Raw genomic sequence first — 115,343 nt, 5'->3', positions numbered from 1 at the left:
AATTCCATGAGCAAAAGGAAATGTCGCACGAATCATATGACTCAAACGTTGCTCATGATAAGCATCTTGTAATTGAAAATGTTGCGGTCTTAAAAATAGACCTTCGCCCCAAAGTACTTTTTCTGCTCTGAACATTTTAATATTTACCATTCATTCTTTGATTCATTATTGGTATGTACACCCAGTAATTCATGGACATGCTCTACAGGATTCTCATTTTTAATGACTTGAGCCAGCCATTCATGTAAGGGCAGCTGACTCCATTTAATTGTTTTTTGTAGCATATAGCTCACTGGGCTATGTGGTTCATTGATCTGAAAATACTGAGCAATCTCTTGTAATAACTGCATTGCCTGTTGACGATTGGCCAAATGGTTTTGGGCGTGGGGCTGAAATTTTTGCAGATTTGAATTTACATGTGAGATATTCATCACAACTGCTTCCGAAGTATGAGGTTGTGGTGAGTTCACCTGATCTAATATTATTTCGGAAGGTTGCGCAAATGTTTCGATTTTATAGATTCGCTTGATACTGGTGAATATTGTTTCGAGCTGAGAGTCTGTGGCTGCAAAACTTGGTGCATCCAGACCCAACAGTTGATCCAAAGTGGTTTTAAGTTTCTGCCACTCTGTCTGAATCTCCAAAAGATATTGATTATTTCGGCTCAGTATAGATTTGTCAGTATTTAGCAATAGTTGCTCAAAATATTCCAAGTCCTGAACAGGATCATTTTCAGAAGAATAATCCTGTTGTTTTAGCTGCATATTGCGCTGATGTAAAAGTGCTTCATATGTACTTAAACTATAAAAAGGTGCGGAGCTGACCAAAGAAATCTGTTTCATTAGTATGGGGAATTGTGCAATCAAACCTTGTAACAAACCCAAACGCTGATCAAGATTATCCTCTTCAATAACAGGATGTATCTCTAACCAGTAGCGCCCCAGACTTTTTTGGCTTAGTTCTAATCCTCGAGCAATACCTTCAAAACCATATAGATGACTCCATGCCTGAATGAGCCAAGTATATAATCGAATATCCTTGGTTTTTTCGCACAATAATTCAATTATTTTGTCATTCACAAATTGCCAATCCGCTTGTTTGGGTTCAGCGATCCAGTCACCTTGATCCAATAGGGGATCATCCCAAGTTTTGGCTTTTTTAATCGCATGAAAATCATTTGAAAATGAACAATCCACGCCACAGGACTGTTCAATAGAAATTTCTTGCAATAAATATTCAAATTTCAGTGTCATTTCTATACCCATTCTTATATTTATTTGTTTTTATTATTTATTTAATCCGATTATGCAACATCAGCTTTATTGCTTTTAGAACGAGATTTTTTAACTGTTTTAATTTTTGGATCTACACTGTAAAGGATTTCATCTTGCTGGACATCAATATGAATTAATTTAGGCAGCTTTTCTTCACTCATGGCCATGAGTATTTCTGTAGCCAAAGCAGGCAATATGGAAGCATTTAAAATATGATCAATATTACGTGCACCGCTATCAACTTCAGTACAGCGGCTGAGTAGTAGTTCAAGCACGTCTTCATTATAAGTAACTTGCATGGCATATTGCTGCTGGATGCGTTGGATAATCTTTGCCAGTTTATGCTGAATAATCTGGATTAACAGTTCATCGTGCAAAGGGTAATAAGGCACGATCTGCATACGTCCTAGAAAGGCCGGTTTAAATTGCTGATATAAGCTTGGTTTTAATTGATCTATCAAAGTATTGGCATCCGGCCAGTTTTCCCTAGGTTGATTTAAACAAGCCTGCATCATGGCACTGGAACCCACATTCGACGTCAGCAGAATCGTAGTGTTTTTAAAATCGATTAGTCGGCCTTCGCCATCTTCCAGCATTCCTTTGTCAAAGACCTGATAAAATAACTCCTGCACATCAGTATGCGCTTTTTCGATTTCATCCAGTAAAACTACGCTATATGGATTACGGCGCACAGCTTCCGTCAATACGCCTCCTTGACCGTAGCCGACATAACCTGGAGGCGCACCCTTTAAGGAAGATACAGTATGAGCTTCCTGATATTCCGACATATTCACCGTAATCAGATGTGACTCACCACCATATAATTCCTGCGCCAAGGCGAGGGCAGTTTCAGTTTTCCCTACACCACTTGGGCCAACTAACAAAAACACAGCTTGCGGTTTGTTCGGATCATCCAGTTGAGCTTTAGACGTTTTAATGCCTTGTACCAGCTGTTGTAATGCATCATCCTGGCCCATGACACGTTGTGATAATTTATCTTGGAGCGTTAATACTTGCTGGATCTCATTATTCATCATTTTTCCTACCGGAATTCCAGTCCAGTCTGAAATGATTTGGTTAATGATAAGCGTGTTCACACCTTCAAAGACCAATGGATCTTGATCCTGAATCTGGGCTAAATGCCGGCGTAATGTTTTTATTTGATTCTGCTTCTCACTCTGTTCAGATTGAGCCTGTAAGGATTTGATTTGCTGAATTAGCTCCAGTTCTTGCTGCCATTGGCATCTCAGCTGTGAAATTTCCTGTTCTAAGTTGGAAATTTTTTCTGATAATTTAATTAAACGCTCTTGATGCATCAGGGGATCTTGATGCTCTTTGTGTAAAAGGCCATATTCCAGTTGAGAATTATGTAATTGTGCCTGTAACTGGTCTAACTTGACCGGTTGCGAATTTTGGCTCAAAGCCACCCGTGCTGCTGCCGTATCCAAAACACTAATGGCTTTATCTGGTAATTGCCGTCCACTGATATAACGATGCGAATTACGTACCGCAGCAATAATGGCTTCATCATCAATGTGCAGCTGAAAATGCTGAGTCATGACCGGAATCATGGCCCGTAACATGTCGATAGCCACTTCTTCAGTCGGTTCTTCTACTTTCACGACCTGGAAACGCCGACTAAGCGCAGCATCTTTTTCAAAATATTGTTTGTACTCAGCCCAAGTCGTCGCTGCAATGGTGCGTAGTTCACCACGTGCCAAAGCCGGTTTTAACAGATTGGCTGCATCATTCTGACCCGCTTGACCTCCAGCACCAATCAGGGTATGGGCTTCATCAATAAATAAGATAATAGGATAACGACAAGACTGAACTTCCTGAATGATTTGTTTGAGTCGATTTTCAAATTCACCTTTGACACTGGCACCCGCTTGTAATAATCCAAGATCCAACATATGCAGCTCTACATTTTTAAGTGGATCAGGCACTTGATGGGTGGTAATTTTAAGTGCCAGTCCTTCTACAACGGCAGTCTTTCCTACTCCTGGCTCGCCAGTAAGAATAGGATTGTTTTGGCGACGGCGCATCAGGATATCTAGCATCAAGCGGATTTCGAATTCACGACCAATCACTGGATCAATCTGGCCTAGGCGCGCTTTTTCAGTTAAATTTATTGTGTATTGATCGAGTGCTGGAGTTTTATTAAATTCTGGCTGTTGAACGGGTGAATTTTCTTGTATGTTGCTGCAATGAATATGATCTGGGCTTTCAATACTTTGCTTACAGTGCTCTAAAAATTGGTGCTTCATGCTATCAATTGGAAATAGCTCAAATAATGCAGAGGCACGAATCGCAACTTGATATAGATCCGGTGCAGTAAGCAAAGCAACCAGTAAATGTCCACTCCGGATCATCGGATTTTTTTCTGCTGAAGCCAAAAGCCAGGCTTGTTCTAATACACGAATAATTGATTTAGCAAAGATAGGAGTGCGAGAATTCCCTTTATTCAGTTGTTGAATACTCAGACGAAGCTCATTAATCAGATTATCTTCATCAATTTTATATTTTTTCAGCAAGAACTTTATATCATTTAATTCATTTTGTTGTAGCAATTCTAAGAAAAAATGCTCAATTTCGATTTCATAATTTTGATTTTTAATGCAGGAGTTCGCCGATTTTTCAAGGTAGAGGCGCGCATGTTCGGATAATTTTGTAATCAAAATTTTTAAATTACTCATATTTTTCTCTTTTCAATATATAGCCTGATATTTTGGGAATTTATAGCTATATGATTCTTATTATTAAGTTTAATTTTTATTTATTTAAGTTTATCTATAAGCTATCAAAATATTTTGACGCACTATTTTTGGCATATTCTACTCAAATCTAATAAAAAGTCTGCATTCATTGATCGGAATTTAGCAATTTTAGCAAATTACATAAATTTTTTAACTAAAACTCATTTTCGTATTGACTTTTTGTGATCATTTTTTGTTAAATCCACATCACGATTTTTAAATTATAAGAATAGAAAAATCATTTTTTAATATTCAAAAATAAAAAACAACAAAAAATGAGGCTCACTTTGAAAAACAATTTAAGTTTTATCGTATTGCTCATCTCAGGAATGGCACAGCTATGTTTTGCTCAAACCCACGCTGCAGAATTAAATCGATCATGTATCAAGGCCTATCCACAGGCAAAGGATGTTACTGATTTAGCACTGATCGGTTTATATCAGCAGCTGTGCGACAAATCGGTGAAGAAAAATATTCCGCTACAGCATCAACTCAATACCCAAATCGCCAAGCGCTATGTCGAACTAGGATATAACCTGAAGGCATTGAATTTAATCGAGCAATTACATCAGCAGAATTACCATCATCAGGATTTGACTGATCTTGGTTTTTTGGCTGGTATTGGAATCTCTGCGGGAAGTTTAGAGCAGATGCGTAGTACAGAAGTTCGTGCTTTAAACGAATTTACCTATCCGCAAGCCAAATCACTGACTGAACATATTTATCTGGCACAACCCGCACCGAAATTTTCTGAATCTTCATCCCATACAGCGTTGAATTCGAAATCAAAACAGATAAAAACCAAGGCAAATACTACGCTAAAACAAAATGTTAATCTAAAGAAAAATAAAACATCGAGTAATAATACGAAAGTGAATACAGCAGCCATGAACAATAAGAAACCAGAAAATATAAGCACTCAAACCCATGGCCTCACTACCAATCCATTTGGATCATTAAAAAATAATTAACAAGGAAAATCATGATGGCTAAGCGTGAAAGTGTACAAAAAAAATTACAACGCATTCGGCCACCGCGTGTGCAATTGACCTATGATGTTGAAGTCGGGGATGGCCGTGAAGTCAAAGAATTGCCATTTGTGGTCGGAGTATTGGGAGACTTTTCAGCAGCCTCTGAACTGAAAAGCAGCAAGCTTAAAGATAAAAAATTTATCAATGTAGACCTCGAAAATATTGATGAGGTAATGCAGTCCTTAGCACCCCGTGCCAGTTTTCAGGTGGACAATAGTTTAACCGAAGAGGGCGGCAAAATTTCGGTAGATCTGATGTTCCATGCTATGGATGATTTCCTGCCGGAACAGGTAGTACAACAGGTTGAACCTTTGCGAAAACTGGTTGAAGCAAGAGAACGTTTAACTGATTTGCGCAATAAGATTTCCAATAATGAACGCCTGGAAGATTTGCTGGATGAAGTTTTAAAAAATACCAACCAAATTCAGAAAATGAGTGTGGAGGTAGACAGTGAATCATTCTAATGCTGCAATTGTCCCAGATGTATCTATTCAGGAATACTCGGTTCTGGATTCTATCGTTGAACGTAGTCGAATTGCCCGTACCGAAGAGGAACATGAACGTGCTAAAAGCCTGATTGGTGAATTGGCCAAGGAGGTTATGGCCGGTACGATTATAGTCTCTGAAAATATGACACTGGCTTTAGATAAACGTATTGCAGAAATTGATGCCTTAATTTCGACTCAGCTCAGTAAGGTTATGCATCACGAACAGTTTCAAAAAATCGAATCTACTTGGCGTGGACTATACTATTTTTGTCAGGAAACGCCATCACATTCTTTAATCAAGATTCGCATGCTGAATACCACTAAAAAAGAACTGGTTAAAGATTTTCAGAGTGCAACTGACTTTGATCAAAGTACATTATTTAAAAAAATATATGAAGAAGAATATGGTTCTTTTGGTGGAGCGCCTTATGCCACTTTAATTGGCGATTTTGAATTTGATCGCACACCGTCAGACCTGTATCTGCTAGAGCAGATTTCACATGTGGCAGCCGCCGCACATGCACCATTTATCTCTGCGGCAAGTCCTTCAATGTTTGGACTGGAAGCTTTTACCGACATCGATCGTCCACGCGATGTGTCCAAAATCTTTGAAACAGCTGAATATGTACAATGGCGTTCATTCAGAGAAAGTGACGATGCCCGTTATATGGCATTGACCATTCCGCGAGTATTAGGCCGTTTACCTTATCATCCGAAAGAAGGTACTGCGACAGCAGGCTTTAACTACGTGGAAGATGTTTCCGGTAAAAATCACAATGAATACCTCTGGATGAATGCTGCTTATGCCCTGGGTACACGGTTAACCAATGCCTTTGACATGCATGGCTGGTGTGCGGCAATTCGTGGTGTTGAAGGTGGCGGTCTGGTCGAAGGTCTACCAGTACATACATTTAAAACCAATGATGGGGAAGTCATTTTTAAATGTCCGACGGAAATTGCCATTACAGATCGTCGTGAAAAAGAACTCAGTGATCTTGGATTTATTCCGTTGGTACATTGTAAAAATACGGATTATGCTGCCTTTTTCGGCGCTCAATCTACACAAAAACCAAAGAAATATGCAAATGACCTGGCCAATGCCAATTCTGCATTATCAAGTCAAATTCAATATATTATGGCAGTTTCACGTATCGCCCATTATTTAAAAGCCATGATGCGTGACAAGGTGGGAAGCTTTGCATCAGCAGGAAATGTCGAAGCATTTCTAAATGATTGGCTGTCTCAATATGTACTCTTGGATGACGGCGCTTCACAGGAAGCCAAAGCACAGTATCCACTACGTGAGGCTTCTATCAAAGTTGTAGAAAATCCGGCAAAACCTGGACACTACAAGTCTGTGGTCTTTTTGAGACCACACTTTCAGCTAGACGAGTTGTCTGTCTCTTTGCGACTGGTCACTGAGCTGCCGCAGTCAAGCAATTAAAGCTGTTGGCAAAATTATAATAACGTTTATAACAATAGGAAAATTATTAAAAATGAAAGATATTTACGTCCAATTTCGAGGCAAATATAAAGTCGATGGTGAATCTCGTGATTCAGAACATAAAAGCTGGTTAGAAGTGAACTCTTGGTCTCACAATATTCGCCAGCCAAAATCGGCAACCTCTTCCAGTGTAGGTGGTCATACTGCAGAACGGGTTGAACATTCTGACATGATTTTTATGAAAGATCTGGATGCAACCAGCCCAAAACTTTGGGAAGCATGTTCAGCAGGTTATACCTTTGATGAAGTACAAATCGATTTTTATCGAGCGAATGGCGATAAACGCATTAAATATCTACAAATTAAATTAAAACATGTGTTGGTTTCACAAGTGACTCCAGTAGTGAATCAAGAAGGTGTTCCAACAGAAGCTTTTGGTCTGAAATATGCAGCAGTTGAATGGACTTATAATCAACAGGATATTAATGGCACGCAAAAAGGTGCAGTGACCAAGAAATGGTCATTGGCAAATAACACTGCATCTTATGCAGCATAATTTGCTCCTTTAGAGGCTGATCCTGATCAGCCTCTCTCAGAATATTTAAAATAATAAATAAAATTAGAAAATAACAATATGAATTTGGATCAGCTCCATCCTTACGGATTTAGAACAACATTATTTGACCGTCTCTTGCCTCAGAACCTAATGAGTGTACAAGGGCTTTCTTTGCAGGCCTTAAGAGAATCAGTCGCTACTGATCTGGAAGATCTATTAAATAGCCGCATGGCTAATCTGGAGGGCAGGGTTGATCGCTATGATCAGGTCAAAGGTTCCATTCTTCAATTTGGCATTATAGATTTTGTCGGTCTTTCAACGGCGAATCCACTGGATCGGGACAAAATCTGCCGTTCTATTGAGCAGTCTATTCATGTTCATGAACTACGTTTAAAACAAGTTAATGTAGAGATGCTGGTCGATGAGCAGAATATGGGGAGCTTGTGTTTGAGTATCCAAGCTTATTTAAATATTTATCCACTCTATGAGCCGGTGATTTTTGATGCTTTTCTCAACCCCACAACACAACAATACGTGATTTTGCCTAGAACATCAGCAGGTGTGCTGTGATTGAAGAATTATTACCGTATTATGAAAAACAATTACAGGAATTTGGACAACAATCACGAGAATTTGCCAAAAAATATCCGAAAATTGCTCAACGTCTTGCTCTCAATCAGGAGCAAATTGATGACCCGCATATTGAACGATTGATTCAGGCATTTTCACTCATTTCCGCCCGCATTGATAAAAAGTTACATGACAGCTACGAGGTATTCACTCGCTCTATTTTTGAGGTGATGTTTCCGCAGTATCTGAAACCTTTTCCAGCATGTTCAGTGGTCAGTTTTGAGGATTGCAATAAAATCCGACAGCTTAAAAGTAGCCAGCAGATTCCTAAAAAAACTGTACTAAAATCAAAAAGTACCCGTGGAGTACAATGCGAATATCGTACGGTAAAACAGGTTGAACTATTACCCATCGGATTAAAATCGCTCAGTTTTAAAACACATGCTTCGGCACATATTCATTTAAATCAGAACGCAACTCTAATCTTTGGTTTCGAGATTTTTAACCAGCAGCAACGACTGCTAGACCAACAAAAACTGCCGATTTATCTTGATGCAATTTCCAATCTCCCCTTGCAAGTACTGGATTGTATTTTTAAACCCGAGACCCGTTTTTCTATAAACACACAGACCCAAAAGATTGATATTGAAAATCCATTTGAGTTGCAGGGTTTTACTGAGACAGAAAGTGTATTACCAATCGATCAGCATACTCACCATGCTTATCGTTTATTAATTGAGTATTTTTGCTTTCCAGAGAAATTTAATTTTCTTGATTTGAATCTGAATTTTCTAAAAAACCTGAATATAGAAACTACAGAATTTGAATTAAAGATTCACTTTAAAATGAATCTGAATGATCAGGCAATGATCCGAAACTATTCAGAATTAAATAGCGCCAATTTCAAATTATTTGCAACTCCCATAGTGAATTTGTTCCCTAAACAGGCTGAACCACAGAAAATTGATCATCAACGCCTTGAATATTCACTCATAAGTGATATCCATCATCCTGAATATTTTCAGGTCTATGCAATCACTGAGATGAATATATTACGAGAAAAAAATGAAAAAAATCAGATGATTTTTTCAATCTTACCTTTTTTTGCTATGAGTCATTATCATCAGGCAGATGGGCAGTTTTATTATCATCTACTCCCTGAGGACAATAATAACCGTACAGGACTAAAATATTCCATTATTTCAAAATCTTTAGAACCGCATCAAATTTCATCAGACTTTGTCAGTATCCAGTTACTATGCTGTAATCGGGATCTGCCTTATGAAAGTTACCATAAAGATCAAAACACCTTATCTTTAAATGACAGTAGCTTGATGCGGAAGGCGACCTTAGTCAAAAGACCTAATTTACCCTATTATTTTGATCAAAAACTGCAGGAACAGTGGCGGATTATTTCGCACTTATCATTAAATAATCTATCTTTAATGCAAGGGGATGCGGTCAGCTATATTAAAGAATTACTTGAACTTTATAACTTGCCACAATCCAAAGAAAATCGCCTCATTATTAACTCAATTCAGACTGTACAATTTTCCCTGACGCAGAAACTGCGTGAGCATAAACCGTTTCCACTATTTGTACGTGGTGTCAAAGTTGAAATTCAAATTGATACCAAAATATTTCGGGGAGCTAGTCTCTATATATTTGTGCAGGTTTTAAATCATCTCTTTAATTTAAAGGTTCAGATGAATAGTTATGTAGACATGCACGTTATTGATTCAAAATCAAAACAGGAGTTATACCAATGCGTACAGCAGATTGGTGGCAAAAGGCTTCTGTAGTTGACCGGCTTTATCAGCAACCGACCAGCTTTGAATTTATTCAAGCCACGCGATTATTAAGGCATGCGCCTGAACAGAAAAACGAGCAGGAATGGAGTAAAGCCTTTCAATTTATCAGTTCACTGAATCTTAATTTTCCAGTCTCTGAAATTGAATCACTACAAACTCAAGATAAGAAAGTGCAGATGACCAATTTAATTGTTGGGCTAACTGGTATTCTGGGAGAATTGCCTTATATCTATACGGATAAAATTAAACAGGGCACACGGGCACAACGAGAAGAAAGCTTGCATTTTCTGGGATTATTCAATCATAAGCTTACTGCACAATATGTCGATGCCTGTCTGAATTATCACTTAGCCTTACGCTATGAAATTGAGCAGGAAAATCATTATCTGAACCTGCTACATGCTTTGAGTGGCTATATGAGTCAGCAGCATGAACAGCAGAATATAGATGATTATTTTGCTGAATTTTCAGGTTTGATGCAGGGTCAAAATAATACACATTATGCCTTAAACAGCATCCTGTCCTGTATTTTTAAGTTTAACTTTCAGATCAATGAGTTCATTCCAGAAACCTTTCAGCTTAATGAACAGCAAAGAAGCTGTTTGGGAGAATCACGACCGGTTCGACTGGGAATCAATAGTTTTTGTGGCGAAAGCCTTCAGCAAATTGATGAAAAAATTGAAATTGAAATCGGCCCATTAAAACGTGAAGACTATCTGAGTTTTTTATCTGAAGGGTTCCATAGTGTCAAATTAAAAAAGATTCTTCAAATCTGGTGTAGCCCAACCTTATTGGTAGATCTCCGGCTGATTCTAGAAAAAGATGAATTATGTTCAGTCCAGCTCGGACAAGCGAATCCTATGGGTTTGGCAAAAGGGGCGGTATTGCTGGCCAATCAGGCGACACATAATACGCAAACTTGTTATAGCCTGATAGGAAGCCTGTCATGATCAAGCCTGTCATTCAGACTTTTGTAGGCTTATTTGTGCTTACGAGTGGTCTTGTCATTTATTACTGGAGAGACATTCAGTACGATCCATCCAATATAGAGTTGACATTGTATTTCGGTATTTTACCTTTACTACTTTGCCTGCTGTTATTTACACCTTATTTGATCTATAAAGCGCTAAAAAAGTATCAGCAAAGAAAACAAAAGCAGCAGGATCAAGCAAATTCATTGGCTCAAATACGCCAGCAAGATTCTGAAAATACAAAAGAACCCTTAAAGCCGATTGAAGATTACCCCCTTAATATTTTTTCAGCTGCAGCCTGGCACAGTTTTGGTAAAAATGCAGAAATTTTAGAGAAAATGATGCAGTTTAGTAGTCCAGAATTAGACTCCAAATTGCTGAATTATTTTGGTCTGCCGCTATTGGCATATCGTATTCATGCCATAGATTCATTGCTCGAAAAAGACCAGACTGAGCAAGGAATAATGACAAGCTTAAGTGGACGGCGGATTCAACACCTCATTCAAGATCAACTGGAGCAGCATCAGGAAAGCCTGAGCTTAATATCAAGACAGTTAAAACATTCTGCATTATTTTATAATCAGGAGCTGGCTTATCAATATCGAATACATCCGGGATGGACACAGGAAAATTACCAAGAAGATGAGAGTCATATTACACCTCTTACTACCGCACCAGTCGTTCGCTTAAATCGATTGAATCTTCATATTTTGTTAGCCGATCATTTGATTGATGATTGGAATGAAATATATCAGAAACAACTCTTAAGCCAGATTGAGCAGCAATATTCAATAATTCCTGTTCAGATTCATCTCCAGTTGCATTTCTTGCCAGCTGATCGTGCTTATTCCAACTGGTTGAATTTAATACAAGAAAGCGCAGGGCAATCCCATGAGGCCAGTCTTATTATCGTGGCAGATTCTGAAATTGATCAGGACTATCTCAATGATCAACTTTGGCAAAATGAACACTATATTGCGTCAGAATATGCTGCCAGCTGGTGTCTAGCTGCGCCTGAGTTAGAAATTGAAGGAATGATCCCGTTGCAAAGCCTGCAAGTAGCTAAGCATGTCACGCATTTGCAGGAATATCTGGCTCAGCATCAAGTTGATCTCTCTACTCAGCTAGAATGGCCTCAACCTTTTTTAGTCGTATTGGATGAAGTCACGCATTCCAAAAAAATGAAGAAAATACAAAAAAGTTTCGAAAATATTGACTTCGAACCAGATCATGTTGTTTATCCTAAAATTTATTTGGGGCATACGCAGCATTTAGCCACCGTTTTTGCTGCGATGTTGTCAGCACATCTAGTAGACAATGTCATTACAATAACCTATGGCCTACAACAAGAATCTACCTATTTATATTTTACCAATACAAAAAATGATCAACTCAATCAAAGCACATTAGTCGCTTAATTATTTATAAAAATTAAAATAAGAGATAACCGTGAATACACTATTTTATACCGTCTTGGGCTATGTCTGGCAGTACATTGGTAATCCTAAAGCGATGATGGCCTTATCTTTTTTAGTGGTCATTATTTCCATGAAGAATACGGTCGCTGATCGAGTCTTCTGGATTTTACTGTTGGTCTATGCTGCTATTTTAATAGGTTGGGGGATTTATGCATTTATCCAGCGTTATCGGTCTGCTAAACAGGACGAAAAAATTGCAACGGCCTTAGCTCAAAATACCGAGGCTGAAAGCAAGAATAATAAAGCAGAACTTCAGTTAATCAGTCAACAGGTCAAAGAGTCCATCCAGCTGATTCGTAAATCTAAACTGGGCGATTGCAAGGCTAATGCTGCACTCTATGAACTGCCTTGGTATATGGTGATTGGTCATCCTGAAGCAGGGAAAAGTTCTGCCATTTATCATTCAGGTCTACGCTTTCCATTTGAAGCAACCCATCAGAAAATGCGATCTGCCAGGCTCAATGGAACTCGAAACTGTAACTGGTTTTTTTCAACACAGGGTGTGTTGCTGGATACCGCTGGGCGGTATTCGGTCTATCCTGAAGACCATCCGGAATGGCTGGGATTTTTGAATATTCTCAAGAAAAATCGTGCTAAAGCCCCAGTGAATGGATTGATTGTGATGGTCAGTGTGGCCGAACTGGTCAACCAAAGTCCGGAGAAGTCTATGCAACTGGCCAAAAGTCTGCGGGCGCGTATACAGGATCTGACTGAACGTCTAGAGGTATTTGCTCCGGTTTATCTGGTATTTTCCAAGATGGATCTGATTGCCGGATTCACGGAGTTTTTTGATTGTTATCATGAGCAGGAATTTGATCAGGTTTGGGGTGCCACCTTGGCCTATGAACCAGCTTCCAGTGAAAATGCTGTTCAGTTGTTTGAAAAGCATTTCAGTATTTTATATGACGGACTCAAAAATGTAAGTACGACCCACTTAACCCGTCGTCATTCGCAGCAGATATCACCCAGCGTGATGACCTTTCCTTTGGAATTTAAGAGTCTTAAACCAGTATTCAAGACCTTTATTGCAACCTTGTTTCAGGAAAATCCTTACCAATTTAAACCGGTTTTTCGTGGCTTTTATTTTACCAGTGCCTTACAGGAAGGCCAGATTGAAAGTCCAATGACAAAACAGATTGCTAAGGATTTTCATCTGATTCGCAGTGATGATGAAATTGCGCTATCCACTCCATCAACACCCCAGAATCAAGGTTATTTCCTGAAAAGCCTATTTTCTGAGGTCATCCTTAAAGATAAGCATCTGGTAAAGCAGCATATTAATCCGGTACGAAAACGTCAGCGCTTTATGGCTTTTACCGGAGCTTTACTCACAGTATCAATTGTATTGAGTATGTGGATATGGTCTTATCGGAATAACCAGCAGTTAATGGCTGAGGTTCAGGCTGACCTGAATAAGGTGGTGCTGATGCAGCAACAGTCAGGAACTGAACTGGCCACACAAATGGATGCATTATTAATCCTGCAAGCACATTTACAACAGTTGGATCAATTTGATCAAAGGCTTCCATTCAAGTATCGTTTTGGTCTGTATCAAGGGCATCAGATCCGGGAAAAACTGCAAGCTGAATATTTGAAAGGAATTGAGCAATTAATCTTGCAGCCTACCCAGCAGAGTATTGCGGAATATCTACAACGGGTAAAACAGCATTCGGCGACTTTAAAAGAAAATCATATCAATGTACAAGTTCAGCCGGTTGCACAAGTTCAACAACTGGCCTTAGCGCCATCAGACCAAAATCCACAAGATGCCTATAATGCGCTTAAGACTTATTTGATGTTGAGCAACCGCCAATATATAGATTCAAGTCATTTGAGTGACCAGCTGACACGGTTCTGGCGAAACTGGCTTGATCAGCATCAGGGGCAGCAGCCACGTACCGAAATGTTGCAAAAGGCCGAACAATTACTCAGCTATGCCATGACTTTGACAGGTTCAAGTTCATTTCCTCTGCTTAATCCTGATACTGTTCTGGTGGAACAGACCCGTCAGGTTTTGTCAGCACTGACGACAGGCGTATCCGCACGTGACCGTGTGTATAACGAAATTAAAATGCGGGCTTCGGTACGTTTTCCAGCCTTAACCATCAAGCAGATGGTAGGGGAAAGTGCTCAAACAATAATGTTGGGAAGTTATGCCTTACCCGGTTTTTATAGCTATCAAGCCTGGAATGATTATGTACAACATGCCATAGATACGGCAGCTCAAAGCTCAACCGAAAGCAAAGACTGGGTATTGAATACCATCCAATCAGATGACCTGAGTTTCAGTGGGAGTCCGGAACAAATTCGACGCCAGCTGACTGAAATGTATAAAAAAGAATATATCAGTGAATGGCGTAAATTTTTAAATGCAATTCATTATGCCAAGACAACCGATTTTAATCAGCATACCCGTCAGATTGATATTCTGGGTGAGCCAGAAAACTCACCCATCCGCAAGGTCATTCAACGTGTAGCACAAGAAACCAGCTGGGATAATCCTGTGGTGCAAGCTGAATTGGCAGTTCCACAAAAAGGTTTTATTGCCTGGTTTAAACGTAAAGTATTGCAACGTGATGATGTGAAACTGGCACAGAATTCTGCATCACATTTATCTCATGGCGTGATTTCTAAAGATTTTCAGTTGTTTTATCAGATTGTACGCTCGCGAGACGATCTGCAGAACCGGTCGCTGCTAGATGAGTATATGCAGTCCATGGCCAAGGTTCGAAGCCGTTTCAATGATTTAAAAAGTTCTGGCGATATTGGTCCTGCCAGCATGATCTTAGTCAAACAAACCATTGATGAGCAGAACTCTATCTTTAATATCACACAGAAATTTGTCGATGAAAAAATGTCGGTGGGAAGCAATGAGCTGGATCAACAGCTGATTAAAAAATTATTGAGTGTGCCGCTGACACGTTCCTTTGAAAGCCTGATGATTCCGGCCCAGGCTGAAATGAATAAATTATGGCAGATACAGGCCTATCAACCATTTAGTGGAAATTTGGCACAAAAATATCCGTTTAGCAGTCAGGCCAGTTTGCAGGCAAGCTCTCAGGAAATTAATCAGATTTTTGGTGAAAATGGCAGTATTGCACGTTTTGTCAAAGAGCATCTGGATCCTCTGGTGATCCGTCGCGGCTATAGTCTGACTTCAAAAACCTGGCAAGATTTAGGCATTAGTCTAAATCCTGCCTTTATTGCAAGTTTTCAGAATTATGTCGCACCGGTACATGGTCTGGCGACTGGAGAGTTAAACCATACCAATTCAAAAACCGTGAACCTCAATCAATCTAATTTTCAGTTTTATCCCTTAGAACAGTCTCACTTACTAGCGTATACCATTGATATTGATGGACAAAGAATGCTATTTGAAAATGGTGTTCAACAATGGGTGAATTTTATCTGGCCAAATCCTGGCACCATTCCGGGCGCGCGAATCACAGTAATCGATCTGGAAGGGAAGACCCATACCATATTTGATGAACCAGGTGAATATGGCATCAACCGCATGATTGATAATGCACAACGTACTCAAAAAGGCAATATTTTTGAAATGGTGTGGCGCAGCAAAGATTATCCTGAACTATTTGTGAAGACCCATTTCCGGCTGGTGAGTGGTAATAATTCAAGTTCTATCGGAGGTCAGCCAAATTATAGCAATTTGCAACTGGTAGATCAGATCGTCTCGAATAAATCGGTACGTGTGGTCGCTGCACAGCGTACTGCGGTGTCTGGACAAATAAATCAAACATCTATGCTTCCGGTAGGAAAAACAGGAGCGACGACGCCATGATCTTTTTAATCCAAAATAAATAAATAAATGTCAGATGAGCTTAACTCACGATATTAAACTATAAAAAACACATGGGGTAGAAACCTGAAATGAAAATAAAAAAAACCTGCTTAAAATTGAATTATATAAATAAAATCATAATTTTATTATCTATATGTTTAGGCGGCGGCGTACAGGCCCAATCCATTATTGTTGAAGGTGTTGTACCGAATGACAGCACACAACAGGAAATTTTGAATAAACTCTATGCAACTTATGGCCAGAAAAATGTGATAAATCGCATTCAGATCCGTCAAGTGACAGCACCAATTGGATGGTCGAATGCGGTAAATAAGGTGATTAATGATGATCTTAAAAAGGTAAAACAAGGTAAATTAACGGTCAAAGGGTCTAATATTCAGTTGATTGGTAAGGTTTTGAATCTTCATGAAATGGATATCACTACTAAAAAGTTTCAAGGTTTAATACCAGCAAATTATCATTTAAATGCACAGCTCACTGTAAATCAGGCAGAACAGCAGATTATTGATGCGGTATTAAAGAATCGCATTGTTGAGTTTGAATCTGGTAGTGCAGTACTGGCAGCGTCCGGTGCAAAGATTCTGGATGAAATGGTCATAGCTTTAAATAAGGTGAGCGGAAAGAAGGTACGGATTATTGGACATACTGATAGTTCCGGTGATGCCAACAAAAATATAGTACTGAGTCAACAGCGCGCAGAAGCCGTAAAGAATTATTTAATCAGTAAAAATATAGCAGCTGAAAATTTCAGTGTTGATGGTTTAGGATCAACTCAACCTATAGCTGATAATTTAACAGCTGAAGGTCGTAAGAAAAATCGCAGGATTGAATTTGAAGTGCTTTAAAGCTTAGGTTGCTTGAGCAACATATCTATTTGTGGCTTACAGATTGTGTTATTCACCAATTAAAATGTCTATGCGATAAACCATTTAAAATGTCCTGTTTTTAACCACAAGAGTCAAGCACAGGATTTAAATTTCTTTGTCCAATAATAGCTTTCTGAGCTTTCTGAGCTTTACGGCTCGGCATACTTTTCTTGGCACGGGAACGTTTATTCTGTTTCTCCAATTCTTCATGTTGTTGCTGGATATGCGCCAGGACTGAACCTAACCGTTTATTCTCAACAATCTCATTTTGCTGCAGCCCAGCCAATTTATTGAAGATGCTGTAGTTGAGCTTTCGTCCTTCATGCATGAGGGCCACAGTGCCATCCGGGTACTCCAGAAATGAAATGTATTGCCCAACAAGCTTATGATTCAGCTCTGTCGGTTCAAGCAGATAAATACACTTGTCATAGGTGATGGTGAGGTTCTTCGTGACCTTACGCGGTTCCTGCCAGGTGAATATATCCTCCAGCTCAGCATCAGACTCTGTTAGCGGACGATGTAAGTTCTTTGAATTTCGCGCACACTTGGCGAACTTCTGGTTGAAATGCTCAATAAAGCAGGGTAACCAGGCATTGGCTTCGGCAATTGAACTGATGCCTTCCAGACGCATCTCCTTGATCAAACGGTCTTGAAGGGTTCTATTCGCGCGTTCTACGCGACCTTTAGCCTGTGGTGAGTTGGCAAAGATAATATCAATGTTTAACTCATTCAGAATCCGGCCAAATTGCGTGATCTTGCTGTCCTGGCTCGATTTCTGGTTCACTCGGAAGACCGAATGTTTATCGCTATAAAAGGCCAGAGGCTTACCGTATTGTTCAATGTAGGCTCGGGTTGAAAGCATATAGTCGAAGGTCGTTTCTGCCTCACAGAAGCGCAGATGCAACAGCTTTCCAGTGGCATCATCGATATACACCAATAAACAGCACTTAGCAGCGCGTCCTTCGAACCAGTCATGATATGAGCCATCAATCTGGATCAGCTCACCGAAGCAATCACGGTTATAACGTGGCTGATATGGACGTTTAAGGCGCTTGGATCGCGGAATCCAGAGGTCATTTGCAGTCATCCAGCGCCGAAGCGTTTCTACCGGGATATTCAGGTCAAATATGCTGCTGAGCTTCTCATGGGCCAAGGTAGGTCCAAATCCCAGCAGATGTTCGGAAATAATGGAAAGACATTTTGATTTTAATAAATCATCATGGCGACGATGGCCAGGTTGACCACGGCTGGCATGCGCCATACCTGAAACACCATCTTGATTGAGCTTCTGTAATAACCGGGTAATTTGACGGGTTGAAAGATTAAGGATTTCAGCAGCACGGACTTGTGTAATACGATGATCTCGAACGTCTTGCAGAACAGCAAGACGTTGAATTTCTTTGTCAGACATAGTGATCAGCATCTATATTTCATATCCAGTCCATGATGTTTAAACCATCATAAACTAGACATTTTTATTGGTGAGAATATAGACATTTTGAATGGTGAGTAACATTTTTATTTCGTATAATGTATATTATGTTAAATTGAGTGCATGATACTTTAAGTTCATCTATCTTCTTGTCCATAAAAGTTAATTTTGAAATTTTCAGTGGAAATTAAAGCTAAAAATGAAATCAGCAAAAAATAAAGCTAATTATGAAATAAAACCCACTTTGGAAAAATTTCATTTTTAGCTTTATTGCCTTTTAGTATCAAAAGATCATTTTTTTTATAGAGGTATAACTCAACACCTCTATGAAGTTAATCTCATATTTTCTTTTCTTCAGATTAAATTTCTCATGCACTATTACGTCAGCTATTACATTTAGTGTGACCATGTTAGTTTGGCTGCTTCAACACCTTCATGTAATTTTACTGGTGTATCTTCTTGCTAATATATTTATTGACCCTGCCAAACCTGGTAAAGGCCTATCCTTATCTGAAGCATGATCTGCTAGAGATTCTAGCCCATATACATCTGGTAAATCATGAATAGTGTCTCTTTCAATGGGGTTTTCTGCTTTATCTTTATTATTTTCATAAGTTTGCAATATTGCTTCTTTTTCAAACTTTGCAATATCTAAAGCATTTTTCTGCTATTTATTAATCAGATAAATTTTTATGAATATAATAATTATTAATTTATTCAATATATTCAGGCATTTAAATCAATACCAACTCATATCCTAAAAAGACATAAAAGCTATAATATAAATGATTGCTCAAAATTTGAGAGATAGAATGCTGTAAACCATAGGCGGTATTCTGTTCTATTAAGATTTAGACAATGGCGGCATCTAGTTTTACTTAAAATCATGTCAATCACAGCTCTATGAATAATTGATAAATCTCGAATACATTCTGTTATTAAATGTTGAGACCGAATGCATAAAGCTAGAAAGCCTCTAAGATATTTCTAAACTTTGTACAGAGAAAGGGAAAATATGAATAACTATCCTGAAACCCCTGCTTCAACTAAAACTCAAGATCATCAACCTGGTGTGCAAACCAAAATGGATCCTGCACCGGAAGTCATCAAACCGAATTATAAAAGTAGCGATAAACTTAAAGGTAAAATTGCCCTGATCACAGGTGGCGATAGCGGTATAGGCCGATCAGTCTCGGTCTTGTTTGCCCGTGAAGGTGCTGATATTGTGATTTGTTATCTGGATGAAGATCAGGATGCTCAAGATACCAAAAAGAGGAAGCCGAACGTATTGCCTGGTCTACTGTCAACAAGCAAGATGGCGGTGGCAAGAAAAGGAAAAAATCCCATTAATAATAGGAAGTTAGGGTAAAATCCTATGTTGAAAGCTCGGCGAAAAACCCTCTCATTACTGCGTATGAGAGGGTTTTTAATCTGAATCTTTAATATGTATTTTCTACGCGCTGTTGAGTCCAAACCGGCCAGAGTTTTTCCAGCGTTTTTTCAAATTTCGAATTATCGGTTTGCCATTGTGGATTTTTATCTTTATCAATAATCAGTGCACGTACACCTTCAATAAAGTCGCCTTGCTCCAACCAGACATCCTGCAGATCTCGCTCCAGTTGCATACATTTTTCCAGCGATAAATTTTGTCCTGCCTGCTGTAACTTCAGACTCGTTTGCTTGGCCATGACTGGACGTTGCTGCAAGATGACCAGCATTTTATTGGCCCACTCCTGATTGGTAGCACTACTTGCATGTGCCAAACTCTGTTCGATCTCATCGAGGTTTGGATGGCCAAAATGCTGACTAATCAGATCTGCACGTTTTTGCAACTCGCTTTCTACCGGATGGGTAATGTACGCACTGATGATTTTTTGGATTTCAATCTGATTTAATACCGGTGCAGCAATCAATGCGGTTTCCAGTTCAGCAAAATTTTCACTCGGTACATGATAATCGACCAGATCCAGATATAGCGCATCACTGCTGCTGATCTGCTCCCCTGTCAACGCCATATAAATGCCTACATCATCCAGTCGGGAGAGAAAGTGGGTGGCTCCCACATCCGGGAAAAATCCAATCGCGGTTTCTGGCATGGCAAAGCGTGATTTTTCACTGCTCACTTTAATATGACAGGCTTGAGCCAGACCAAAGCCACCGCCCAGAACATAACCATCCATCATCACGATGACAGCCTTTGGAAAATTGCGCAGTGTGCTCAGCATGCTATATTCAGTGGCAAAAAAATCCTGATATTGGGTATTGCCTGCCTGATAGCTGTCATACAGATAACGGATGTCTCCTCCGGCACAGAATGCCTTGGGACTGTTAGAATTGATCAGAATCGCTTGCACCGCTGGATCATGGCGCCACTGATCTAGTTGTGACTGAATCCCTTGAATCATCCGCAGGGTTAAGGCATTTAAATGACTGGTGCGGTCCAGGCTGATAATGCCTAAACGTCCTTGTACCCGAATCGCTAAATTATTTTCATCACTCATTTTATTTTCCTATTTTTGTTTTATTGATGGGTGAATTTGGCTGGGCGTTTTTCGACAAAAGCCTGCATGCCTTCCTTTTGATCAGCACCGGCAAAAATGGAATGGAATATCCGTCGTTCAAAGCGTAGACCTTCGGCCAGACTGACTTCAAAAGCCCGATTAATTGATTCTTTAATCATCATCACGGCCGTAAGCGACTTTTCAGCAATTTTTTCGGCAGCTTGCAGAGTTTGTTCTAGTAACTCTTCTTTGGCAAAGACACGTGCCACTAACCCACTTTGCTCGGCTTCTTGCGCGCCCATGTGACGTGCAGTCAGACACATTTCCATGGCTTTGGCTTTACCAATCGCCAAGGTTAAACGTTGCGTTCCGCCAATGCCGGGCAATACCCCTAAAGTGACTTCAGGCAAACCAAATTTTGCATTATCAGCGCAGTAAATAAAATCGCACATTAAGGCCAATTCACAACCACCGCCCAAGGCATAGCCACTCACCGCAGCAATTAAGGGCTTACGGCGCTGGGCGATCCGGTCGGCCAGACTGAAAAAATCATCCAGATAAATTTGCGGAAAGTTTAAATCTGCCATTTCTTTGATATCTGCACCTGCAGCAAAGGCTTTTTCCGAACCAGTGATGACAATACAGCCAATCTGCGGGTCTTTTTCCAGCTGATCCAGCGCCTGATTCACTTCAACGATCAATTGATTATTCAAGGCATTTAAGGCTTGTGGACGATTTAAAGTAATCAGCCCGACCCCGTTACGCTGTTCGAGTAAAATAGTTTGCCATTGCATGATAAAAATCCCTTTAAAATTATAAACTACGTGCAATTACCAGACGCTGAATATCGCTGGTGCCTTCATAAATCTGACAAATACGCGCATCGCGATAAATGCGTTCAATCGGAAAGTCTTTCAGATAACCGTAACCGCCAAAAATCTGCAGCGCTTTGGAACAGACACGTTCTGCCATTTCCGAAGCAAAGAGTTTGGCCATAGAGGCTTCGGTTAAACAGCTTTCACCTGCTTCCTTTTTACGTGCAGCAAAATGGACCAGTTGTCGCGCCGCTTCAATTTCGGTGGCCATGCTGGCCAGCCTGAACGAAATCGCCTGCTGTTCAAAAATCGGTTTGCCAAAGGCCACGCGATCATGTGCATAAACAGTCGCTTCTTCCAATGCAGCGCGGGCCAGACCCACTGCTTGTGCGGCAATGCCGATCCGTCCACCTTCCAGATTGGCCAAGGCAATTTTTAAGCCTTCACCTTCTGCACCGAGTCTTAAACTTTCATGAACGCGGACATCGGTTAAAGCAATCTGACAGGTATCCGAAGCATGCAGACCGAGTTTTTCTTCGACCCGAATCACTTCATAACCGGGCGTGTCGCGCGGCACTAAAAATGCACTCATGCCTTTTTTTCCCGCAGTTGGATCGGTCACGGCAAAGACAATAATCATCCCGGCATTATGACCCGAGGTAATAAACTGTTTGGCGCCATTGATAATGTAGTGATCGCCATCTTTCACGGCCCGGGTTTTAATCGCTGCAGCATCCGATCCGGTATGCGGTTCGGTCAGGGCGAAGGCACCAATCATTTGCCCTTGAGCCAAAGGTTTTAGAAACTGCTGCTTTTGCTGTTCCGTTCCAAACTTCAGAATCGGCACACACCCCACCGAGTTGTGTACGCTCATGATGGCGGACGTTGCACCATCTGCCGCTGCCACTTCTTCGAGGGCCAGTACATAAGCCAGCGTGCCTGTACCTGAACCGCCCCACTCTTCTGGAATCAGCATGCCTAAAAAACCTAGCTCACCCATTTGAGACAAGGTCTGTTTAGGAAATATGCCTTTTTGATCCCACTCGCCGGCAAAAGGTTTAATCTGTTCCTGAGCGAAGCTTTTGGCCATATCCTGAATCAGTTGTTGCTCTTCCGTAAATTGCATGGATGCTTCCTTCAATCTCTTTATTTAATATTTTTATTCAATCTGCTGGCTTTGGCTAGTTATGCGGTCTTTACCTGCTGCTTGTTGATTTCCTGATTACGCAGTAAGAAACGCTGAATCTTGCCACTCGGGGTTTTTGGCAATTCTGTGACGAATTCAATCAGGCGCGGATAGGCATGCGCAGACAAACGCTTTTTCACAAACTGGCCTAGTTCTTCTTCCAGATGAGATGAAGCTGCAAAGTTATTCGCCAGAATCACAAAGGCTTTAATCACTTCGGTACGTTCAGGATCAGGCACGCCAATGACGGCGGCTTCGATCACCGCATCATGTTCTAGCAAGGCACTTTCCACATCAAATGGGCCAACCCGATAGCCTGAGGTGGTAATGACATCATCACTACGTCCAACAAAGCTCATACTGCCATCAGCATGAATTTCCGCGGTATCACCGGTTAAATAGTAATGTCCAACAAAGGGCGATTTACGGCTTTCTTCATAACCCGAGAACCACATCATTGGGGATTGACTGATATCCACTGCCAGGACGCCCGGAACGTCAGCCGTTAATTCATGACCTTGTTCATCGACGACTGCAATCCGGTAACCCGGGCTGGCAAAGCCTGCCGAACCTGAACGGACCGGATGTTGTAGCGCATGATGATTACACACCACCATCCCGACTTCAGTCTGGCCATAATGGTCATAAATTGGCACATCCAGCACCTCTTTAAACCAGCGGATCACTTCCGGGTTTAAAGGTTCTCCAGCACTGCTGACCACGCGCAACTTGCCCCGTAGCTGTGCCATCTGTTCAGCATCTGCTGCCATCATCATGCGGTAAGCGGTCGGCGCACCGGCCAGATTGGTAATGCCATATTGCTTGACAATGTCGCAGACACTTTCGGCATTGAAACCACCCTCATAAAACAGGGTCGAGTGTCCGAGCAATAACGGGCCGGTAATCCCATAGTACAAACCATAAGCCCAGCCCGGATCAGCAATATTCCAGAAAGCATCATCTTCGGTTAGACCGATGGCATTGTGCATATAGCCAGCAAAAGCAATCAGGGCTTTAAGTGGAACTTTTAAGGGCTTGGCCGGTCCAGTGGTTCCAGAGGTAAACATCAATAAAAATGGCTCATCGATACTGAGCATTTCCAGTTCACAACCTTCAGCCTGGCGATTTAACACAGTCCAAAAACTGAGGTCCTGTGGATAACGCTCTGCCTCGGTTTCAACATGTACGGTGACGATCGTGGGACAAGCACTAAGATTGGATAGTTTCTCCCGATTCGCCAGATCAGTCACTACCAGCTTGCTTTGCGCCAGCTGAATGCGATGTTCAATAGCTTTGGGACCAAAGGCCGTAAATAAAGGTTGATACACTGCACCAATCCGCCAGGTCGCTAAAATGGTAATGATCAGCTCCGGAGTCCGCGGTAATAATCCGGAAACGCGGTCGCCTTTGCCAATGCCTTGAGATTTTAAGAAATTTGCAAACTGGCTGGAATATTTCTTGAGTTCGCGAAAGCTATACTGTTCTTTACGGCCATCTTTACCGTACCAGTGTAAAGCAATTGCATCGGAATCTGCATGGCGGTCGCAGCATTCATAACAGGCGTTCAGCGCCTGCATCGAACCGGACAGATACTGCTTTGCCACTGCATCTAAATCAAAATTTTCAATTGTTTTTTGATAATCTAACATGTTAAACCTCAGCCTGAATTTATCGTTATTACTGACAAGGTATTGTTGATGAAGCGAATCCTTGCTCCATCTGGATATTTTAAGTTTTAAGCAGGTGGCGTGGTGTATTGATGCATGATGCTGGAAAAATCCAGATGCGCATCCCCTTCCTGACAAAGCTGTTGATAGAGTTTCTGCACCATGCTACCCAGAACCACCGGTTGGTCCACCTGTTGCGCTGCATCGACAGCCAGGCCCAAATCTTTAAGCATCAGCTGTGCTGAAAAACCATCGGTATAACCCCGTGATGACGGTGCATTGGCACAGATATCCGGCCAGGGATTATAGATTTCAGAACTCCAGCAACGTCCGGTGGAACTATTGATTACCCCGGCTAGTGCTTGCGGATCAATTCCCAGTTTGGCCCCAAGTGCCATGCCTTCTGCAACAGCAGTCATGGAAATCCCCAGAATCAGGTTATTACAGATTTTTGCAACCTGTCCTGTTCCCACCGCACCACAATGCACCAGATTTTTGCCCATACAGCCAAGGACCGGTTTTACGGCCTCAAAGGTGGCATCGTCTGCACCCACCATAAAGGTCAAGGTACCGTCTTTGGCGCCCAAAGTCCCGCCAGAGACTGGCGCATCGCAGACGCGAATCTGTCTGGCCTGCGCTGCTGCAGCAACTTCCTGAATGGTTTGCGGGTCAATGGTACTGCTGTCGACACACAAACTGCCCGCCTGAAGCACGTTCAGAATACCGTGCTCACCGAGATAAACTTCACGTACATGCTTGGCTGCAGGTAACATGCTGACCACAAAATCTGCCTGTTTTGCGGCCGCTTGTGGACTGTCACAGACCACACCGCCCGCTTCGGCAAAATGCTGTAAAGCGACTTCACTCAAGTCATAACCAAAAACCTGATGCCCTGCCTTGAGCAGGTTCTGTGCCATCGAGCCGCCCATGTTGCCCAAACCAATAAATGCAATCTTCATGCTGATGCTCCTTAGCGCAGGCTGATGGTGGTATTGACACCTGTGGTTTCCTGATCATCTTCAAACCAGCGGCTGGTAATGGTTTTGGTCTGGGTATAGAACTGCACTGCCTGCTTGCCATAAGGACCTAAATCCCCCAGTTTTGAACCACGCGAACCGGTAAAGCTGAAGAACGGCACAGGTACAGGAATTGGAATGTTAATACCGACCTGACCGATATCAATCTGGTGCTGGAATGTGCGTGCAGTATTGCCATTTTGGGTAAAGAGTCCAACGCCGTTACCGAATGGATTGGCATTAATCAGTGCAATGGCTTGTTCTAAAGTATCAACATGTATGATCGCCAGTACCGGACCGAATACTTCTTCTTGATAAATGCGCATATCGGTCGTGACCTGATTAAAAATCGTTGGTCCGACAAAATTGCCTTTTTCATAGCCTGGAACATTCACATCACGACCATCCAGCAGCAATTCAGCGCCTTGTTCAACGCCACTGTTAATTAAGTCTATGACACGGGCTTTGGCACGGGTCGAAATCACTGGCCCAACATCAGTATTCGGTTCATGCCCGGCATTCACCTTTAAGGTTTTGGTTTTATTAACCAGTTCATCGACCCAGTGCTTGGTGTCCCCGACCATCACGGCCACTGAAAGTGCCATACAACGCTGGCCTGCTGCACCAAATGCTGCACCCACCAAGGCATTCAGGGTTTGTTCTTTATTGGCATCCGGCATCACCACGACATGGTTTTTCGCGCCCATCATCGACTGTACACGTTTACCGTGCTGGCCGGCCAGATTGTAGACATGCGTACCCACAGCGGTTGAACCGACAAAGGAAATGGCTTTGATGTCACGATGGGTACACAGCAGATCCACCACTTCTTTACCGCCATGCACTACATTCAGCACACCAGCAGGTACGCCTGCCTCAATTGCCAGTTCCACCAGCATCATGGTCGATAGCGGATCTTGTTCCGAGGGCTTTAAGACAAAAGTATTGCCGCAGACAATCGCCATCGGGAACATCCACAGTGGAATCATCGCCGGAAAGTTAAACGGCGTAATTCCCGCACAAACACCGAGTGGTTGCTGCAAGGTATAGGTATCGACACCGCGTGCCACACCTTCAACATATTCACCCATTTGTAGTGAACCAATAGAACAGGCATGCTCCACCACTTCTAAGCCACGCTGAATGTCACCTTCGGCATCGGCCAGGGTTTTACCCTGTTCCGCCGTTAAGACTTGGGCAATACTTTTTAAATTGGTACGAATCAGATCCTGCAGTTTTAGCATAATCCGCATACGGGCCTGAATCGGGGTTTGGCGCCAGCTGGCAAAGGCATTTTGTGCGGCAGCAATCGCGGCATTGACTTCTTCTGCAGTTGAAAATGGTACCTGACCCAAAACTTCTTGAGTGGCAGGGTTGATAATATCTTGCCAATGACTGGTTTTTGATTCGACAAATTCACCATTAATCAGGAGTTTTGCAGTGGTGAATCCGGTACTTTGCTGTGGATGATGAATGGCGTTCATGGTCGCTCCGTGCTGGTTTGTTATTGTCGTTGTGTCTGCCTTTACTGGCTGTTTTAAACGTATTATTTTTACGCTGTTTCAGCAGACTAACAAAGAACACTTTGACCACCAATAGAAATTGATGCACGATAGATGTGCAAATATGCACAGGAATTTAACAGGATGTTAAATAGAAGATGAAAGTAGATTGGGATCATTTACGTTTCTTTTTGGTTTTGGCACGTGCTAAAACACTCACCAATGCAGCACGCTTGATTGGGGTGGAACACAGTACCGTGGCACGGCGGATTCAGGCGCTGGAAAATACCCTTGGCACGCAACTGTTTAAACGCGAAGCGACAGGGTATGAGCTGACCTCGGAAGGTCTGGCATTGGTGCCGCGTGTGGAACTGATGGAACAATCCTTTATCCAGATTGACAAACGCAACGATCCCTTGCAAGGCCGGGTGCGGATTGGTGCACCAGAAGGTTTTGGTACGGCATTTTTAGCGCGCTTACTGGCCGAGTTCTCCCAGCACTACCCTTTACTGACCATTGACCTGATTCCGGTGCCGAAAGCGATCAAACTTTCACATCGTGAAGCTGATATTGTAATTGCGATTGACCGGCCCAAATCGGGCCCCTATATCATTACCCGTCTGTCGAATTACTGTCTAAAACTGTATGGCAGTCAGCATTATTTACAGAAAAATCCGCAAATTAAAAAACTGGAAGACCTCAAGCAGCACCGTTTTGTCGATTATATTGATGATCTGGTCTATAGCTCGGCCCTGTATTCGCTGGAACGTTTACCGCTGCAATTGACTGCCTGTTTTCGCAGTAACAGTATTCTGGCCCAGCAAATTGCGGTCAGTGCCGGTGCCGGGCTAGCTATTTTACCGAAATTTTTGGCCCATGATAAAAGCGAACTGCAACAGGTTCTGGGCGATCAGGTCAGTTTTACCCACACTTTCTGGATGCTGACGCTGGTCGATCTGCAACACGAACCGAAAATTAAACTGGTCTGGGATTTTCTGCGTAAACAGGCGGACCTTCAGCAAGACCTATTAATGGGCAGATAATTGCGCTTAAAAAACTGTTCGCTTCATAGATGCAGCCTTAAGTTAATTCAACTCAAACACAAACGTATCGATACAGCAAATGAACGTATCACAACATTCCTGATGCCCGCGACTTGTTAAATTAACAAGTCGCCATTCGCAATATTTAATGAGATACAGGAAAATAATATGAAAATTCTGATCGTTCTGACTTCACATGACACGCTTGGCGATACCGGTAAGAAAACCGGATTCTGGCTGGAAGAACTGGCTGCACCTTACTATAGCTTTGTTGATGCAGGTGCAGAGCTAATTCTGGCTTCTCCTGCGGGTGGCCAGCCGCCTTTAGACCCAAAAAGTAATGAACCGGATGCACAGACTAAAACCACCAAACGTTTTGAAGCAGATGAAGTGGCCATGCAGCAGCTTGCCAATACACATAAATTAAGTGAAGTCTTAAATCAGGATTTTGATGCCGTGTTCTATCCCGGTGGTCATGGTCCCTTATGGGATCTAGCCGAAGACCAGAACTCTTTTCCTTGATTGAGCAGACTTTGCAGGCCAATAAACCTGTGGCATTGGTTTGTCATGCGCCGGGCGTACTTCGTGATGTTAAAGATACTGAAGGTCGCTCGATTGTCGAAGGTAAATCGGTCACCGGTTTCAGTAATAGCGAAGAAGACGGCGTGGCCCTGACCGATATTGTGCCATTTTTAGTTGAAGACATGCTCAAAGAAAAAGCTGGCCAATATTCCAAAGCTGAGGATTGGCAGGTTTATGTCCAAGAAGATGGTCTGCTCATTACCGGACAAAATCCTGCCTCTTCGGCTGCGACAGCTGAAGCTTTATTGAAGTTATTAAAATAACGCGATAAATCAATTTAAGGTTTGGCTTCCCATTTCAATCTATAGCAAAAACTCCTGAATATATTTCAGGAGTTTATCTTTAAAGATCAATTGGCTGAGGCAAGATGACTGGCCAGCAGTTCACGAAGTTTAAACTTCTGGATTTTTCCAGACGGCGTCATTGGAATATCTTCCCAAATCTCCAGGCGTTCTGGAATATATTGCATCGCGAGATTATGGGTTTTTAAAAAGTTGACGATATCATTCAGTTCTAATGGCTGACTTAGATCTTTAAGCTTGATAATCGCACAGGCTCTTTCACCGAGTCGTTCATCGGCATAGGCGACCAGCGCCACGACGGCGATATTCGGATGCTTATACAGCAGAGATTCAATTTCTGCGACCGGAATATTTTCTCCACCGCGAATGATTACATCTTTTTTACGTCCCCATATCCGGATATAGCCTTGCTCATCCTGATAGGCAATATCTCCGGTATCAAACCAGTCATCTGCATCGGTATCATTTAAATGGGCACGTTTTAAATAACCGCCAAAACTTGAACAGGCACGAATCATTAAGCGTCCAGGCTCATTCAGCGGTTTAATTTCTCCCGCCTTATTGACAATTTTAATCTCTACACCGGGAAAAGCAATCCCGTCCGTATTAAAGGAACGCTCATCATCATCTTCAGGTCGTGTGGTGGTAATTGCGCCGCACTCGGTCATGCCCCAAGCAGAAATCACTTTGACCCCCAAAGTTTCCCGTGCTTTTTGCACCAATGAACCTGGAATTGGTGCACCCGCGCATAAGAAAGTTTTCAGGCTGCCAACCTGATCATGCTGTTCTGCAACCGTGGTAGACAGATCATTCAGGAATGGTGTAGAGGCCATGGTAAAACTGACCTGATGCTGGTGAATTAAATCTACTGCCTGTGACACATCCCAGACATCTTGCAACACCACTTTGGCATTCAGTTCAATCGGCATCATCAGACCATACATAAAGCCGGTTTGATGCGCCATGGGTGAAGCCATGAGTACTACATCATTTTCATTTAAATGCAGTCGTTCGGCATAAGGTACAATATTGGAAAATAAGGTATTGGCAGTATGCATTACCCCTTTCGGCTCACCTGTGGTGCCAGAAGTAAAAATCAGCTGGGTAATATCATCGGGTTGAGCTTCAAGCTGATCCAGGCCTGCAATTGCTGCGGAATCCTGCTCAAGCCCATGATTGACCAGGACCCGGTCAAAATTATTCTCTTCAAGACCATTGACCACCACCACATGTTGCAAAGTCTCAATTTTAGTCTTTAAGTGATTTGCCAGCTGTTCATGATCAAAATTACGGAAGTTTTTCGGTACGATAAATACTTTGGCTTCGCCATGTTTCAGCATGAATTCCAGTTCACGCTCCCGAAAAATCGGCATCAAAGGATTTAGTACAGCACCGATGCGACTACAGGCCAGATACAGCAAGGTAAATTCCCACCAGTTCGGCAACTGACACGAGACCACATCATTTTTAGACACGCCCAATTGCTTTAAACCTAAAGCAATTTTATTGGTCATGTTCCAGAGATCCTGATAGCTAAACACTTGCTCCGTTTGATCTTCCACTTTAAAACTGACCAGTGCGGTTTTATCTGGATTCTTGTCGATGGTCTGACGCAGAGAATCAATAATGGTTTTATTTAACCAGTAGCCTTCTTTCAGCATTTTTTCTTTTCTGGAAGCTATAAGAACTGCATCGAATTCCATTCGGTTACTCCTGATTTTAATTATATCGGCCAGGGCTGAGCTTAATATGAGCTAAGCCGGTACCGCTTTGCGTCCTGCTTTTTTACGCGCAATAATGGTTTTCATGATCTGCGCTGTTCCGTCACCAATCTGGAAGCCGAGTACATCGCGCATGCGCTGTTCCATCACACCACGGTCATATCCGGCATGACCAAAGGTCAATAAGCATTGATGAATCACGTCATAGGCCAGTCTTGGCCCCCACCATTTACACATTCCAGCTTCGGAAGTATGTGGCAGATGATTGTCTTTGAGCCATAAGGTTTGCAGACAGAGTAAACGCGCGGCCTCTACCTGAGTTTCATACTCGGCCAATGGATGCGACACGCCTTGAAATGCTGTTAAGGGCTGACCAAAGGCTTCACGTTGCGCCGCATATTCCCAGGCTTCATCCAGACTGACACGTGCCACGGCTAAAACCTGCAAACCAATCAGGGCACGTGAAAAGTCAAAACCTTGCATGACTTGCACAAACCCCTTGTTTTCATCACCCAGACGGTGATTGACTGGAACCCGAACGTTATCAAAGAAAATTGAACCGCGACCAATGGCACGTTGCCCATGACAGTCAAAACGCGTGGTGCTAATGCCAGATAAATTCATGGGAACCAGAAGTGCTGTCACGCCATGTGCGCCGTCCTCATGGGCACCAGTACGGCCAAACACCACCGAAGCATCGGCCTGATCGGCAGCCGAAATCGAAGTCTTTTCGCCATTAATGATATATTCATCGCCGTCACGTTCGATTTTTAAACGCAGGTTGGCAGCATCTGAACCGCCACGCGGCTCGGTCAAGGCAATCGAAAAAATTGCTTCACCGGCGGTCAGTTTCTTCAGCCACGGTTCAACCACTTCGGGTTGACCATGTTCCGCCAGAATCTGGCCATTTAGCGAAGCGAGCAGATTGATATAGGAAAAACTTAAATCCGCTTTGGCTACCGCTTCATGAATAATGCCTGCTGCCAGACGTCCCATGCCTTGGCCGCCATATTGTTCCGGAAGTTCCGGTGCAATAAAGCCCATCTCTCCCATTTTTTTGACCAGATCACGATCAAACACCCGACTTTGATCGCGTTCTAAAAAACCGGGGGCAATATATTTTTGCGCAAACTTTTCAGCAGTTTCTGCTAAAAACTCTAAGTCTTCCGTAATATAAGGATTTTTAGTCATGCTGTATCTTCCTTATTTATAAAATTTACGAAATTCAGGCTGGCGCTTTTCTTTGAGTGCATTGACGCCTTCACGCGATTCTTCCGTGTCGTAATACAGTTTTAGTGCATACATGCCCATGCCGGCAATCCCCGCCTGATGTGCGGTATCCATATTGAAGCTACGTTTGGCAATGGCGATGGCTGTCGGACTACGCTGACAGATTTCTTCGGCCCAAGCCTGTACTTCAGCATCAAGTTGATCGGCAGGTACACATTTATTGGCAAGACCCATTGCAACCGCTTCTTGGCCCGTATAGCGACGGCACATATACCAGATTTCACGGGCTTTTTTCTCACCGACTACACGTGCTAAATATGCTGTGCCATAACCCGGATCGACTGAACCCATTTTCGGGCCCACCTGACCAAAAATGGCATTCTCTGAACAAATGGTCAGATCGCAAATGGTGGCTAATACGTTTCCACCACCTATCGCATAACCTTGTACACGAGCGATCACCGGTTTAGGCACATCACGCATTGCCGTATGTAATTCTTCCATTGGCAAACCAATGGTGCCACGGCCATCATAGTTTCCATCATGCGCGGATTGATCCCCGCCGGTACAGAAAGCACGATCACCGGCGCCAGTCAGTACAATCGCACCGACTTCACGGTCATAGCCGGCCTTGTTTAAGGCTTTGATTAATTCATCACAGGTCGTACCACGAAAGGCATTCATTTTTTCTGGACGGTTAATCGTAATCCATGCCACACCGTTTTTTACTTCGTATAAGATATCTTCAAAAATCATTGTTATTACTTCCTGTATTTCTCTGTCTGACTTTATTTTCCATATTTTCTAGCAGTTTTTGCTTAACCACTCATGGTTAAACCACCCGAAACACTGAGTACTTGTCCAGTAATAAAACTGGCATCATCACTTAAAAAGAAGGCAATCGAAGAGGCTAAATCTTCAGGTTGACCTAAACGACCGAGTGGAATAGCACGAGTGAAAGCCTCACGTAATTTTTCTGGATTCGATGCACCTTCGGTGACACCTGCCAGTAAGGCTGTATCGGTTGGTCCCGGACAAATCACATTAATTTTGATGTTATGACGCGAATGTTCACGTGCCAGTGTTTTGGAGAATGAAAGCAGTCCGCCCTTACATGCGGCATAAACGGCTTCACCCGAAGAACCAACCCGCGCAGCATCAGAAGCAATGTTGACGATACTGCCAGAATTCCGCTCGACCATGCCTTTCAGAACGGCAAAGTGCATATTCAGCATGCCGACCAGATTAATCTGGATCAGCTTTTCCCATTCTTGCGGATTGGTTTTGACAAAAGGTTTGAAAATATCCCAACCGGCATTATTGACCAGACCATCTATCGGGCCAAGCTCGGCTTCTACTTGCTGTACAGCCTGCTCGACCACATCGCGATCGGTAATATCACACTGCACCGCCAAAGCTTGATTATTCTGCTGATTAATGTCCTGAGCCAACTGTTCAGCGGCTGCAATATTCATATCAAAAATCGCAACTTTGGCACCTTCTTCCGCCAGACGGCGACAGGTTGCCGAACCAATTCCACCTGCGCCACCAGTCACAATCACAACCTTGTCTGTTAATCCTTTCATTGCTCATCCCTACGCTATTTTGTTGTCGAATTTAATCGGCTGTTGTTTTAATTCAGTGTGTTTTATCTAAAATAGAAAGAGATTGAATTTATGTCAATATATTTACGTAAAATATTATTTATAAAATATTATTTATATATTTATCATTAACTTAATATTTTTATTTATTCAATGTATTGACCTATATTGGTTTTTGGCTTTAGATTAATTTGAATCCGACTTCACTCTAGGGCCAAATTATGTCTTTTGCATGACAGATAATTTATTCCTTTAAAATTAGGAAGAAAACCTTAGATATTTGGCGAGTGAGCGCAATGGAAGTGAGGAGAAAAAGAGAGATTTCCAAGCCATAAAACTGATTGACTCAGAATTTAAATAGGAAAATTTCTGCAAAAACACTATGATTTTTAAAACAAATTATAATAGAAACTGATTTGTGCGAAAAAGCGATAGGCTATACTCTGCGCGGCTCGGCTGTTTCAGTTTTTAGGATGTCCAATATTGTGAGTGATACTTTGTCAAAAAAATATGATCAATCCTTATATTCTGCTCATAACCGGCTTTTTTTCCGGTTATTTCAGGTGGGCAATAGCCTGGACCGCAAATGCCTCAATGAGCTGAAAATATCTCCAGTACATTGGGCCGTGCTAGGTGCCCTGTCTCGTCCAAAAGTTAAATCAGGAATGTCTTTTTCTGATCTGACTGAATATCTGGGCGTGAGTCGGCAAAACCTGGACGCAGTATTAAAACGTCTGGAACGTGATGGTCTGGTAGAGCGGGTCATTAGTGAACAGGACCGCCGCGCTAAAATTGTTGCGCTGACGGCTGAAGGCTTGGAAACATGGGACAACTTGCAAGCTGATTTCTTTGATTTTTATGGTCAGGCCTTAAATAAACTGGCCTTTGATGATGTGGTTACCCTGATTCATCTGCTCAATAAAGTAAATGATGGTTTGAAAAGTATTCATCTGCATAAAGAAGCAGATCAGGAGTAAACAAATAGAAATTCAGCTTTAATTGAAGAGTATAAAAAAAAGAGCCTGTATTCAGGCTCTTTTTTTGAAGTTGAAATTATGCTTTTTGTGGATCGTATTGACGGTCTTTGATGAATATCCCAGACACTGCCCCACACAAGAAATAAGCTCCACCCATAATCAGGAAGCCTAGGCCAATTGAACCACCACTTTTTTTAAATCTAATGCATTAGATCATTCCTTAGCAGGCTTTTGCACTCGACTGAACAGTACGAGGCAACTCACGGCGTAGAATTTTACCTACCGCAGACTTTGGTAATCCAGGCACAAACTCAATATATTTCGGCAATTTATAACTGGTCAGTTGTTGCTTTAGATAAGTCAAGACTTCATCTTGGGTGAGGCTGGCATCCTGTTTCACAATGAATGCCTTCGGTACCTGTCCAGATTTTTCATCATCAATCCCAATGACAGCACATTCCAGTATTTTAGGATGTTTGGACAGCACGCCTTCCAGCTCATTGGGATAAACATTAAATCCGGAGACCAGAATCATGTCTTTTTTGCGGTCCAGAATGGTGATATAGCCCTGTTCGTCCATACAACCGATATCACCTGTCAGGAAGAATCCATCTTTGGTAAATACCTGTGCTGTTGCTTCCGGTTGCTGCCAGTATCCTTTCATCACCTGTGGACCACGTATGGCGATTTCTCCAGCCTGATTAAGTTCTACAGGTTTTCCTTCATCATTCAGAATCAGAATTTCAGTCCCTGCCAATGGCAAGCCAATCGTGCCACTAAATCGCCGGCTTAAAGGAGGGTTAAAAGTTGCAGTTGGTGAGGTTTCAGAAAGTCCGTAGCCTTCATAAATCTGGCAGCCTGTAACCTCATGCCATAACTCTGCCGTATTTTTCAGAATAGATGCTCCTCCGCCGGTTGTGGTTTTCAGGCTTGAATGATCCAGCTCACGGAAACGTGAATGATGCGCCAAGGCATTAAACATGGTATTCACACCCGGAAAAACGGTCGGTGAATGTTTCTGGTATTGATCTACCAAAGCATCCAGATCTCTCGGATTGGGAATAAGCACATTAGCGAAACCTCGGCTCAGACCATAACTGAACAGGCAGATAGTAAATCCATAAATGTGATACAGCGGCAAGGCACAGAATACATATTCATTTTCAGTGGCATAGCGGTCACCAAAATGGCTGATAAATACGGTACTGTTTTGGGCAATATTAAATAGAATATTACGGTGACTCAGTTCAGCACCTTTAGAAACACCTGTGGTTCCTCCCGTGTATTGCAGAATGACCGTATCTTCCTGATGCTGTACAGGCGGTTCAAACTCAATAATCTCTACCTGATTTATTGCCTGCTTAAAGTCAGAAAACTGTTTTTCTGGATATTGCGCCGTTTGGCTATAAATTGAAACTGACTGATCCTGAATGAAATCAAGTGGATGGGTAGAAATCACATATTTCAGCGCAGGACATTCATCTAATTGATTCAATTGCTCCAAAGTTGAACCCAGAATAATCAAGGCCTCTGCCCCTGAATCCTGTACTTGATGATACAGCTCGCGTTGGGTATACATCGGGTTTACATTGACCAGAATATAACCCGCACGAATAATCGCAAAAGTCGCAATTGGATATTGAATAATATTCGGTAACATCACCGCGATTCGGCTACCGGACGCCAAGCCTAGATTCTGTAGGTAAGTAGCCAGCTTCTGGCTATAAACATCAATCTCCTGATAGCTGAACTTTCGATCCAGATAAAAGAAAGCAGTCTTATCTTTGAACTTAAGTAGATTCTCAGCAATTGTCGTGCTCAAAGTTTTATCAGGGTCAGGCCGGGTAAATTCCGGATTGACGTTCCATTTTTTATATTCTTCCATCCATGGCTGACTGCTCATGACAACACTCCTTTCTTTTAATTTGACTCTATTTTGTATGTTGAAACTCTGAAGTTCCGATTATTCCTGATTGATCTTTACACCACTTTCTGCTGCATTGCTTTGATGTACTGGTAGTGATAACCGCTGCGAATAAAATGCTGGTTTTTGTCTCTGAATGAATGCGCATAATCTGGCCAGACCAAAGTCAGCTTGCGACTCAGCGGGTCCAGATACCAGCTTTTACAGCTTTCTGATAACCAGACACTGCCTTGGGAAAGCTGCTGTAACTCCTGCATATAGGCATTTTCAGCATCTTGATCAGCTTCAAAGACCTGAATCTGTTCTTGTTCAAAAAACTGCAAGGCGTCCAGTACCAAATCAAACTGGGTTTCCAGGAAATAAAGTGCTGAGTTATGCCCACTTCCGGTATTTGGACCATTCAGAATAAACAAGTTTGGAAAGTTATGGACGGTCGTAGATTGATAACCCTGCATACCACTAGACCATTGCTGCTCCAGGCTTAAACCCTGTTTACCTACCACCTTTGCCGCATAGGGTGGACGTGCCGCTTCAAACCCGGTGGCGAATACGATGATATCTGCAGGGAATTCATTGCCGGACTTACTGATTACACCGTCTTTCGTAATTTCAGCCAAAGCTGAATTTTCAAGCGTGACATTGGGTTTTAGAAAAGTCGGATAATAATCATTGGACAGCAATAAACGCTTGCAGCCCGGTTCATAATTCGGTGTGAGTTTCTGCTGTAATTCAGGATCTGAAATCTGATGTTTTAAAAATTGCAGACAATTTTTCTTGACCCGCTCGATCTGGCTTTTCAGATTACGGCGCTGGGCAAAATTGTATTCATTACCCCAGAACAAGGAATGTCTTAACGCTGACATGCTGTCCGGATCTTTGCGGAAGAGCTGTTTTTCTGACTCAGAATAAGGTCGGTCTGGTCGCGGCAAAATATACGGTGCACTGCGTTGCAATACGGTCAGACTTTTTGCTGTTTTGGCAATTTCCGGTACAAGCTGGATAGCAGAAGCCCCTGAACCTACGACAACGACGCGCTGATTATCCAGATTAACTTCGTGATTCCAGCGTGCAGAATGCATCACCTGACCTTGGAATTCTTCTAGTCCCGGAATTTGCGGGAGATGTTCATCTGCCAGATGCCCAGTAGCGGTAATTAAAAATTCCGCTTCATAAACACCTTTAGAGGTCTGAATATTCCAGCTACGTTTTTCGGTATTCCAGCTGGCTTTTTCGAGTTGAGTCTGAAAATCAATATGTGGCCGGATATTTTCCTGATCACAGCATTGAATCAAATAGCGCTGAATTTCTGCCCCTTGCGGAAAGACACGTGACCAGTTGGGATTTTTAATAAACGAGAAAGAATATAAATGTGACGGTACATCACAGGCGACTCCGGGATAAGTATTATCCCGCCATGTGCCACCTACTTCTGCTGCACGTTCAATGATTTTAAAATCGTGAATGCCCTGCTGTTTAAGACGGATCGCCATTCCTAGGCCACCAAAACCGCTACCTACAATTAAAATCTTGCTGCGCTGTCCTTGAGCTTGCATTATTTTTCTCCTTATTTAAGGCATCATGGGCTGGATTTTTTGATTCGCCGGATACTGCTCTGGATGCTGGCTAAACAGGTTGATCAATTGCACCACTTCCGCTGGTGCTTCGATATGGATCGCATGCCCTGAAGAAATTTCGATATAACGACTATTCTGAATCGAAGCAAACAGTAATTTGGCTTGGGCTAATGGCACCATACGATCTTCACGACAGGCCACGATCAAGGTCTCAGCAGAGATGTCCAGCAAAATGGCGGTGATATCAATGCAATAATTCAGTTCACGCTGTTTGGCTGCATCTTGAGAAGGTTTTACAAAGCGTGCCAGATCGAGCACTTGTTTTTCAGTTCGAGCAGACAGGTAATCATCGCTATACAGGCAATAATTGACAAAATGTGGTAAGGTTGCGGATTGATCGTTAAATAGCTGTTGCCAGATCGTGGTTCGTAGTTGTTGCACCGAACTGGTTTTTGCCCAACCTGCTAACAGAATCAAACGTGCCACGCGTTGTTTAAGACTCGCGGCTACTTGTGCAGCGATCACGGCACCAAGTGAATAACCCACCACAGTAATTACTTCATCTTCTTCAACTGCATGCTGGATCAGTGCTTCAACTTGCTGGCTAAAATCAGCCACTGCCAGATCGGCTTTATCTGGGGTATGCAAATCAATGGATAAAACCCGCTGATGAATACCGAGCATGGGAAAAATATAACTGAAATGTTTGTCGGTATTTCCACCTGTGCCATGGATCAGAATGATGGTGGGATATGAGGATTTCTGTCCGACTTCATGATAAGTCAGTTGTTGATCACCATAAGGACATTGTCGCGTAATCGTGTCTAAATCCATATAGACTCCTGATCTTGTTGTTTTATGGCCGATGCAATACTGAAAAGTACCCATCGATATCGAGTTTTGTGCAGGATAAAAAAAGTAGTAAGAAAAAAAGACCCACGATCGAGAGATTGATCGTGGGTAAAAGAATTAATCGAATTTAAACTCTTCAGGAGTCAGCAGGAACAGGCTCTCACCACCGGCCTGGATATTGGCAACGTGAGTTGAAGTTCTTGGCAGAATCCGGGCAAAGAAGAATTGCGCAGTTTTAATCTTCGCTGCATAGAACGGATCAGTATTGCCTTCTTCAATCTTTTGCTGAGCCGTAATCGCCATTTTCAGCCATAAATACGAAGACACTACATAACCAGAGAAATATAGGTAATCGACAGATGCCGCACCGATTTCATTGGCAGACTGTTGTGCCTGCGCCTGAATCGTTTTGGTTAATTCTAGCCATTGCTCAGTCAACTGGCTCACTTGTGCAACTTGCTGGTTAAACTGGGCATGTTGCTGATGCTCTTTCACAAAGCCCTGAATCTCATCGGTTAAGGCAGTCAACAAACCTAGTTTTGAACCCAGCACTTTACGCGCCAATAAGTCGATTGATTGAATTTCAGTAGTACCTTCATACAGACTGGCAATACGTGCATCACGGGCAATCTGTTCCATGCCATGTTCAGCAATATAGCCGTGTCCACCAAAAACCTGCATACCATGTTTGGCCGCTTCTACACCTGTTTCGGTCATTAATGCTTTAGCAATTGGGGTTAATAATGCCAGACGGTCTTCAGCTGCTTTCTTTTCTTCCGGGCTGTCAGTGGCTTCAGCAATATCGGCATAGGTCGCCAGATAATATGCAAGTGCACGTGAACCTTCTGCAAACACCTTTTGAGTCAGAAGCATGTTACGTACTGCCGGATGTACGATAATCGGATCTGCAGGCTGGCCTGGCGCTTTTGCACCTTCAAGTGAACGCATCGCCAGACGGTCTTTGGCATAAGCCAATGCCCCCTGATAAGAAGATTCTGCTGCTGCCAAGCCTTGAATGGCTGTACCAATACGTGCCGAGTTCATAAAGGTAAACATGCAGTTCAGGCCGCGGTTTTCAGGCCCGATCAGAAAACCTTTGGCATTGTCAAAATTCAGTACACAAGTCGCATTCCCGTGAATCCCCATTTTGTGTTCAAGCGCGCTGCAGACCACGCCATTACGCGAAGCCACATTGCCCGCTTCATCCAAATTGTATTTCGGCACGATAAACAGCGAAATACCTTTGGTACCGGCAGGCGCATCGGGTAAACGTGCCAGTACGATATGCACAATATTTTCAGCCAGGTCATGTTCACCGGCAGATATAAAGATTTTCTCACCGCTGATGCTATAACTGCCATCTTCATTTGGCACTGCTTTGGTACGGATTAATCCCAGATCTGAACCAGCATGCGATTCGGTTAAACACATGGTTCCAGTCCAGCGGCCGGCAATTAAAGGCACCAGAAATTTCTGTTTTTGCTCATCGCTTCCGTGGTGTTCCAGAGTGCGCATAGCACCGTGTGATAGGCCCGGATACATGCCCCAAGACCAGTTGGTCGCGGTAATAATTTCTGAAATCGCGATACGGTATAAAGTCGGGAAGCCTTGGCCGCCATATTTTTCATCACCGGTTAATGAGGTAAAGCCAAGTTCCACATATTTATCATAAGCCGCTTTAAAACCATCTGGTGTGGTTACCACGCCATCTTGTAAACGGCAACCCTGCTGATCGCCTGTGGCATTAATCGGTAGCAGTTCGTTTTGGCAAAAATCGGCAGCGACTTCCAGATATTGCTCCATAATATCCATCGATACTTTGTCTGCGAACCTGGTATAGCCCTGATATTTCTGTTCCACATTGAGCAGGTCTTTCAGCACAAACGTCATGTCTTTTAATGGCGCAATATAATTTCTCATCGTAATTCCCTTGCATGAGTTTTTAATTTGTATATTTATGACTTAAAATTTCATAATACGAAATTATGTTTTAAATCCAATATAATATAAGTCCCAGTATAAAATCTAGTCATTCTGTGAAATTTCCTATTTAAAAAATAAAAATATTCAACATGAAAAAAAGCCATTCATGCTTGAATGGCTTTTTATTGAGTGATAACGCTTAGATGATCTAGCGCGGGAAAAATTGAGCCAAACGTTGATAAATAATCTGCTCGGCATCCTGCATGATATTGTCAATCAGCGCCTGACAGGTCGGAATATCATGAATCAATCCCATCACCTGTCCAGCGGTCAGTACGCCCGCATCTACATCGCCATTTTCCAGCGCAAGCTTGCCTTTTAAACCACTGACATAGGGACGAATCTGTTCAAACTCCAGACCTGGATCTTCACTCATTTTCACCACCAGCTCAGATACTGCATTTTTGGCAACACGCGCAGTATTTCTAAACTGCCGATACAGTAGATGTGTCGCCCTTTCATCATTGTCGACATAAAACTGTTTGATGTTCGGATGGATTGGCGCTTCCTGAGTCGCACAAAAGCGTGTGCCCATATTGATGCCTTCTGCACCCAAAGCCAATGCTGCGACCAGACCACGACCATCAGCAAAACCGCCACTGGCCACAATCGGTACAGTAAGCTGATCTGCTGCCGCAGGAATCAGGATCAGGCCAGGAATATCATCTTCACCCGGATGCCCGGCACATTCAAAACCGTCAATCGAGATCACGTCCGCACCGATTCTTTGCGCTGAAAGTGCATGACGAACCGAGGTACATTTATGAATCACAATGATGCCATGCTGTTTAAATGCCTCAATATGTTCGTGTGGCTTATTGCCTGCTGTTTCTACGATCTTGATACCGCTTTCAATAATGGCCTGTCGATATTCGGCATACGGCGGCGGATTCACAGCGGGTAATAAAGTCAGATTCACCGCAAAAGGCTGATCAGTCATGTCACGGCAACGTGCAATTTCCTTGACCAGTGCTTCTGGCGTTGGTTGCGTTAGTGCCGTTAATGTTCCCAAGCCGCCAGCATTAGATACAGCACTGGCCATTTCCGCTGTACCGACCCACATCATGCCACCCTGAATAATCGGATAGCGAATCCCTAAAAGCTCGGTTATACGGGTCTGAATGTTCATGCAAGCTCTCCTTAGCATCCGGTAAATTGTGCAGGGCGTTTTTCGAAAAAAGCCTGGACGCCTTCTTTATAATCCTGACTGTTTAGCGCCAGATATTGCAGGTTTTGTTCCAGCTCCAGTTGCTGGTCGATGGTATTTTCAGCACTGCGTTGCAAGGCCTGTTTGGTTAAAGCCAGTGCATAAGTCGGCTGTTGTGCCAGTCGCTGTGTAATGTCGTCGATATAAACATCAAATTCTGTATCTGGAAGCATTTTCCAGATCATGCCCATTTCGGCAGCCTCTTTGGCATGTAAGGGTTCACCGAGTAAAGTCAGTGCCATGGCACGTGCATAACCGATTAAATGTGGCAACATCCAGGTGCCACCAGCATCGGGAATCAAGCCGATTTTGGAAAAGGCCTGAATAAATCGGGCACTTTCCTTGGCAATGACCAGATCACAGGCCAGCGCGATATTGGCACCTGCACCGGCAGCAACTCCATTTACTGCTGCAATCACCGGTTTGGGACTCTCACGGATCAGCTTAATCAAGGGATTATAATATTTGGCCAGCGAACCTTGTGGTGGCAAAGGCACCTTGCCGAGCTGTCCGGCACGTTCTTTTAAGTTCTGTCCCGCTGAAAAGGCCCGACCATTGCCACGAATCACAATCACCCGTATATCCGGATCTGTATTCCAGCTTTTCAGCACCTGCTGCACTTCCTCATGCATTTTCCGGTTAAAACTGTTAAGTGACTCCGGGCGGTTAAAGCTTAAAGTCGCGATGCCTTGCTGAACCTGAGTTTGAATCGTATCCCACATTCGCAATCTCCTTATTTTTATCTGTATCCCTACAATTAATAACCTTTGTTGACATCTACCTGATGACACAACTCCAGACCCTGCTTGAAACGGCGGTCATTCTCCAGAATCTGTTCCACCACTACCGACATCGGCGCATGTGAGGCCACATGTGGGGTTACGATAATTTTTTCATGCTGCCAGAATGGATGCTCGGCAGGCAGTGGCTCCTGTTCAAACACATCGACAATTGCACCTCGTAGATGACCTGAATCCAGCACCTTCAATAAATCCTGTTCGATTAAATGCTGGCCTCTCCCGACCTGAATGAGAGCTGCCTGTTCAGGGAGTTGCTGGAATAATTCAGTAGATAGAATGCCGGTATTCTCTTCTGTAAGTGGCAACAGGTTAATCAGGATCTGGCTTTGAGCCAGGAAATCGGACAACTGTTCTGAATCGACATAGCTTTTAACCTGTTTAATCTCTTTCGGGGAATTGGCCCAGCCCGAGACCTGATAGCCCATGTCGGCAAAACGTTCTGCTACATAAGCCCCCATATGCCCAAGGCCCATAATTCCGATCTGGATATGCTGGCTATAACTCTGACGATACTGCTTCCATAGCTGCTGCTTTTGTTGCTGAATCATGCAGTCAAAATAACGCTGAAAATACAGCACACCCCAAAGCAGATAATCAAACATGCCTTTTTGATGATGCGGATCGAGTACCCGGCACACGGCTTGATCCGGTCGTATCTCATTCAAGTTTAAATGCTCGACCCCGGCCGCAATCGAATGGATCAGGCCAAGTTTTGGAAGCTGCTGCAATTTCTCCAGATCTGGAAACCAGCAGGCGGCCGTGGTCGCCTGCTCTGCTTCCGAGCTGTCCACTGTACAAAAACTGTCCTCAGGGGCATATTTCTGAAAAGACTTGACCAGAATGGCTTCAATGTTCGGCACAGTACTGGAAATCACAATCATGATGCATACTCCGTATATTGATGCTCAATCAGGGATAAAGCAGCCTGCCAGGCACGCTGTAAAATCGGTTCTACCAACGGACTGGCGAACTGTTTGGCGGTTTTAATCCGCACGTCTTCACTTGGATAATGTAATTCAGCACCGCCACTTAAAGCCTTGACCTGTGCCTGACAGGCGCGCTCCAGAAAATAAATTTCATGAAAAGCCCGTGCAATGGTTTCGCCAGCCGTTAATAAGCCATGATTACGTAAAATCATGGCACGATGACCAGCTAAATCCTCAATCAGGCGTTCCTGCTCATCTGTTGACAGTGCCACGCCTTCATACTCGTGATAGGCCAACTGCTGATAAAATTTCAGCGCATGCTGGGAAATTGGCAGAAGTCCATGTTTCTGGGCAGAAACGGCTATCCCATCTGCGGTATGTGTATGAATGACGCAATTCAGATGAGGATGTGCTTCGTGAATTGCGGAGTGGATCACGAAGCCAGCCATATTCACCGGCTTGTCCTGTTCATAGCTTTCTACGACCTGTCCTGCATGATTGATCTTGACCAGCGTTGAGGCACGCATTTTTTCAAAAGCGACGCCATACTGATTAATCAGAAAGCAGTCTGGCTGATCGGGCACTCTTAAACTGATATGGGTATCAATCAGGTCGGTCATCCGGTAATGCGCAATAATGCGATAAAGCGCTGCAAGCTCACAACGTGCCTGCCATTCAGCATCTGTAACCAGAGTTTTTATTGTCATGATTCCATCCTGGAAAAATATAGCATTTTGATCACTATCTGTTATATCATAATTTTAGAAAAACAGAATATTATTTCATAAGGCGAAATAAATCATTACAAGGAGTTGCTATGCCAACATCACAATTAAACGGACTTGAATATCTCACTGCCATCAAGAATGGGGAAATTTCCAGTTCAGCCATGAGTGAAATTATTCCCATGCATCTAACGTTGGTGCGTGAGAACTATGTGGAATATGAAGTACGCCCCGATCAGCGCCATTACAATTTACAAGGTGGGATTCATGGCGGTTTTTGTGCAACGGTTTTAGACAGTGCGACCGGTGCTGCCGTGCATACGACGGTTGATGCCGGGGTAAGTTTTTCGACCATCGATCTGAATGTGAAAATGCTGAAAGCCATGAAAAGTGGTGAAACCTATACTGCCATTGGTGAAGTCATCCGGATCGGACGTAATGTACTCACTTCAGAAGGCCGGATTGTCGATAAAGAAGGTAAAGTTTATGCCTTTGGTTCAGCGACTTTATTGGTGACTGGACGCAAATAGTCTTTGAACTGATTTAAACATTCCCTGCATGTGCAGGGATTTTTATTTCTCTATCTATATAAATAGCGCAATAAAAAATGCCATGCATATCATCTATACATGGCATGAAGGTGATAACTCAAGCGGTTAAGCTGCTTCAGGGTTTTCAATCACCATTGCCAAGCCTTGACCCAGACCAATACACAGGCTGATCACGGCATATTTTTTACCGGTACGCTGTAACTGACGCGCAACGGTTAAAGCCAAACGCGCACCCGAACAGCCCAGTGGATGGCCAATCGCAATTCCGCCACCATTTGGGTTGACACGCGGATCATCAAAAGCAACATCCAGACCTTTCAGGCAAGATAATACCTGGCTAGCAAATGCTTCATTGATCTCGATAATGTCCATATCATCTAGCGTCAAACCAGCACGTTTTACGGCTTTTTTGATCGCTTCAATTGGACCCGCACCCATGATGCGTGGCTCAATGCCAGCGGCTGCAGAAGACAGGATACGTGCTAAAGGTTTTAAGCCGTACTGTTCCTGAACTTTTTCACTGCCGATCATCAGTGCTGCAGCGCCGTCATTGATACCTGATGCATTCCCCGCAGTCACCACCCCACCTTCAAATAGCGGTTTTAACTTGGATAATGCTTCAAATGTTGAAGAAGCACGTGGATGCTCATCTTCAGTGACCTGTTTAGGCGGCAATTTTCGTCCTTGAGAAACTTCAATTGGAGTAATTTCACCTGCAAAGAAACCTGCTTCTTTTGCTGCCTGATATTTTGCCTGTGATGCAGCGGCGAAAGTATCTGCCTGTTCACGTGAAATACCAAATTCTTCAGCCACATTATCACCAGTTTCCGGCATGCTGTGTGCGCCAAACTGTTCAGTGAATTTACGGTTCGGAAAACGGGTACCAATGGTCGTATCATAAATTTTGGCCTCACGTGAATACGCGCTTTCTGCTTTACCCATCACAAAAGGTGCACGTGACATGCTTTCTACACCACCGGCAATATACAGCTCACCTTCGCCTGCGGTAATCGCGCGCGCCGAATCAATCACTGCCCCTAGACCCGAAGCACATAGACGGTTGATGGTCTGTCCGGGCACAGTGACCGGCATACCGGCTAACAATGCTGCAAAACGTGCCACATTACGGCTATCTTCACCGGCCTGATTGGTGCTGCCAAAGATGACATCTTCTACATCTGCTGCCGGAATACCGGTTTTTTCCAGCAGATTTCTAATTACGGTTGCTGCCAGATCATCTGGACGGACACTTGCCAGACTTCCTGCATGGCGACCGATTGGTGAACGTAAACCATCATAAATATATGCATTTAACATGAGTGTTATTCCTTTAACTTTTTAATTAATGTGTAGTATGAACAAGAGGTAGACCAAGCTGAACACGGCGTCGCAACCAAGGACTTGGACGGTAACGCTGGTCACGGGTAATCGCAGTCATGCGATCCAGAATTTTCAGAATTTTTTCAGCACCCAGCACATCCCCCCATTCAATTGGACCATATGGATAGCCAAGACCTAATTTCACCGCGATATTGATATCCTCTACCGTTGCAACGCCTTGCTGGGCAATATCACAGCCGAGATTCACAATCATTGCCAAAGCACGTTGAGCCACAAAGCCGACGCTTTCCTGAATTACGCTGGCGGTCACACCATCCAGATTAAAAATCGATTGTGCGGCATGAGTCAGTTCAGGCTTGGTCACAAGAGTTGGCATTAAAGTGCGATGTTTATTCAGACCATAGAGCAGGTCGATGCAGACCACTTGCTGAGGTGTCACCTGATAACGGACAGCGGCTGAAGTTGCATCTTCACCATAAGTGGCAATTAAGATTAAGGCATCTGCCGAAGGTGTTTCAGTTTGTTCGATCTGAATATTGAACTGTTGCAGATACTGCTCAAGCGCCTGACGATCTTCACTATATTCTGTGCCTAGCCAGACTGCTGGATAGTGATCGAGCTTTTCAACCAGTGTTGGAGCCACATCACCTACTTTGCTACCTGAAGTGTAATCATAGAATCCTTTACCGGTTTTACGACCTAACTGATTGGCAATAAAACGCTGACGGGTAATCACGCTTGGACGGTAACGTGCTTCTTCATAATACTGGTGATAAATCGATTCACTCACCGGATGCGATACATCCATACCGGTCAGATCGCCTAACTCGAATGGCCCCATCTTGAAACCGATTCCATCGCGGTAAATCCGGTCAATCTCATAAAATGGCGTGACATTTTCATTCAGAATGGCATAGGCTTCACTGCCAAAGGCCCGACCGGCATGGTTAATGATAAATCCTGGGGTATCTTTGGCTTTGACCGGGCGATGTCCCATCTTGGTAGATAATTGAGTCAAGGCTTGCACAATATCAGCGCGGGTATTGAAGCCTTCAATCACTTCCACCACTTTCATCAGTGGTACCGGATTAAAAAAATGATAGCCGGCCACACGTTCCGGCTGACTGCAATTGGCAGCAATGGCACTGATCGATAATGAAGAGGTATTCGATGCCAGAATGGCTTCCGGTTTTACAAGCGCTTCCAGTTGCTGCATCAGCTTTTGCTTGATTTCCAGATTTTCGATAATCGCTTCAACAATCAGATCACAATCTTTCAAGTCTTCTAGCTGCTGCGCGATTGATAAATGGGCAATATCTTCAGCTGCTTTTTCGTGGCTAAACTTGCCTTTATCGGCCAGTGTATTCAGTGTTTTAGCCAGTTTTTCCTGCGCCTGTTCGGCTGCACCGGCTTTGGCATCAAATAACACCACATCATGCCCAGACTGAATGGCAATCTGGGCAATGCCTGCACCCATGGTGCCGACACCAATAATACCGATTTTCTGAATTTGAATGCTCATGCTTATCGTCCCTGATAATTCGGTTTACGTTTTTCAATAAAGGCCTGCATGCCTTCTTTCTGGTCTTCTGAAGAGAACAGCATCTGGAAGGATTTACGTTCTAGCATCAGTCCAGCATTGAGTGGCACATCTTCAGCCAGTAAAGCCACTTCCTTGATTTGTTCAAGCGCGATTGGCGGCATTTTTGCCAGACCTTCAGCCATCTTGATTGCTGTTGCCAAGGTTTCGCTGTCTTCCGTTACTTGAGATACCAAGCCAATCTGATACGCTTCCGGTGCAGGTACCAGACAACCCGTCATGATAATGCGCATCGCATGGAATTTACCCACGGCACGGAATAAACGCTGTGTGCCACCTGCACCCGGCATTACCCCTACTTTGACTTCAGGCTGACCGAACTGGGCACTTTTTCCGGCAATGATAATGTCCGCATGCATCGCCAGTTCACAGCCACCACCCAATGCATAACCGTTTACTGCTGCAATCACCGGCTTTGAACACTGTGCAATGGCTTGCCAGTAACGCTCGGTACGACGTTGCATCATCTGGATGGTTTCTGCATTTGCCAGTTCTTTAAGATCAGCACCTGCAGCGAAGTCAGTTTCACCACCAGTGAGAATAATGGCACGGATATTTTCATCGTCATTCAGTTGTAGAAAAGCCGCAGCCAATTTCTGACGCACTTCTGTATTCAGGGCATTTTTAGCTTCTGGACGATGGATTTTAACCATCGCTACATGTGCCGAGATTTGCTCTACTTGAACTACCTGTTCCATTAAAATCTCCATTTATTTTGTATAGCGAAATTTTATTTTATATTAAAACTACGGTTTCTAAGTGCATAAATCAAGGATTTTTAACTCCAAAATTCAAAAAAGTTATTTTTTACTAAAAATAGAGTAAAAACTCTTGTTCAGTTGGTTATTTTATGATTAATTGATTTCGCAATACGGAATTAATCATTTATAACTGATTTTGGTTATTCATTTATGCAAATATTAACCACAATGCAAAATAAAAGAATTAATTTCTGTCATAAGGATACTACGTTGTTCAGTGATTTTTCATCCCGGATAAAACGGAAAGATCAGATCCAACCTGATCGTAACAGGGCGAATGCGCACAGACGCTTAGACCTTAGATGAGGAAAATGCTTTTCCGTGAGGAAGAAAATGGATTTAGCGGTAGCAGAGGAAATGCTACTTTTAATTTATAGAGGATATAAGAATGACAAGCGATACCATCGTAGCTGAGGAAACCAAAACGGGAGTCTCCTCTGACGGCACCGTTAAACAGGCACCTAAACGCCTGTGGATGACGGCCTTTGCCTTTGCTTTTTTGATTTTACTATGTGACGGTGCAGACATTGGTATTCTGGCTTTCAGCTTGACCAGTCTGAAAGCGGAATGGGGACTGACTTCTGTACAGGCCGGCGCCTTGGGAAGTTATTCTCTTTTGGGTATGGGAATTGGTGGCTTTGTCGGTGGATGGGCTTGTGACAAGTTTGGACGCGTACGTGTCATCGTATTAGCAACCATCGCCTTCTCAATTTTATCTGCCTATTCAGGTTTTGCCCAATCTTATACTGAGTTTGCAATTCTACGTACGCTTTCCTGCTTGGGTTTAGGCTGTTTATATATTGCCTGTAATACCCTGATGTCAGAATACGTACCGACCAAATACCGTACCACCGTACTGGCAACATTAATGACCGGTTTCACTTTAGGTTCTCTGGTCATCACCATGCTTTCAGGCTGGATCATTCCTGAATTCGGTTGGCGTATGCTGTACTGGATCACAATTGCTCCATTAGCTTTGGGTATCCTGATGCACTTTATGGTGCCAGAGCCAGAATCATGGAAGCGTGTCCGTGAAATGAAAAGAACTGGTCAGATTGTGGATAACGATGCCAAAAAGGGCAATCCATACATCACCATTCTTAAAGACAAGACCCATGGCAAGATGTTCATCCTGTGGTCTTTCAGCTCCGGGTTCCTGTTATTTGGTTACTTCGGTGTAAGTAACTGGTTGCCAAGTTATCTTGAAGCTGAACTAGGCATCAAGTTTAAAGAAATGGCGTTATACATGGTAGGTACCTTTATCACCATGATGTTCGCCAAAATCATTGCAGGCTATGTGGCTGACAAAATTGGTCGCCGTATCGTATTTGCTTTCGGCACCATGGGAACAGCGCTATTTATTCCTGTCGTAGTGTATATGCATACCGCCGATAACATTGGCGTTCTCATGCTGATCTTCGGCTTCCTGTATGGTATTCCATATGCGATTAACGCAACCTATCTCACTGAAAGCTTCCCGACTGGCGTTCGTGGTACTGCCGTAGGCGGTGCGTTCAACATTGGCCGTATCGGTGCGATCTTCGCGCCAATTACCATTGGCTATCTGGCGATGCAAGGTTCGATTGGTACAGGCTTGATGGTGATGGGTGCAGCATACTTCCTGTGCGGCTTGATTCCAGCCCTGTTTATTAAAGACCGTTTATACGATCCGCAAAAAGCAGAATAAGTTTTAAATCAGGAGAGCTGTGTATTTACGGCTCTCCTGAATCCAAATTTCATGACTTTAATATCGAATCCATATGCTTTGATCTGAACAGGATGTTTCTGGGTTGAACGAGACTCGTATTCATCATTCAAAAGTCAAAAACTCTGCATTGCGCAATAAGAGCAACATTAAGGAAAGATTTTCCTTCTTAGATATCAGAAAATTTCTTTAGGGATTAAGAAATGAAAAAATTAGTTTTAGCGACACTATGTGGCATTGCTTCAGCACAGACATTTTCAGCAGAAGCATCTGAAGACCGGATGCAGTTCTTAGAATCACAGTTAAAGCAAATCCAGGCCGAACTGGAACAGCAAAAAGCCGCGCAACTTGCGTTAAAGAATCAGCAGGAAGAAGCCAAAGCACAAGATTCTAAAACCTTGAGTTCGATGGTGGATAATGTCGATGTTTATGGATTGATTCGCTTTGATGGCGCAGTCGATTTCAAAAGTACCACTGAAGCTCGTGGCCGTACCATTAACCAGATCAATAAAGTCCCTTTTACTGAACCTGACTCTACCCGCTCAGATTTTACTGCAGCTGCCAGCCGAATTGGTTTCCTGGCAAAAGACCTCGGTGGAAACCCAAATGTTTCTGCTCGTTTAGAAGCTGATTTCTGGACCAATAATGGTAAAGGCGATGGTGGATTACGAGTTCGTCATGCCCACTTAAAATACTATAACTGGACATTTGGTCAGGCCTGGTCACTGATGTCTACACCAGAAATCAGTACCGAAGCTGTCGACTACAGTTTATTGCTAGGTGGATCAGTTCTACGTACGCCTCAAGTCAGCTATGCTTTCAAACTTGATCCGGAAAATACCTGGAATGTCGGTCTGGAGTACATGGCCGGTGGTGATCGTTCTTCTGCCTTGCCTGCTTTAACCACTAAATATGTTCATCAATCAGGCCCGCTGCATTTATTAGCTCAAGGCTTTGTCAATCAAAAGCAGGCGCAAACTGATACAGGTGATATTGAAAAAGTTGGTTGGGGTGTAGGTCTTGGTGGACGTTATCATCTCGATGATCAAAACTCGATCCAGGGTAACTATTTCCATATGGTCGGCGACCAGCGTATTGCCGCTTTCCTGACCCAAGGCTCAACAACCGATGGGGCTGCCTGGGGTGGAGATTATTCAGTCGATCCAATCAATAACGAACTATTGCTGAATGAGTTTAATAGTTTGAATATCGGCTTTACGCATAAATTTACGCCAAAACTACGTAGTAGCATTAATGCCAGCGTTGTAGATTTTGATGATTCCAGCGATTATGCCAAAGCCAATCCTGAAACCAATAAGCGCTTAACCGACTATGTGGCCAACGTGATCTACTCTCCTGTTCCAAAGATTAATCTGGGTGCAGAATATCATCATGGTAAGCGTGAAACCTTTGACAACAAGGAAGCAGATATTTCACGTATCAACCTCTCTGCCAACTATAGTTTTTAAAGCCTCAGGAGACAAGGATGTCAGCCCAAGGGCAAATTTCACGCCGTTTCATGTTCATGATGGCAATGACCTGCGCACTCTGCGCAGGTTGTAACTATTTTAACCAGCCCTTGATTTATTCTATCGCAGAGGATCTTCAGATCAGTGTAGCTCAGTCTGGCTGGACTGTGGTTTTAACCCAGATTGGCTATGCCACCGGGTTATTTTTGTTTGTCCCCTTGGGAGATTTATTCGAAAAACGGCTGTATATCTGCAGTTTGATGTTCTGTACCGGACTGGCGCTTATTGGGCTTTCTGCCAGCACCAATCTGCATATGTTATACGGCTTTACCCTGCTCGCCTCTTTTTGTTCGATCACCACTCAGATTCTGATTCCTTTTGCTGCCAACCTGTCTCAGCGAGAAAAAAGTTCTGAAGTGGTCGGTCTGCTGATGAGTGGTGTATTGGTCGGCATCCTGTTTGCCCGAACTGTATCAGGATTAATTTCTACCTTATGGTCTTGGCATGCCGTATACCTATTAAGTGGCTGCTCTATCCTGTTGCTCAGTATCGCCATGTGGTATCAGTTACCCAAAGCGAAAAGCCAGTTGCAGATGAATATATTGCAAATTTATCGCTCACTATTTACCTTTGCCCGAACAGAACCCATGCTGATCCGGCGGAGTATGATCGGAGGTTTGGGCTTTGGCATGCTGAGTATTATCTTTACGACCATGACCTTCATTCTGGCTGAAGCACCTTATCATTTTAATGATTTCCAGATTGGTCTCATGGGTATTGTGGGGGTGATCGGCATCTGGTCCTCTCAGTGGACCGGTAAAATGATTGGCAGGCATCGGGAAAAATGGATTGCACATCTGGCCACGTGCGGACTGATTCTGGCCTGGATTCCTTTATTCTTTGCCCAGAATTATTTATGGATTTATATTTTGGGGTTAATTCTGGCTTATTTCGGAATTTCCTGTTTGCATGTCTTGAACCAGAATCTGGTCTATCGAATTTCAATGCAGGCTCGCTCGCGGATTAATGCCATCTATATGACCTGTTATTTTTCTGGTGCCGGTCTGGGTGCATTTTTATCGCTGCATTTATGGAAAAGCTATGGCTGGTCTGCCTGTGTCATTTTAGGTTTTATTTTTGCCGTGTTGATCTTTGTGATTAACTATTATGATTTAAACCAAGAAAGAAATTTAGCCAATATTCAGCCTGAGCCCTAAATACTGTCAAAAACCTTTGAGGGATTAAAAAGCTTATTTTTTATCCCGCTTTCTATACCAAGTGCAAATTCTAAAGATAATACGCTCATAAAATAGAAAAATTCTTGAAGTCTGTTTAACGTTTCCTTTCTATCTGAAAAGCGGTTGAAAATATTGATATCATAACTTTTTAGAGTTAATTCAACTTATCATTTTCCATCGCGAGATAAACAGACTTCAATTCAGTTAAAGGCGCAGGTTTTGCATAAAAGAAGCCTTGTAGCAGATCACAGCCCTGTTGATAGAGCAAACTGGCCTGACTTAAGGTTTCGACACCTTCTGCAACAACTTCCAAATCCAGCTGATGTGCCAAGTGAATAATCGATTGCACAATTGCAGCATCCTGACCGTCGAGGGCCAGCTCTTCAATAAAACTACGGTCTAACTTGATTTGATTGATCGGCAAGCGACGCAGATAACTGAGACTCGAATAACCTGTGCCAAAGTCATCAATGGCAACCTGTACACCTAAAGCACGCACCGCTTTCAAAATTTCTATGGTTCGATCTGCGCCATTAATGATGACACCTTCCGTAATTTCAATTTTAAGTAATTCTGGCGGTAATTGGCTGAGTTGAAGCGCATGTTCAAGCACCTGCAAAAAGCCTGCTCTACGGAATTGCAAAGGAGAAATATTCACCGATACTGTGATCTGGCTATTATGCGTCTTGTTCCACTCGGCAATATCTAAACAAGCCTTTTCCAATACCCATTGACCTACGCTAATAATCTGCCCGGTTCTTTCTGCAAGCGGAATAAAAATCGCTGGGGAAATATAACCCTGCTGCGGATGGCACCAACGGATTAAAGCTTCTACACCTGTCACCAGCCCAGTTTCAGGATGAATCAGCGGCTGATAGAACAGGTCAAAATTTTCCTGATTGATCGCTTCCATGAGTTCCAGACGCAGATTGGTATAGTCTATTTCTGCGACAGGTTGCATTCTGGTTTTTTCATACCACTGCCACATATTACGACCTTGTCTTTTAGCTTCCTGCATCGCCAAAACAGACTGATAGATCAATTCAGAAGAATGATGGATTGAACTGTCATCTGCCACGATACCAATACTGGCACTTAAATGGATTTTGTACTGATCGACGATAAACAGCATGGAAAGAAGATCAAGAATTTCTCCGGCGATCGCCTCGACTTCAGTGTGCTCATCTGTCCCTGAGAGCAGTAAAATAAATTCATCTTCAGCAAAGCGGCATAGCACATTATTGCCTTGAACAAATTTTTGCAGCCGCTCGCCCACACTTTTGAGAATCTGGTCACCCACCAGATGACCTAAGCTGTCATTGATATTTTTAAAATCATCCAGATCTATATACAGCAAGACTAAAGGTTGTGAGCTCTCGTGCTGTGCTTCAAAAATATTTTCCAGAATCTGTTTGAATGCATGCTGGTTCGGTAAACCGGTTAAATGATCATGGGTATGCTGATGCTGAATATATTCTTCGTGAATACGTTGCTGGGTAATATCTTCCTGAATTCCTAAAAAATGGGTGCAGGTTCCTGTCTGGTCAAAAATAGGACCTATGGTTAAACGATTCCAGAACCAGCTACCATCTTTACAGTAACTTTTTATAGTCACCTGAATTTCTTTTTGTTCTTTGACCGCTTGCTTGAGTAATGCAATCTGATCCGGATCAGTATCTGGACCCTGTAAGAAAAAGCAGCTTTGCCCTAGCACTTCTGCTGCTGTATAACCGGTGAGCTTTAGAAAAGCCGGATTCACATACACCATTAGTCTTTCTTCAGAAACATCGGTAATAAAAAGACTATTTGGACTAGCCTCTACTCCACGTTTTAATAATCGTAGAGACTCCTTGTTTTTACGCGATACAGTAATATCTCGTGCAATGCCAATAATACCGGTGACTTTCTGGTTTTGAATAATCGGTAAATTGGTCAGATCCAGCCATAAGATATCGCCTGCAACATGATAAATTGGAAGTTCATAATGTTGAGATTTACCTTGCGCCGCTTCTGAAAATGAAACGTTAGCAAGTTCATGGAATTCGGACGGTATGAAGGCACAATAGTGCTGACCATGAATTTGCGCTTTAGAAAAACCTGTAATTTCTTCGCAAGCAATATTGGTATTAAGCACATGTCCCTGTAGGTCAAGTTCAAAAATAATATCTGGATGATAGGTATAAAATGAGCTGTATTTTTCATTAAGCGCATGTCTTTTTTGACGTTCCTGATCAAGTTCGATCGCGAGAGCAACTAGTTTTGCCGCTTGCTGTAAAAGCTGAATATGATGTTCAGTCGGTATTTTGGTGTTCGATAATAGGTGGCAAACGTTCCGTATAAAATATCTGAAGCATTAATAATCGGCATAGACCAACAGCTAGACAATTTTTCTGCATTTACCAAAGCACGATAAGGCTGCCAGTTTGGGTCTTTCATTAAATTTGGACTAATGACCAACTGACGCAGGAAAGCAGCTACACCACACGAACCTTGATTTGGCCCAATTTTCAAATCTTGAATAGCATTACAGTACTCTTTTGAGAAGTGCTGTTTGCCGCTTATGACATTTAAAGTTTGGGTGTCGTCGTTATAGAGCATAATGGTGACAAGCGCATCTGGAATGCGCGATTCAAGCCACTGGCTAATGACATCAAGGATAGGTTTAAGTTCAGTATGGCGACCAATCAAATTAAAAATATGAAAAATTTCTTGATCATCACAATTATTATTCATTCAGAATATCACCTTCCTTAGCTTGTTAAAATTTTAGACTTATTCTTAAAATAATCATTAGCAAAAGTTTGTATTTATATCTTTAAAATACGGAAATATGGTCAATATTACGTGTATTTGATAATAATTCTAAAATTTAAAAATCACAGCCGAAGCTGTGATCTAAAACTATACTTTTACTCAATCAGAATATTGCGGACTTATTTTTTAGGCTGCTTGTTGACGACAGTCCACTAATTTACAGCCAGTCTGCCGTTGCAATTCTTCAAAACTTAAGCCATCTACTATTTCAATAACCTGAGCCTGGTTGTCTTTTAATTCAATCACACAGAGATCGGTATAAATACGGTTGACACAATGTTTACCTGTTAGAGGATAACTCAGTTCTTCAACAATTTTTGCTTCACCGTTTTTGGTCACATGCTCCATACAGACATAGACACATCGAGCACCCACTGCCAGATCCATCGCACCGCCTACAGCAGGTACAGCATCAGCATTACCAGTATGCCAGTTCGCCAAATCACCATTAATAGCAACTTGAAAAGCCCCCATGATACAGATATCCAGATGTCCGCCTCGCATAATATCGAAAGAGTCCGCAGAATTCATAAAACTGCCACCTTGCAACATGCTTACAAGTTCTTTGCCGGCGTTAATCAGGTCATCATCTGCCTGTTCAGGATCATTCAAGGCAGCAAAACCTAAAACGCCATTTTCCGAGTGCAGAATTACTCCTTGTTCAGGTTTTAAATAACCTGCTACACGTGTCGGCAAACCAATACCCAAATTCACAAAAGAGCCAGTTGGAATGTCTTGTGCAACTTTAGCTACAATCTGTTCACGTGTACGTTTTTGAATATTCATTATTTAATATCTCCAACCTTAACCACATGCTGTACAAAAATTCCCGGTGTTACAATAATCTCTGGATCAAGTTTTCCCAGTTCCACAATCTGATGGACTTGTGCAATGGTGGTTTTTGCTGCTTTGGCCATGATCGGACCAAAATTCCGTGCTGCCTTACGGTAGGTCAAGTTGCCCCACTGATCTGCCTGATTGGCATACACAAAGGCATAATCTGCATGAATCGGATATTCGAGCACATAATCTTTTCCATTGATATTTCGGGTTTCTTTACCTTCAGCAATTTTGGTACCAAAACCGGTTGGAGTAAAAACAGCTCCTAAACCTGCCCCGGCTGCCTGAATACGGCAGGCCAGATTACCCTGCGGCACCAGTTCCAGTTCAACTTTTCCTGCCTTGTACAGGTCTTCAAAGACGGTTGAGTTATTGGCCCGTGGGAATGAACAGATCATTTTTTTGACCAGTCCGGACAACAGCAGATTGGTTAGACCACGATCTCCGGAAGCTGCATTGTTGTTAATAATGGTTAAGTCTCTAGGACCAAGATCAATCAATGCTTCGATTAATTCTACCGGCTGACCTGCCAGGCCAAAACCACTGGTCATAATGTGTGCACCATCAGGAATTTGCTTGAGTACCGTCTCGATATCCTGCGTGATTTTATTCATCATATTGCTTCCTAGCATGTTCTATCTATATTGCAATTGCAGATTAATCTGCCTTTTGCGGATCAAATAAGCGGTCTTTAATAAAGAAAGCGGGTATCAGGCCGCAAAGAAAATAGGCAATCCCCATAATCAGTAAACCCGTACCAATTGAGCCTCCTTGAGCAAAATAGCCAATGGTAAGAGGTGCAAACACCGCACCCAGTCGGCCCACGTTATATGCACCACCCACTGCTGTTCCACGCACTTTGGTGGAGAAGCTTTCTGTCATGTAAGTCGCGTTAATACCGTATGGAATACCATAGAGAAAACCAAAAAATAACATCAGCCAGAGAATATTATCCGGCGTATTACCAAAGACAATCACAGGGATAAAAATCGCAGTACCCATGGTACCGAAAGCAAATACCGCACGACGGCCAATCCGGTCAGCGATAAAACCAGCAATAACTTTGGTACACATCATGATCAGAAAAGTTCCGATCATATACATGGTCATTTCTTTAAACTTGATTCCCAGATCAGTCTCTAAATAGGCCGGTAGCCAGTTGCTGACTCCATAATAGCCAAACTGTAAAAATGCGGTACTGAAGGACCAGAGGATAAACATGCGACGGCTGAGTGCATCTTCAAAAATCATTTTGAAAGTGTTCTTGGGCTTGTCCTGAACAATGCCACTGGCTTTTGCATCCAGGCGGGCCTGACGTGCTTCTAACCAGGCTTTCGGTTCAGGTACCAAGAAGTACATCGCGAAGGCCAGTACAATCGGAATAATGGCAATATAATAGAGGTATCGCCAGCCAAATTCAGGCAACAGCCATCCAGCCAGAACAGTTGCGACCACCGAGCCTAAAGTCCAGCCAGTCATGAGTGTTGCCAATACTGTAGAGCGATATTTGGTGGGTACATACTCTGCCATGAGGGTATTACAGGCAATATATAGAGCACCTAGTCCAATTGCAGACGTAAAGCGCAGCCATTTGAACTGATCATAACTTTCTACGAATCCCAACCAGAAGGTTAATGAAGAAAATAATGCAATGGCAATGACGATCACACGAACCCGGCCAAAACGGTCACAAGCCCAGCCACCAAAAAAACCGCCGATAGCCATGCCTGCAAGTGTCCAGCTTCCTAAGGCACCGGCCTGCATATTACTTAATGAAAACTCTTGTTTCAGACTGGTCAGACTGTAGGCTAATAATGCAATGTCAGCACCATCAACCAGTAATGCCAAAAATGAGAAGATAAAGGCCAGAATCCAGACTCTTTGCTTGGGTTCGTTTCCACCTTCCACTGGGTGTTGTTGTGAACTGATCGTATCCATAATGCTCTTTCTACTTTTTGGCACTCCTGTGCCTTTTTAAAACTCATATTTCACTTAATTATTTAGGTGAAATATAGAATATTTACTGATCATTACCACACTTGAACAAAGTGGTATGAAGATGATTTTCAAAGTTCTTGATAAATTTTCTCTGCAGAAATCACGTAGCAATACATTGAAAGATGTGATTAAGCACAATTCTTAAACCCGTAAAACAATCTAGCCAGCAATGCTGGCTAGAGGTTGATGTCAGGTTTAGTTGCAAAAGGCTGCAATTCCGGTTTGTGCACGACCTAAAATCAGGGCATGTACATCATGGGTACCTTCATAGGTATTTACCACTTCCAGATTAACCAGATGACGGGCCACACCGAATTCATCGCTAATGCCATTTCCACCCATCATGTCACGGGCCAAACGGGCAATATCCAGTGCCTTACCACAGTTATTGCGCTTGATCAGTGAAGTCCCTTCAACTGACGCGATACCTTCATCTTTCATGCGACCAAAACGTAATGCTACCTGTAAACCAAGGGCAATTTCAGTTTGCATATCGGCCAGTTTTTTCTGAATCAGCTGGTTTGCTGCCAATGGACGGCCAAACTGTTTACGGTCCATGGTGTATTGATGTGCGGTATGCCAGCAAAATTCTGCTGCGCCCATGGCACCCCAGGCAATCCCGTAACGGGCACTGTTCAGGCAGGTAAATGGACCTTTCAAGCCACGCACTTCTGGAAATGCATTTTCTTCCGGTACAAAGACGTTATCCATCACAATTTCACCGGTGATCGAGGCACGTAAACCGACTTTGCCATGGATCGCAGGTGCAGACAGCCCTTCCCAGCCTTTTTCCAGAATAAATCCGCGAATGTCACCGACATTACCTTCGGCAGAAACTTCTTTGGCCCAGACCACAAATACATCCGCGATCGGACTGTTGGTAATCCACATTTTTGCGCCGGTGAGACGGTAACCGCCATCCACTTTTTTGGCACGGGTAATCATGCTGCCCGGATCAGAACCATGATCCGGTTCAGTCAGGCCGAAGCAACCAATATATTCACCAGTCGCTAGTTTTAGTAAGTACTTCTGCTTTTGCTCTTCAGAACCAAATTCGTTAATCGGTACCATTACCAAGGAGCTTTGTACGCTGGCCATTGAACGATAACCTGAATCAACACGCTCAACTTCGCGTGCAATCAGACCATAGCTGACATAATTTAAACCGGCACCACCGTACTGTTCTGGAATGGTGGGACCCAGTAAACCAAGCTCGCCCATCTCACGAAAAATGGCCGGATCGGTTTTTTCATGGCGGAACTGTTCTAATACGCGTGGCATCAGCTTGTCCTGACAATATGCTGCTGCCGCATCACGGATCATACGTTCCTCTGAACTGAGCTGCTGTTCAATCAGGAACGGGTCTTGCCAATCAAATCTAGTTTTAGTCGTCATTTTTATATTTCCCTATTTTAAAAAATATATGTTTAGGCTGTGGCCTGTTTAATCATTTCACGTGCAATAATAATTTGCTGGATTTGTGTCGTTCCTTCATATAAACGGAACAAACGCACATCACGGTAAAAACGTTCAATTGAATATTCACTGATATAGCCTGCTCCACCATGAATCTGTAAACAGCGGTCAGCGACACGACCACACATTTCAGTGGCAAACATTTTGGCGCAAGAGGCTTCCGTCGTCACATTCTGACCGGCATCACGCAGTCGGGCTGCATCCAGTACCATACATTTGGCTGCATAAATTTCAGCTTTAGAGTCAGCCAACATGCCCTGAATCAGCTGAAAATTTGCAATAGCCTGACCAAACTGCTTGCGTTCTACCGCATAGTTTAAGGCATCTTCCAGCATACGCTCTGCCATACCCACGCTATAGCCGGCAATATGTAAACGGCCTTTGTCCAGAACGCGCATGGCCGTCTTGAAACCAACGCCTTCAACACCACCAATCAGCTGGTCTTTATGCACCCGGCAATTATCGAAAATAACATCGCAGGTATAAGAACCATGTTGACCCATTTTTTTATCAATTTTGCCTAGGCTCAAGCCTGGTGTGCCCGCTTCTACCAGAAATGCTGAAATGCCACTGGCGCCTTTGATTTCTGGATTGGTGCGTGCCATGACTGTAAATGTCGTTGCACGTGGCGCATTGGTAATAAAACGTTTGGTGCCATTTAAAACATAATAATCGCCATCTTTTACCGCATTGGTTTTTAAAGATGCAGCATCTGAACCGGAATCTGGCTCAGTCAAACAGAAAGAACCAATGATTTCGCCGGTTGCATAACGCGGTAAATATTTCTGTTTTTGCTCTTCTGTACCATCAATGACGATGCCACTTGAACCAATACCGTTGTTGGTCCCGATTAGAGAACGGAATGCAGCCGATGTCCGGCCCAATTCCATCGCAACCAGAATTTCCTCTTCCATGGTAATGCCTAAACCGCCGTATTCTTCTGGAATCGTCAGACCAAACAAACCCAGCTCTTTCATCTGTTCCACAATATGTTCAGGAATGGCATTGTTCTCTTCTACTTCATGTTCGAGAGGAACCAGTTCATTTTTTACAAAATCTCGAATCGTAGACAGAAGTTGATCGAGCATTTCCGGATCGCGAATCATATGAATCTCCATGTATATGGTCTGGGTAAATTCCTTTACCGTTTTATTTTTAGTTTCGTATTACGAAATAAATAACCATAAAAATAAAAATTCAGCAAGCAAATTCGTCAAAAAATTTATTTTTTATAAAAAAACGAAATTTATCTGGCTTTAAAATGGATTTAATATAGAATAATATTTCACAATACGAAATTATTGCTTTTTAAATTTCGCTTTACTAACGCTGCTTTCTATAAGGAGCTGACCAGAGATGAAAGCTTAAAAAGTGATAAAGTTTATTGTTTATTTAAAGGCTTTATTTTAAAAATAGCTCCACTATTTTTTGCAGTTATTTATTATGTATAGCAGCATTTAGACATGAGATAGAATAATATTTAGTCGTTACTCATATAATTCATCTACAATTTAAATGTTTTATTTTGTATCGTGAAATGAAGTTGCTATGATATTCCTTAATTTACTTTCTATTTCTGTAGACCATGACTAAAAATAAAACAGGTGAAATACCTAATTTTGATGAAATTCGCTTAGATCCAATCTCGCATATTCATCGCGAAAATAATCCACAGTTTATTGCCTCTATTGCCCGTGGCCTTGAGATTCTAAGATGTTTCTCTGCAACCAATCAGTTGTTGGGCAATCAAGAAATTGCACAAATGACCAATTTACCAAAACCAACTGTGGCGCGTATTACCAGCACTCTGGTTTCTTTAGGTTATTTAAAACAACTTCCAAATACGACTAAATATTTACTCGATGTCGGTGTACTGGCTCTGGGCTATTCTGCCTTAAGCAATATTTCTGCGCGAACCCAGGCCTATCCATTTATGGAAGAAATGTCACGTTATGCCCAGGCGCCAGTGGCAATGGCAACACGTGACCGTCTCAATATGATCTATCTGGAAGTGGTACATACAGATACGACTTTAACCATGCGCCGTTCAGTGGGTTCAACTTTACCAATTCATTCGAGTGCCATGGGGCGTGCATGTCTGGCGGCGATGGACGTGAAAGAACGTGAATATTTATTTGATGCCATTAAAAAAAGAAATGAAGATCAATGGACAACAATTAAACGAAATCTAGAACGCGCCATTCGCGATTATCAGGATTATGGTTATTGTTTATCTCTCGGAGACTGGGCCAAAGATGTGAACTCTGTGGCCGTTCCTTTGATTCATCCCAAACATGGTATTTTAACTTTTAACTGTGGTGCACCAAGTTATTTGCTAAATCAGGAAAAACTGGAAAATGAAATTGGCCCGCGTCTGATTCACATGGTGAATAGTATTGCCATGAACCTGAATAATATGTAAGTAAAACCTCTCATTCGGGCGGCTTAGGTCGCTCTTTTTATTTGTTGCAGCCAATAATAATTAAACCGTTTTCTAATATTGAACCGGATCTTTTCAATTCTATTCATTCTACAGCAATCCAAGACTCTCAAAATCTATCCCTATAAAAAACAAAAATTAGACTTCATAAGCCATCTGGATAATGCTATAAATATCGTATAGCGAAACTGGATTTTATATTATGGAAGATATAACAAGAGAATCGATGGAGTTTGACGTCGTCATCGTCGGCGCAGGCCCTGCAGGTCTATCTGCTGCGATCAAGATCCGTCAACTTGCAATTGAAAACAACTTAAATGATTTGTCCGTTTGTGTCGTAGAAAAAGGCTCCGAAGTCGGTGCACATATCCTGTCAGGTGCGGTACTTGAACCACGTGCCATCAATGAATTATTCCCGGACTGGAAAGATCAAGGCGCACCGCTCAATGTGCCGGTGACCGAAGATAAAACTTTCTTCCTGCTTTCAGATGAAAAATCACAAGAAGCCCCACACTGGATGGTGCCAAAAACCATGCATAACGATGGCAACTATGTCATCTCGCTGGGCAATGTGGTGCGCTGGTTAGGCCAGAAAGCGGAAGAACTGGAAGTCTCGATCTTTCCGGGCTTTGCCGCATCGGACATTCTGTATCATGCTGACGGTACCGTGAAAGGCATCCAGACCGGTGACATGGGCATTGGTAAAGATGGCGAACCAACGCATAACTTTACCCCGGGTTATGAACTGCATGCCAAATACACCATTTTTGCTGAAGGTTGTCGTGGCCACCTCGGTAAACGTCTGATCGAACAGTTCAACCTGGCCAAAGATGCAGATCCACAGCATTACGGTATCGGGATCAAAGAACTGTGGGAAATTGATCCGGCCAAGCACAAAGCGGGTCTGGTGATGCATGGTGCCGGCTGGCCACTCAATGAAACCGGCTCGAGTGGCGGCTGGTGGTTATACCATGCTGAAAATAATCAGGTGACTTTGGGCATGATCGTGGATCTGTCCTACACCAATCCGCATATGTATCCATTTATGGAAATGCAGCGCTGGAAAACCCATCCTCTGATTAAACAATATCTGGAAGGCGGCAAGCGTATTTCTTATGGCGCACGTGCCGTGACCAAAGGTGGCTTTAACTCACTGCCTAAATTTACCTTCCCGGGTGGCTCTTTAATTGGTGATGATGCAGGTTTCCTGAACTTTGCCAAAATCAAAGGTTCACATACGGCAATGAAGTCCGGCATGCTCTGCGGCGAAGCGGTATTTGAAGCGATTGCGGCTGGTGTGGAAAAAGGCGGTGATCTGGCGGTTGCGCGTGTAGTTGAAGGCGAAGATTTCTTTGTCAAAGAACTGACCGCCTATAAAGACAAGTTTGATGCAAGCTGGCTGAAAGAAGAGTTATATAACTCACGTAACTTTGGCCCGGCAATGCATAAATTCGGTCAATGGATCGGTGGTGCATTTAACTTCATTGATCAGAACGTGTTTAAAGTACCGTTTACCCTACATGATCTGGTACAAGACCATGCGGCACTGAAAACTCAGGCGGCTGAAACGTTTAAACCGAACTATCCTAAACCGGATGGCAAGCTGACCTTTGACCGTCTGTCTTCAGTATTTGTATCCAATACCGTACATGAAGAAAACCAGCCTGCGCATTTAAAGCTGACTGATGCTTCGATTCCGGTGGAAGTGAACTTACCGAAATGGGATGAGCCGGCACAGCGTTACTGCCCGGCAGGTGTATACGAAATCATGGAAAATAATGACGGTTCCAAGCGTTTCCAGATCAATGCAGCCAACTGTGTGCACTGCAAGACCTGTGATATTAAAGATCCGTCTCAGAACATCACCTGGGTAACACCGGAAGGTGGCGGTGGTCCAAACTATCCAAATATGTAATTTGGATAGTTCTTGTGAATTAAAAAAATATATCTATTTCTCTGATTCACTTACCCAATCTTGAAGCAGTTCGTACTAACTCTTCACTTTAATTTTTTAGGTAATCCCAGTTCTCTCGAGAGCTGGGATTAATAAATTTTAAAGTAAATCAAAATAAGCCTGTATCACTCTATCTATTGAAATGAGATAGAAAAATAATCTGGTTTATGTCGTGCTGAAAAAATGGCTGACCCGAAGCCGGATCAGCCATTTTAAAATCAGACCTGAACGACTAAAATTTGAGTCATTCAGGGAATTGATTTATTTTGCGACAAACTTGGCACGCGCAGCATGCAGTTTTTTATAGCTATCAATCAGGCGTAAATGACGATCCAGACCTTCAAGCTTCATGCTGGTTTCAGTCAGGCCATGGAAACGAAGCGTGCCTTCAACTGAAGCCATAACCGCATCCATACGTTCATCACCAAACATACGGCGGAAGTTGTGTGCATAATCTTCCAGCTCCATATCATCATCGAGCAATACTTCAAGCACGACATTCATGCATTGGTAGAACAGGCCACGTTCAACGGTATTGGTATTGAACTGCAAGAACTGCTCAACCAGATCCTTGGCTTCTTCAAATTGCTGTAAAGCGATATAAATCAAGAGTTTTAGCTCAAGAATAGTGAGCTGTCCCCATTCAGTATTTTCATCGAATTCAACCCCGATCAGGGTTTTGATTTCGGTATAATCATCCAGTTCGCATTCTTCCAGACGCTCTACCAGTGCTTCAAGCTGTTCTTCATCCAGACGATGCAAGTTCAGGATATCTTCACGGAATGCCAAAGCCTTGTTGGTATTGTCCCAGATCAGATCTTCGACCAGATAGATTTCAGAATAGCCTGGCACCAGGATACGACAAGCCGTTGCACCTAAATGTTGATAAACCGCCATATAGGCTTCATGACCGAGCTCTTCCAGAATGCCGAATAAAGCTGCAGCTTCATCTGCATTGGAGTTTTGGCCATGGTTGGTGAAATCCCATTCCACAAATTCATGATCTGCTTTGGCACTAAAGAAACGCCAAGACACCACACCGCTTGAATCGATAAAGTGTTCAACATAATTGTTCGGTTCAGTCACGGCATTTGAACTAAAGGTTGGTTTTGGCAGGTCATTCAGACCTTCAAAGCTACGACCTTGCAACAATTCAGTCAGGCTGCGTTCAAGTGCCACTTCAAAGTTTGGATGCGCACCAAAAGAGGCAAACACACCGCCGGTACGCGGGTTCATCAAGGTCACACACATTACCGGGAATTGACCGCCTAATGAGGCATCTTTGACCAGCACCGGGAAGCCCTGTTCCTCTAAACCTTTAATACCTTCAACGATTTTTGGATATTTCGCCAGCACCTGTTCAGGTACATCTGGTAAAGCCAGTTCACCTTCAATAATTTCACGCTTGACTGCACGTTCAAAGATTTCAGACAGACATTGCACCTGAGCTTCAGGCAAGGTATTCCCTGCACTCATCCCGTTACTCAAGTATAGATTTTCAATCAGATTCGATGGGAAATAAACCGTTTCACCATCGGAGTGACGTACAAATGGCAGTGAACAGATACCACGTTCAGTATTGCCCGAGTTGGTGTCATAAAGATGCGTACCCAATAACTCATCTTCAGGATCATAAATTTCAAGCGTATATTCGTCTAAGACTTCCTGCGGAAGTTCGCCATTTGGACCCGGCTTAAACCATTTTTCATCCGGATAATGTACAAATTCTGCATTGGCAATGTCTTCACCCCAGAACTGGTCATTATAGAAAAAGTTACAGTTCAAGCGCTCGATGAACTCGCCCAGTGCAGATGCCAGCGCACTTTCCTTGGTTGACCCTTTACCATTGGTAAAGCACATTGGCGACTGTGCATCACGAATATGCAATGACCATACATTTGGTACGATGTTGCGCCATGATGCGATTTCAATCTTCATGCCCAGACCGGCCAGAATGGCAGACATATTGGCAATGGTTTCTTCCAAAGGCAGATCTTTGCCCGGAATGAAGGTGCTGTTTGCCGAGGCCAGACTTGGCATTAACAAGGCTTGCGCATCGGCATCAATGCTTTCGACTTCTTCAATTACAAATTCAGGGCCAGTCTGAATAACTTTCTTGACGGTACAGCGATCAATCGAGCGCAAAATGCCTTGACGGTCTTTTTCTGAAATATCAGCTGGCAGTTCAACCTGAATTTTAAAAATCTGTTTATAACGGTTTTCAGGATCGACAATATTGTTTTGTGACAGGCGAATATTTTCGGTCGGAATATCACGTGCTGCACAATATACTTTGACAAAGTAGGCCGCACAAAGCGCCGATGAGGCCAGAAAATAATCGAATGGGCCGGGTGCAGAACCATCGCCTTTGTAGCGAATCGGTTGATCGGCAATCACCGTGAAGTCATCAAATTTGGCTTCTTGGCGCAGATTGTCGAGATAATTGACCTTGATTTCCATGTGGACACCTAAATGTTCTTATGTGCCGCCATGGACAAATAAGATGCTGAATCTGAATGTACAAGCCGAATCACGCAGGAGAACTTGACTTAAAAATAAATCAGGGTAATAACGTAGTCATGAGACTGCGGCGAACCCTTTAAGAATGGGCGCTATTATAGAGTCATTTGATGAAATTGATAACGTTTGTGACTTTTTCCGCGATATTTTCTATAAAGCTAAGAAATAGGAACAACATGAATCAACACATTTAAAATTTGTGACGATCCATGTGTTGCTTTTAATATCGAATGAGCGCTTCTGATGTAGCTTTAAGATATTTAAGACAGATAAAAATCATTTCATCTTCTAAGCTTTAAGGCCTTAAAAATCATAACTTAAACCGAATAAAGCCAGATTTCGCTGCTTGTCACCGTAGCGGTCATAGCCCCCCAGCAGATATTCGCCTGACACACTTAATTGAGGCAAGATTGCATAACTCAGTCCAGCAGACGCATAACGGAAGGCATGCTGTTTTTGGGTATCGCCCAGTTCTCCACCTTCATATTTGCCTTCATCATTAAAATAGCTACCTGCAGCAGTCAGACTGGCATTCACACGATCATTCAATTGATGGTTCAGATTCAGCGTATAAAAGGTATCGCCCTGATTGGCATAGGCCACATCATAAAGATAGGTCGATACGCTCGCGCCAATACTGGTTTTTTCATCCAGCATACGGCTGACATTTAAACCCAACTCATTACCGGTGGTGTTTTCGCCCCCTGGATAATAGTAGGTGGCATTCCAGAAATCCCAATCATAATGTTCCGAGCTGTGCGTATAACCGACCAGAAAATCATGCTCGAATTTATCGGTGCTATGCCCTTTGCGTCCTTGCACCTCAGCATAGGAATAACCCAATGTAGAACCCCAATAGCCCACATAAAAGTTGCCATAGGCCAAATTCAACCCTGCTTGTAGTGCAATATTATCGTCTTCCGGTGCATTGCTTAAACCACGTGATACATATTTAGACACCACGCTCAGGTTGCCACTTGCTTGTATTTGATTATTTTGAACGTCATTTGCAAAACTACAAATACTGGAAAATGTGACACAGCCGAAGAGCAAGGTTTGATTTAAGATTCTCATAAAATATAAAATTCTTTTTAGGTAAATAAAAGGGCTGAACACATGATGCAGCCCTACTTAAAGATTGATTAATATCAAAATATACAGCTTATTTTAACGCATAATTAATATAAGTTTATGCCTATTTCCACCTGTAAAATAGAAATTTCAAGCTTGGCTTGAGACTCGAGCTGCCTGATAAAACGGCGCAGTCGATGCAGCTAAAGCCGGATTTCCCCGAATATGATCTGCCAGTTTCTCGGCCATCATGATGGTAGTGGCATTCAAATTTCCGGTAATAATTAAGGGCATGATGGAAGCGTCAATGACTCTGAGACCCTGCATTTCATGTACCCGGCCATAACCGTCCACAACTGCCATATCATCCTCGCCCATTTTACAGCTAGAAGATGGGTGATATGCGGTTTCAGCATGATTACGCACAAACTCGTCAATCTGGGCATCTGTCTGTACAGCTTGACCCGGACTGATTTCTTCACCCCGATAAGGATCAAGTGCTGGCTGGTGCATAATTTCCCGGGTAATCCGGATGGCATCCCGGAATTCGCGCCAATCCTGCTCGGTACTCATATAGTTAAATAAAATACTTGGATGCTCAAACGGATCTTTGGATTTGAGTTGTATACGCCCGCGGGAGGGTGAACGCATCGAACCGACATGCGCCTGAAAACCATGCTCATGAATGGCATTGGTTCCATTATAGTTGATTGCAATCGGCAGGAAATGATACTGGATATTGGGCCACTCGAACTCGTCGGAAGAACGGATAAAGCCGCCTGCTTCAAACTGATTACTGGCGCCAATACCTGTGCCTAGAAATAACCATTCAGCACCAATCATCGGCTGGTTATACCACTTTAAGGCGGGATAGAGACTGACCGGTTTTTTACACTGGTATTGCAGGTACATTTCCAGATGATCCTGCAAGTTTTCGCCCACACCCGGCAAGTCCTGAACGACTGTAATGTCCAGACTTTTTAATAATGCGGCAGGACCCACACCTGAACGCTGCAAAATTTGCGGGGAAGCAATCGTCCCAGCACACAGCAGAACTTCTTTATCGGCAAAGACCTGAATGGGTTGTAAGGCATTTTGCCCTTCAAAATATTCCACGCCAATCGCCTGCTTCTGGCTAAACAGAATTCTATTGGTCATGGCATGGGTAATAATGGTGAGATTATCGCGCCCTTTGGCCATATCCAGATAACCGCGCGCAGTACTGGAACGGCGGCCTTGCGGAGTCACGGTACGATCCATCGGGCCAAAGCCTTCCTGCTGATAGCCATTTAAATCATCTGTTCGTGGATAACCTGCCTGTACACCAGCTTCGATCATGGCATGAAACAGTTCATTATTATCATTTTTTGGTGTTGCGACTGAAACCGGCCCGGCATCGCCATGATAGTCATTGCCGCCAATATCGCGTGTTTCCGCCTTTTTATAATAGGGCAGACATTCTGCATAGCTCCAGTGTTCCAGACCTTTCAAGCTGGCCCACTGTTCCAGATCCATGGCATTGCCGCGGATATAACACATGCCATTAATCAGCGATGAGCCACCAAGGCCTTTACCACGTCCGCATTCCATGCGGCGATTATTCATATGTGGTTCAGGATCGGTCAGATAGGCCCAGTTATAACGGCGTCCCTGTAAAGGATAAGCCAAGGCTGCCGGCATCTGGGTTCTAAAATCCAGACGATAATCCGGCCCGCCCGCCTCTAATAGCAAGACTTTGGTATCCGGATCCTCAGTCAATCGAGCAGCCAGCACATTTCCGGCCGAGCCTGCCCCGATAATAATATAATCGTAATTCATCAAGCGGAGACCTCCTTATGCGCTAAACACGGACTGGAATGGGCTCAATTCCACCTGAACCGATTTGGTCTGGGTATATTGCTGCAAGGTCATAATTCCGTTTTCACGCCCTACGCCCGAGTGTTTATAACCACCGACCGGCATTTCCGCTGGAGATTCGCCCCAGGTATTAATCCAGCAAATTCCGGCTTCAATCTGGTGAATGATACGATGCGCGCGGGCAAGATCAGGAGTCACCACACCTGCAGCCAGCCCATATTCGGTCGCATTGGCACGGCGAATGACTTCTTCTTCAGTGTCATAGCTTAAAATACTCATGACTGGCCCAAAAATTTCATGCTGAACCATAGTCATGTCGTCCCGGCAGTCACTAAATACTGTCGGCAAAACATAGGCACCCTGGGCTAAATCGGCTTGTGTGGCACGACCACCGCCACACAGTAAACGTGCACCTTCGGTTTTGCCCTGCTCAATGAATTTCAATACTTTTTCCATATGCGCAAAGCTGGAAACTGGCCCAAAATTGGTTTCCGGATCAAGCGGATCGCCTATACGGATATGAGGAATACGCTGCAAGATTTTTTCTTCAAAAGCCGCTTTTAAGGTATAGGGAATGAATACCCGGGTGCCGTTGGTACAGACCTGACCTGAGCTGTAAAAATTGGCCATCATGGCAATGTCAGCGGCAAGATCAAGATCGGCATCTTCACAGATAATCAGGGGAGATTTCCCACCGAGTTCCATGGTGACTTCTTTCAGGCTGGAATCTGCGGCTTGCGCCATGACTTTTTTACCCGTGGCAACACCACCGGTAAACGAGACTTTAGCAATATCCCGATGTGCAGTTAAATAAGCGCCAATCTCGCCACTGCCAGTCACGACATTAAATACCCCGTGCGGCACACCGGCTTCGGTATAGATTTCAGCCAGTTTCAGTGCGGTCAAAGGCGTGGTTTCACTGGCCTTAAAAATCATGGCATTGCCTGCCGCCAGTGCAGGTGCAGATTTCCATAATGCAATCTGGATTGGATAATTCCAGGCCCCGATGCCGGCCACAACACCCAAAGGCTCACGACGGGTATAAATAAATGAAGTCTCTCGCAGTGGAATCTGCTGTCCTTCGAGGGCTGGCAAAATACCTGCATAGTATTCGAGTACATCTGCGCCTGTCGCAATATCGACGGTGGATGTTTCACTGAAAGCTTTACCACTGTCGAGACTTTCTAAACGTGCCAGCTCGTCATTACGTTCGCGTAAAATAGCGACTGCTTTATTTAAAATCCGGGAGCGCTCGATCGCCGTCATTGCAGCCCAGACCTTCTGCCCTTTTTGTGCAGATTCGACGGCACGATCAATGTCTTCTTTGCTGCAGATCTGGATTTCCGCCAGGATCTCACCAGTTGCAGGGTTGATGCTTTCAAAGCTGCGATGCGATGTTGCATCGACATATTGGCCGTGAATATAAGGACGCTGTAAATGATAGGTAGTCACTGTAATTCCCTCGCCTATTTGTGTGATTTCAATTGCTGCTGGATAAACTGGCTACACAGTTCGATCGGCATTTCTGGATCAATCTCGCCACTGATCAGTGCTCCACGTAGCCAGAAACCATCAATCAGTGCAGCTAGCCCTTGTGCCGCTTTTTCTGCTTCTGATTTGGACAGCACTTTCATAAATTCGTGCTTGAGATTGGAATGTAAGCGGTAATGGTTAACCTGTTGCAACCGATGCAAGTCCGGTTGATGCAAGCTGCTCGCCCAAAATGCCAGCCAGACTTTCATAGCGGCCTTATTGGTTTGAGGTGCAGCAAAATTACCCCGTACAATGGCAAGCAAACGTTGCTCAGGTGTGGCATCCACCTGGGTCTGCATCTCTGCCACGGTTTTACCTAACTGCTGCAATAAATAACGCATTGTTGCTTCAATGAGGCCATTTTTCCCGCCAAAATAATGGCTTATGATGCCGGTCGAAACACCGGCACGTTGTGCAATCTGGCTGATTGAGGTTTCTGCAAAACCTAGTTCATTTACAGCAGCTAGGGTCGCGTCAATAAGCTGTTGACGGCGGATCGGTTGCATACCAACTTTTGGCATAAGACTAACCTGAATAACGAATCTATAAATCGGACTCATGCTGCAATAGCAGAATGAGGTAACATTAAAAAACGTTTTTTTAATTGAACGATCAATTAATAAAAATTATAGTGCCTAGCAACCTCAGATGTACAGCGCAGTTTGTTTTGGATTTGCAAATGTTTGTAATTGATTCGGCTTTGACTCTTTAAGTGTCGAACCCTGTGTCAAATCGAACTGCGCTGTAAATCACATGACAATAAAACTACGGTCACAGATTTATGCAAAAGAAAACTGAACAAGTGCAGGATAGTCTGAATAAAGTGGTGTTTTATGTTTCAGCAACACTTATTCTGCTTTTTTCTCTCGTCACGATTTTATTCAATCAACAGGCCAATCTGGTCATCACCAATATTCTGAACTGGGTCAGTGCTACATTTAGCTGGTATTACCTGCTGGCTGCGACCTTATATCTGGTGTTTATTATTTTTATTGCCTGCTCACGTTATGGGGAAATTAAACTAGGGCCTAAACACTCCAAGCCTGAATTTAGTTTATTAAGCTGGTCAGCCATGTTGTTTTCTGCCGGAATCGGGATTGACCTGATGTTCTTCTCGGTGGCGGAACCTCTCTCGCATTATATGAATCCACCTGTCGGTGAAGGCCAGACTTTCGAGGCGGCTCGCCAGTCCATGGTCTGGACCCTGTTCCACTATGGTTTAACTGGCTGGAGCATGTATGCACTGATAGGTGTGGCCCTGGGCTATTTCAGTTATCGTTATAACCTGCCACTGACCATCCGTTCAGCACTCTATCCGATTTTTGGTAAAAAGATTCATGGTCCGATTGGGCATACGGTCGATACTGCGGCCGTACTCGGCACGATTTTCGGTATTGCGACCACCTGCGGTATTGGTGTGGTCCAGCTCAATTACGGCCTGCATGTGCTGTTTGATTTACCGGAAAACCTGTGGGTACAGACCGGATTAATCGCAGTCGCGGTGATTATTACCATTATTTCTGTTGCATCCGGTGTCAATAAAGGCATCCGCGTCCTTTCAGAAATTAATATTTATGTCTCGATTGGCCTGTTACTGTTTATTTTAATGATGGGCAATACCGAATTCTTGCTGGCCGCCCTGATTCAGAACTTTGGTGACTATATCAGTCAGTTTCCAAAGCTGTCCTTAACCAGTTTTCCATTTGAGCAACCTAAAGAATGGATGAATAGCTGGACTTTGTTCTTCTGGGCCTGGTGGATTGCCTGGTCTCCTTTTGTCGGGCTGTTTCTGGCGCGTATTTCACGTGGACGAACCATCCGTGAGTTTGTCGCCGGCACCTTGATTATTCCCCTATTATTTACCCTGACCTGGTTATCTATTTTTGGTAATAGTGCACTCCATAGCGTCATGTTTGATGGCAATACTCAACTGGCGACCACAGTCCTGGAAAATCCGGCACATGGTTTCTATGACTTGCTGGCGCAATATCCTGGCTTTAGCTTTATCGCAGGGATCGCGACCATTACCGGTTTGTTGTTCTATGTCACTTCTGCGGATTCTGGCGCTTTGGTACTGGGGAATTTCACCACTAAATTTACCAATATCGAGCATGATTCACCGCGCTGGCTGAGTATTTTCTGGGCCATTGCGATTGGCTTGCTGACTTTGGCGATGCTGATGGCCAACGGTGTTACAGCCTTGCAAAACACCACCATTATTATGGGACTGCCTTTTAGCTTTGTGATTTTCTTTGTCATGGCGGGCCTGTATAAATCCCTGCGTCTGGAAGATTTCCGTCAGGCCAGTACCAGTATGAATGCGGCACCTGTGGTCGGAAACGTGGACATCTTTAACTGGAAAAAACGGCTGAGTCGGGTGATGTTACATCCAAGCCTGCCCCAGACCCGAAGCATGCTAAATGAGGTGTGCAAACCGGCTATTGAGGCTGTTGCAGCCGAACTCATCACTAAAGGTGTGCATGTTGATGTACAGGAAAAACCGGTAGAGGATGAACCGGAACTCTATCATCTGGATCTGATTATTCAGCTCGATGAAGAAGAAAATTTTGTTTATGAAATCTGGCCGGTGCGTTATGACACCCCAAACTTCAGTTCGCGCGGGAAACGTGCCAAACGTTATTACTATCGTCTGGAAAGCTATCTGTTTGAAGGTTCGCAAGGCAATGATCTGGTCGGTTATAGCAAGGAACAGGTCATTAACGACATTCTGGATAAATATGAACGTCATATGATGTATCTACATATTAACCGTATCAGTCCGGGTACACGCCCGCTGTTTCCAGACCGTGAAAATTAATACTGTCCAAGGTCTTAGAAGGAATTGATGATGTCAGAAAGCTTACATGCCTTTGCCCTGTTCTTCTCTTTACTCAATCCATTTTTGATGAGTATTTATATGCTCGGAATTATCCGTAATTCCGAGGCCAAAGTATTTAACATGGCATTGATTCAGGGCAGCCTGATCAGTTTTATCGTCTTTATCATTTTTGCCAAGACCGGTGAAGCATTCTTTCAGGAAGTGCTGCATGTACGCTTTGAATCTTTCCAGATTTTTGGCGGTATCATTTTTCTGGTGATTGGTTATCGCTATGTCTTTGAAGGCGCCGATACCATTGGCGTGATGCGTGGGGCACCTCATCATCTGGCAGGCACCATTGCCATGCCATTTATGATTGGCCCGGGCACCATTTCAGCGGCGGTGATTACCGGAATTCAGCTCAGTTTATGGCAAACCATGCTGGTGATTTTTCTTACCCTGTTTTTGACCTGTAGCTTACTGATTCTCATGAAATATCTGCATGATCATTTGCAGCATAAATACTCCAACTATATAGATTTATATGTGGATATTGTTGGCCGTGTTGCTGCGCTGCTGATTGGTACCATTGCGATCGACATGATCGTCACGGGCGTCAATGGAATTATCCAGGGATAATCAAGAAGCACTTCTGATATTAAATTGACCAAAAAAAAAGAGCGGGCTAATCCCCGCTCTTTTTTTGCTATCAGAGCCTAACTTTTAAAACTTGAAAGATACGCCAGCATAAGTCGAGAATCCTTCGCCTGGTGAAGAACGCGCCTCATCCTTTCCTTGATCATTTAGACCGGGAATCACCACAGCAGCATATTTTTCATCGGTGATATTTTTGAAGTTGATCCAGGTTTTCCAGGACTGCTGTTCAGGTGCATAACCCAGATCAATGCCCCAGATCTGGTAATCATCACTAAAGCGGCTATTGGCATAATCATGTGCCATTTTGGATGCATATTCGGTATTCAAACCAATATAGAAACCATTATGCATGGCATAACTGAGCTGTGCCTGATACAAATGTTTTGGAATTCCCGGCAACTGATTTTCGCCAAACAGCGGATCATTTTTGTATTGGAAATCACTCAGTGTATAGGCCTGTTGCAAGCGTAACTCGCCGTGTTTAAATTCATGCAATGGTATATCCAAACTGAGTTCGACGCCTTGATGAATGGTTGGTGTGGCATTTGCTTCTACACTGATTCTTTCATTTTTGCTTGAACCCTCTCCATAATCCTTAATCATTTCAGACGTTAAAAGTTCATTTTTAACTTTAGAATAATAATAGCTAAGCGCCCAATCGCCAAAGCCTGATTGGCCACGTCCACCCAATTCCAATGTATTTGCAGTCTGGGTTTTTAATTGAATCGGAGCACGTACCCGACCTGAGGCAATTCCTTCATCAAAATAATAGGGAGATGACCATGCCATCGCCCAAGGATGAGCCGGTTCGATGCTGCGGCTTAAATTGGCAAACCACTGCACAGACTCATTCGGCTGATAAGTCATCCCGAGACGTGGGGCAAAATCCCACTCATACTGATTGATCTTAGGACTGGCAACTGGATAAGTCACTTCACTTTCACGATGGGCATAGACTGCTGCAAGACCCAGATCTAGGGAGAGCTGGTCATTGAGCGCCGTCTGCTGATCAAATTGCAATACATTGTCTGAACCACGATAGGTATAACGGCGCGTGACCGTATCTGCCGGATATGTTTGATTACCAATTTCTGTATTAAATCTTAAAGTTTCCGTTACACCACTGTTTGGACGATGGGTGGTACTGCGTAAGGCAATACGCCCCTGATGTTCCAGACCCAACAATTGATAGGGCTTTTCATACTGAATACGTGCAGTAATATCTTCATAATCGACATTGGTACGATAGCGACTTTCACGTAAGTCTAACGGATAATGATGATATGCCAGACTAGCAGTCAATTTTGCATCATCCTGTAAATTCCAGGTGGTGGTGTTGGCGAGCCAGGTACTGCCCGGCTGGATACGTTTGGCATCAATTCCTACAAAATTAGGATCAGCTACTTCAGGATTGTTTTTTAATTGTTCCTGGGTAATACGCCCCGGTGTCAGATGTTTGCTTTCGCGGTAACGGGCATAAAAACGGGTTTCAATGTCCGGGCTAATCTGGTAGCCGAGATTAAAAGCCAGGCCTTTGCCATCACCTTTGGCATGATCCTGAATTCCGTCAAACTGGTTACCTGTTAGCGCCAGATAATAATCCAGCTGATCCAGTTTACGGCCGGTACTGAACTGATATTTTTGATAACCATGACTGCCTGCTTCATATTTCAGCTCAGAACCATTCTGCTCGGCACCGGTTCTGCTTTTATAGTTAATCGCTCCGCCTAAAGCCAGCGCTCCCTGTTTAAAACCGTTTGCACCACGGTAGACGCCAACATGATCAATCCACCAAGGCTCTAGTAATTCATAAGCTGTGCCGCCCGGCCCGGTAAACGGAATGTCATCAATCAGCACAAAAGTACCAGAGGCATGGGCACCTGAAGTGCGGTTAATACCCGAACCACGGATGGACACTTTGGCGCCTTCATTGCCCGGGGATTGAGCATAGATACCGGGTTGCAGACGAAATACATCGGCATTATTTGCAATATGTTGATGTTCAAGCTGCTGGGCTGAAATAAAATTGGTTCCACCTGAGGTTTGCGCAAGCTCGGTCTGGTATTGCTGCTGTGGATCTGTCTGTTCAGCACTGACCACGATGGTGTTGAGTTGTTGCACAGGATGCTGGCTGCGAGATGTTTCAGCATAGACAGCACTGGAAAGAACTGAAAGGATCATCAAGCTTAGCGGTTTTTTGTTCAGCGGAATTGTTCTCGTGCTCATATCGGGTTTATACAATCCTGTATACATGATCCTAATCCTAGAGGGATTCTGGTTTTAAAAATTATGCTGTAGCATAAATGAACAATGCCGAATCAAGGCATTATTTTCTGCCAAAAAACTGACTGATCAGCGTATATTTTTTGATGTAATTTTGGTATTTTTTGATTATACAACTTGCAAGATAGCCACAACATCCTCACAAGTTCCAAGAACTTAATAATTAAGTATTTGATATTAAATAATATGCTATTTAATTCTGCACACATGTATTTCCAGTTGGCATAATGTAATACTGCGTTAAATTCATAGTGGACTAAACCAGTTACTTCATATTCAAAGCTCACTGAAATTGAGTAGCATATCGATTTGAATTAGCTCATAGCATCGTCTTGGATCGAGCCCACAGTCGTTTATATATTTTGAGAAAATTACTGAGCACTGGGTCTTGGATCTGGGCTAAAGGATAAATTTTGGATCAGACTCAACCTGACTCATATTCAAAAATTATTCACTCATTGAGCAGAAAAAGGGTGAAAACCGCGTGAACATAAAGTGATGCAAACAGCAACTGTTTCATTAAAACCTGCACATAGAATAAGCAGATATTTGGACTGAATAATATGCCAAACATTCCCGAACTTGCTGCTGACAATTCAAAAAATATAATTGAATAGCCTATTAAAGAGCTTTATTTTGTAAAATATAGGGAAAAGACCAAGAGTAATAAGATAAACAGAATCGCGGTGCAGCATTTCCAGAATGTCAGGGGATGACGCTCAATCACAGGACGTGAAACAGATTTTTTTAATTCAAGATCAGGCTGTTTCAAGTTATAGATAAATGCTGAAAGTGCCTCATAACGTTGCTCTGGACGAATTGACAGTGCTTTTTTAAAAATCGCATCCAAACCCTTGGGCAAATCCGGACGATATTCAGACAGTGAATGATAGCGTACCTTTTTTAATTTTTTTTCGGTCTTGCAGCGCGCCAGCTCTGTCCCATAAGGCAATTGCCGGGTCAATAAATAATAGCTCATCACTGCCAGTGAAAACTGATCTGATTTTACCGAGGGTGAGCGCCCTATAAAATACTCTGGTGCCATAAATGCCAACGTTCCCAAAGGCACATCTGCATGTTTAGGATTCAGTTCGACCAGCCCTCTAACTGCCGTCGATCCATAATCAATCAGTTTTACTTTCAAAGCATCAATCGGTTCAAGCAGCATGACATTTTCTGGCCGTACATCCTGATGCAGCATTTCAAGTCGATGCATGGCATTCAGTGCTTTGGCCACCTGTTCAATAATCGGAATCAGGTGTTTTAAACTTAAAGCAGTTTTTTGACGATGTAGCCATCGGTTTAAGCTTTCCCCTTGCAAGTATTCATAACTTTGAAATAAAAACTTTTTACTGCCTGTATGCGGATAGTAGTGCATCAGGTTTTCATGTTTTAAACGCTTGGATACCCAGTCTTCCAGCTGGAATTGTTCCACTGCTTTCAGGTCATCCTGCAAATCGACAGACAAGGTTTTAATGACCAGCTGAGCTTGTGTGGCTGCATCCTGCGCCAAATAAAGGCTACTGCGATGATTTTGGTGCAGGATTTTATGAATGCGATAACCTTCAAACAAATCACCATGACTGAGTTGCTGTGGAAATAAAATATTTTCCTGAATCTGAAAGCTTTTCTCTTGAGCTAATGCATCAATTCGGATGATTTGAATGGTGAGATTGTCATCGCTGCCGCGCTTTAAGGCCAGTTCGACGATAGATTGGGCAATAGTATCCAGATTTTGTTTTTGCTGCAGCATATCCGAGATCTGCTGTATATCGATAAATTCATAGACACCATCGGTCATCAAGAGAAACAAATCATCTTCACATAATTCAAGTTGTTGATAATCGACTTCAATCCGATGATCTACACCTAAAGCACGACTTAAATAATGCTCGGTTGAAGATAAACGAACCCGATGATCAATGGTCAGCTGTTCAATGCTTTGGGCTTGAATGCGATAAACACGGCCATCACCTGCATGAAAAATATGTGCCCTGTTTTGTTTCAAAATCAGTGCACTCAAGGTGCAGACATAACCATGATCTTTATCAAAACGTCCCTGACTCTGTTGGGTTTGCGCATACAGCCAAGAGTTGGTCGCACGAATCACCCGAGCAGCTGAAGTTTGGGTACTCCATGCATCCGAAGTTGAATAATAATCGGATAAAAAACTACTGACCGCCGTTTCTGCCGCAATATGGCTGACATTGCTGCTGCTAATCCCGTCTGCAATGGCACAGGCAATACCTTTGCTGCTCAGCGCATGGCCTTCAGGAATATAAATGCCATAAAAATCCTGATTTTGTGCTTTGATTCCGGCGGAAGAATATTGTCCGATACTGATTTTTAATTTTTTATTCATTGTAGACACTCGAAAAGGGATCGAATCGATCCCTTCAATTTCAAGACATAAATATCATGCTCAAATTAAAATTCTTTTTTATCACCTGTACGGACATGCGTGGTATACAGCGCCAGACCAGTTAAAGCTAAACCACCAACCAAGTTACCCAGCACTACCGGTAATTCATTCCACAAGAAATAGTCTGTAATCGAGAAATCACCGCCCATCATCATGGCAAATGGGAACAGGAACATATTCACGACAGAATGCTCAAATCCCATGGCAAAGAACAGCATGATCGGCATCCACATGGCAATGAATTTTCCACTTACAGTTGTTGACATCATGGCGCCAATCACACCAAGTGACACCATCCAGTTACACAGCATGCCGCGTATAAAGATGGTCATCCAGCCAGCAAAGCCATATTCGGCATAACCCAAAGTCCGGTCTTCACCAATATGAGCAATTTTTACGCCGACTTCGTTTGGTTCAGCTGCGAAACCCATGGTATAGACCGCGGCCATCAACACTGCGACAGTTAAACATCCGGCAAAGTTACCTAAAAAAACCAGCCCCCAGTTTTTTAAAATACGCGCCCATGTTACTCCCGGACGTTTGTCTAACCAGGCCAAAGGCGTCAAGACAAACACCCCGGTCAGCAGGTCATAACCCAGTAGATACAACATGCAAAAACCGACTGGAAATAACAGCGCACCGATCAGAGGCACCCCTGTTTGTACGGCAATCGTCACCGCAAATACTGCTGCCAGTGCCAGAATCGCGCCGGCCATAAACGCACGAATTAAAACATCCCGTGTTGCCATATGCAGTTTTGCTTCACCAGCATCGACTACTTTTTTTGCAAATTCTGCAGGAGCAAGATAAGCCATATTTATATCCCCTTTATATAAAACTTTTTAACTGTTATGAAATAAAAAGATGCCTAAGGTCTATTTCAACCTTAGGCATCTTTGCCTTGTTTCATTCAAACAGATCAATCGTGTCATGGCGCCGTTGCCATATTTATCTAATAGAAAAGCAAATAGCATGCCATATTTTTAAATGTAATTGGCTTTGTTGCACCAACCTACAATTGAAGGCTTATCCAGCAATATAATTTCTGAATGAGCAAGCCTAAAATTTAATCCTCCCCAACCCTCCTTTGCTAAAGAAGGGCTGGAGAGCTTTATCCGATTAGCCTACTTTCCTTAATGCAAAATCCCGACCAAAAAGCAGCTTGCTGTGGATATTACTAATTGGTGTCTGATCTGCAATCAGTTCGGCATACCATGCCCCATCTTCAGTATCGCCAAACAACACCGCACCGATGACTTTGTCCTGTTGAATGATGATCCGTTTATAAATCTGACGCTTCTCATCATTCAGCACGATATCTTCGAAATCATTAGTCGGTTCAAAATTACCTGCCGAGAATACGTCACATCCGCTGACCTTAAGCTGGGTCGGAACAGTCGGTGCCTTAAAGGTCAGTCGGCCATGTTCAGCCAGATGAGTCGCACAGATAAAGGCCTGTCCCCATAATGGCTCAACCAATCCAAAGGTCTGACCACGATGCTCAATACATTCACCCACTGCATAAATACTCGGGTCATAGGTTTGCATGGTGTCATTTACCAGTACTCCGCGATTACAGCGCAAGCCAGACTGTTCGGCTAGACTTTTATTTGGTCGAATCCCGACGGCGAATACCACCAAATCAGCATCCAGCATTGTCCCGTCTTTTAAGCGCAGTTGAGTCACGTGACCGTCAATACCGAGCAGCTCTTCGGTATTGGCTTCGGTAATGATCCGGATACCTTTGTCTTCAATTGATTTTTTCAGCATTTGACTGGCTTTCATGTCCAGCTGACGATCCATAATACGGTCCATCAGGTGCAGTACAGTTACATTCATCCCTCGCTGTTTCAAGCCATATGCGGCTTCCAGTCCTAACAGACCACCGCCAATGACGACGGCATTTTGCTTGGTTTTGCAGTAATCCAGCATGCGGTTAACATCCTGAATATCCCGGAAGCTCATCACGCCTTCAAGTTCAGCACCTGGAATTGGCGGTATAAAGGGTTTGGAACCAGTGGTGAGGATCAGACGATCATAAGCAACCATTTCGCCTTTTCCGGTATGCACCTGTTTGCGTGAGCGGTCGATAGAGAGTGCTGCATCTCCGCCAATAAAACGGATACCTTTTTCAGTATACCAGTCGACTGAATGCAACATAATTTCGGCAAAACTTTTCTCACCAGATAATACCGGTGACAACATGATGCGGTTGTAATTGCCCCATGGCTCTTCCCCAATCACGGTAATGTCATAACGATCTGGCGCCATATCCAGCAAGTCTTCCAGACAGCGCATACCCGCCAGCCCATTCCCGACCAATACCAGTTTTAAACGCTCTGTGTTTTGACCATTACTGGAAATATAGGTCTTTTGTGCAGTTGGGCTGATAAAGACTGTGCCATTTTCAATTCGGGTTGGAAATACCAGTAATTTCTGATCTTGCTCTTCCAGACAACGGCCGGTCACCAGACTGAAATGCTGCTTGTAAATTGGGGATGCGACTACACGCTCACCTTGCAGATCGCCCAGAATGCCACGTGCCATGACATTGGCCAGACTAAACGGATCCTGATTGCTGAGCGCATACACCCGCTGTTCCTGACCCACGCGAAAAATTGCAATCTGTTGATCTTCAATCAAAGCTGCAACACCAGTATTCGGGGTGATCTCATCCAGATGACAGACTTCGTACCAGTTCAGTTCGTTCATATCTTTTAAAATTGTCATTTTCATTCTCCCTGACTGTGGTGTTTAGGCTTCAACCACTGGAATACGGTTGAGATCACGTTCAGCGTCAGTCTTTGACCGGATCTGACCACGTACAGGTGCAAACTGAATATGCGGGTCATTCTGCTCGGCTGCTTTGGCGTTGATAAAGGTTTTAAAGCGTTTGCGTACTTCTGGATCTTCAATCGCGGTGCGCCATTCATCCTGATAAGTGCCAATCACATGCTGCATACGGCTTTCCAGTTCAGCCGCAATGCCAAGCGAATCGTGCACAATGACATCTTTCAGATAATCCAGCCCACCTTCCATATTGTCACGCCATACACTGGTGCGCTGTAGACGATCCGCCGTCTGGATATAGAACATAAAGAAGCGGTCGATATATTTGATGAGTGTGGAAGTATCCAGATCTGAAGCCAGCAGTTCTGCATGGCGCGGCTTCATACCGCCATTGCCGCAGACATATAAATTCCAGCCTTTTTCCGTGGCAATCACCCCCACATCCTTGCTTTGTGCTTCGGCACATTCACGGGTACAGCCGGATACGGCCATTTTGGTTTTATGCGGTGAACGCAGGCCCTTGTAACGGTTTTCCAGAAAAATCGCCAAGCCGACAGAATCATCGACGCCAAAACGGCACCAGGTACTGCCCACACAAGATTTCACGGTACGTAAGGATTTGCCGTAGGCATGTCCGGACTCGAAACCGGCATTGATCAGTTTTCCCCAGATTTCCGGTAATTGATGTACCTGCGCACCAAACATGTCAATCCGTTGTCCACCCGTGATTTTCGTATATAAGCCATAATCTTTGGCAATCTGACCGATGCTAATCAGGCCATCCGGGGTGATCTCGCCGCCTGCCACACGTGGCACAATCGAATAGGAACCATCTTTCTGGATATTGCCCAGATAATAGTCATTGCTGTCCTGCAAACCGGCATGACTTGGTTTCAGAACAAAATCATTCCAGCAGGATGCCAGAATATTGGCCACAGTCGGTTTGCAGATATCACAGCCCATCCCATGACCATGTTGCTGAATCAGGTCAGAGAAAGTCTTGATTTCATGCACGCGTACCAGGTGATACAGTTCCTGACGCGAATAGGCAAAATGTTCGCACAGGTGATTGTTCACCGTGACACCCTGACGCTGTAATTCGGATTTGAGAACCTGCGTCACCAGTGGCGCACAGCCACCGCACGCCGTTGCAGCCTGCGTGCATTTTTTCAGTGCACCCAATGAAGTTGCACCGCCATCAATGGCTGAACAGATATCAGCTTTGGAAACGTTATTACAGGAACAGATGGTCGCACTGTCAGGCAATAAATCGATGCCACTGCCACCCGATTTGGAAGTTGACTGATCAAAGCCTGGCATGATCAGGCTTTCCGGTTGCTCCGGCACAGCCAGACCATTCAGCATCATTTGTAGGAGATCGCTATACTCTTTGGCACAGCCCACCAGCACCGCGCCCAGCAGCTTGGTCCTGTCTGCTGACACCACGATTTTTTTATAAACCTGCGCGGCTTCATCAGCATAGAAATAGCTCAAGGCACCAGGTGACATGGCATGTGCGTCACCAATAGAAGCAACATCCACTCCCATCAGTTTGAGCTTGGTGCTCATGTCGGCACCAGCGAATGTATGGCTCTCTTGGTCCAGTACATGTTTTGCCGCGATACGCGCCATGTCATAGCCCGGTGCAACCAGACCATAAATTTTATTGTCCCAAAGTGCACATTCACCAATGGCATAAATGTCCGGATGTGAGGTCTGGCAATAATCATTAATGATGATGCCGCCACGCTCACCAATCAGTAAACCACTTTGGCGCGCCAGTTCATCACGCGGACGAATGCCGGCCGAGAACAGGATGATATCGGTTTCAAGCACCGAACCATCTCCGAACTTCATTACATGCTGAGTGCTGTCACCATCTTCAATACTTGACGTGGCCTTTTGAGTATGTACCTTGACACCAAGGTCTTCAATTTTAGAGCGCAGTACCCGGCCGCCCAGATCATCAATCTGCACCGCCATCAGACGCGGAGCAAATTCTACGACATGGGTGTCTAGATTCAGATCTCGTAATGCCTTCGCTGCTTCCAGTCCGAGCAAGCCGCCACCAATCACCACACCGGTTTTTGCATTCAGGCTGGCGGCACGAATCGCGTCCAGATCTTCAATAGTACGATAGACAAAACAGTTTTGACGCTCATTGCCCGGGATTGGCGGTATAAAGGCATAAGAGCCGGTGGCAAGAATCAACTTGTCAAAACTCAGCACATCACCGTGATTAGTCGTTACCGTTTTATTCAGCTGATCCATTTCAACTGCTTTGGTATTCAGTCGTAAATCAATGCCATAGGCATCGGCGAAATCACTACGGCATAGACTCAGATCCTTGACCGACTTGCCGCTGAAATATTCGGTCAAATGTACCCGGTCATAAGCCAAATGTGGCTCTTCTGCCAAAATGGTCAGCTCAATGTCATCACCGGCCTGTTCCAGTACAGATTCGATGAATTTATGCCCCACCATGCCATGCCCAATCATGAGAATTTTCATATCTGCGCTCCGACTATTGTTTTTTTAAAGACGATAAAAAGCCACATATCAGATCTAGTGGTTGATATGTCGACTGTTTGAATGGGTGGTAAATACCGTGCCCAGCTGTTTGAAATGCTGGATCAAAGGTTGAAATGCCCGTACGGTTTGTATTGCTGAACAACTGACCATGTTATTTATCCTGTGCTGAACGAAATCTCAGTTGCACCCTTTTAAAGTGCAACTACGATCAGAACGGGCATCGTTGGCCGTTATTCGTATTGAAAGTCATCTTTGACAATTTGATAAATGCAGGAAGCATGCCAACTTTTTTAGCAACACAATGACTGATATCAGCCAGAAAATTGCAGGAAATGCTTTATTTTGATGATGGATGCGCTGCTCAGATCAAACTCCTGCACCAAATTGAACTCAAAATAACTCTTTGATGCACCAGTACCATGGCATGTTTTTTGCATTATTCGTACTTGAATATTCCTTAGGCCTTACTTGAAAATATTCCATGTCTAAATTACGAATTGCTCTTATTGATGATGATCTGGAGCGCGCCCAATTCATCCAGGAATCGCTGCTGTTACATGATTTTCAGGTGGTGGCCTGTTTAATCCTGAATGATCTGAATATGGTGCATGTCAAAGGCATCCATGCAGATGTGATTCTGCTAAATATGGATCATCCACATCGGGATATTATTGAAAGCTGTGTCAGCCAATATGAACTTCCTACCGTACTGTTTACCCAAAACTCCAATAAAGACACCATCAAAAGTGCGATTGATGCCGGGATCACGGCTTATATTGTCGATGGTATTGATCCCAGCAAATTAGAAAGCATTCTGGAAATATCAATTGAACAGTTCCGCAAGCATAAAAAGCTGCTGAACGATTTAAAAGAAACCCAAGACAAGCTGATTGACCGTAAAGATATCGATAAAGCCAAAGCATTGCTGATCCAGCTGCATGCATTATCTGAAGAACAGGCCTTTGCCTTATTACGTAAAAATGCCATGAGTCACCGGATTACCATTGGTGAAATGGCCAGACGCCTGCTCGATGCACAGAAGCTGTTATTGGGCCAATAAGGAAAAGCATATGTCCACATTAGAAAAAACTGAACTCAATATTGGCTATATTCCTTTGCTTGATTGTGTGGCCATTCTCTGGGCCGAAAAACAGGGTTATTTTGCCGAGCAAGGATTAACCATCAATTTAATCCGCGAGGCCTCCTGGTCCAGTTTAAGAGACCGTCTGGCCTATGGCTTTCTGGACGCTGCGCATTGTTTGTCCGCCATGCTACCTGCTGCTGCTCTGGGTACAGACCAGTTACAGGTGGCTTTGCAAACCCCGTTGGTACTGAGCATGAATCAGGCTTTTATCAGCCTGCGTCAAGATCTGTGTCATGAATTGGGAATTGATGCAGAAGATGATGAAAAAAGCAGTTCTCAAAAACTGGTGCAGGCCTTGCAACAACAGCAGAAAATGAATCTGGCCTATGTCTATAAGCACTCAATTCATCATTATTGTATAAAAGAATGGTTAGCCCTGACAGATGTCAATATTGCCCACAAGATTCAGCTCATGACCTCACCACCAGCTTCGATGGTAAAAGGAATCTCGGAACAGGTCTTTGATGGCTTTTGTGTGGGAGAACCCTGGAATATTCAGGCCAAGCTTGAAGGCTATAGTTTAATTGTCGCTGCAAGCCAGAATGTCATTCCTAAAGTTGCCGACAAGGTTCTGGCCATGACTCAGGAATGGGCAGAATTACATCCATGCACGGTGAAGGCTTTGGTCAATGCTGTCCAAAAAGCCCAAACGGATTTAAAACAGCGTGCTGATCTGTCCCAAGTTTGGGACATGCTGGTTGATTATCAGATTATCCAGTTTGAATGCTCTGCACAGCGTCATGTCTGTGACTATCATAAAATTCAAAACATCATCCGCAATCTTGTTGGTGCAAGTGCGAAACCGCAGCTTGCCGATTTTATCTGGTTAATCGAGCAGATTGAAAAATGGGATGGTGTCGAAATCTCTGAGATAGAGAAAAAGCAGATTGCAGCACAATGCATGTATGCTGAAATGCTATTTGCTTAAGATTTCATGCAACATATTGCGTAGCCATTGATGACTGGTTTTATGATGACAGGACATATGCCAATACTGCTTTACAGAATAGGTCGGGAAAGCAATCGGTGCCCCAAAAATCTTGAGATTGCCACGTGATAACAGGACTTCACTCAAATAATAAGGCACGGTCGCAATCGCATCGGTTTCCTGTACCACCAGTCCCACGCCTAAATAGCTGGGCAGACGCATTAGAATGTCGCGCTTGAGTTCCAGATTCAGCAATTCATTTTCAATATGGTAATGCCCCATCCCGGCATCAATATCGATATGGGTTTCACGTAAATACTCTTCGGTCGTGATGCTGTCACCCGTTAGTCGCGGATGGTCTTTCGCTGCGATCACCACATAATACTGTTCAAACAGTTTCTGCTGATAAAAGCCATTCTCCAGATTTGGCAAGAAGCCCAAAGCCAGATCAATCTCGCCATTGGCCATCTGATAACTGGTTTCCGAGGTAATCGGACGCACATTCAGGCGGATATGTGATGCATGCTGCTTGAGATACTGTGAAATTTTTGGCAATAACACCAGATGCGATACATCGGTCATCGCCAGTGTAAAACGTTGCTGTGAAGTGACCTGATCAAAATTGATGGTGAAATTATTAATCGCTTCAACTTTACTGAGTGCTTCACTGACCAAGGGAAACAACTGCTTAGATAAATCTGTCGGCAGCATTTCATTGCCAATACGTAAAAATAAAGGATCACCATAATGCTGGCGAATTTTATTCAGCAGATTGCTCACCGCTGGCTGGCTCATATCTAAATGATCGGCTGCCTGAGATACGTTTTTAAATTTATAGACATAATAAAAAATACTGAGCAATTTACAGTCAAGTTCAAACACAGAAACACATTTCCTTTAACTTTCTAATAATTTTGACGAAGATATCATCGACATCATTTTATCAATTGCCAATGTTCAAATATAACACTTTGCAACGATTTCTAGGATCAGTCAATTTCCATGTGGTGTTAAAAATTACTTTTCTCTGATGTGGAGCCTCGTTACAAGTAGTTCTGTTGTAAATATGCACTTCTGTTTTTCCTTGGTCAACTTAAACACGCAAGCTTCATGCTATATACTCAAGCCCACAGAATTAACGATGCAAATTAAGAGAAATATCATATGTTCCAAGGCAAAAAGTTGGTGTGTTTTGATTTGGATGGCACCTTGATTGATTCTGTGGGAGTCTGGAATCAGGTCGATGCTGCGCTGATTCAGGAGTTGGCAAATATTGAAGTCGACTTAAGGCAGATCCAGCAACAGCGCGATCTTCAGCTCAAAAAATTTAAACATCGGCCGGATCCCTATCTGGAATATTGTGCTTATTTAAAAGCGCTTTATGGATTTGCGCCGAATAAAGAAGAAGTAAAAAACCGCCGTTATGCAATTTCACGGCATTTTCTCGATCATGTGGTCGAGCTAAAACCACATGCTGAACGGTTCATTCAAGCCCTGAAACAACAAGGGATTCAGATCGCCCTGACCACAACCACCAGTTTGTTCAATGTGCAGCGTTATCAGGACAATAATCAAAACATTAACAAAAAAATCAGCTTTAATGATGACTTTGCCCTGCTCTTGACCCGTGAAAATGTGCAGAACATCAAGCCGCATCCTGAAGTCTATTTCAATGCCCTTCAGCATTTTCAGGTGCAAGCCGCAGATTGCCTGATTATTGAGGATTCATTAATTGGCGTTGAAGCGGCCAACAATGCAGGAATCGATGTGATTGCAGTTTATGATCAATACTCTGTTCATGAAATAGATTTGATCAAGGTCCAAGCAAATTATTTTGCAGAAGATTTTACTGAGTTATTAAGTTTAGCCCAATAAAAAAAATGCCATGAATCATTGTATTTCATGACATTTTTTTCTGCAGATCTCTGACCTGAGAAGAAAACGTTATTTGGCTTTCTCATAGACTGAGCCTGAACCGACCAGATTTCCTGTTTTTTCATCGATTGCAAAATCAACCATACCTGCACCTGCATTTAACTGAAGTAAGCCATTTTTGCTCACTGCTGCCGGCATCGGATTTTTCTTTTCGGTTTTACCAGTTTCTTTGTCTTTTATGGTGTTGGTAATGAAGTAATTTTCACCATTTTTCGAAATGACCAATACATTTTCAAGTTTTGGATTTTCCAGCGTATTTTTCCAGTTTCCTTGATAATCTGGAGCTGGTGCTTCTGTGAGGTTACAAGCAGTTAAAAGCAGTAATAATGAGATGCCTGAAAAAAATTGAAGATATTTCAAAACTGAGACCTTGATTGTGACAACGCGGCCATTATAGGGACAACCCTCTAGAGCTTAAGCAGGTTGTTGTAGGCAAAGCGTTTCAGCAGTACCGTATCTGTTTTTCTTTGGTGATTTTTTTGAAATATCTCTCCATACTTCATTCATAAAAATGGATGATTCAATTTCTACTAAAACGACAAAAAAGCAAAAAAGGCCTCAATAGACCATGTAAATCTATTGAGGCGTAGCAAACGGGTGAATACCGCACATTAAAAATTAGGGCATGATTTTGGATTTAAAGTAGCTCAATGCAGATTTAGCAGAGTGGGTTTTTTCAATAATCTGTGCAGTCCAGTGATTCGGCAATGAACATTTGGCCAGACGCACCCAAACAGTAGAAAACTGTTTTATAAAGCTCGCTTCATTATAATGAATGCCATATTCAGCACACAGCGCTTTTACTTTCGGCGCCACCTGCGCATAGCGATTGGCTGGCATGTCCGGAAATAGATGATGTTCAATCTGATGGCTCAAATTACCACTCAAAATATGCAGCCAGTCCGTCCCGGTAAAATTACTCGAACCACGAACCTGGCGTAAATACCACTCAGCACGGGTTTCATTGTCGGTATTGTCCATCTCAAAAGTTTCAGCATCTTCCGTAAAATGACCATTAAAAATCACTGCAGACGCCCACAGACTACGAATTACATTGGCTACGGCATTTCCGGCAAACACAGGAATGGCATTCGGGCCAGCAATCACTGGAAAAAATACATAATCTTTTAACACCTGACGGCGCATTTTTTGACGCAGTGGAGCCGCTTCTTTCCAAACTTCTTTCCAGGTTTTGGTTTTATAGGCAATCACATCTTCCAGATGCAAGCGTTGCAGGCCGACATACCATTCAAAAAACACCATTAACTGCATGCCCAGTGGAATATTCAACAGGAAACGTGGTTCCCATTTTTGGGATTCACTGACCCGAATCAGGCCATAACCGACATCATGATCCATCCCGACAATATTGGTATAGGTATGATGAATATAGTTATGGGTATATTTCCAGTCATCTCCTGTGGAAATCGTATCCCAGTCATAGGTGGTTCCGTTCAGGGTCGGATCATTCATCCAGTCGAACTGACCGTGCATGACATTATGTCCCAGCTCCATATTTTCCACAATTTTGGAGATGCCAAGCAGCCCTGTCCCTGCCAGCCAAACCGGTGGCAACCAGCCAGCAAACATCAACATGCCTCGGGATGCAATTTCGCTATAACGGACAAAATTACGGATTTTATAAATATAATTGGCGTCTTTTTCACCCAGATCGTCCATGACCTCGCGGCGGATCGCATCGACTTTAGCACCAAACTCCTCAATCTGTTCAGGACTGAGAAATTGCGACTTACTGTGTCGTTTAAAATCAATTTGCATATTCATGGGAGCACCTTTTTATTCGTTTAATACTGGCTTATAAATTAATAACGACTGGACTCATCGCCTGGGAAATACAAAGTTTAATCTGGGTGTTATTGCCATGATCAACCTCACCGGTCAGGACATTACGCACCGAGCCACTGACTTTGGTACAGGAACAGGTATTACAGATTCCCATCCGGCAACCATGAGCAGGACGCAGGCCTGAATTTTCAGCGCTTTCCAGCAAGTTGGACTGAGCCTGAAACACTTGCTGCGATCTTAAAAACTGTACTGGCTGCGCCTTAATTTTTTCATCGACCACAATCTGGAAATATTCCGAATGAAAATTGGATTTCAAATCCAGTTTTTCTACAATTCTAAGTGCAGCCTTCATCATCCCAGCAGAGCCACAGGCATATATTTTTCGTTCTGCAACATCTGGCACCAGTTTTTGCAATAATCTTTGATTCAGATGCTGTTGCTGTTCCCGTGTATTAAAATGATGATATTTCAAGTTTGGATGCATTAAAGCCAGGGTTTTCAATTCAGCATGAAAGGCATCATCGCGAGTAAAATAAATCAGGTCGATCTGTTCCAGGGACTGGATCACTGCTTTTTGCAGCAAGGAATATATTGCAGTAATACCACTGCCGGATGCCAGAAATAAGGTTGGCTGGCTAGAGTTTTGCAGTATAAAGTCACCTTGCGGCTGCGAAATTTCAATGACAGCCCCGATTTGCATCTGGCTCAAGGCGCGTGACACTTTGCCTTGCTGTTTCACCGCAATAATCAGATCACCATTTTTTAATACCGTCACCACAGAATAATATCGCTGATGACGTACACCATCGAGTCTTATTGTTACTGCAATATGCTGGCCAGCCTGAAATGACCTGGCTTTAAAATTATGATTCGGGCGCAAGTGAATCTTGAAAAAGTCAGGACTGATGGCCTGAATGCCCATAATGGCCGCTTTAACTTTTTTAAACGCCCAGGTTGGATGGATTTTTTCACCAATAAAATCAATGAAATCTTCACGAACCCAATGCGGCTGATAGGTCGGCATACTTGTCATTTTTATCCCCTTATCCGCAGACAGTAATATTAATGTACAACTGTCTATTTATTATGTTGTCAGCATAAAGCGTTTTATAATTCAGACCATATCAATACAGGTCAAATTATGTGCTTATCAAACATAATAGAGCTTTTTGTCGGACAATATGAAGCAAAAGCATCTGCTGAAACTGTAGTTTTTTAGAAAAAGGGATTTTTATATCTGTTAATTCTGCTAACTCTATATAAAAAGCTGACTTTTATAGGGAAATCAATTCTGAGTGATTTTTTTGCTTGTGAGATCGTCATGCGATACATTATTTGTCATCTCTAGTAATTTGAATTGATAACATAGCATCCTTAAATTGCTAACCGTATATATTAGCTTCTCTAATTATTGCTACGTTAGTTTTATTCTTTTTAGACAAATTCGTAAAGGGTAGTTTTTTAAAGAATAGTTGAAATGTATAGCAATATACCAACCATTCTTCTGACTCTATTTCCTGGCTGTGTTATTGGTTGTTTTTGATAAACTTAAAAGACAAAGAATTAGTCTATGAAAAAAATATTATATATCAGCATTTTATCTTTTGCACTAACCTCGGTATCTTTGTTTTATCAAAGATACATCCCTATTAATCGTATAGTGGTAGATCAAATTGAGGAAGTACATAGACTTGCAGGAGGATTTCCTTTTGTATTCTTAATTGATGGAGATTTTACATCACCTGCTAATAATATAAGTGTGTTATTTATTTTCTGGGATCAAGATGAATTTCTCTTTAACTATTTTCTTTTAAATTATTTATTTTGGTTAAGTGTTTTATTAGCTTTTTACTTTATGAAAAAGAAATTTAAGATTTTATAATTTTCTAAAACCAATGCCCTAAAACTCCATATATAACTTTAAAAATCAATGATATGAGTATTTATAAAAAGCCTATCCTCTCTAGAATAGGCTTTTCTTATGACAAAAGATATGTCATATATGGCTCAATCAAAATTTCATGTTGAGGCTCTAACCGACAGCCTGCTCTAAAAGAATATTCCCATAGAGTTCCCGCAAATCTTTTTTCAGCATCTTTCCAGTTCCACTTAGTGGAATTGAGTCTACAAAAACCACTCTGTCTGGAACCTGCCATTTAGCGACTTTATCAGCATAATAATCGAGTAGCTCTGTCTCACTCAGCTGACTGTCCGATTTTTTAATCGCAATCAATACCGGACGTTCATCCCACTTTGGATGCTGGGCGGCAATCACCGCCGCCATCGCAATTTCCGGATGGCCCATAGCAATATTTTCCAGATCCACCGATGAAATCCATTCGCCGCCAGACTTGATTAAATCTTTGGAACGGTCACTGAGTTTTACAAAACCATCTTGATTCAGCGTGCCAATATCCCCTGTATCTAACCAACCATCCTCAGTCAATGGAGATTCTTGCTTACCGAAATACTTATTAATAACCCAGTGCCCTTTCACCTGTAAACTTCCGATAGTTTCACCATCTCGTTCAATTTCATGCGTACATTTTTCTACATCAGTTAAACGTACACTAACCCCAAATGGCGGTCGGCCTTGAGACAGACGAATCTGCTGTTTTTCTTCATCTGATAGCTGTAAATGTTTGGCTTTGAGCTGATTGGCAGTAGCCACTGGACCTGTTTCCGTCATGCCCCAAGCATGAATTGTTTCACAGTTAAACTGCTCTTTGAAAGTTCGTAACATTGCCGGTGGACAGGCCGATCCTCCGATTACATTACGTTTCAGACTTTCCAGCTTGGAACCTGACTGGTTTGCTGCGGCAATCAAACCCTGCCAGATGGTTGGCACGCCAAGCGCCACTGAAACTTTATAAGTATCAATCAGATTCACCAGACTGGCACCATCCAGACCTGGCCCCGGCAGTACCAGCGTGCATCCCACCATGGCTGCCGCGTATGGCGTGCCCCATGCATTCACATGGAACATCGGCACCACTGGCAACATAATATCGGCAGCCGAGACATTTAATGAGTCCGGTAAAATGATGGCATAGCTATGTAATACAGTAGAGCGATGGCTATATAGCACGCCTTTAGGGTTGCCCGTGGTTCCTGATGTATAGCACAGTGAACTGGCTGAGTTTTCATCAATGACTGGCCATTCAAATTCTGTGTGTTGACTGGCAATCAGATCATCATAAAATTGCACTTCTGGAATGGCTTCAGTGACGCTCGGATCGGCAGCATCCAGACAGATAAAATGCTCGACTGAGGTCAGCAGCGGTTTTACCGCCTTGATTAAAGGTACAAATGTTTTATCAAAGATGACCACACGATCTGCAGCATCATTCATAATAAAAATCAGCTGCTCCGGAAACAGGCGCGGATTAATGGTATGACAGACCAGACCGCTGCCAGAAATAGCATACCAGGACTCTAAATGGCGATGATTATTCCAGGCAATGGTGGCAACCCGATCTCCCTGTTCCAAGCCGAGTTGTTGCAATACCTTGGCAAAACGTTTCGAGTTTTGATGAATTTCGCCCCAGTTAGTCACCTTAATGCTGGTGTCGGTATTTTTGGAAATTACCTCGGTATCGGCATGATAGCGCCCTGCATGTTCAATCATGCTGCTGATCAGTAAAGGCTGAAACATCATATTTCCGAGCATTGTCCACTCCTTTGTGCTTGTTATTGGTCCGTGTATTCGTATCGTTGTTATCTAGACATGATGGTTCGGTCTAAGACCGTGACATAGTTTTTATCATCATGTGGACTGAATTTAGCAAGTAAATCTGAATTTGTAAGTATCGAATTGTGACAAATTAAGAGAAGTGACTCAGGCGTATAAAAATTAGAATACGATTGATGGAGAGGTAGAGAATTTCTCTAGAAAGGTTGAGGCCTGATATTCAGTTTAATGATCATGTATTGAGTTCATGTCGACCCGATTAATACAACCATCCCATTTGAATGGAAATATTTACTTGGATACTGATCTTAGAAGAACAGTACAGCAGATCGATAGAACGCCAGCTTGAAAATAGACTGACAACCACATTAAACTTAATTTGTTATATTGAGCACCTTGAAATATGCTATAAATCAAAATAATTAGAACAGTCTTAGTTCAAGCAAGTGTATGTATAAGTCTGAAAAACTGGCGCAGAATATCCGTCAGATGATTGAAAACGGCGTATGGAAGGTACATGAAAAATTACCTTCACTCCGCGAACAGACCCAATTGTCTGGCTATAGCCTGATGACGGTACTCAATGCTTATCAGGAACTTGAAGCGCAAGGTCTGGTTTATGCCAGAGATAAATCCGGCTATTACGTTGCAGAGCGTTCTACAGATCTGGTCAACAGCAAACAACCAATCCAGATTAGTTTAAGCCCAAAAGTTCAAATCAACTCTGTGGTATTTAATTATTTAAAATCGATCCAAGCAGCAGAAATTGTGCCTTTTGGTTCCGCATTTCCCAATGCAGAGCTGTTATATAACGCCAAATTTATGCAGATTCTGGCGCAGCAGGCCAAAAGAAAAAGCAGTTATAACAACCAGAATCATATGCCGCCTGGCAATCAGGATTTACGCCAACTGATTGCTAATCGTTACCAGTTGCAAGGCATTGCTTGCCATGCAGATGACATTGTCATTACATCTGGAGCATTAGAAGCACTGAATCTGTCTTTACAGGCATTGACCCAACCCGGTGATTTTATCCTGTTGCAACAAACCATATTTTATGGGGCCTGGCAGGCAGCCGAGCGTTTGGGGCTACAGGTGATTACTATCCCTGAGCATCCGCAATTCGGTTTTGATCTGGCATCATTTGAACAGGCTTTGAAACAGTATCCGATCAAGGTGTGCTGGCTAATGCTGAACGCGCATAATCCGATTGGCTTTACTGTTAGTTCGGAAATTAAACAGAGAATTGCTGAACTTTTGTATGAATATCAGGTCTATTTAATCGAAGATGATGTTTATCAGGAATTGAATTATGGTTCATCCAAACCGCTACCGGTTAAATATTTTGACCAGCATCAGATGGTGCTGCACTGTGCTTCATTTTCCAAAACACTAGGCATGGGCGCACGCGTCGGTTGGGTCTATGCCGGTCCATTTTCCGATGCCATTCAGCATTTGCAGCTCATGAGCACTTTAACGGTCAGTCCCTTACTCCAGAACACGCTGGTAGAATTTATTTCGCATCATCATTATGAAAAACATTTACGACAGCTAAGACATCATCTGGAAAAATATAAAAAGAAGTTTTATCAGGAACTCAAAAACCGCTTAGCGCCTACATGTAAAATTTACTATTATTCCAGTGGTTATTTTCTCTGGATCGAATTGCCAAATGGTCTAGATGGACAGGTGCTTTATGAGCAACTGATTCAGAAAGGTATTTCAATCGCCCCTGCATTATTGTTTAAACCGGATCATGCCAGTCAGCATTATATGCGCCTGAATTGTTCTTTTGAATGGACCGCCGAGATAGAAAATGCAGTGAATCTTTTAGCAGATACCATTCAGCAGAAATAGAAAAGCGTGAATGAGTTCATCCACGCTTTTTTTAGGTCAAGATACCCGAATTTACAAGCATCTTAGAAGTTGTAAATGGCAACCGCATTGATTCGGTTGTCTTCACCTGTACGACCGCTAACTGGTTGATCGTCTTCATCTAAAACAGGACCATAGGCTTTACGTTCACCATAGACATATTCTAGACCGAAGCTAAGTGGTTTACGTGGGCTATAGAATATATTGGCCCATGCCTGCCAAAGATCTTTATTCGCAGCACTCTTGTTACTTAAAGCATTAATGTAATCTTGATCATCATCAAACTTCATATAGCCATAGCCCAAAGTACCACGCAATTTGTCATTAAACTGCTGGGTTAAACCTACCGTAATCGAGTCAAATTCGCTTTGTATCAGATTACCATCTTTAACTAGTACGCCTGGGTTTGCAAATGATACAAAGCTATTATCACCTTTCACATGATAGTAGTCGGCTTTTATAGTAGTACCTGGTACAACTTCATATTTTGTACCAACACCTACCCCCCATGCCATTTCTTCATCAGTATCTATACGTTTTTCGTGCCCCATTGCACGAACACTTACGTTTAAATTATCTGCAAATTGATGGTTTAAACGTGCAGTTAAAGCTGGAAAACGCTGATTAATCGCTTTATCACTGACTAATTTATCTTTTGGATCTTCCGCAGCAACAACTAAATTAGTTTGTGGGCTAAACTTAGTTGTGTAACGCACTTGTGGTGTACGTTTTACTGCGCCACCTACATAAGCCAAAGCATCCACTGTTTCTGGCATATAATCCGGTACAGCAAAGTTTGACCAGGTTTGACCAATTAACCAGTTGGCATAGCTGATATAAGCATGGCGGATACGTAAATTATCAAAGCTTGCACCGCCCAGAAAGTCTACTTCAACTTTACCACTCAGGGCTTTGTCCCCAGCGCCGACAGGTGCTTTGAAGTCCATTCCTAAGCGGGTAGCAGAAAGTGTTGATCTTAAACGATCACTATTTTCATTATTTCCTTCTAATGCCACAGCATTAATATGGTTGTATGGCAAATCTCGACTGGTTCCCTCTACCTGATAAGAGGCATCGGCACGAATATTTCCATAAAGATTAAATTCGGCACCACTGGCAATTTTCATGACAGGTTTGCTAGCTGGAGCAGGTGTTGCTGCAACATGTGCAGTGACCACAGCCGTCTGTCTTTGCTGTTGCTCAACCAGTGCGCGTAGAGCCTGAACTTCTTGGCGCAGTTGTTCAATTTCCTGCTGACTGCTTTGCGTGGTTTGTGCTTGAACCGATAAGCTCATGCTCCCCATACTGATTGCAATCATGCTCATCAAAAGCGTGTGTTTTCGTGTTGGCTTATTGATTGTTGTGGTGAATAGTGTCGTGTTCATCCTAAACTCGCTTTTTATTGTTCGACTAGATTCTAGCAACAGATCACCACCCGTTACGATGGCGATCTATATCATTGACGATATTATATTGATTAATTGAAGTTTAACTTATTGGGTCGCGTTCTCAGCCACAGGATTTGGCTTCATGCTAGATCTTGCAAGGGCTTGCGCATCTACTGAGGTCTTTAAGTTGACCAGGAAAATCGCAAGTGCAGCAATCACACCAGGAATCGCAATAGCAAAGAAGTTCATTTGATGCGGTAAATTCATGGTTAATAAAGCACCAGTCAATACCGGACCAACAATCGCACCAATACGTCCAATACCTGATGCCCAGCCCATGCCTGTAGAACGTACAGTCGATGGATAATATTGTGCAACAAAGGTATAGAGTAGAATTTGCGAGCCAATTGTTGCAGCACCCGCCACAGCAATCAGGGTGTATAGGACGAATTGCGGACTGTTAAAGCCAAGCAGAATCAGGGCCAGCGCACCACATAAGAACATGATGGTCAGTACTTTCTTGATATGGAAGCGATCTGCCAGATATCCACCACCGATTGCACCGATCATGCCACCAATATTTAAGGCAAACAGGAAGATCATGCTGGCACCAAGCGAGTAACCGGCCTGAATCATCAGTTTTGGCAACCAGCTGCCCAATGCGTATACCATTAACAGGCACATAAAGAACGCTAGCCAGAACATGAACGTACTGAAACTGCGGCCCTGTTGGAAAAGTGCTTTTAATGGCGCTTCATCACCTTTCTGCACTTCATTCAGTACAAATTGAGTATCATGGGTAATGACCTGTTCCGGAGATATTTTTTGAATAATATCGTGCGCTTGGGAGGTCTGATTTTTGTTGGTCAGGTACATCAGTGATTCTGGCAAGTATTTCCAGATAACTGGCAAAAGCAACAGTGGAATACCGGCTAACAGGAACATGATTTTCCAGCCAAATTGTGGCACCAGCCATGCACCTAAGAGTGCCGACGTCATTCCACCAATCGCATAACCACTAAACATTAAAGCCACTAGGGTACTACGGATACGTTTAGGCGCATATTCGGTCATCAGTGCGACCACGTTTGGCATCACCCCGCCAATACCTAAGCCCGCCAAGAAACGTAAAATCCCAAATTCAACCGGAGAGGTCGCAAACGCCCCAATAAAAGTGAATCCGCTAAAAATAGCCACACAGATCATAATGGTTTTTTTACGACCTAACTTATCGGACAAGGTTCCAAAAGTCATGGCACCAAACATCATGCCAAAAAGTGCGGTACTGGCCAACAGACCTGCTTGTACTGCACTTAAGCCCCATTCTTGCATCAACAGAGGCAATGCGACGCCATAGATCACCAAGTCATAACCATCAAAAATAATGATCAGCAGACACCAGATTAGGACGCCCCAATGAAAGGGAGTGAATTTAGCTTCATCAATCAGCGTATTTATATTCACCTTATTTGTAGACATCTCCACCTCCATATTGTGAAGTTCATTCAATGAATGCCACAATGAAGAAGATGCAGCAGAATGTCCAAAACTCAATAGGCATGCCTTTATACCTATAAAGTCTGATTCAGGCTAAGCATTTAAATTAATTAAAAAATATATTATTGAATCGTGGAATATTTTTTAACATAGGCCGATAAACTTGCCAAGAGCTGCTGATTGCTGTTCCTCTTGAGAGGATTGATTGGACTTAAAACACCGAACGATCATACTTTAATGCTTCAAGATCATAGGCTTGATAGACAGCATCAAATAGGTAGCGGATATATTCACTTTCATCCATATTACGCATGGCCATAAATACAGGACTCACAGCAAATGCATCTGCTAAAGGTATAAAGTTGAGATGGGCCAATTTAATATTTTGTGCACTTTCCGGCGCGATACAAACACCCTCTCCCGCCGCTACAAAACCGAGTGCCAGCTGCAATTCGCGTACAATCCGCAGATTTTTAGGCTCTAATCCATACTCAGAAAATATGCCGCGCACCTGGGTGGCAAAATTAGCCTTTCCCGTATTCGGATATAAAAACAACTGCTGATCGACCAGTTCAGATAAATGTAGGCTCTCACGTTGAGCCAATACATGACTGGCATGCGCTGCCACCACTAGACGCTCTTCACGCAACAACACCCGCTTTATGGCCGGATCCGAGATTCTTAAGCGGCCAAAACCGACATCTATACGGCCTTCTTTGAGGGCCTGAATCTGTTCATAAGTATTCATTTCCATCATCTCGATTTTGAGATAAGGATGCTGCTGTTTAAACAAAAACAGAATACGCGACAGCAAACCGAACAATAAAGAACCAACAAAACCGATGGTAATGGTGCGATCTGCAATGCCGATGCGCTTGGTCATCGACTTAATCTCTTCCGCATTAGACAAAAGTTTAACAGCGTGCTGATAGAAGAACTGACCTGCTTCTGTGGTCTTCAATGGACGGCTACCACGCTCAAATAACTGAATATCCAGCTCTGCTTCAAGGTTTTGGATCTGTCTGCTTAAAGGAGGCTGAGCAATAAATAGTTTTTCTGCCGCTTTAGTAAAACTTTGCTCTTCTACCACTGCAACAAAATAGCGTAAATGTCTAAGTTCCATGATCTAGAATACCTTTAAAGTATAAAAAAATGCTAAATCGATCTTAGACCAATCAACATTATTCTTTTAAGGTATATCAAATCGAAGCATTAAAGCAAGAATGTGAATCCGTATTATGTATAAGTCAGTTGAAACCTTGCTGGTAGAAATCCCGACCATTCGCCCTCACAAGATGGCTGTGGCGACGATGCAAACCCAGACCCTGGTCTTAGTTAAAATCACCACTGAAGATGGTTATATCGGTTGGGGTGAGGCAACGACGATCGGCGGCTTAGGTTATGGTGATGAAAGCCCGGAAAGCGTTAAAGTCAATATTGAAACTTATTTCGCCCCCCTTTTAAAGACATTATCCGGTTTAAATGTTGCACAAACATTACAAGCGATCAAAAAGAATATTAATGGTAACCGTTTTGCCAAATGCGCGATTCAGACTGCCCTGCTAGATATTCAGGCACAGCGCATGCAGCAGCCGCTCAGTGAAGTCTTAGGTGGCCGCTTACGTGACAGTATTCCAGTGCTTTGGGTCTTGGCTTCAGGCAATACAGAAAAAGATATTGCTGAAGCAGAAAAAATGATTGCAGCAAAACGCCATAACATTTTCAAACTCAAAATTGGTTCCCGTCCAGTTGAAGAAGATGTTGAGCATGTGCTGGCGATTAAAAAAGCCCTGGGCAAAGACATTTCGATTCGTGTCGATGTCAACCGTGCCTGGTCAGAATTAGACGCCATTAAAGGAATTCAGTTGCTGCAAGACGGCGGTGTTGATCTGATTGAGCAGCCATGTGCGATTGATAACCTCGATGCAATGCGCCGTCTCACCCGACGTTTTGATATTGCCATCATGGCAGACGAATCTTTAATGGGCCCACATTCAGCCTATGAAATTGCAAAACAAAACGGTTCATCTGTTTTTGCAGTGAAAGTTGCCCAGTCAGGTGGTCTGATCGAAGGTTGTGAAGTCGGAAATATTGCCAAACTTGCAGGAATCGATCTGTACGGCGGCACCATGCTGGAAGGTCCGGTCGGCACGATTGCTTCGGCACATGTATTTTCAACCTTTGAAACATTAGCTTTTGGTACTGAACTGTTTGGTCCTTTGCTACTGACTGAAGATATTTTGAAAACCCCACTCAACTATCAAAACTTTGAACTTGAGATTCCGAAAGGATCTGGTCTGGGGATTGAGTTGGATGAAAACAAGATTGACAACTTGCGTCGTCAATAATTCGAGGAGATACCCATGCTTTTCCATGTACGGATGGACGTGAACATTCCACAGGATATGCCAGTGGAACAGGCCAATGAAATCAAGGCCATTGAAAAAGCCTATTCCCACGACTTGCAACGTCAGGGTAAATGGCGCCATATCTGGCGAATCACTGGCCAGTATTCAAACATCAGTATTTTTGATGTTGAAAGCAATGAAGAATTGCACAGCCTGCTTCAGGGCCTGCCACTCTATCCCTATATGAAGATCGAAGTGATGGCATTGAATCGTCACCCTTCTTCTATTCGTGATGACGACAGCTAATTAAGAATATGGGAATTGGGGAATAACGTTATTCCCCTTCCCACAGCAAGACCAGAGGGTAACCAAACAAGGATTGTGGCCAGCAAGATTTAGCCAGCCAGAGCAAGCTAAACAGCGCGCCACATAAAAGAATGTAGATATACTGAGGAGTAATAGTATGAATCGCCAAGAAATTGATGCATTAGTTAAGCAAATGAACGTTGATACAGCGACAGGTCCTGTAGATGAACGTGTACAACAAGTTGTTGTGCGTTTATTGGGCGACCTTTTCCAGGCTATCGAAGATCTTGATATTTCCCAGTCAGAACTGTGGAAAGGCCTGGAATACTTTACTGATGCCGGTCAAGCGAACGAATTAGGTTTATTGGCTGCAGGTTTGGGTCTGGAGCATTACCTAGACTTACGTGCTGATGAAGCAGATGCTAAAGCAGGTATTACTGGCGGTACGCCACGTACGATTGAAGGTCCACTTTATGTCGCTGGCGCACCTGAAACTGTAAGCTTTGCGCGTATGGATGATGGTTCTGAAGAAGGCAAAATCCCGACGCTGATCATTGAAGGTACAGTGACGGATACTGACGGCAACCGTGTTGAAGGTGCCAAAGTTGAAATCTGGCATGCAAACAGCCTGGGTAACTACTCATTCTTTGACAAGTCACAGTCTGACTTTAACTTGCGTCGCAGCATCATTACCGCTGCCGATGGTCAATATACTGCATTGACTACAATGCCAGTGGGTTATGGCTGCCCTCCAGAAGGTACCACCCAGTTTGTACTGGACAAATTAGGCCGTCACGGTAACCGTCCATCGCACGTACATTACTTCGTATCTGCACCGGGTTACCGCAAACTGACTACTCAATTCAACATTGAAGGCGACCAATACCTGTGGGATGACTTTGCATTCGCGACTCGTGAAGGCTTGGTTGCAACTGCGGTTGACGTGACTGATGAAGCTGAAATTGCAAAACGTGGCTTAAAAGGTCCTTTCAAACACATCCAGTTCGATATTGAACTTGTCAAAGAACAAGCTGCTGCACCAACGACTGAAGTTGATCGTCGCCGCGCTAGCGCTTAATACAACTATAGAAGCGGGGTATGTTTCAAAGATATATCCCGCTGACTTCCCCCTTGGAAAGTCGGAGAAAGGACATGCCTCGTATTCCCGTAATTAACACCAGCCATTTAGACCGCATTGACGAATTACTGGTTGATGATTATGAATCTGGTGAATTTAAACTACACCGTTCAGTATTTACAGACCAGGCCCTGTTTGACCTTGAGATGAAATACATCTTTGAAAGCAACTGGGTTTATCTGGCACATGAAAGCCAGATTCCAAACAACAACGATTTCTATACCACTTATATGGGTCGTCAACCCATTATCATTGCACGTAACCGTCAAGGTGAACTGAATGCAATGATTAATGCCTGTTCGCATCGCGGTGCACAGTTGTGCCGTAACAAGAAAGGCAATAAAGCGACCTATACTTGCCCATTCCATGGCTGGACTTTCAATAACTCCGGTAAGTTATTAAAGGTTAAAGACCCGGCTGAGGCAGGTTATTCAGACTGTTTTAATAAAGACGGTTCACATGACCTGAAAAAAGTAGCGCGCTTTGAAAACTATAAAGGCTTCCTGTTTGGTAGTTTGAATCCGGATGTTCCTTCTCTGGAAGAATACCTGGGTGAAGCAACCAAAATCATTGACATGATCGTGGGTCAGTCTGAGCAAGGTCTGGAAGTATTACGTGGTTCTTCAACTTATACCTATGAAGGCAACTGGAAGTTAACTGCTGAAAACGGTGCCGATGGTTATCACGTGTCTGCTGTACACTGGAACTATGCTGCCACGACTCAGCAACGTAAAGAAAAAGAAGCGGGTGACAATATCCGTGCCATGAGCGCAGGTTCATGGGGTAAACAAGGCGGTGGTTCTTACGGCTTTGAACATGGTCACATGCTACTTTGGACGCAATGGGCCAACCCGGAAGACCGCCCTAACTTTGCCAAGAAAGATGAATACACCGAGCAATATGGCGAAGCCATGGCGAAATGGATGATCGAACGTTCACGTAACCTGTGTATCTATCCAAACGTTTACTTCATGGATCAGTTCGGTTCACAAATTCGTGTACTGCGCCCGATTTCTGTCGATAAGACTGAAGTGACCATCTACTGTATCGCGCCTGTCGGTGAAGAGCCAGAAGCACGTACCCGTCGTATCCGTCAGTATGAAGATTTCTTTAACGCATCAGGTATGGCAACGCCAGACGATCTTGAAGAATTCCGTGCCTGTCAGGCAGGTTATGCCGGTATTGCACTGGAATGGAACGACATGTGTCGCGGTTCAAAACACTGGATCCATGGTCCAGATGATGCAGCGAACGAAATCGGTTTAAAACCAAAACTATCTGGTATTAAAACGGAAGATGAAGGTCTGTATCTGGCTCAGCATCAATATTGGTTGGAACTAATCAAGAAAGGTATCGCGTCTGAGAAAGAAATTGCAGCATCGACTGAAGGAGAAAACGCATGAGCGACATCACTTTAGAAAATATTGCGCAGTTCCTGTATCAGGAAGCACGCTTTTTAGATGATGAGCAATGGGATGACTGGTTAACTTGTTATGCCCCTACTGCGTCTTTCTGGATGCCAGCCTGGGATGATGACGACAAACTGACCACAGATCCACAGTCTGAAATCTCGTTGATTTACTACCCGGACCGTCAAGGACTGGAAGACCGTGTGTTCCGTATCAAGACTGAACGTTCATCTGCAACCATGCCGGACACACGTACCTGCCATAACCTCAGCAATATTGAAATTGTAGAACGTGATGGTGACAAAGTGACGGTACGTTTTAACTGGAACACTTTGAGTTTCCGTTACAAAAACAGCTACAGCTACTTCGGTATGTCACGTTATGAAATCGACTTTTCAGGCGATAAACCACAAATTTTAAGCAAATACGTGGTACTGAAAAACGATTACATCAACCAGGTCATCGATATTTATCACCTCTAAGACTGTTCATACAGCCAGGTTAAGCCTTTCAGTCAGATGGAAAATTGACTGAAAGGCTCAGTTACAAAGATTTATATAGGATATTCAGCCATGTCAAACCACAATGTTGCACTTCAATTTGAAGATGGCGTTACACGTTTTATTTCTGTTTCTGACGGAGAAACGCTGTCAGACGCAGCTTACCGTCAAAAGATCAATATTCCTTTGGACTGCCGTGATGGTGCTTGTGGAACGTGTCGTGCGTTTTGTGAATCAGGTTCGTATGACATGCCTGAAGAAACTTATATTGAAGATGCATTAACGCCTGAAGAAGCCGCTGAAGGCTTTATTCTGGCTTGTCAATGTAAACCAACTTCAGATGCAGTATTCCAGATCCAGGCATCTTCTGAGGTCTGCAAAACTGAAATTCATGCCTTCCAGGGTACTTTGGCACGCGTAGAGAACTTATCTGACTCGACTATTACTTTTGATATTCAGTTAGACGAAGGTCAGGCAGACATTCACTTCCTTGCAGGTCAATATGTCAATGTCGGTATCCCGGGAACGACTGAAACCCGTTCTTATTCATTCAGTTCAAAACCAGGTAACCGTTTAACCGGGTTTGTGGTACGTAACGTGCCAAACGGTAAAATGAGTGAATTTTTAAGCGTCAATGCCAAAGCTGGCGACAAAATGACTTTCACGGGTCCATTTGGTAGCTTCTACCTGCGTAATGTGACCCGTCCAGTGCTGATGCTGGCGGGTGGTACAGGGATCGCGCCGTTTATGTCGATGCTGCAAGTCTTAGAAGAAAAAGGTTCAGAACATCCAGTGCGTCTGGTGTTTGGTGTGACCAATGATTTTGACCTGGTGGCGATTGAAAAACTAAATGAGCTGCAAGATAAATTCCCTTGGTTCGAATACCGTACTGTGATTGCAAATCCAGAATCTAATCATGAGCGTAAAGGCTATGTGACCGGTCATATCGAAAAAGAATGGCTCAATGCGGGTGATGTGGATATTTATCTGTGTGGTCCTGTGCCAATGGTTGAAGCAGTTCGCGGCTGGTTAGATGCTGAAGGCGTTAAACCTGCAAACTTCCTGTTTGAAAAATTCTCTGCAAACTAAGTTCAGACTGAACCGGAGAATAGAATGAACCGTGCAAAAAGATTTGAAAATAAAGTCGTGATCGTGACCGGTGCTGCCCAAGGCATCGGGCGCGGTGTAGCGCTGCAAGTGGCAAGCGAAGGCGCACAAGTCGTCATGGCGGATCTTTCCCCTTTTGTCGAGGAAGTTCTGGCTGAAATTGAAGCCACTGGCGGTGATGCGATTACTGTCAAAGCCAATCTGGAAACCTTTGCCGGCGCAGAATCTGTTGTCGCCAAAGCGCTGCAAACTTATGGCCGTGTCGATGTCCTGATTAACAACGTTGGCGGCGCGATTTGGATGAAGCCTTTTGAAGAATTTTCTGAAGAGGAAATTATCAAGGAGGTGAACCGCTCACTGTTCCCAACGCTGTGGTGCTGCCGTGCAGTTCTTCCAGAAATGATTCAAAATCAGAAAGGTACAATTGTAAACGTATCTTCTATTGCCACACGAGGGATTAACCGTGTTCCATATTCAGCATCTAAAGGTGGTGTGAACGGTCTGACCGCTTCCCTTGCCTTTGAACATGCCAAAGATGGAATCCGTGTTAATGCGATCGCAACTGGCGGTACCGAAGCACCACCGCGTAAAGTGCCACGCAATGCCAATCCACTGACTGAGTCAGAAAAAGACTGGATGCAGCAAGTGGTTGATCAGACCATTGACCGTACTTTTATGGGTCGCTACGGTACGATTCAGGAACAAGTGAATGCAATTGTATTCCTGGCTTCGGATGAATCATCGTATATGACTGGTACTGTCGTACCGGTCGGTGGTGGTGATCAGGGCTAAGTCCTGATCATGACTTTTTTAACAGGATCATGGTTTGACGCAAGGAGGCACATCACCAATGAATAACCTGTTTCACAGTTTAAAAAATGATTGGTCAATTTCAGCGACTGTTGCAGGATTTTTAGCAGTGCTGATTTCCTATTCAGGTCCACTAATCATTTTTTTCCAGGCTGCTCAACAAGCCCAAGTTTCCCCAGACATGATGATTTCTTGGATTTGGGGCATTTCTATTGGTGCTGCACTTGCCGGTATTTTCTTATCGATTAAATACAAAATACCGGTGGTGACTGCCTGGTCTGCACCTGGAACGGCTTTATTAGTCACGCTTTTTCCTGATATTTCACTCAATGAAGCGGTCGCTGCCTACATCACCTCTGCCGTGGTGATTTTTTTAATTGGGATCACCGGTTATTTCGACAAACTGCTGTCCTGGATTCCTCAGGAAGTCGCTGCCGGAATGATGGCTGGGATTTTATTGCAGTTTGGCTTAGGTCTGTTTACGGCAACCGATACCATGCCCTACATTGTGTTTGGCATGCTGGCAGTATTTTTACTGGCCAAGCGTTTCAGCCCACGCTATGCCATGGTTTGGGTATTAGTGGCAGGTGTGGTTTTAAGTCTGTTACTGGGCAAAATTAACCCGGTGACTGCTGATTTTAGCTTGGCGATTCCACAATTTATTGCCCCGGAATGGACCTGGAACTCTACCTTGAATCTGGCACTACCGTTGATTTTAGTCAGTCTTTCTGGCCAGTTTTTACCAGGCATGAGCATTATCAAGCTCAGCGGTTATGACATGCCGGCCAAACCTATTATTAGTGTGACCAGTATTGCTTCGCTTGCGGTGGCCTGTGTAGGCGGTATTACCATTGTACTGGCCTCAATCACGGCTGCTTTATGTTTGGGTAAAGACGCACATGAGCTGAAAGAAAAACGTTATATCGCCGGTATCGCGAATGGGATTTTCTATATTTTAGGCGGTTTATTTGCCGGCAGCATCGTCATGCTCTTTAGCCTGATGCCTAAAGAATTAATTGCGGCTCTGGCCGGACTGGCATTGCTCGGTGCAATTGCCACCAATATTTCCGTTGCAATGGGCAAAGAATCACAACGTGATGCTGCCCTGATCACATTTTTGGCGACTGCATCTGGTATGCAGTTCCTTGGACTGAGCTCAGTCTTTTGGGGGATTTGTATTGGTTTGGTGGCGCACTTTGTATTGTCACAAAAAGACCGTAACGCTGTTTCGCTTGCAGCATCAGATTCAAAATGAGTTTAAAGACATCCATAAGTTTAGGATATGAAAGGACCAGATTATGATAGATAAAAGTTCATTATCATTGAAAGAAGCACTCTCCCAGATCAAAGATGGTTCAACCATCATGATTGGTGGTTTCGGTACAGCGGGTCAGCCTGCTGAACTGATTGATGGTCTGATCGAATTGGGTATCAAAGACTTAATTATCGTCAATAATAATGCCGGCAATGGCGACTACGGTTTGGCGAAACTGCTGAAAGCCGGGGCTGTACGTAAAATCATTTGCTCTTTCCCGCGTCAGTCTGATTCCTGGGTATTCGATGAACTTTACCGTGCAGGTAAGATCGAACTGGAACTGGTTCCTCAAGGTAATCTGGCTTGCCGTATTCAGGCGGCTGGTATAGGTCTAGGTCCAATCTACACACCAACTGGTTTTGGTACCTTGCTGGCTGAAGGCAAACCGACTTTAAATTACGAAGGCAAAGACTTCGTTTTAGAAAATCCAATTAAAGCGGACTTTGCTTTGATTAAAGCCTCTAAAGGCGACCGTTGGGGCAATCTGGTATATCGTAAATCTGCCCGTAACTTTGGCCCGATCATGGCGATGGCGGCAGATATCACCATTGCTCAGGTGTCTGAAGTGGTGGAACTCGGTGCACTGGATCCAGAACACATCATCACCCCTGGAATTTTTGTTCAACACGTTGTTCAAGTTAAACCTGCACAATAATTGGCATCGGAGATAAATAATGAGCTATACCAAACTGACCCGTGACCAGATCGCTGAACGTGTGGCACAAGACATTCCTGATGGTGCCTATGTCAACCTGGGCATCGGCTTGCCAACCAAAATTTCCAGCTACCTGCCTTCGGATAAAGATGTATTCCTGCATTCTGAAAATGGCCTGTTGGCTTTTGGTCCTCCTCCTGCTGAAGAAGACCGTGATCCAGAGCTGATCAATGCTGGTAAAGAATTCGTAACCTTACTGGAAGGGGGTTCATTCTTCCATCATGGTGATTCCTTCGCGATGATGCGTGGCGGTCATTTAGACATCGCGGTATTGGGTGCCTTCCAGATTGCTGAAAATGGTGATCTGGCCAACTGGCATACTGGCGCACCGGATGCGATTCCGGCTGTTGGCGGTGCAATGGATTTGGCTGTGGGTGCCAAGAAAGTTTTCATCACCACCGACCACGTGACTAAAAAAGGCGAGCCAAAAATTGTGGCTGAGCTTTCATATCCGGCGACTGGTTTGAAATGTGTGGATCGTATCTATACCGACCTGTGTGTGATTGATATCACCAGCGAAGGCATGAAAGTGATTGAGAAAGTCGACGGTCTGTCATTCGAAAAATTGCAGTCATTGACTGGCGCCAAGCTGATTGATGCGACTCAAAACTAATTCATAAATCCTCCCTAAATCCCTCCTTTATTAAAGGAGGGACTTTCACCCTTTAAATTCAGGGAAAAACGCCTCCCTTTAGTAAAGGGAGGTTGGGAGGGATTCAAAGATTTGGAAAGTAAAAACATGAAAAACGCATATATTATCGATGCCATCCGTACCCCATTCGGCCGTTATGCCGGTGGCCTCGCTCCTGTTCGTACTGATGATCTCGGTGCACTTCCAATCAAGGCCTTAATAGAACGTAATCCATCGGTGAACTGGGAACAGGTCGATGATGTGATCTATGGCTGTGCCAACCAGGCCGGTGAAGATAACCGTAACGTTGGCCGCATGTCAGCGCTGCTTGCAGGTGTGCCTTATCAAGTGCCTGCAACTACAGTCAACCGCCTATGTGGTTCATCGCTAGATACTATCTCCATGGCTGCGCGTGCGATTAAAGCGGGTGAAGCCCATCTGATCATTGCCGGTGGTGTCGAGTCAATGTCTCGTGCACCCTTTGTCATGGGCAAATCAGAAACCGCCTATGGCCGTAGTCAGAAAATCGAAGATACCACCATGGGCTGGCGTTTCATTAACCCGAAACTCAAAGACATGTACGGTGTAGAAACCATGCCGCAAACGGCTGAAAATGTCGCTGAACAGTTTGGGATTAACCGTGAAGATCAGGACAAATTTGCCCTGAGCAGCCAGCAACGTACAGCCGCAGCACAAGCCAAGGGTTTCTTTGATAAAGAAATCATTCCGGTGGTGATTCCACAACGTAAAGGCGATCCGGTGGTCGTAGATAAAGATGAACATCCACGTGCCTCTACCACTGCAGAAGCTCTGGCAAAACTGAAACCTGTGGTCAAAGCAGATGGTACAGTTACAGCCGGTAATGCTTCAGGCATTAACGATGGTGCTGCCGCCCTACTGATCGCGTCTGATGAAGCGATTGCGCAATACGGTTTAAAACCACGTGCCAAAATTATTGGCTCAACAGTTGTGGGTGTTGAGCCGCGCATCATGGGCTTTGGCCCGGCACCTGCTATCAAAAAGCTACTTGCTCAAACCGGTTTAACGCTAGAGCAGATGGATGTGATCGAGCTGAATGAAGCTTTTGCGGCCCAAGCACTGGCATGTACCCGTGATCTAGGCATTGAAGACGGCTCGGAAAAAGTCAATCCGAACGGTGGCGCAATTGCCTTGGGTCATCCACTCGGCGCATCTGGTGCACGTCTGGTGACCACTGCCTTGAACCAGCTGGAACAAACTGGCGGTCAATATGCACTATGTTCAATGTGTATTGGTGTCGGTCAAGGTATTGCTTTGATTATCGAACGCGTCTAAAAGCACGATCACTTAATAAAAATTTCCCCTCCCTTTTTTTAAAGGGAGGTCGGGAGGGATTTTAATGCCAACATTTACATCTAACGATGCACAAATTAATTACCAGACTTTTGGGGATACCTCTAAGCCTGCAATTGTGTTCTCCAATTCATTGGGCACCAAATTCAGCATGTGGCAGCCACAAATTGAATTTTTCCAGAAAGATTATTTCGTGGTGTGTTATGACACTCGTGGTCACGGTGGCTCGAGCGCACCACAAGGGCCATATACCCTGGATCAACTGGGTCAAGATGTAGTGAATCTACTGGATCATTTAAATATCCAGAAAGCTGCTTTCTGTGGCATTTCCATGGGGGGTCTGACTGGCCAATGGCTGGCAATTAACCGTCCAGAACGCTTTAACCAAGTGATTGTGTGTAATACGGCAGCCAAAATCGGTCAGGAACAGGCCTGGCTGGAACGTGCTGCACTGGTGCGTGAGCAAGGCTTGGCACCGATTGCATCGACCGCAGCATCACGCTGGTTTACCGAACCCTTTATTCAAAGCAACGCAGCAATTGTTGCAGAACTTTCAAACGACCTTGGAGCTGGCAGCCCGGAAGGTTATGCGAGTTGCTGTGAAGCTTTGGCTAAAGCGGATTTACGTGAACAGTTAAAGACAATTTCAGTTCCTGTATTGATTGTGGCAGGTCAGCAAGATCCTGTAACGACTGTTGCTGATGGTCAGTCGATGCAAGCCAGCATTGCCAATAGCCAACTGTTTGAAATCAATGCATCGCATATTTCCAATGTCGAGCAACCTGAAGCGTTCAATCAGGCAGTTCAGGCATTTATTGCAGCTTAAACTGCTCAAAAAAAGAAAAAAGCCACTGATCATCATCAGTGGCTTTTTTTTATCAAGATGGAGTCAGCATTAAGCCCAAATGACCAAAATCGCAGCGATCACCACCAAGCCCAGCCCCCAATGCTCGGCACGTGCCAGTTTCTCCTTAAAGAAATATGCAGAAATCAGCATACTAAATAAAATCTCGATTTGACCTAGCGTTTTGACAATGGGCACACTCATGATGCTCATGGCAGTAAACCAGCCCAGCGATGCCATAAAACTGCACACGCTGACTTTAAAGGTTAATCCCAAGCGTTGCCACATGGCCACTAAAGTCTGGCGGCTAAATAGACTCAGATAGATCAGCATACTGATGCACTGGAAACTGATGACCATCAGCAGTACCCATGCAGCACGATGGACAGTTGGCAATGTGCTTAGCTCCAGACTCGCCTCCCTGACCAAGAGTGAGGTAATCGCAAAACTTAAGCCGCTGCCGATTCCAATCGCTAAGGTCTGGGCAGAAAATTCGCTGATCTGCTGGCCTTTACTCAGCAAGAACACGGCATAAGCACCGAGTACCACACCGATCCAGGCCAGTACCGATAAATGATCGGCTAAAAACACGACACCAATGACGGCGGCAAGAATGGCTTCACTTTTAGCCAAACCGACCCCAATCGCATAATTTTTTTGTTGAAACAGCTTCACCATCAAGGCAGTCGCTAAAATCTGGCTTGAACCAGCAATCACAATATAGACCCAAAACCTGGGAGTAAAATGGATAATATTTTCAACGGGCTTGAAGTGATAAAGACTGGACAGATAGATTATTGCAAAGGGCAAGGCAAAGATAAACCGTGCCAGCGTGACCCCCCAAACATCGACCGTAGTGCTCAGCTGTTTTTGAAATGCATTGCGCCATGCCTGCATAAATGCAGCCATTAAGGTGAAAAAGATCCAGCTGATTGCCATAAAATGATTTGCATATATAACAAAAGTGAACCAATTCTAAGCCTAAGTAAAAGGCATGACTAATTAAAAATGGAGTGAAGGTGAATAGCGGAAAGTTTGGATTGTTTTTAGATGGTTTAAATTTCAGCTAAGTAGTCTTTTCGCATGGGAATAAAACGAATGCCATTTTCCTCAGTGTATTCGCCCATTTCAACAAAACCGAAGCGTTTATAAATATCCAAAGCATATAAACTGGATTTTACAGTAATAGATTGATGACCTTGGCTACGAATATGTTTTTCTAAAAAGCGCCACATTTGGCGACCGTAACCTTGACCTTGATAAGCCTTATTCAAGAAAAAATGCATGAAATGTGCCGGCGCTATATAAGCCACAACACCGACTATTCTGCGGTCAATTTCAGCCACATAATAATAAATATCTGGCCATTCAAAAATGGTTTGAATCGCTTCAGCTTTAAAACGTAAGCGTCCCTCTTCTGCCGTAGTGACAGCCTCTACAAATGGTGCAATGACTTCTACGATAGCAAATGTATCCTGAACAGTAGCTTTTCTAATTTTCATATTATTTTAAATTTCACCTTAACCTGGCTTTGTTGCAAAAACAGATCATCTGTCAATTTGTATTTCTCTAAGCAATCTTTTTCTATTTAAAAATAACGAGTTATTTAGCTCACAATATAATGCCAAGCATCCTCCATTTACAATTCAGCCATATAGAGTTTTTATTAAAATTTTTATGATGTTATTACAATAGGATGAAATTTAGGTAGGCATTCTAGACAGTTTGCTTCCCTACAGGGAGTTTAGATGAAACATTTTGAATGCGCCGTCTGCCAGCAACAGCTATTTTTTTACAAATCAGTCTGTGATCATTGTATGTCACCAATCGGCTATGTCGCTTCGGAAAAAGAATTGTGCGCATTTAAAAAGCAGAGTGCTGATCAATGGATTCCAGTCTCCAAAAGTTATCAGCATGCCAGTTATAAACCCTGTCATAACTATACGCACTATCAGGTATGTAACTGGATGATTCCCAGTAATGAAGATGAAGATTTTTGTGAGTCCTGTCAACTCACTCATGTGATTCCTGATCTGGAAAATTCAGAGAACCTGATTTACTGGTTTCGACTGGAAGAGGCCAAACGCCGCTTCCTTTATTTGGCGCAGCGTATGAACATGATGCCACGCCCCAAAAAATCTGAAGATGATCCATTTGGCCTGTGTTTTGATTTTTTACTGCCTGAAGATGATCAGCCGGTTTTGATTGGTCATGCCAATGGTGTGATTACCTTAAATGCGATTGAAGCGGATGTGGTGTATCGTGAAACAACACGCGTGAATATGGGAGAAAATTACCGGACTTTATTGGGCCATTTTCGCCATGAAAGCGGACATTACTATTTTGCACTGATGCAACACTTACATCCGGAACTGATTGAAGAGTTTCGTCATTATTTTGGCGATGAGCGGCAAAATTACAGTGAGGCGCTGCAAACTTATTATAATGACGGCGCCCCGATCAACTGGCAGGAAAACTATATTAGTGCTTATGCCACCGCACATCCCTGGGAAGACTGGGCAGAAACCTGGGCGCATTATCTGCATATGATGGAAACACTGGAAACTGCTTACTATGCTGGAATCCGCGTTATTGGCAATGGTGGCTATCTGGCCAGCATGGATTTTAAAGAATGTCCAATTGGCGGACAGGACGTTGAACATATTCTTGCAAACTGGGTTACCTTAACCTTTAATTTAAATGCCTTGAACCGTTGTATGGGTCTGGAAGATGCCTACCCATTCAAGCTGACCGAAGCGGTAAAAGACAAGCTTCGATTTATACATCGGCATGTACTGGAAAAAGTTTTTAAATCATCCAAATGATCTCTAAACGACAAAAAACTGAATGTAATAAAAGGCGGATTCAAGCGGCAAGTGCAACAGTATAAAAACCAGCCATAACTTCACTAGGCGTATACCAACCTAGTGTTTTTCTAGGACGATGGTTGAGTGCAAATTCTATCTGCTCTACTTGTTCGTTTGACACGTCATCAAACGATGATGATTTTGGCAGATATTGCCGGATTAAACCATTCGTATTTTCATTCCTTGCTCGTTGAATAGACTTGTAAGGATCAGCAAAATACGTATCTATGCCGGCATCAGTGATTCTTTTGTGTTCGGCAAATTCCTTACCATTATCAAAAGTAACACTATAAGCATGGCTCATCCGTAAACGATCTAATGCACAAGTAATCGTTTGAGAGGATGCTCTCGTTGGCCCTAAATGAACAATATGTACGTACAGGCTCTTTCGATCAACGAGAGTTAATAAAGCACCTTTATGATGTTTACCAATTACAGTGTCACCTTCGAAAT

The 115,343-nt window shown here is 43.4% G+C and carries 90 protein-coding genes and 4 pseudogenes (1 of these 94 running past the window's edge); 41 read left to right on the top strand and 53 right to left on the bottom strand.

Features of this window, described 5'->3' with window-relative positions; translation table 11 throughout:
• The 3 genes in view from tssK to tssH are tightly spaced (at most 50 nt apart) and all read right to left on the bottom strand, a layout consistent with a single transcriptional unit that may run on beyond the window.
• A protein-coding gene (tssK, locus tag FTT75_RS05275) for a type VI secretion system baseplate subunit TssK (RefSeq protein ID WP_180186013.1) crosses the window boundary here: on the bottom strand, positions 1-135 show its beginning. 1,230 nt of this gene lie to the left of the window's left edge; 135 of the gene's 1,365 nt are visible here — the first part of the coding sequence; its start codon is at positions 133-135; its stop codon lies beyond the left edge, outside the window.
• An 8-nt stretch (positions 136-143) separates the two neighbouring features.
• On the bottom strand, positions 144-1,253 hold the full coding sequence (tssA, locus tag FTT75_RS05270) for a type VI secretion system protein TssA (RefSeq protein WP_180186012.1): 1,110 nt from the start codon (positions 1,251-1,253) through the stop codon (positions 144-146).
• 50 nt (positions 1,254-1,303) lie between these two features.
• Positions 1,304-3,970 (bottom strand): type VI secretion system ATPase TssH, encoded by a 2,667-nt coding sequence (gene tssH, locus FTT75_RS05265; RefSeq protein WP_180186011.1) that lies wholly within the window; start codon positions 3,968-3,970, stop codon positions 1,304-1,306.
• Between the two features lie 347 nt (positions 3,971-4,317).
• Here tssH and FTT75_RS05260 point away from each other — a divergent pair, with 347 nt between their 5' ends.
• The 10 genes from FTT75_RS05260 (at position 4,318) to FTT75_RS05215 (ending at position 17,044) form a co-directional block, all read left to right on the top strand.
• The gene (locus tag FTT75_RS05260; protein ID WP_100328652.1) at positions 4,318-5,001 is read left to right on the top strand and encodes a hypothetical protein; all 684 of its coding nucleotides are present in this window, start codon (positions 4,318-4,320) and stop codon (positions 4,999-5,001) included.
• Between the two features lie 14 nt (positions 5,002-5,015).
• Positions 5,016-5,525, top strand: a complete 510-nt coding sequence (gene tssB, locus FTT75_RS05255) for a type VI secretion system contractile sheath small subunit (RefSeq protein ID WP_180186010.1) — start codon at positions 5,016-5,018, stop codon at positions 5,523-5,525.
• Positions 5,512-6,993, top strand: coding sequence for a type VI secretion system contractile sheath large subunit (tssC, locus tag FTT75_RS05250; RefSeq protein WP_005096859.1), 1,482 nt, complete (start codon positions 5,512-5,514; stop codon positions 6,991-6,993). The genes tssB and tssC overlap by 14 nt, the downstream gene beginning before the upstream one ends.
• Before the next feature lie 52 nt (positions 6,994-7,045).
• On the top strand, positions 7,046-7,549 hold the full coding sequence (locus FTT75_RS05245; protein WP_005096861.1) for a type VI secretion system tube protein Hcp: 504 nt from the start codon (positions 7,046-7,048) through the stop codon (positions 7,547-7,549).
• Positions 7,550-7,627: 78 nt separating this feature from the next.
• Complete coding sequence (gene tssE / locus FTT75_RS05240; protein ID WP_005096862.1) at positions 7,628-8,119, top strand: type VI secretion system baseplate subunit TssE; 492 nt, start codon at positions 7,628-7,630, stop codon at positions 8,117-8,119.
• A complete protein-coding gene (tssF, locus tag FTT75_RS05235; RefSeq protein ID WP_180186009.1) occupies positions 8,116-9,921 on the top strand; it encodes a type VI secretion system baseplate subunit TssF in 1,806 nt (601 codons plus the stop codon). The genes tssE and tssF overlap by 4 nt, the downstream gene beginning before the upstream one ends.
• The gene (gene tssG, locus FTT75_RS05230) at positions 9,885-10,880 is read left to right on the top strand and encodes a type VI secretion system baseplate subunit TssG (RefSeq protein ID WP_180186008.1); all 996 of its coding nucleotides are present in this window, start codon (positions 9,885-9,887) and stop codon (positions 10,878-10,880) included. The genes tssF and tssG overlap by 37 nt, the downstream gene beginning before the upstream one ends.
• Positions 10,877-12,319 (top strand): hypothetical protein, encoded by a 1,443-nt coding sequence (locus FTT75_RS05225; protein ID WP_180186007.1) that lies wholly within the window; start codon positions 10,877-10,879, stop codon positions 12,317-12,319. Before tssG ends, FTT75_RS05225 begins: the two co-directional genes overlap by 4 nt.
• A gap of 31 nt (positions 12,320-12,350) precedes the next feature.
• The gene (gene tssM, locus FTT75_RS05220) at positions 12,351-16,178 is read left to right on the top strand and encodes a type VI secretion system membrane subunit TssM (protein ID WP_180186006.1); all 3,828 of its coding nucleotides are present in this window, start codon (positions 12,351-12,353) and stop codon (positions 16,176-16,178) included.
• Between the two features lie 89 nt (positions 16,179-16,267).
• Complete coding sequence (locus tag FTT75_RS05215) at positions 16,268-17,044, top strand: OmpA family protein (RefSeq protein ID WP_180186005.1); 777 nt, start codon at positions 16,268-16,270, stop codon at positions 17,042-17,044.
• 100 nt (positions 17,045-17,144) lie between these two features.
• On the opposite strand, the gene FTT75_RS05210 is transcribed toward FTT75_RS05215, so the two are convergent.
• Positions 17,145-18,488, bottom strand: coding sequence for an ISNCY family transposase (locus tag FTT75_RS05210; RefSeq protein WP_180186004.1), 1,344 nt, complete (start codon positions 18,486-18,488; stop codon positions 17,145-17,147).
• Positions 18,489-18,930: 442 nt separating this feature from the next.
• Positions 18,931-19,119, bottom strand: a complete 189-nt coding sequence (locus FTT75_RS05205; RefSeq protein WP_159515784.1) for a hypothetical protein — start codon at positions 19,117-19,119, stop codon at positions 18,931-18,933.
• A 393-nt stretch (positions 19,120-19,512) separates the two neighbouring features.
• Here FTT75_RS05205 and FTT75_RS05200 point away from each other — a divergent pair.
• Positions 19,513-19,770: pseudogene (locus FTT75_RS05200) on the top strand (SDR family NAD(P)-dependent oxidoreductase); the annotation flags it as partial.
• A pseudogene (locus FTT75_RS15815) lies at positions 19,761-19,847 on the top strand (hypothetical protein); the annotation flags it as partial. The pseudogenes FTT75_RS05200 and FTT75_RS15815, both read left to right, overlap by 10 nt.
• A gap of 89 nt (positions 19,848-19,936) precedes the next feature.
• Here the strand turns inward: FTT75_RS15815 and FTT75_RS05195 are convergent.
• From FTT75_RS05195 to FTT75_RS05170, 6 genes are all read right to left on the bottom strand, one after another.
• On the bottom strand, positions 19,937-20,998 hold the full coding sequence (locus FTT75_RS05195) for an enoyl-CoA hydratase/isomerase family protein (protein ID WP_180096604.1): 1,062 nt from the start codon (positions 20,996-20,998) through the stop codon (positions 19,937-19,939).
• A gap of 20 nt (positions 20,999-21,018) precedes the next feature.
• Positions 21,019-21,792 (bottom strand): enoyl-CoA hydratase, encoded by a 774-nt coding sequence (locus FTT75_RS05190; protein ID WP_005096874.1) that lies wholly within the window; start codon positions 21,790-21,792, stop codon positions 21,019-21,021.
• 19 nt (positions 21,793-21,811) lie between these two features.
• Entirely contained in the window at positions 21,812-22,939 is a 1,128-nt protein-coding gene (locus FTT75_RS05185) for an acyl-CoA dehydrogenase family protein (protein WP_005096876.1), read from the bottom strand.
• 59 nt (positions 22,940-22,998) lie between these two features.
• Positions 22,999-24,648 (bottom strand): AMP-binding protein, encoded by a 1,650-nt coding sequence (locus FTT75_RS05180; RefSeq protein WP_005096878.1) that lies wholly within the window; start codon positions 24,646-24,648, stop codon positions 22,999-23,001.
• Positions 24,649-24,734: 86 nt separating this feature from the next.
• Entirely contained in the window at positions 24,735-25,625 is an 891-nt protein-coding gene (gene mmsB, locus FTT75_RS05175; protein ID WP_180186003.1) for a 3-hydroxyisobutyrate dehydrogenase, read from the bottom strand.
• 11 nt (positions 25,626-25,636) lie between these two features.
• Positions 25,637-27,166 carry a CoA-acylating methylmalonate-semialdehyde dehydrogenase gene (locus tag FTT75_RS05170; protein ID WP_180186002.1) on the bottom strand — a complete coding sequence of 510 codons (1,530 nt, stop codon included), beginning with the start codon at positions 27,164-27,166 and terminating at the stop codon, positions 25,637-25,639.
• Between the two features lie 176 nt (positions 27,167-27,342).
• Here FTT75_RS05170 and FTT75_RS05165 point away from each other — a divergent pair, with 176 nt between their 5' ends.
• Positions 27,343-28,227, top strand: a complete 885-nt coding sequence (locus tag FTT75_RS05165) for a LysR family transcriptional regulator (protein ID WP_005096883.1) — start codon at positions 27,343-27,345, stop codon at positions 28,225-28,227.
• A 168-nt stretch (positions 28,228-28,395) separates the two neighbouring features.
• Positions 28,396-29,072 (top strand): annotated as a pseudogene (locus FTT75_RS05160) (type 1 glutamine amidotransferase domain-containing protein).
• A gap of 86 nt (positions 29,073-29,158) precedes the next feature.
• Here the strand turns inward: FTT75_RS05160 and aliA are convergent.
• The 4 genes from aliA to FTT75_RS05140 all read right to left on the bottom strand — a co-directional run bounded on the left by aliA (position 29,159) and on the right by FTT75_RS05140 (position 33,648).
• Positions 29,159-30,814 carry a cyclohexanecarboxylate-CoA ligase gene (gene aliA, locus FTT75_RS05155; protein ID WP_180186001.1) on the bottom strand — a complete coding sequence of 552 codons (1,656 nt, stop codon included), beginning with the start codon at positions 30,812-30,814 and terminating at the stop codon, positions 29,159-29,161.
• A gap of 51 nt (positions 30,815-30,865) precedes the next feature.
• On the bottom strand, positions 30,866-32,023 hold the full coding sequence (gene aliB / locus FTT75_RS05150; protein ID WP_180186000.1) for a cyclohexanecarboxyl-CoA dehydrogenase: 1,158 nt from the start codon (positions 32,021-32,023) through the stop codon (positions 30,866-30,868).
• 12 nt (positions 32,024-32,035) lie between these two features.
• Complete coding sequence (gene badI / locus FTT75_RS05145) at positions 32,036-32,818, bottom strand: 2-ketocyclohexanecarboxyl-CoA hydrolase (protein ID WP_159138123.1); 783 nt, start codon at positions 32,816-32,818, stop codon at positions 32,036-32,038.
• A gap of 62 nt (positions 32,819-32,880) precedes the next feature.
• Entirely contained in the window at positions 32,881-33,648 is a 768-nt protein-coding gene (locus FTT75_RS05140; protein ID WP_180185999.1) for a glucose 1-dehydrogenase, read from the bottom strand.
• A gap of 503 nt (positions 33,649-34,151) precedes the next feature.
• Between FTT75_RS05140 and FTT75_RS05135 the strand changes: the two genes are divergently transcribed.
• Positions 34,152-34,643 carry a MarR family winged helix-turn-helix transcriptional regulator gene (locus FTT75_RS05135; protein ID WP_064101545.1) on the top strand — a complete coding sequence of 164 codons (492 nt, stop codon included), beginning with the start codon at positions 34,152-34,154 and terminating at the stop codon, positions 34,641-34,643.
• Positions 34,644-34,863: 220 nt separating this feature from the next.
• Here the strand turns inward: FTT75_RS05135 and FTT75_RS05130 are convergent, their stop codons facing one another.
• From FTT75_RS05130 to FTT75_RS05095, 8 genes are all read right to left on the bottom strand, one after another.
• Entirely contained in the window at positions 34,864-36,546 is a 1,683-nt protein-coding gene (locus FTT75_RS05130) for an AMP-binding protein (protein ID WP_180185998.1), read from the bottom strand.
• 77 nt (positions 36,547-36,623) lie between these two features.
• Positions 36,624-38,120 carry an NAD(P)/FAD-dependent oxidoreductase gene (locus FTT75_RS05125; RefSeq protein ID WP_180185997.1) on the bottom strand — a complete coding sequence of 499 codons (1,497 nt, stop codon included), beginning with the start codon at positions 38,118-38,120 and terminating at the stop codon, positions 36,624-36,626.
• A 15-nt stretch (positions 38,121-38,135) separates the two neighbouring features.
• On the bottom strand, positions 38,136-38,975 hold the full coding sequence (locus FTT75_RS05120) for an alpha/beta fold hydrolase (protein WP_180185996.1): 840 nt from the start codon (positions 38,973-38,975) through the stop codon (positions 38,136-38,138).
• 135 nt (positions 38,976-39,110) lie between these two features.
• A complete protein-coding gene (locus FTT75_RS05115; RefSeq protein ID WP_180185995.1) occupies positions 39,111-40,913 on the bottom strand; it encodes an acyl-CoA dehydrogenase C-terminal domain-containing protein in 1,803 nt (600 codons plus the stop codon).
• Between the two features lie 211 nt (positions 40,914-41,124).
• Positions 41,125-42,105, bottom strand: a complete 981-nt coding sequence (locus tag FTT75_RS05110) for a nitronate monooxygenase family protein (RefSeq protein ID WP_100535106.1) — start codon at positions 42,103-42,105, stop codon at positions 41,125-41,127.
• Positions 42,106-42,116: 11 nt separating this feature from the next.
• Entirely contained in the window at positions 42,117-42,905 is a 789-nt protein-coding gene (locus FTT75_RS05105) for an enoyl-CoA hydratase-related protein (protein ID WP_180000070.1), read from the bottom strand.
• Between the two features lie 35 nt (positions 42,906-42,940).
• Positions 42,941-43,864 carry a glyoxylate/hydroxypyruvate reductase A gene (locus FTT75_RS05100; RefSeq protein ID WP_180185994.1) on the bottom strand — a complete coding sequence of 308 codons (924 nt, stop codon included), beginning with the start codon at positions 43,862-43,864 and terminating at the stop codon, positions 42,941-42,943.
• Positions 43,861-44,616, bottom strand: a complete 756-nt coding sequence (locus FTT75_RS05095) for a class II aldolase/adducin family protein (protein ID WP_100328625.1) — start codon at positions 44,614-44,616, stop codon at positions 43,861-43,863. The genes FTT75_RS05100 and FTT75_RS05095 overlap by 4 nt, the downstream gene beginning before the upstream one ends.
• 110 nt (positions 44,617-44,726) lie before the next feature.
• On the opposite strand from FTT75_RS05095, the gene FTT75_RS05090 reads away from it, so the two are divergent.
• Positions 44,727-45,164, top strand: coding sequence for a PaaI family thioesterase (locus FTT75_RS05090; RefSeq protein ID WP_180185993.1), 438 nt, complete (start codon positions 44,727-44,729; stop codon positions 45,162-45,164).
• Between the two features lie 126 nt (positions 45,165-45,290).
• On the opposite strand, the gene FTT75_RS05085 is transcribed toward FTT75_RS05090, so the two are convergent.
• Genes FTT75_RS05085 through FTT75_RS05075 form a run of 3 tightly spaced genes read right to left on the bottom strand, consistent with a single transcriptional unit; the run spans position 45,291 to position 48,824 of the window.
• On the bottom strand, positions 45,291-46,502 hold the full coding sequence (locus FTT75_RS05085; protein ID WP_005170929.1) for a 3-oxoadipyl-CoA thiolase: 1,212 nt from the start codon (positions 46,500-46,502) through the stop codon (positions 45,291-45,293).
• 25 nt (positions 46,503-46,527) lie between these two features.
• Positions 46,528-48,048, bottom strand: coding sequence for a 3-hydroxyacyl-CoA dehydrogenase (locus FTT75_RS05080; protein WP_180185992.1), 1,521 nt, complete (start codon positions 48,046-48,048; stop codon positions 46,528-46,530).
• 2 nt (positions 48,049-48,050) lie between these two features.
• Entirely contained in the window at positions 48,051-48,824 is a 774-nt protein-coding gene (locus tag FTT75_RS05075; RefSeq protein WP_180039936.1) for an enoyl-CoA hydratase, read from the bottom strand.
• A 451-nt stretch (positions 48,825-49,275) separates the two neighbouring features.
• Here FTT75_RS05075 and FTT75_RS05070 point away from each other — a divergent pair, with 451 nt between their 5' ends.
• The 3 genes from FTT75_RS05070 (at position 49,276) to FTT75_RS05060 (ending at position 53,278) form a co-directional block, all read left to right on the top strand.
• Positions 49,276-50,574 carry an MFS transporter gene (locus FTT75_RS05070; protein ID WP_180185991.1) on the top strand — a complete coding sequence of 433 codons (1,299 nt, stop codon included), beginning with the start codon at positions 49,276-49,278 and terminating at the stop codon, positions 50,572-50,574.
• A 221-nt stretch (positions 50,575-50,795) separates the two neighbouring features.
• A complete protein-coding gene (locus tag FTT75_RS05065; protein WP_180185990.1) occupies positions 50,796-52,061 on the top strand; it encodes a DcaP family trimeric outer membrane transporter in 1,266 nt (421 codons plus the stop codon).
• 17 nt (positions 52,062-52,078) lie between these two features.
• Positions 52,079-53,278, top strand: a complete 1,200-nt coding sequence (locus FTT75_RS05060) for an MFS transporter (protein ID WP_180185989.1) — start codon at positions 52,079-52,081, stop codon at positions 53,276-53,278.
• Positions 53,279-53,453: 175 nt separating this feature from the next.
• Here the strand turns inward: FTT75_RS05060 and FTT75_RS05055 are convergent.
• The 6 genes and pseudogenes from FTT75_RS05055 to FTT75_RS05030 all read right to left on the bottom strand — a co-directional run bounded on the left by FTT75_RS05055 (position 53,454) and on the right by FTT75_RS05030 (position 61,533).
• A pseudogene (locus tag FTT75_RS05055) lies at positions 53,454-56,032 on the bottom strand (EAL domain-containing protein).
• A 207-nt stretch (positions 56,033-56,239) separates the two neighbouring features.
• Complete coding sequence (locus tag FTT75_RS05050) at positions 56,240-56,899, bottom strand: 3-oxoacid CoA-transferase subunit B (protein WP_180185988.1); 660 nt, start codon at positions 56,897-56,899, stop codon at positions 56,240-56,242.
• Complete coding sequence (locus FTT75_RS05045; RefSeq protein ID WP_180185987.1) at positions 56,899-57,570, bottom strand: 3-oxoacid CoA-transferase subunit A; 672 nt, start codon at positions 57,568-57,570, stop codon at positions 56,899-56,901. The genes FTT75_RS05050 and FTT75_RS05045 overlap by 1 nt, the downstream gene beginning before the upstream one ends.
• 40 nt (positions 57,571-57,610) lie before the next feature.
• Positions 57,611-58,891 (bottom strand): MFS transporter, encoded by a 1,281-nt coding sequence (locus FTT75_RS05040; protein WP_180185986.1) that lies wholly within the window; start codon positions 58,889-58,891, stop codon positions 57,611-57,613.
• Between the two features lie 255 nt (positions 58,892-59,146).
• Positions 59,147-60,346 carry an acyl-CoA dehydrogenase gene (locus FTT75_RS05035; protein ID WP_180072724.1) on the bottom strand — a complete coding sequence of 400 codons (1,200 nt, stop codon included), beginning with the start codon at positions 60,344-60,346 and terminating at the stop codon, positions 59,147-59,149.
• Positions 60,347-60,378: 32 nt separating this feature from the next.
• Positions 60,379-61,533, bottom strand: a complete 1,155-nt coding sequence (locus FTT75_RS05030) for an acyl-CoA dehydrogenase family protein (RefSeq protein WP_074383164.1) — start codon at positions 61,531-61,533, stop codon at positions 60,379-60,381.
• A gap of 479 nt (positions 61,534-62,012) precedes the next feature.
• Here FTT75_RS05030 and FTT75_RS05025 point away from each other — a divergent pair, with 479 nt between their 5' ends.
• Together FTT75_RS05025 and FTT75_RS05020 are read left to right on the top strand one after the other, a co-directional pair.
• Complete coding sequence (locus FTT75_RS05025) at positions 62,013-62,849, top strand: IclR family transcriptional regulator (protein WP_005170895.1); 837 nt, start codon at positions 62,013-62,015, stop codon at positions 62,847-62,849.
• Between the two features lie 220 nt (positions 62,850-63,069).
• Positions 63,070-64,782, top strand: a complete 1,713-nt coding sequence (locus FTT75_RS05020; RefSeq protein ID WP_074382773.1) for an electron transfer flavoprotein-ubiquinone oxidoreductase — start codon at positions 63,070-63,072, stop codon at positions 64,780-64,782.
• 300 nt (positions 64,783-65,082) lie between these two features.
• Here FTT75_RS05020 and FTT75_RS05015 read toward each other — a convergent pair whose 3' ends face one another.
• From FTT75_RS05015 to betI, 5 genes are all read right to left on the bottom strand, one after another.
• Positions 65,083-67,281, bottom strand: coding sequence for an OsmC domain/YcaO domain-containing protein (locus tag FTT75_RS05015; RefSeq protein WP_100354826.1), 2,199 nt, complete (start codon positions 67,279-67,281; stop codon positions 65,083-65,085).
• Positions 67,282-67,644: 363 nt separating this feature from the next.
• Entirely contained in the window at positions 67,645-68,415 is a 771-nt protein-coding gene (locus FTT75_RS05010; RefSeq protein ID WP_100357599.1) for a hypothetical protein, read from the bottom strand.
• 147 nt (positions 68,416-68,562) lie between these two features.
• Positions 68,563-70,230: a choline dehydrogenase gene (gene betA / locus FTT75_RS05005; RefSeq protein WP_180101027.1), complete on the bottom strand. Its 1,668-nt coding sequence runs from the start codon at positions 70,228-70,230 to the stop codon at positions 68,563-68,565.
• A 15-nt stretch (positions 70,231-70,245) separates the two neighbouring features.
• Positions 70,246-71,721 (bottom strand): betaine-aldehyde dehydrogenase, encoded by a 1,476-nt coding sequence (gene betB / locus FTT75_RS05000; protein WP_180185985.1) that lies wholly within the window; start codon positions 71,719-71,721, stop codon positions 70,246-70,248.
• A 14-nt stretch (positions 71,722-71,735) separates the two neighbouring features.
• Positions 71,736-72,323 carry a transcriptional regulator BetI gene (gene betI, locus FTT75_RS04995; RefSeq protein ID WP_005170886.1) on the bottom strand — a complete coding sequence of 196 codons (588 nt, stop codon included), beginning with the start codon at positions 72,321-72,323 and terminating at the stop codon, positions 71,736-71,738.
• A 260-nt stretch (positions 72,324-72,583) separates the two neighbouring features.
• On the opposite strand from betI, the gene FTT75_RS04990 reads away from it, so the two are divergent.
• The gene (locus FTT75_RS04990) at positions 72,584-74,620 is read left to right on the top strand and encodes a choline transporter (RefSeq protein WP_100328615.1); all 2,037 of its coding nucleotides are present in this window, start codon (positions 72,584-72,586) and stop codon (positions 74,618-74,620) included.
• Positions 74,621-74,650: 30 nt separating this feature from the next.
• Complete coding sequence (locus FTT75_RS04985; protein ID WP_100357603.1) at positions 74,651-75,259, top strand: MarC family protein; 609 nt, start codon at positions 74,651-74,653, stop codon at positions 75,257-75,259.
• Positions 75,260-75,343: 84 nt separating this feature from the next.
• On the opposite strand, the gene FTT75_RS04980 is transcribed toward FTT75_RS04985, so the two are convergent.
• From FTT75_RS04980 to nirB, 5 genes are all read right to left on the bottom strand, one after another.
• Positions 75,344-77,503 (bottom strand): TonB-dependent receptor domain-containing protein, encoded by a 2,160-nt coding sequence (locus tag FTT75_RS04980; RefSeq protein ID WP_180185984.1) that lies wholly within the window; start codon positions 77,501-77,503, stop codon positions 75,344-75,346.
• Between the two features lie 688 nt (positions 77,504-78,191).
• Positions 78,192-79,922: a bifunctional protein-serine/threonine kinase/phosphatase gene (locus FTT75_RS04975; RefSeq protein WP_180185983.1), complete on the bottom strand. Its 1,731-nt coding sequence runs from the start codon at positions 79,920-79,922 to the stop codon at positions 78,192-78,194.
• A 65-nt stretch (positions 79,923-79,987) separates the two neighbouring features.
• The gene (locus FTT75_RS04970; protein ID WP_180185982.1) at positions 79,988-80,797 is read right to left on the bottom strand and encodes a formate/nitrite transporter family protein; all 810 of its coding nucleotides are present in this window, start codon (positions 80,795-80,797) and stop codon (positions 79,988-79,990) included.
• Between the two features lie 304 nt (positions 80,798-81,101).
• Entirely contained in the window at positions 81,102-82,712 is a 1,611-nt protein-coding gene (gene nirD, locus FTT75_RS04965) for a nitrite reductase small subunit NirD (protein WP_180185981.1), read from the bottom strand.
• A 24-nt stretch (positions 82,713-82,736) separates the two neighbouring features.
• Complete coding sequence (gene nirB, locus FTT75_RS04960) at positions 82,737-85,283, bottom strand: nitrite reductase large subunit NirB (RefSeq protein ID WP_218954436.1); 2,547 nt, start codon at positions 85,281-85,283, stop codon at positions 82,737-82,739.
• 502 nt (positions 85,284-85,785) lie between these two features.
• Between nirB and FTT75_RS04955 the strand changes: the two genes are divergently transcribed.
• Both FTT75_RS04955 and FTT75_RS04950 read left to right on the top strand, forming a co-directional pair.
• Positions 85,786-86,364, top strand: coding sequence for an ANTAR domain-containing response regulator (locus FTT75_RS04955; RefSeq protein WP_100328604.1), 579 nt, complete (start codon positions 85,786-85,788; stop codon positions 86,362-86,364).
• A gap of 10 nt (positions 86,365-86,374) precedes the next feature.
• Positions 86,375-87,376 (top strand): CmpA/NrtA family ABC transporter substrate-binding protein, encoded by a 1,002-nt coding sequence (locus FTT75_RS04950; protein ID WP_005096939.1) that lies wholly within the window; start codon positions 86,375-86,377, stop codon positions 87,374-87,376.
• Here the strand turns inward: FTT75_RS04950 and FTT75_RS04945 are convergent.
• Positions 87,365-88,258: a LysR family transcriptional regulator gene (locus FTT75_RS04945; RefSeq protein WP_005096940.1), complete on the bottom strand. Its 894-nt coding sequence runs from the start codon at positions 88,256-88,258 to the stop codon at positions 87,365-87,367. The genes FTT75_RS04950 and FTT75_RS04945 overlap by 12 nt on opposite strands.
• Before the next feature lie 282 nt (positions 88,259-88,540).
• Between FTT75_RS04945 and FTT75_RS04940 the strand changes: the two genes are divergently transcribed.
• The gene (locus FTT75_RS04940; RefSeq protein WP_180185980.1) at positions 88,541-89,251 is read left to right on the top strand and encodes an HAD family phosphatase; all 711 of its coding nucleotides are present in this window, start codon (positions 88,541-88,543) and stop codon (positions 89,249-89,251) included.
• Positions 89,252-89,320: 69 nt separating this feature from the next.
• Here the strand turns inward: FTT75_RS04940 and FTT75_RS04935 are convergent, their stop codons facing one another.
• From FTT75_RS04935 to FTT75_RS15705, 3 genes are all read right to left on the bottom strand, one after another.
• The gene (locus tag FTT75_RS04935) at positions 89,321-89,671 is read right to left on the bottom strand and encodes a hypothetical protein (RefSeq protein WP_005170837.1); all 351 of its coding nucleotides are present in this window, start codon (positions 89,669-89,671) and stop codon (positions 89,321-89,323) included.
• A gap of 258 nt (positions 89,672-89,929) precedes the next feature.
• Positions 89,930-91,096 (bottom strand): acyl-CoA desaturase, encoded by a 1,167-nt coding sequence (locus FTT75_RS04930; protein WP_005096944.1) that lies wholly within the window; start codon positions 91,094-91,096, stop codon positions 89,930-89,932.
• Between the two features lie 31 nt (positions 91,097-91,127).
• Positions 91,128-92,150, bottom strand: a complete 1,023-nt coding sequence (locus FTT75_RS15705; RefSeq protein ID WP_005096945.1) for a flavin reductase family protein — start codon at positions 92,148-92,150, stop codon at positions 91,128-91,130.
• Between the two features lie 537 nt (positions 92,151-92,687).
• Here FTT75_RS15705 and FTT75_RS04915 point away from each other — a divergent pair.
• Positions 92,688-92,999 carry a hypothetical protein gene (locus FTT75_RS04915; RefSeq protein WP_005096948.1) on the top strand — a complete coding sequence of 104 codons (312 nt, stop codon included), beginning with the start codon at positions 92,688-92,690 and terminating at the stop codon, positions 92,997-92,999.
• 150 nt (positions 93,000-93,149) lie between these two features.
• Here FTT75_RS04915 and FTT75_RS04910 read toward each other — a convergent pair whose 3' ends face one another.
• Positions 93,150-94,787 (bottom strand): long-chain-fatty-acid--CoA ligase, encoded by a 1,638-nt coding sequence (locus FTT75_RS04910; protein ID WP_100535121.1) that lies wholly within the window; start codon positions 94,785-94,787, stop codon positions 93,150-93,152.
• Between the two features lie 471 nt (positions 94,788-95,258).
• Between FTT75_RS04910 and FTT75_RS04905 the strand changes: the two genes are divergently transcribed.
• On the top strand, positions 95,259-96,665 hold the full coding sequence (locus FTT75_RS04905) for a PLP-dependent aminotransferase family protein (RefSeq protein ID WP_180185979.1): 1,407 nt from the start codon (positions 95,259-95,261) through the stop codon (positions 96,663-96,665).
• Positions 96,666-96,727: 62 nt separating this feature from the next.
• On the opposite strand, the gene FTT75_RS04900 is transcribed toward FTT75_RS04905, so the two are convergent.
• From FTT75_RS04900 to FTT75_RS04890, 3 genes are all read right to left on the bottom strand, one after another.
• Entirely contained in the window at positions 96,728-98,068 is a 1,341-nt protein-coding gene (locus FTT75_RS04900; protein WP_180185978.1) for a DcaP family trimeric outer membrane transporter, read from the bottom strand.
• Positions 98,069-98,176: 108 nt separating this feature from the next.
• A complete protein-coding gene (locus FTT75_RS04895; protein WP_180039901.1) occupies positions 98,177-99,550 on the bottom strand; it encodes an aromatic acid/H+ symport family MFS transporter in 1,374 nt (457 codons plus the stop codon).
• A 229-nt stretch (positions 99,551-99,779) separates the two neighbouring features.
• Positions 99,780-100,691: a LysR family transcriptional regulator gene (locus tag FTT75_RS04890; RefSeq protein WP_180185977.1), complete on the bottom strand. Its 912-nt coding sequence runs from the start codon at positions 100,689-100,691 to the stop codon at positions 99,780-99,782.
• A gap of 115 nt (positions 100,692-100,806) precedes the next feature.
• On the opposite strand from FTT75_RS04890, the gene FTT75_RS04885 reads away from it, so the two are divergent.
• The 12 genes from FTT75_RS04885 (at position 100,807) to pcaD (ending at position 112,005) form a co-directional block, all read left to right on the top strand.
• The gene (locus FTT75_RS04885) at positions 100,807-101,916 is read left to right on the top strand and encodes a muconate/chloromuconate family cycloisomerase (RefSeq protein ID WP_005170827.1); all 1,110 of its coding nucleotides are present in this window, start codon (positions 100,807-100,809) and stop codon (positions 101,914-101,916) included.
• A 15-nt stretch (positions 101,917-101,931) separates the two neighbouring features.
• Entirely contained in the window at positions 101,932-102,222 is a 291-nt protein-coding gene (gene catC / locus FTT75_RS04880) for a muconolactone Delta-isomerase (RefSeq protein WP_005170825.1), read from the top strand.
• A gap of 157 nt (positions 102,223-102,379) precedes the next feature.
• Positions 102,380-103,300: a catechol 1,2-dioxygenase gene (catA, locus tag FTT75_RS04875; protein WP_180185976.1), complete on the top strand. Its 921-nt coding sequence runs from the start codon at positions 102,380-102,382 to the stop codon at positions 103,298-103,300.
• 74 nt (positions 103,301-103,374) lie between these two features.
• Positions 103,375-104,763 carry a benzoate 1,2-dioxygenase large subunit gene (benA, locus tag FTT75_RS04870; protein WP_159138099.1) on the top strand — a complete coding sequence of 463 codons (1,389 nt, stop codon included), beginning with the start codon at positions 103,375-103,377 and terminating at the stop codon, positions 104,761-104,763.
• Entirely contained in the window at positions 104,760-105,251 is a 492-nt protein-coding gene (gene benB, locus FTT75_RS04865; RefSeq protein ID WP_005170815.1) for a benzoate 1,2-dioxygenase small subunit, read from the top strand. The genes benA and benB overlap by 4 nt, the downstream gene beginning before the upstream one ends.
• Before the next feature lie 90 nt (positions 105,252-105,341).
• Positions 105,342-106,358 (top strand): benzoate 1,2-dioxygenase electron transfer component BenC, encoded by a 1,017-nt coding sequence (gene benC, locus FTT75_RS04860; RefSeq protein WP_005170812.1) that lies wholly within the window; start codon positions 105,342-105,344, stop codon positions 106,356-106,358.
• 24 nt (positions 106,359-106,382) lie between these two features.
• A complete protein-coding gene (gene benD, locus FTT75_RS04855) occupies positions 106,383-107,168 on the top strand; it encodes a benzoate diol dehydrogenase BenD (protein WP_005170810.1) in 786 nt (261 codons plus the stop codon).
• Positions 107,169-107,226: 58 nt separating this feature from the next.
• Positions 107,227-108,441, top strand: coding sequence for a benzoate/H(+) symporter BenE (benE, locus tag FTT75_RS04850; RefSeq protein ID WP_180185975.1), 1,215 nt, complete (start codon positions 107,227-107,229; stop codon positions 108,439-108,441).
• A gap of 43 nt (positions 108,442-108,484) precedes the next feature.
• Positions 108,485-109,156 carry a 3-oxoacid CoA-transferase subunit A gene (locus FTT75_RS04845; RefSeq protein WP_159138098.1) on the top strand — a complete coding sequence of 224 codons (672 nt, stop codon included), beginning with the start codon at positions 108,485-108,487 and terminating at the stop codon, positions 109,154-109,156.
• Between the two features lie 19 nt (positions 109,157-109,175).
• Positions 109,176-109,829: a 3-oxoacid CoA-transferase subunit B gene (locus FTT75_RS04840; protein ID WP_180185974.1), complete on the top strand. Its 654-nt coding sequence runs from the start codon at positions 109,176-109,178 to the stop codon at positions 109,827-109,829.
• 126 nt (positions 109,830-109,955) lie between these two features.
• Positions 109,956-111,161 carry a 3-oxoadipyl-CoA thiolase gene (gene pcaF / locus FTT75_RS04835; RefSeq protein WP_005096966.1) on the top strand — a complete coding sequence of 402 codons (1,206 nt, stop codon included), beginning with the start codon at positions 109,956-109,958 and terminating at the stop codon, positions 111,159-111,161.
• Positions 111,162-111,225: 64 nt separating this feature from the next.
• Positions 111,226-112,005: a 3-oxoadipate enol-lactonase gene (gene pcaD / locus FTT75_RS04830; RefSeq protein ID WP_005096968.1), complete on the top strand. Its 780-nt coding sequence runs from the start codon at positions 111,226-111,228 to the stop codon at positions 112,003-112,005.
• A gap of 69 nt (positions 112,006-112,074) precedes the next feature.
• Here the strand turns inward: pcaD and FTT75_RS04825 are convergent, their stop codons facing one another.
• Positions 112,075-112,962, bottom strand: a complete 888-nt coding sequence (locus FTT75_RS04825) for a DMT family transporter (protein ID WP_180185973.1) — start codon at positions 112,960-112,962, stop codon at positions 112,075-112,077.
• 116 nt (positions 112,963-113,078) lie between these two features.
• Positions 113,079-113,525, bottom strand: coding sequence for a GNAT family N-acetyltransferase (locus FTT75_RS04820; RefSeq protein ID WP_180185972.1), 447 nt, complete (start codon positions 113,523-113,525; stop codon positions 113,079-113,081).
• 246 nt (positions 113,526-113,771) lie between these two features.
• Between FTT75_RS04820 and FTT75_RS04815 the strand changes: the two genes are divergently transcribed.
• Positions 113,772-114,848: a putative zinc-binding metallopeptidase gene (locus tag FTT75_RS04815; protein ID WP_180185971.1), complete on the top strand. Its 1,077-nt coding sequence runs from the start codon at positions 113,772-113,774 to the stop codon at positions 114,846-114,848.
• A gap of 40 nt (positions 114,849-114,888) precedes the next feature.
• Here FTT75_RS04815 and FTT75_RS04810 read toward each other — a convergent pair.
• Positions 114,889-115,343, bottom strand: a 455-nt coding sequence (locus FTT75_RS04810) for an IS30 family transposase (protein WP_180185970.1), incomplete at its 5' end; no start/stop codon positions are given.

Source organism: Acinetobacter sp. YH01008 (assembly GCF_013420435.1).
GTDB classification, from domain to species: domain Bacteria; phylum Pseudomonadota; class Gammaproteobacteria; order Pseudomonadales; family Moraxellaceae; genus Acinetobacter; species Acinetobacter pseudolwoffii.
The sequence above is the reverse complement of the archived record's forward strand: the minus strand, read 5'-3'. Positions and strand labels throughout refer to the sequence as shown.

Excerpts from the sequence above, each read along its gene's own strand:
- FTT75_RS05195 (WP_180096604.1), bottom strand. The coding sequence starts at position 20,998 with ATGAGTGATGAAAATAATTTAGCGATTCGGGTACAAGGACGTTTAGGC.
- nirD (WP_180185981.1), bottom strand. The coding sequence starts at position 82,712 with ATGACAATTTTAAAAGATATGAACGAACTGAACTGGTACGAAGTCTGT.
- FTT75_RS05075 (WP_180039936.1), bottom strand. The coding sequence starts at position 48,824 with ATGGAACAGGTAGTTCAAGTAGAGCAAATCTCGGCACATGTAGCGATG.
- aliB (WP_180186000.1), bottom strand. The coding sequence starts at position 32,023 with ATGACTAAAAATCCTTATATTACGGAAGACTTAGAGTTTTTAGCAGAA.
- FTT75_RS04980 (WP_180185984.1), bottom strand. The coding sequence starts at position 77,503 with ATGAGCACGAGAACAATTCCGCTGAACAAAAAACCGCTAAGCTTGATG.
- FTT75_RS05170 (WP_180186002.1), bottom strand. The coding sequence starts at position 27,166 with ATGAACGCCATTCATCATCCACAGCAAAGTACCGGATTCACCACTGCA.
- FTT75_RS05090 (WP_180185993.1), top strand. The coding sequence starts at position 44,727 with ATGCCAACATCACAATTAAACGGACTTGAATATCTCACTGCCATCAAG.
- FTT75_RS05065 (WP_180185990.1), top strand. The coding sequence starts at position 50,796 with ATGAAAAAATTAGTTTTAGCGACACTATGTGGCATTGCTTCAGCACAG.
- betA (WP_180101027.1), bottom strand. The coding sequence starts at position 70,230 with ATGAATTACGATTATATTATTATCGGGGCAGGCTCGGCCGGAAATGTG.
- FTT75_RS05040 (WP_180185986.1), bottom strand. The coding sequence starts at position 58,891 with ATGGATACGATCAGTTCACAACAACACCCAGTGGAAGGTGGAAACGAA.
- tssB (WP_180186010.1), top strand. The coding sequence starts at position 5,016 with ATGGCTAAGCGTGAAAGTGTACAAAAAAAATTACAACGCATTCGGCCA.
- aliA (WP_180186001.1), bottom strand. The coding sequence starts at position 30,814 with ATGGAATTCGATGCAGTTCTTATAGCTTCCAGAAAAGAAAAAATGCTG.
- FTT75_RS05100 (WP_180185994.1), bottom strand. The coding sequence starts at position 43,864 with ATGATTGTGATTTCCAGTACTGTGCCGAACATTGAAGCCATTCTGGTC.
- FTT75_RS04955 (WP_100328604.1), top strand. The coding sequence starts at position 85,786 with ATGTCTAAATTACGAATTGCTCTTATTGATGATGATCTGGAGCGCGCC.
- FTT75_RS05035 (WP_180072724.1), bottom strand. The coding sequence starts at position 60,346 with ATGACGACTAAAACTAGATTTGATTGGCAAGACCCGTTCCTGATTGAA.
- tssA (WP_180186012.1), bottom strand. The coding sequence starts at position 1,253 with ATGACACTGAAATTTGAATATTTATTGCAAGAAATTTCTATTGAACAG.
- FTT75_RS05070 (WP_180185991.1), top strand. The coding sequence starts at position 49,276 with ATGACAAGCGATACCATCGTAGCTGAGGAAACCAAAACGGGAGTCTCC.
- badI (WP_159138123.1), bottom strand. The coding sequence starts at position 32,818 with ATGATTTTTGAAGATATCTTATACGAAGTAAAAAACGGTGTGGCATGG.
- benD (WP_005170810.1), top strand. The coding sequence starts at position 106,383 with ATGAACCGTGCAAAAAGATTTGAAAATAAAGTCGTGATCGTGACCGGT.
- FTT75_RS15705 (WP_005096945.1), bottom strand. The coding sequence starts at position 92,150 with ATGACAAGTATGCCGACCTATCAGCCGCATTGGGTTCGTGAAGATTTC.
- FTT75_RS05110 (WP_100535106.1), bottom strand. The coding sequence starts at position 42,105 with ATGAACATTCAGACCCGTATAACCGAGCTTTTAGGGATTCGCTATCCG.
- nirB (WP_218954436.1), bottom strand. The coding sequence starts at position 85,283 with ATGAAAATTCTCATGATTGGGCATGGCATGGTGGGGCATAAATTCATC.
- FTT75_RS05060 (WP_180185989.1), top strand. The coding sequence starts at position 52,079 with ATGTCAGCCCAAGGGCAAATTTCACGCCGTTTCATGTTCATGATGGCA.
- FTT75_RS04970 (WP_180185982.1), bottom strand. The coding sequence starts at position 80,797 with ATGGCTTATCTTGCTCCTGCAGAATTTGCAAAAAAAGTAGTCGATGCT.
- FTT75_RS04950 (WP_005096939.1), top strand. The coding sequence starts at position 86,375 with ATGTCCACATTAGAAAAAACTGAACTCAATATTGGCTATATTCCTTTG.
- FTT75_RS05225 (WP_180186007.1), top strand. The coding sequence starts at position 10,877 with ATGATCAAGCCTGTCATTCAGACTTTTGTAGGCTTATTTGTGCTTACG.
- tssG (WP_180186008.1), top strand. The coding sequence starts at position 9,885 with ATGCGTACAGCAGATTGGTGGCAAAAGGCTTCTGTAGTTGACCGGCTT.
- FTT75_RS05105 (WP_180000070.1), bottom strand. The coding sequence starts at position 42,905 with ATGTGGGATACGATTCAAACTCAGGTTCAGCAAGGCATCGCGACTTTA.
- pcaF (WP_005096966.1), top strand. The coding sequence starts at position 109,956 with ATGAAAAACGCATATATTATCGATGCCATCCGTACCCCATTCGGCCGT.
- pcaD (WP_005096968.1), top strand. The coding sequence starts at position 111,226 with ATGCCAACATTTACATCTAACGATGCACAAATTAATTACCAGACTTTT.
- FTT75_RS05125 (WP_180185997.1), bottom strand. The coding sequence starts at position 38,120 with ATGCAAGCTCAAGGACAGCGCAGCAAGATTTTAATTGTAGGTAGCGGT.
- tssH (WP_180186011.1), bottom strand. The coding sequence starts at position 3,970 with ATGAGTAATTTAAAAATTTTGATTACAAAATTATCCGAACATGCGCGC.
- FTT75_RS04915 (WP_005096948.1), top strand. The coding sequence starts at position 92,688 with ATGAAAAAAATATTATATATCAGCATTTTATCTTTTGCACTAACCTCG.
- FTT75_RS04975 (WP_180185983.1), bottom strand. The coding sequence starts at position 79,922 with ATGAATAAAAAATTAAAAATCAGTATCGGACAATATTCTTCCGCCGGA.
- FTT75_RS05015 (WP_100354826.1), bottom strand. The coding sequence starts at position 67,281 with ATGGAAATCAAGGTCAATTATCTCGACAATCTGCGCCAAGAAGCCAAA.
- FTT75_RS04940 (WP_180185980.1), top strand. The coding sequence starts at position 88,541 with ATGTTCCAAGGCAAAAAGTTGGTGTGTTTTGATTTGGATGGCACCTTG.
- FTT75_RS04895 (WP_180039901.1), bottom strand. The coding sequence starts at position 99,550 with ATGTCTACAAATAAGGTGAATATAAATACGCTGATTGATGAAGCTAAA.
- FTT75_RS05245 (WP_005096861.1), top strand. The coding sequence starts at position 7,046 with ATGAAAGATATTTACGTCCAATTTCGAGGCAAATATAAAGTCGATGGT.
- benA (WP_159138099.1), top strand. The coding sequence starts at position 103,375 with ATGCCTCGTATTCCCGTAATTAACACCAGCCATTTAGACCGCATTGAC.
- FTT75_RS05080 (WP_180185992.1), bottom strand. The coding sequence starts at position 48,048 with ATGAGCATTCAAATTCAGAAAATCGGTATTATTGGTGTCGGCACCATG.
- FTT75_RS04825 (WP_180185973.1), bottom strand. The coding sequence starts at position 112,962 with ATGGCAATCAGCTGGATCTTTTTCACCTTAATGGCTGCATTTATGCAG.
- FTT75_RS04930 (WP_005096944.1), bottom strand. The coding sequence starts at position 91,096 with ATGAATATGCAAATTGATTTTAAACGACACAGTAAGTCGCAATTTCTC.
- FTT75_RS05140 (WP_180185999.1), bottom strand. The coding sequence starts at position 33,648 with ATGAAAGGATTAACAGACAAGGTTGTGATTGTGACTGGTGGCGCAGGT.
- mmsB (WP_180186003.1), bottom strand. The coding sequence starts at position 25,625 with ATGAAGATTGCATTTATTGGTTTGGGCAACATGGGCGGCTCGATGGCA.
- FTT75_RS04815 (WP_180185971.1), top strand. The coding sequence starts at position 113,772 with ATGAAACATTTTGAATGCGCCGTCTGCCAGCAACAGCTATTTTTTTAC.
- FTT75_RS04905 (WP_180185979.1), top strand. The coding sequence starts at position 95,259 with ATGTATAAGTCTGAAAAACTGGCGCAGAATATCCGTCAGATGATTGAA.
- FTT75_RS05120 (WP_180185996.1), bottom strand. The coding sequence starts at position 38,975 with ATGGATTTAGACACGATTACGCGACAATGTCCTTATGGTGATCAACAA.
- FTT75_RS04890 (WP_180185977.1), bottom strand. The coding sequence starts at position 100,691 with ATGGAACTTAGACATTTACGCTATTTTGTTGCAGTGGTAGAAGAGCAA.
- benB (WP_005170815.1), top strand. The coding sequence starts at position 104,760 with ATGAGCGACATCACTTTAGAAAATATTGCGCAGTTCCTGTATCAGGAA.
- FTT75_RS04990 (WP_100328615.1), top strand. The coding sequence starts at position 72,584 with ATGCAAAAGAAAACTGAACAAGTGCAGGATAGTCTGAATAAAGTGGTG.
- FTT75_RS05045 (WP_180185987.1), bottom strand. The coding sequence starts at position 57,570 with ATGATGAATAAAATCACGCAGGATATCGAGACGGTACTCAAGCAAATT.
- FTT75_RS04910 (WP_100535121.1), bottom strand. The coding sequence starts at position 94,787 with ATGCTCGGAAATATGATGTTTCAGCCTTTACTGATCAGCAGCATGATT.
- FTT75_RS04845 (WP_159138098.1), top strand. The coding sequence starts at position 108,485 with ATGATAGATAAAAGTTCATTATCATTGAAAGAAGCACTCTCCCAGATC.
- FTT75_RS05020 (WP_074382773.1), top strand. The coding sequence starts at position 63,070 with ATGGAAGATATAACAAGAGAATCGATGGAGTTTGACGTCGTCATCGTC.
- benE (WP_180185975.1), top strand. The coding sequence starts at position 107,227 with ATGAATAACCTGTTTCACAGTTTAAAAAATGATTGGTCAATTTCAGCG.
- FTT75_RS05010 (WP_100357599.1), bottom strand. The coding sequence starts at position 68,415 with ATGAGAATCTTAAATCAAACCTTGCTCTTCGGCTGTGTCACATTTTCC.
- FTT75_RS05215 (WP_180186005.1), top strand. The coding sequence starts at position 16,268 with ATGAAAATAAAAAAAACCTGCTTAAAATTGAATTATATAAATAAAATC.
- FTT75_RS04820 (WP_180185972.1), bottom strand. The coding sequence starts at position 113,525 with ATGAAAATTAGAAAAGCTACTGTTCAGGATACATTTGCTATCGTAGAA.
- FTT75_RS05180 (WP_005096878.1), bottom strand. The coding sequence starts at position 24,648 with ATGTTAGATTATCAAAAAACAATTGAAAATTTTGATTTAGATGCAGTG.
- FTT75_RS04840 (WP_180185974.1), top strand. The coding sequence starts at position 109,176 with ATGAGCTATACCAAACTGACCCGTGACCAGATCGCTGAACGTGTGGCA.
- betI (WP_005170886.1), bottom strand. The coding sequence starts at position 72,323 with ATGCCAAAAGTTGGTATGCAACCGATCCGCCGTCAACAGCTTATTGAC.
- benC (WP_005170812.1), top strand. The coding sequence starts at position 105,342 with ATGTCAAACCACAATGTTGCACTTCAATTTGAAGATGGCGTTACACGT.
- FTT75_RS05190 (WP_005096874.1), bottom strand. The coding sequence starts at position 21,792 with ATGCAATGGCAAACTATTTTACTCGAACAGCGTAACGGGGTCGGGCTG.
- FTT75_RS05095 (WP_100328625.1), bottom strand. The coding sequence starts at position 44,616 with ATGACAATAAAAACTCTGGTTACAGATGCTGAATGGCAGGCACGTTGT.
- FTT75_RS05085 (WP_005170929.1), bottom strand. The coding sequence starts at position 46,502 with ATGTTAAATGCATATATTTATGATGGTTTACGTTCACCAATCGGTCGC.
- FTT75_RS04985 (WP_100357603.1), top strand. The coding sequence starts at position 74,651 with ATGTCAGAAAGCTTACATGCCTTTGCCCTGTTCTTCTCTTTACTCAAT.
- FTT75_RS05210 (WP_180186004.1), bottom strand. The coding sequence starts at position 18,488 with ATGCTGATCACTATGTCTGACAAAGAAATTCAACGTCTTGCTGTTCTG.
- FTT75_RS05030 (WP_074383164.1), bottom strand. The coding sequence starts at position 61,533 with ATGATTCGCGATCCGGAAATGCTCGATCAACTTCTGTCTACGATTCGA.
- FTT75_RS05185 (WP_005096876.1), bottom strand. The coding sequence starts at position 22,939 with ATGCAATTTACGGAAGAGCAACAACTGATTCAGGATATGGCCAAAAGC.
- FTT75_RS04885 (WP_005170827.1), top strand. The coding sequence starts at position 100,807 with ATGTATAAGTCAGTTGAAACCTTGCTGGTAGAAATCCCGACCATTCGC.
- FTT75_RS04900 (WP_180185978.1), bottom strand. The coding sequence starts at position 98,068 with ATGAACACGACACTATTCACCACAACAATCAATAAGCCAACACGAAAA.
- FTT75_RS05130 (WP_180185998.1), bottom strand. The coding sequence starts at position 36,546 with ATGAGCAGTCAGCCATGGATGGAAGAATATAAAAAATGGAACGTCAAT.
- FTT75_RS05165 (WP_005096883.1), top strand. The coding sequence starts at position 27,343 with ATGAAAGTAGATTGGGATCATTTACGTTTCTTTTTGGTTTTGGCACGT.
- catA (WP_180185976.1), top strand. The coding sequence starts at position 102,380 with ATGAATCGCCAAGAAATTGATGCATTAGTTAAGCAAATGAACGTTGAT.
- FTT75_RS05050 (WP_180185988.1), bottom strand. The coding sequence starts at position 56,899 with ATGAATATTCAAAAACGTACACGTGAACAGATTGTAGCTAAAGTTGCA.
- FTT75_RS05025 (WP_005170895.1), top strand. The coding sequence starts at position 62,013 with ATGACTAAAAATAAAACAGGTGAAATACCTAATTTTGATGAAATTCGC.
- catC (WP_005170825.1), top strand. The coding sequence starts at position 101,932 with ATGCTTTTCCATGTACGGATGGACGTGAACATTCCACAGGATATGCCA.
- tssE (WP_005096862.1), top strand. The coding sequence starts at position 7,628 with ATGAATTTGGATCAGCTCCATCCTTACGGATTTAGAACAACATTATTT.
- FTT75_RS05115 (WP_180185995.1), bottom strand. The coding sequence starts at position 40,913 with ATGAGAAATTATATTGCGCCATTAAAAGACATGACGTTTGTGCTGAAA.